The organism is Ruegeria sp. CDSB113 (genome assembly GCF_059611045.1).
The window spans coordinates 679,014-792,656 of the sequence record NZ_JBXWOU010000001.1 but is presented as its reverse complement, the minus strand read 5'-3'; the positions used below and the strand labels follow the sequence as shown (position 1 = coordinate 792,656).

Annotated in this window: 104 protein-coding genes and 5 tRNA genes (2 of these 109 running past the window's edge); 51 read left to right on the top strand and 58 right to left on the bottom strand. The window is 57.9% G+C overall.

Features of this window, described 5'->3' with window-relative positions; translation table 11 throughout:
* The 4 genes from AC2FIS_RS03965 to AC2FIS_RS03950 all read left to right on the top strand — a co-directional run.
* A protein-coding gene (locus AC2FIS_RS03965; protein WP_496772028.1) for a TrkH family potassium uptake protein crosses the window boundary here: on the top strand, positions 1-250 show its final stretch. The gene continues 1,289 nt to the left of window position 1, outside the view; the window shows 250 of its 1,539 coding nt (coding positions 1,290-1,539); its start codon lies off the left edge, out of view; it ends in the stop codon at positions 248-250.
* A 126-nt stretch (positions 251-376) separates the two neighbouring features.
* Positions 377-616: an RNA chaperone Hfq gene (gene hfq, locus AC2FIS_RS03960; protein ID WP_005982826.1), complete on the top strand. Its 240-nt coding sequence runs from the start codon at positions 377-379 to the stop codon at positions 614-616.
* Positions 616-1,887 (top strand): GTPase HflX, encoded by a 1,272-nt coding sequence (hflX, locus tag AC2FIS_RS03955; protein ID WP_472723877.1) that lies wholly within the window; start codon positions 616-618, stop codon positions 1,885-1,887. The genes hfq and hflX overlap by 1 nt, the downstream gene beginning before the upstream one ends.
* A gap of 18 nt (positions 1,888-1,905) precedes the next feature.
* Complete coding sequence (locus AC2FIS_RS03950; protein ID WP_496772027.1) at positions 1,906-2,190, top strand: putative quinol monooxygenase; 285 nt, start codon at positions 1,906-1,908, stop codon at positions 2,188-2,190.
* Between the two features lie 12 nt (positions 2,191-2,202).
* Here the strand turns inward: AC2FIS_RS03950 and AC2FIS_RS03945 are convergent, their stop codons facing one another.
* The 4 genes from AC2FIS_RS03945 to hemB all read right to left on the bottom strand — a co-directional run bounded on the left by AC2FIS_RS03945 (position 2,203) and on the right by hemB (position 7,054).
* Positions 2,203-2,598 carry an SgcJ/EcaC family oxidoreductase gene (locus AC2FIS_RS03945; protein ID WP_496772026.1) on the bottom strand — a complete coding sequence of 132 codons (396 nt, stop codon included), beginning with the start codon at positions 2,596-2,598 and terminating at the stop codon, positions 2,203-2,205.
* Positions 2,599-2,706: 108 nt separating this feature from the next.
* The gene (locus tag AC2FIS_RS03940; protein ID WP_496772025.1) at positions 2,707-5,169 is read right to left on the bottom strand and encodes a penicillin acylase family protein; all 2,463 of its coding nucleotides are present in this window, start codon (positions 5,167-5,169) and stop codon (positions 2,707-2,709) included.
* Positions 5,170-5,340: 171 nt separating this feature from the next.
* Positions 5,341-5,913: a lipid-binding SYLF domain-containing protein gene (locus AC2FIS_RS03935; RefSeq protein ID WP_113790146.1), complete on the bottom strand. Its 573-nt coding sequence runs from the start codon at positions 5,911-5,913 to the stop codon at positions 5,341-5,343.
* Between the two features lie 142 nt (positions 5,914-6,055).
* Positions 6,056-7,054 carry a porphobilinogen synthase gene (gene hemB, locus AC2FIS_RS03930; RefSeq protein WP_496772024.1) on the bottom strand — a complete coding sequence of 333 codons (999 nt, stop codon included), beginning with the start codon at positions 7,052-7,054 and terminating at the stop codon, positions 6,056-6,058.
* A gap of 119 nt (positions 7,055-7,173) precedes the next feature.
* Here hemB and AC2FIS_RS03925 point away from each other — a divergent pair, with 119 nt between their 5' ends.
* Together AC2FIS_RS03925 and mfd are read left to right on the top strand one after the other, a co-directional pair.
* Positions 7,174-7,701 carry a component of SufBCD complex gene (locus AC2FIS_RS03925; protein WP_496772023.1) on the top strand — a complete coding sequence of 176 codons (528 nt, stop codon included), beginning with the start codon at positions 7,174-7,176 and terminating at the stop codon, positions 7,699-7,701.
* A gap of 19 nt (positions 7,702-7,720) precedes the next feature.
* Positions 7,721-11,179 (top strand): transcription-repair coupling factor, encoded by a 3,459-nt coding sequence (mfd, locus tag AC2FIS_RS03920; RefSeq protein ID WP_496772110.1) that lies wholly within the window; start codon positions 7,721-7,723, stop codon positions 11,177-11,179.
* On the opposite strand, the gene AC2FIS_RS03915 is transcribed toward mfd, so the two are convergent.
* The 5 genes from AC2FIS_RS03915 to AC2FIS_RS03895 form a co-directional block, all read right to left on the bottom strand.
* Positions 11,176-11,829, bottom strand: a complete 654-nt coding sequence (locus AC2FIS_RS03915; RefSeq protein WP_496772022.1) for an SH3 domain-containing protein — start codon at positions 11,827-11,829, stop codon at positions 11,176-11,178. The genes mfd and AC2FIS_RS03915 overlap by 4 nt on opposite strands.
* Positions 11,826-13,490: a tetratricopeptide repeat protein gene (locus AC2FIS_RS03910; RefSeq protein ID WP_496772021.1), complete on the bottom strand. Its 1,665-nt coding sequence runs from the start codon at positions 13,488-13,490 to the stop codon at positions 11,826-11,828. Before AC2FIS_RS03910 ends, AC2FIS_RS03915 begins: the two co-directional genes overlap by 4 nt.
* Before the next feature lie 57 nt (positions 13,491-13,547).
* Positions 13,548-14,756: an MFS transporter gene (locus AC2FIS_RS03905; protein ID WP_496772020.1), complete on the bottom strand. Its 1,209-nt coding sequence runs from the start codon at positions 14,754-14,756 to the stop codon at positions 13,548-13,550.
* Between the two features lie 75 nt (positions 14,757-14,831).
* Positions 14,832-15,491: a DsbA family oxidoreductase gene (locus AC2FIS_RS03900; protein ID WP_058271782.1), complete on the bottom strand. Its 660-nt coding sequence runs from the start codon at positions 15,489-15,491 to the stop codon at positions 14,832-14,834.
* Positions 15,488-17,005: a class I adenylate-forming enzyme family protein gene (locus tag AC2FIS_RS03895; RefSeq protein WP_496772019.1), complete on the bottom strand. Its 1,518-nt coding sequence runs from the start codon at positions 17,003-17,005 to the stop codon at positions 15,488-15,490. The genes AC2FIS_RS03900 and AC2FIS_RS03895 overlap by 4 nt, the downstream gene beginning before the upstream one ends.
* A 65-nt stretch (positions 17,006-17,070) precedes the next feature.
* Between AC2FIS_RS03895 and AC2FIS_RS03890 the strand changes: the two genes are divergently transcribed.
* Complete coding sequence (locus tag AC2FIS_RS03890) at positions 17,071-17,694, top strand: helix-turn-helix domain-containing protein (protein WP_108858481.1); 624 nt, start codon at positions 17,071-17,073, stop codon at positions 17,692-17,694.
* On the opposite strand, the gene AC2FIS_RS03885 is transcribed toward AC2FIS_RS03890, so the two are convergent.
* Together AC2FIS_RS03885 and AC2FIS_RS03880 are read right to left on the bottom strand one after the other, a co-directional pair.
* Positions 17,683-17,940, bottom strand: a complete 258-nt coding sequence (locus AC2FIS_RS03885) for a hypothetical protein (protein ID WP_306346065.1) — start codon at positions 17,938-17,940, stop codon at positions 17,683-17,685. The two genes, AC2FIS_RS03890 and AC2FIS_RS03885, sit on opposite strands and share 12 nt — an antisense overlap.
* Before the next feature lie 448 nt (positions 17,941-18,388).
* Complete coding sequence (locus AC2FIS_RS03880; protein WP_496721709.1) at positions 18,389-20,203, bottom strand: extracellular solute-binding protein; 1,815 nt, start codon at positions 20,201-20,203, stop codon at positions 18,389-18,391.
* 293 nt (positions 20,204-20,496) lie between these two features.
* Here AC2FIS_RS03880 and AC2FIS_RS03875 point away from each other — a divergent pair, with 293 nt between their 5' ends.
* Entirely contained in the window at positions 20,497-21,270 is a 774-nt protein-coding gene (locus AC2FIS_RS03875; protein WP_282118313.1) for a 3-hydroxybutyrate dehydrogenase, read from the top strand.
* Positions 21,271-21,334: 64 nt separating this feature from the next.
* A complete protein-coding gene (locus AC2FIS_RS03870; protein WP_496772018.1) occupies positions 21,335-22,360 on the top strand; it encodes a patatin-like phospholipase family protein in 1,026 nt (341 codons plus the stop codon).
* On the opposite strand, the gene AC2FIS_RS03865 is transcribed toward AC2FIS_RS03870, so the two are convergent.
* From AC2FIS_RS03865 to AC2FIS_RS03850, 4 genes are all read right to left on the bottom strand, one after another.
* Positions 22,361-23,038: a DUF502 domain-containing protein gene (locus AC2FIS_RS03865; protein ID WP_058278068.1), complete on the bottom strand. Its 678-nt coding sequence runs from the start codon at positions 23,036-23,038 to the stop codon at positions 22,361-22,363.
* 67 nt (positions 23,039-23,105) lie between these two features.
* Positions 23,106-24,020 carry a pseudouridine-5'-phosphate glycosidase gene (locus tag AC2FIS_RS03860; RefSeq protein WP_496772017.1) on the bottom strand — a complete coding sequence of 305 codons (915 nt, stop codon included), beginning with the start codon at positions 24,018-24,020 and terminating at the stop codon, positions 23,106-23,108.
* On the bottom strand, positions 24,017-24,910 hold the full coding sequence (locus tag AC2FIS_RS03855; protein WP_113790158.1) for a PfkB family carbohydrate kinase: 894 nt from the start codon (positions 24,908-24,910) through the stop codon (positions 24,017-24,019). Before AC2FIS_RS03855 ends, AC2FIS_RS03860 begins: the two co-directional genes overlap by 4 nt.
* A 54-nt stretch (positions 24,911-24,964) precedes the next feature.
* Positions 24,965-25,585, bottom strand: a complete 621-nt coding sequence (locus AC2FIS_RS03850) for a thiamine phosphate synthase (protein WP_282151322.1) — start codon at positions 25,583-25,585, stop codon at positions 24,965-24,967.
* Positions 25,586-25,738: 153 nt separating this feature from the next.
* Here AC2FIS_RS03850 and AC2FIS_RS03845 point away from each other — a divergent pair, with 153 nt between their 5' ends.
* From AC2FIS_RS03845 to AC2FIS_RS03830, 4 genes are all read left to right on the top strand, one after another.
* On the top strand, positions 25,739-26,482 hold the full coding sequence (locus tag AC2FIS_RS03845) for an RNA methyltransferase (RefSeq protein ID WP_113790160.1): 744 nt from the start codon (positions 25,739-25,741) through the stop codon (positions 26,480-26,482).
* 62 nt (positions 26,483-26,544) lie between these two features.
* Positions 26,545-27,690, top strand: a complete 1,146-nt coding sequence (ctaA, locus tag AC2FIS_RS03840) for a heme A synthase (RefSeq protein WP_496772016.1) — start codon at positions 26,545-26,547, stop codon at positions 27,688-27,690.
* Between the two features lie 5 nt (positions 27,691-27,695).
* Positions 27,696-29,165: a carboxypeptidase M32 gene (locus AC2FIS_RS03835; protein WP_496772015.1), complete on the top strand. Its 1,470-nt coding sequence runs from the start codon at positions 27,696-27,698 to the stop codon at positions 29,163-29,165.
* A 174-nt stretch (positions 29,166-29,339) separates the two neighbouring features.
* Complete coding sequence (locus AC2FIS_RS03830) at positions 29,340-30,545, top strand: DsbA family protein (protein ID WP_496772014.1); 1,206 nt, start codon at positions 29,340-29,342, stop codon at positions 30,543-30,545.
* A gap of 21 nt (positions 30,546-30,566) precedes the next feature.
* On the opposite strand, the gene gyrA is transcribed toward AC2FIS_RS03830, so the two are convergent.
* The gene (gene gyrA, locus AC2FIS_RS03825) at positions 30,567-33,296 is read right to left on the bottom strand and encodes a DNA gyrase subunit A (RefSeq protein WP_496772013.1); all 2,730 of its coding nucleotides are present in this window, start codon (positions 33,294-33,296) and stop codon (positions 30,567-30,569) included.
* A 193-nt stretch (positions 33,297-33,489) separates the two neighbouring features.
* Here gyrA and AC2FIS_RS03820 point away from each other — a divergent pair, with 193 nt between their 5' ends.
* Together AC2FIS_RS03820 and AC2FIS_RS03815 are read left to right on the top strand one after the other, a co-directional pair.
* Entirely contained in the window at positions 33,490-33,759 is a 270-nt protein-coding gene (locus tag AC2FIS_RS03820; RefSeq protein WP_058271768.1) for an usg protein, read from the top strand.
* Between the two features lie 91 nt (positions 33,760-33,850).
* Entirely contained in the window at positions 33,851-34,546 is a 696-nt protein-coding gene (locus AC2FIS_RS03815) for a lipid-binding SYLF domain-containing protein (protein ID WP_496772012.1), read from the top strand.
* On the opposite strand, the gene AC2FIS_RS03810 is transcribed toward AC2FIS_RS03815, so the two are convergent.
* Entirely contained in the window at positions 34,547-35,500 is a 954-nt protein-coding gene (locus tag AC2FIS_RS03810) for a radical SAM protein (RefSeq protein ID WP_496772011.1), read from the bottom strand.
* 161 nt (positions 35,501-35,661) lie between these two features.
* On the opposite strand from AC2FIS_RS03810, the gene zwf reads away from it, so the two are divergent.
* From zwf to AC2FIS_RS03790, 4 genes are all read left to right on the top strand, one after another.
* Positions 35,662-37,116 (top strand): glucose-6-phosphate dehydrogenase, encoded by a 1,455-nt coding sequence (gene zwf, locus AC2FIS_RS03805; RefSeq protein ID WP_496772010.1) that lies wholly within the window; start codon positions 35,662-35,664, stop codon positions 37,114-37,116.
* Complete coding sequence (pgl, locus tag AC2FIS_RS03800) at positions 37,113-37,784, top strand: 6-phosphogluconolactonase (RefSeq protein WP_496772009.1); 672 nt, start codon at positions 37,113-37,115, stop codon at positions 37,782-37,784. The genes zwf and pgl overlap by 4 nt, the downstream gene beginning before the upstream one ends.
* Before the next feature lie 5 nt (positions 37,785-37,789).
* On the top strand, positions 37,790-39,400 hold the full coding sequence (gene pgi / locus AC2FIS_RS03795; RefSeq protein WP_496721722.1) for a glucose-6-phosphate isomerase: 1,611 nt from the start codon (positions 37,790-37,792) through the stop codon (positions 39,398-39,400).
* 188 nt (positions 39,401-39,588) lie between these two features.
* On the top strand, positions 39,589-41,208 hold the full coding sequence (locus tag AC2FIS_RS03790; protein ID WP_496772008.1) for a long-chain-fatty-acid--CoA ligase: 1,620 nt from the start codon (positions 39,589-39,591) through the stop codon (positions 41,206-41,208).
* Between the two features lie 20 nt (positions 41,209-41,228).
* Here the strand turns inward: AC2FIS_RS03790 and AC2FIS_RS03785 are convergent.
* The 3 genes from AC2FIS_RS03785 to AC2FIS_RS03775 all read right to left on the bottom strand — a co-directional run bounded on the left by AC2FIS_RS03785 (position 41,229) and on the right by AC2FIS_RS03775 (position 42,500).
* Positions 41,229-41,303, bottom strand: a tRNA-Asn gene (locus AC2FIS_RS03785).
* Positions 41,304-41,433: 130 nt separating this feature from the next.
* Positions 41,434-41,508: transfer RNA gene (locus AC2FIS_RS03780), tRNA-Asn, on the bottom strand.
* 77 nt (positions 41,509-41,585) lie between these two features.
* Positions 41,586-42,500, bottom strand: coding sequence for an MBL fold metallo-hydrolase (locus AC2FIS_RS03775; protein ID WP_496772007.1), 915 nt, complete (start codon positions 42,498-42,500; stop codon positions 41,586-41,588).
* 44 nt (positions 42,501-42,544) lie between these two features.
* Between AC2FIS_RS03775 and AC2FIS_RS03770 the strand changes: the two genes are divergently transcribed.
* From AC2FIS_RS03770 to AC2FIS_RS03760, 3 genes are all read left to right on the top strand, one after another.
* Entirely contained in the window at positions 42,545-43,864 is a 1,320-nt protein-coding gene (locus AC2FIS_RS03770) for an ATP-binding protein (protein ID WP_496772006.1), read from the top strand.
* Between the two features lie 112 nt (positions 43,865-43,976).
* A complete protein-coding gene (locus AC2FIS_RS03765) occupies positions 43,977-44,237 on the top strand; it encodes a hypothetical protein (RefSeq protein WP_058271760.1) in 261 nt (86 codons plus the stop codon).
* A gap of 255 nt (positions 44,238-44,492) precedes the next feature.
* Positions 44,493-44,663 (top strand): hypothetical protein, encoded by a 171-nt coding sequence (locus tag AC2FIS_RS03760; protein ID WP_158507028.1) that lies wholly within the window; start codon positions 44,493-44,495, stop codon positions 44,661-44,663.
* A gap of 484 nt (positions 44,664-45,147) precedes the next feature.
* Here the strand turns inward: AC2FIS_RS03760 and AC2FIS_RS03755 are convergent.
* Positions 45,148-45,224, bottom strand: a tRNA-Ile gene (locus AC2FIS_RS03755).
* A 107-nt stretch (positions 45,225-45,331) separates the two neighbouring features.
* On the opposite strand from AC2FIS_RS03755, the gene purM reads away from it, so the two are divergent.
* From purM to rnd, 3 genes are all read left to right on the top strand, one after another.
* Positions 45,332-46,378: a phosphoribosylformylglycinamidine cyclo-ligase gene (gene purM, locus AC2FIS_RS03750; RefSeq protein ID WP_496772109.1), complete on the top strand. Its 1,047-nt coding sequence runs from the start codon at positions 45,332-45,334 to the stop codon at positions 46,376-46,378.
* Positions 46,375-46,971, top strand: coding sequence for a phosphoribosylglycinamide formyltransferase (gene purN / locus AC2FIS_RS03745; RefSeq protein ID WP_496772005.1), 597 nt, complete (start codon positions 46,375-46,377; stop codon positions 46,969-46,971). Before purM ends, purN begins: the two co-directional genes overlap by 4 nt.
* 116 nt (positions 46,972-47,087) lie before the next feature.
* Positions 47,088-48,245, top strand: coding sequence for a ribonuclease D (gene rnd, locus AC2FIS_RS03740; protein WP_496772004.1), 1,158 nt, complete (start codon positions 47,088-47,090; stop codon positions 48,243-48,245).
* Positions 48,246-48,251: 6 nt separating this feature from the next.
* Here rnd and AC2FIS_RS03735 read toward each other — a convergent pair whose 3' ends face one another.
* Positions 48,252-48,776 carry a hypothetical protein gene (locus tag AC2FIS_RS03735; protein WP_496772003.1) on the bottom strand — a complete coding sequence of 175 codons (525 nt, stop codon included), beginning with the start codon at positions 48,774-48,776 and terminating at the stop codon, positions 48,252-48,254.
* Between the two features lie 139 nt (positions 48,777-48,915).
* Between AC2FIS_RS03735 and AC2FIS_RS03730 the strand changes: the two genes are divergently transcribed.
* Complete coding sequence (locus AC2FIS_RS03730; protein ID WP_496772002.1) at positions 48,916-49,326, top strand: SufE family protein; 411 nt, start codon at positions 48,916-48,918, stop codon at positions 49,324-49,326.
* A 3-nt stretch (positions 49,327-49,329) separates the two neighbouring features.
* On the opposite strand, the gene AC2FIS_RS03725 is transcribed toward AC2FIS_RS03730, so the two are convergent.
* The 3 genes from AC2FIS_RS03725 to AC2FIS_RS03715 all read right to left on the bottom strand — a co-directional run bounded on the left by AC2FIS_RS03725 (position 49,330) and on the right by AC2FIS_RS03715 (position 51,964).
* Entirely contained in the window at positions 49,330-49,998 is a 669-nt protein-coding gene (locus tag AC2FIS_RS03725; RefSeq protein WP_496772001.1) for a DUF1638 domain-containing protein, read from the bottom strand.
* A 75-nt stretch (positions 49,999-50,073) separates the two neighbouring features.
* Positions 50,074-51,108, bottom strand: coding sequence for a Hint domain-containing protein (locus AC2FIS_RS03720; protein ID WP_496772000.1), 1,035 nt, complete (start codon positions 51,106-51,108; stop codon positions 50,074-50,076).
* Between the two features lie 157 nt (positions 51,109-51,265).
* Positions 51,266-51,964 carry a corrinoid protein gene (locus tag AC2FIS_RS03715; protein WP_496771999.1) on the bottom strand — a complete coding sequence of 233 codons (699 nt, stop codon included), beginning with the start codon at positions 51,962-51,964 and terminating at the stop codon, positions 51,266-51,268.
* Between the two features lie 300 nt (positions 51,965-52,264).
* Here AC2FIS_RS03715 and AC2FIS_RS03710 point away from each other — a divergent pair, with 300 nt between their 5' ends.
* Positions 52,265-53,329, top strand: coding sequence for a PA0069 family radical SAM protein (locus AC2FIS_RS03710; protein WP_496771998.1), 1,065 nt, complete (start codon positions 52,265-52,267; stop codon positions 53,327-53,329).
* Positions 53,330-53,383: 54 nt separating this feature from the next.
* Here AC2FIS_RS03710 and gltA read toward each other — a convergent pair whose 3' ends face one another.
* Positions 53,384-54,679: a citrate synthase gene (gltA, locus tag AC2FIS_RS03705; RefSeq protein WP_113790181.1), complete on the bottom strand. Its 1,296-nt coding sequence runs from the start codon at positions 54,677-54,679 to the stop codon at positions 53,384-53,386.
* Between the two features lie 121 nt (positions 54,680-54,800).
* A complete protein-coding gene (gltX, locus tag AC2FIS_RS03700) occupies positions 54,801-56,201 on the bottom strand; it encodes a glutamate--tRNA ligase (protein WP_496772108.1) in 1,401 nt (466 codons plus the stop codon).
* 78 nt (positions 56,202-56,279) lie between these two features.
* Here gltX and AC2FIS_RS03695 point away from each other — a divergent pair, with 78 nt between their 5' ends.
* The gene (locus AC2FIS_RS03695) at positions 56,280-58,322 is read left to right on the top strand and encodes a ComEC/Rec2 family competence protein (RefSeq protein WP_496771997.1); all 2,043 of its coding nucleotides are present in this window, start codon (positions 56,280-56,282) and stop codon (positions 58,320-58,322) included.
* Here AC2FIS_RS03695 and lexA read toward each other — a convergent pair.
* From lexA to AC2FIS_RS03665, 6 genes are all read right to left on the bottom strand, one after another.
* Entirely contained in the window at positions 58,319-59,017 is a 699-nt protein-coding gene (gene lexA, locus AC2FIS_RS03690) for a transcriptional repressor LexA (RefSeq protein WP_058271750.1), read from the bottom strand. The two genes, AC2FIS_RS03695 and lexA, sit on opposite strands and share 4 nt — an antisense overlap.
* A 78-nt stretch (positions 59,018-59,095) precedes the next feature.
* Positions 59,096-60,268 (bottom strand): molybdopterin molybdotransferase MoeA, encoded by a 1,173-nt coding sequence (locus tag AC2FIS_RS03685; protein WP_496771996.1) that lies wholly within the window; start codon positions 60,266-60,268, stop codon positions 59,096-59,098.
* Positions 60,265-60,738, bottom strand: a complete 474-nt coding sequence (moaC, locus tag AC2FIS_RS03680; protein ID WP_496771995.1) for a cyclic pyranopterin monophosphate synthase MoaC — start codon at positions 60,736-60,738, stop codon at positions 60,265-60,267. Before moaC ends, AC2FIS_RS03685 begins: the two co-directional genes overlap by 4 nt.
* Positions 60,738-61,550: an indole-3-glycerol phosphate synthase TrpC gene (gene trpC, locus AC2FIS_RS03675; RefSeq protein WP_496771994.1), complete on the bottom strand. Its 813-nt coding sequence runs from the start codon at positions 61,548-61,550 to the stop codon at positions 60,738-60,740. The genes moaC and trpC overlap by 1 nt, the downstream gene beginning before the upstream one ends.
* Positions 61,547-62,566: an anthranilate phosphoribosyltransferase gene (trpD, locus tag AC2FIS_RS03670; RefSeq protein ID WP_496771993.1), complete on the bottom strand. Its 1,020-nt coding sequence runs from the start codon at positions 62,564-62,566 to the stop codon at positions 61,547-61,549. Before trpD ends, trpC begins: the two co-directional genes overlap by 4 nt.
* Positions 62,563-63,144: an anthranilate synthase component II gene (locus tag AC2FIS_RS03665; RefSeq protein ID WP_496771992.1), complete on the bottom strand. Its 582-nt coding sequence runs from the start codon at positions 63,142-63,144 to the stop codon at positions 62,563-62,565. Before AC2FIS_RS03665 ends, trpD begins: the two co-directional genes overlap by 4 nt.
* Positions 63,145-63,339: 195 nt before the next feature.
* Here AC2FIS_RS03665 and AC2FIS_RS03660 point away from each other — a divergent pair, with 195 nt between their 5' ends.
* Complete coding sequence (locus AC2FIS_RS03660) at positions 63,340-64,932, top strand: divergent polysaccharide deacetylase family protein (RefSeq protein ID WP_496771991.1); 1,593 nt, start codon at positions 63,340-63,342, stop codon at positions 64,930-64,932.
* A 45-nt stretch (positions 64,933-64,977) separates the two neighbouring features.
* Here the strand turns inward: AC2FIS_RS03660 and trpE are convergent, their stop codons facing one another.
* The 5 genes from trpE to fabI all read right to left on the bottom strand — a co-directional run bounded on the left by trpE (position 64,978) and on the right by fabI (position 70,981).
* Positions 64,978-66,489, bottom strand: coding sequence for an anthranilate synthase component I (trpE, locus tag AC2FIS_RS03655; RefSeq protein ID WP_496771990.1), 1,512 nt, complete (start codon positions 66,487-66,489; stop codon positions 64,978-64,980).
* Positions 66,490-66,501: 12 nt separating this feature from the next.
* Positions 66,502-68,343 carry a peptidyl-prolyl cis-trans isomerase gene (locus tag AC2FIS_RS03650; protein ID WP_496771989.1) on the bottom strand — a complete coding sequence of 614 codons (1,842 nt, stop codon included), beginning with the start codon at positions 68,341-68,343 and terminating at the stop codon, positions 66,502-66,504.
* An 84-nt stretch (positions 68,344-68,427) separates the two neighbouring features.
* Positions 68,428-69,603: an aminotransferase gene (locus tag AC2FIS_RS03645; protein WP_496771988.1), complete on the bottom strand. Its 1,176-nt coding sequence runs from the start codon at positions 69,601-69,603 to the stop codon at positions 68,428-68,430.
* Between the two features lie 57 nt (positions 69,604-69,660).
* Positions 69,661-70,170, bottom strand: a complete 510-nt coding sequence (gene gpt / locus AC2FIS_RS03640; protein WP_113790194.1) for a xanthine phosphoribosyltransferase — start codon at positions 70,168-70,170, stop codon at positions 69,661-69,663.
* A 4-nt stretch (positions 70,171-70,174) separates the two neighbouring features.
* Entirely contained in the window at positions 70,175-70,981 is an 807-nt protein-coding gene (gene fabI, locus AC2FIS_RS03635; protein ID WP_108858520.1) for an enoyl-ACP reductase FabI, read from the bottom strand.
* A gap of 135 nt (positions 70,982-71,116) precedes the next feature.
* On the opposite strand from fabI, the gene pdxH reads away from it, so the two are divergent.
* From pdxH to AC2FIS_RS03615, 4 genes are all read left to right on the top strand, one after another.
* Positions 71,117-71,722, top strand: a complete 606-nt coding sequence (gene pdxH, locus AC2FIS_RS03630; RefSeq protein WP_113790196.1) for a pyridoxamine 5'-phosphate oxidase — start codon at positions 71,117-71,119, stop codon at positions 71,720-71,722.
* A gap of 142 nt (positions 71,723-71,864) precedes the next feature.
* Positions 71,865-72,371 carry a cold-shock protein gene (locus tag AC2FIS_RS03625; protein ID WP_369934646.1) on the top strand — a complete coding sequence of 169 codons (507 nt, stop codon included), beginning with the start codon at positions 71,865-71,867 and terminating at the stop codon, positions 72,369-72,371.
* Positions 72,372-72,378: 7 nt separating this feature from the next.
* Complete coding sequence (locus tag AC2FIS_RS03620) at positions 72,379-72,846, top strand: DUF192 domain-containing protein (protein WP_496771987.1); 468 nt, start codon at positions 72,379-72,381, stop codon at positions 72,844-72,846.
* Positions 72,847-72,889: 43 nt separating this feature from the next.
* Positions 72,890-72,966 (top strand) — tRNA-Pro (locus tag AC2FIS_RS03615).
* Between the two features lie 10 nt (positions 72,967-72,976).
* Here AC2FIS_RS03615 and AC2FIS_RS03610 read toward each other — a convergent pair.
* Positions 72,977-73,411 carry a hypothetical protein gene (locus AC2FIS_RS03610; protein ID WP_496771986.1) on the bottom strand — a complete coding sequence of 145 codons (435 nt, stop codon included), beginning with the start codon at positions 73,409-73,411 and terminating at the stop codon, positions 72,977-72,979.
* A 534-nt stretch (positions 73,412-73,945) separates the two neighbouring features.
* On the opposite strand from AC2FIS_RS03610, the gene AC2FIS_RS03605 reads away from it, so the two are divergent.
* Positions 73,946-77,566, top strand: a complete 3,621-nt coding sequence (locus AC2FIS_RS03605; RefSeq protein ID WP_496764702.1) for a vitamin B12-dependent ribonucleotide reductase — start codon at positions 73,946-73,948, stop codon at positions 77,564-77,566.
* 544 nt (positions 77,567-78,110) lie between these two features.
* Positions 78,111-78,356, top strand: a complete 246-nt coding sequence (locus AC2FIS_RS03600) for an EF-hand domain-containing protein (RefSeq protein ID WP_108859061.1) — start codon at positions 78,111-78,113, stop codon at positions 78,354-78,356.
* 54 nt (positions 78,357-78,410) lie between these two features.
* Here the strand turns inward: AC2FIS_RS03600 and AC2FIS_RS03595 are convergent, their stop codons facing one another.
* Positions 78,411-79,955: a trimethylamine methyltransferase family protein gene (locus tag AC2FIS_RS03595; RefSeq protein ID WP_496771985.1), complete on the bottom strand. Its 1,545-nt coding sequence runs from the start codon at positions 79,953-79,955 to the stop codon at positions 78,411-78,413.
* A gap of 417 nt (positions 79,956-80,372) precedes the next feature.
* On the opposite strand from AC2FIS_RS03595, the gene AC2FIS_RS03590 reads away from it, so the two are divergent.
* On the top strand, positions 80,373-80,891 hold the full coding sequence (locus AC2FIS_RS03590) for an outer membrane protein (RefSeq protein ID WP_496771984.1): 519 nt from the start codon (positions 80,373-80,375) through the stop codon (positions 80,889-80,891).
* 6 nt (positions 80,892-80,897) lie between these two features.
* Here AC2FIS_RS03590 and AC2FIS_RS03585 read toward each other — a convergent pair whose 3' ends face one another.
* Both AC2FIS_RS03585 and AC2FIS_RS03580 read right to left on the bottom strand, forming a co-directional pair.
* Positions 80,898-82,085 (bottom strand): pyridoxal phosphate-dependent aminotransferase, encoded by a 1,188-nt coding sequence (locus AC2FIS_RS03585; protein ID WP_496771983.1) that lies wholly within the window; start codon positions 82,083-82,085, stop codon positions 80,898-80,900.
* 58 nt (positions 82,086-82,143) lie between these two features.
* Positions 82,144-82,488, bottom strand: coding sequence for an MmcQ/YjbR family DNA-binding protein (locus AC2FIS_RS03580; protein WP_496771982.1), 345 nt, complete (start codon positions 82,486-82,488; stop codon positions 82,144-82,146).
* A 215-nt stretch (positions 82,489-82,703) separates the two neighbouring features.
* On the opposite strand from AC2FIS_RS03580, the gene cysS reads away from it, so the two are divergent.
* The 3 genes from cysS to AC2FIS_RS03565 are packed head-to-tail and all read left to right on the top strand — an operon-like array spanning position 82,704 to position 86,514.
* A complete protein-coding gene (cysS, locus tag AC2FIS_RS03575) occupies positions 82,704-84,104 on the top strand; it encodes a cysteine--tRNA ligase (protein WP_496771981.1) in 1,401 nt (466 codons plus the stop codon).
* Complete coding sequence (gene cimA / locus AC2FIS_RS03570; protein ID WP_496771980.1) at positions 84,101-85,735, top strand: citramalate synthase; 1,635 nt, start codon at positions 84,101-84,103, stop codon at positions 85,733-85,735. The genes cysS and cimA overlap by 4 nt, the downstream gene beginning before the upstream one ends.
* Entirely contained in the window at positions 85,732-86,514 is a 783-nt protein-coding gene (locus AC2FIS_RS03565) for a squalene/phytoene synthase family protein (protein WP_496771979.1), read from the top strand. The genes cimA and AC2FIS_RS03565 overlap by 4 nt, the downstream gene beginning before the upstream one ends.
* Here the strand turns inward: AC2FIS_RS03565 and AC2FIS_RS03560 are convergent, their stop codons facing one another.
* Positions 86,515-87,105 carry a YceI family protein gene (locus tag AC2FIS_RS03560; RefSeq protein WP_496771978.1) on the bottom strand — a complete coding sequence of 197 codons (591 nt, stop codon included), beginning with the start codon at positions 87,103-87,105 and terminating at the stop codon, positions 86,515-86,517.
* Positions 87,106-87,196: 91 nt separating this feature from the next.
* Between AC2FIS_RS03560 and AC2FIS_RS03555 the strand changes: the two genes are divergently transcribed.
* Positions 87,197-87,613: a MarR family winged helix-turn-helix transcriptional regulator gene (locus tag AC2FIS_RS03555; RefSeq protein ID WP_496771977.1), complete on the top strand. Its 417-nt coding sequence runs from the start codon at positions 87,197-87,199 to the stop codon at positions 87,611-87,613.
* On the opposite strand, the gene AC2FIS_RS03550 is transcribed toward AC2FIS_RS03555, so the two are convergent.
* Complete coding sequence (locus AC2FIS_RS03550; RefSeq protein ID WP_496721754.1) at positions 87,610-88,827, bottom strand: MFS transporter; 1,218 nt, start codon at positions 88,825-88,827, stop codon at positions 87,610-87,612. The genes AC2FIS_RS03555 and AC2FIS_RS03550 overlap by 4 nt on opposite strands.
* Positions 88,828-88,924: 97 nt before the next feature.
* Between AC2FIS_RS03550 and AC2FIS_RS03545 the strand changes: the two genes are divergently transcribed.
* From AC2FIS_RS03545 to AC2FIS_RS03530, 4 genes are read left to right on the top strand one after another with little or no spacing between them, the layout of a single operon-like run.
* Complete coding sequence (locus tag AC2FIS_RS03545) at positions 88,925-89,557, top strand: DNA-3-methyladenine glycosylase family protein (protein ID WP_282151577.1); 633 nt, start codon at positions 88,925-88,927, stop codon at positions 89,555-89,557.
* The gene (locus tag AC2FIS_RS03540; protein WP_058271726.1) at positions 89,554-90,219 is read left to right on the top strand and encodes an alpha/beta hydrolase; all 666 of its coding nucleotides are present in this window, start codon (positions 89,554-89,556) and stop codon (positions 90,217-90,219) included. The genes AC2FIS_RS03545 and AC2FIS_RS03540 overlap by 4 nt, the downstream gene beginning before the upstream one ends.
* Before the next feature lie 2 nt (positions 90,220-90,221).
* Entirely contained in the window at positions 90,222-90,725 is a 504-nt protein-coding gene (locus tag AC2FIS_RS03535) for a GNAT family N-acetyltransferase (protein WP_496771976.1), read from the top strand.
* Complete coding sequence (locus tag AC2FIS_RS03530) at positions 90,719-91,021, top strand: putative quinol monooxygenase (protein ID WP_496771975.1); 303 nt, start codon at positions 90,719-90,721, stop codon at positions 91,019-91,021. The genes AC2FIS_RS03535 and AC2FIS_RS03530 overlap by 7 nt, the downstream gene beginning before the upstream one ends.
* 4 nt (positions 91,022-91,025) lie before the next feature.
* Here AC2FIS_RS03530 and AC2FIS_RS03525 read toward each other — a convergent pair whose 3' ends face one another.
* Both AC2FIS_RS03525 and AC2FIS_RS03520 read right to left on the bottom strand, forming a co-directional pair.
* Positions 91,026-91,451: a VOC family protein gene (locus tag AC2FIS_RS03525; protein WP_496771974.1), complete on the bottom strand. Its 426-nt coding sequence runs from the start codon at positions 91,449-91,451 to the stop codon at positions 91,026-91,028.
* A 31-nt stretch (positions 91,452-91,482) separates the two neighbouring features.
* Positions 91,483-92,088 (bottom strand): rRNA large subunit pseudouridine synthase E, encoded by a 606-nt coding sequence (locus AC2FIS_RS03520; RefSeq protein WP_496771973.1) that lies wholly within the window; start codon positions 92,086-92,088, stop codon positions 91,483-91,485.
* Between the two features lie 213 nt (positions 92,089-92,301).
* On the opposite strand from AC2FIS_RS03520, the gene AC2FIS_RS03515 reads away from it, so the two are divergent.
* Positions 92,302-92,886 carry an HNH endonuclease gene (locus AC2FIS_RS03515; protein ID WP_058278012.1) on the top strand — a complete coding sequence of 195 codons (585 nt, stop codon included), beginning with the start codon at positions 92,302-92,304 and terminating at the stop codon, positions 92,884-92,886.
* Positions 92,887-92,892: 6 nt separating this feature from the next.
* Here the strand turns inward: AC2FIS_RS03515 and AC2FIS_RS03510 are convergent, their stop codons facing one another.
* A complete protein-coding gene (locus tag AC2FIS_RS03510; RefSeq protein WP_058278011.1) occupies positions 92,893-93,357 on the bottom strand; it encodes a disulfide bond formation protein B in 465 nt (154 codons plus the stop codon).
* Positions 93,354-93,932 (bottom strand): YqaA family protein, encoded by a 579-nt coding sequence (locus AC2FIS_RS03505; protein WP_496771972.1) that lies wholly within the window; start codon positions 93,930-93,932, stop codon positions 93,354-93,356. The genes AC2FIS_RS03510 and AC2FIS_RS03505 overlap by 4 nt, the downstream gene beginning before the upstream one ends.
* Before the next feature lie 146 nt (positions 93,933-94,078).
* On the opposite strand from AC2FIS_RS03505, the gene AC2FIS_RS03500 reads away from it, so the two are divergent.
* A tRNA-Leu gene (locus tag AC2FIS_RS03500) sits at positions 94,079-94,164 on the top strand.
* Positions 94,165-94,498: 334 nt separating this feature from the next.
* Here AC2FIS_RS03500 and AC2FIS_RS03495 read toward each other — a convergent pair.
* Entirely contained in the window at positions 94,499-95,992 is a 1,494-nt protein-coding gene (locus tag AC2FIS_RS03495) for a BCCT family transporter (protein ID WP_496771971.1), read from the bottom strand.
* A 389-nt stretch (positions 95,993-96,381) separates the two neighbouring features.
* Between AC2FIS_RS03495 and AC2FIS_RS03490 the strand changes: the two genes are divergently transcribed.
* The 3 genes from AC2FIS_RS03490 to AC2FIS_RS03480 all read left to right on the top strand — a co-directional run bounded on the left by AC2FIS_RS03490 (position 96,382) and on the right by AC2FIS_RS03480 (position 100,490).
* Positions 96,382-97,350 (top strand): TAXI family TRAP transporter solute-binding subunit, encoded by a 969-nt coding sequence (locus AC2FIS_RS03490; protein WP_058271718.1) that lies wholly within the window; start codon positions 96,382-96,384, stop codon positions 97,348-97,350.
* A 102-nt stretch (positions 97,351-97,452) separates the two neighbouring features.
* On the top strand, positions 97,453-100,062 hold the full coding sequence (locus AC2FIS_RS03485; RefSeq protein WP_496771970.1) for a TRAP transporter permease: 2,610 nt from the start codon (positions 97,453-97,455) through the stop codon (positions 100,060-100,062).
* Entirely contained in the window at positions 100,059-100,490 is a 432-nt protein-coding gene (locus tag AC2FIS_RS03480) for a universal stress protein (RefSeq protein ID WP_058271716.1), read from the top strand. The genes AC2FIS_RS03485 and AC2FIS_RS03480 overlap by 4 nt, the downstream gene beginning before the upstream one ends.
* Before the next feature lie 14 nt (positions 100,491-100,504).
* Here the strand turns inward: AC2FIS_RS03480 and AC2FIS_RS03475 are convergent, their stop codons facing one another.
* Genes AC2FIS_RS03475 through AC2FIS_RS03465 form a run of 3 tightly spaced genes read right to left on the bottom strand, consistent with a single transcriptional unit; the run spans position 100,505 to position 104,593 of the window.
* Positions 100,505-101,545 (bottom strand): lipocalin-like domain-containing protein, encoded by a 1,041-nt coding sequence (locus tag AC2FIS_RS03475; RefSeq protein WP_496771969.1) that lies wholly within the window; start codon positions 101,543-101,545, stop codon positions 100,505-100,507.
* Positions 101,535-103,949, bottom strand: a complete 2,415-nt coding sequence (locus AC2FIS_RS03470) for an ABC transporter permease (RefSeq protein WP_496771968.1) — start codon at positions 103,947-103,949, stop codon at positions 101,535-101,537. The genes AC2FIS_RS03475 and AC2FIS_RS03470 overlap by 11 nt, the downstream gene beginning before the upstream one ends.
* Positions 103,946-104,593 (bottom strand): ABC transporter ATP-binding protein, encoded by a 648-nt coding sequence (locus AC2FIS_RS03465; RefSeq protein ID WP_496771967.1) that lies wholly within the window; start codon positions 104,591-104,593, stop codon positions 103,946-103,948. Before AC2FIS_RS03465 ends, AC2FIS_RS03470 begins: the two co-directional genes overlap by 4 nt.
* Before the next feature lie 170 nt (positions 104,594-104,763).
* Here AC2FIS_RS03465 and AC2FIS_RS03460 point away from each other — a divergent pair, with 170 nt between their 5' ends.
* On the top strand, positions 104,764-105,198 hold the full coding sequence (locus AC2FIS_RS03460) for an ion channel (RefSeq protein WP_109311846.1): 435 nt from the start codon (positions 104,764-104,766) through the stop codon (positions 105,196-105,198).
* Here AC2FIS_RS03460 and cls read toward each other — a convergent pair.
* From cls to AC2FIS_RS03445, 3 genes are all read right to left on the bottom strand, one after another.
* On the bottom strand, positions 105,195-106,607 hold the full coding sequence (gene cls / locus AC2FIS_RS03455; protein ID WP_496771966.1) for a cardiolipin synthase: 1,413 nt from the start codon (positions 106,605-106,607) through the stop codon (positions 105,195-105,197). The two genes, AC2FIS_RS03460 and cls, sit on opposite strands and share 4 nt — an antisense overlap.
* Positions 106,608-106,631: 24 nt before the next feature.
* Positions 106,632-107,606, bottom strand: a complete 975-nt coding sequence (locus tag AC2FIS_RS03450) for an HAD family hydrolase (RefSeq protein WP_496771965.1) — start codon at positions 107,604-107,606, stop codon at positions 106,632-106,634.
* 73 nt (positions 107,607-107,679) lie between these two features.
* A complete protein-coding gene (locus AC2FIS_RS03445; protein ID WP_496771964.1) occupies positions 107,680-109,290 on the bottom strand; it encodes an arylsulfatase in 1,611 nt (536 codons plus the stop codon).
* Positions 109,291-109,484: 194 nt separating this feature from the next.
* Between AC2FIS_RS03445 and AC2FIS_RS03440 the strand changes: the two genes are divergently transcribed.
* Entirely contained in the window at positions 109,485-110,165 is a 681-nt protein-coding gene (locus AC2FIS_RS03440; RefSeq protein WP_496771963.1) for a Crp/Fnr family transcriptional regulator, read from the top strand.
* Positions 110,166-110,167: 2 nt separating this feature from the next.
* Here AC2FIS_RS03440 and AC2FIS_RS03435 read toward each other — a convergent pair whose 3' ends face one another.
* The 3 genes in view from AC2FIS_RS03435 to AC2FIS_RS03425 are tightly spaced (each overlapping or abutting the next) and all read right to left on the bottom strand, a layout consistent with a single transcriptional unit that may run on beyond the window.
* Entirely contained in the window at positions 110,168-111,391 is a 1,224-nt protein-coding gene (locus AC2FIS_RS03435; RefSeq protein WP_496771962.1) for a hypothetical protein, read from the bottom strand.
* Positions 111,388-112,893: a VWA domain-containing protein gene (locus tag AC2FIS_RS03430; RefSeq protein ID WP_496771961.1), complete on the bottom strand. Its 1,506-nt coding sequence runs from the start codon at positions 112,891-112,893 to the stop codon at positions 111,388-111,390. The genes AC2FIS_RS03435 and AC2FIS_RS03430 overlap by 4 nt, the downstream gene beginning before the upstream one ends.
* Positions 112,890-113,643: the 3' portion of a VWA domain-containing protein gene (locus AC2FIS_RS03425; protein WP_496771960.1), read on the bottom strand. It continues 230 nt past the right edge of the window; the window shows 754 of its 984 coding nt (coding positions 231-984); its start codon lies off the right edge, out of view — the gene reads right to left on this strand; the stop codon is at positions 112,890-112,892. Before AC2FIS_RS03425 ends, AC2FIS_RS03430 begins: the two co-directional genes overlap by 4 nt.

Genomic DNA, 113,643 nt, shown 5'->3' with positions numbered 1-113,643 from the left:
CGCCCTTACCGCAGCACTGTTCAATCTGTTGCTGGCCGCGATGGGCTCGGGGTTTGAACAGGCGATGGTCCTCAGCGTTGCGGCGCTCAGCACCACCGGGCCGCTGATCGAACTGGCCACTGATGTTCCTATCCGTCTGGTCGATTTGCCCTGGGGCGCAAAGCTGACCATGTGTGCGGCGATGGTGATCGGGCGACTGGAAACATTGGCGATCATTGCGCTGATTACGCCAACCCTCTGGCGAGACTAAGAATCCTCACCTTTGCCGACGCCTTATTTTTCATCTGGAATATCGGTTAACGACACTCCATACTCTGCCAGAGGGAGCGCGTTGGTCCGCAGCGCGTAGCAAGAACAATGGCGAGATTATAATAATATGGCTTCGGACAGACAGAATCTGCAGGACGCGTTCCTGAATAATGTACGGAAAGCAAAGGTCCCGGTCACAATTTTCCTGATCAACGGTGTGAAATTGCAGGGTGTCATCACCTGGTTCGACAATTTCTGCGTATTGTTGCGCCGCGACGGACAGTCGCAGCTGGTCTACAAACACGCAATTTCAACGATCATGCCGTCGCAGCCGATCAACCTGTATGAGGGCGAAGACGCCTCTTGATGGAACATGACAGGACGCGCACCCGGGCTTGGGTGCTGCATCCGGAAATCAAATCAGATGAACAGCGCCGTGTCCCAGGACCGGCGCTGGAAGAGGCGGTGGCGCTGGCTGCCGCTTTGCCCGATCTGGATGTGATCGGGTCCGATATTGTGCGTCTGCCACGTGCCCAGCCGGGGTTGTTGTTCGGGACCGGTAAGATCGAAGAATTGGGCGAACGGTTCCATGACGCCGAGGTCGAGCTGGTTCTGATCGACGGGCCGGTTACCCCTGTTCAACAGCGCAATCTGGAAAAGGCGTGGAAGGTTAAAATCCTCGACCGGACCGGGTTGATTTTGGAGATTTTCAGCGACCGCGCGCGCACCCGTGAAGGTGTGCTGCAGGTCGAGATGGCCGCGCTTAGCTATCAGCGTACGCGTCTGGTTCGCGCCTGGACCCACCTTGAACGTCAGCGGGGTGGATTGGGGTTTGTCGGTGGTCCCGGTGAAACCCAGATCGAGGCTGACCGAAGGGCGATCGACGATCAGCTTGTGCGCCTGCGCCGTCAATTGCAGAAGGTAATCAAGACCCGGACCTTGCACCGTGCTGCTCGGGCAAAGGTGCCGTATCCGATTGTTGCGTTGGTGGGCTATACGAACGCCGGTAAATCAACTTTGTTCAATCGCCTGACCGGGGCCGAGGTAATGGCAAAGGACATGCTGTTTGCCACGCTGGACCCGACCATGCGGCGGGTTGAGTTACCAGATGGTCCCGAGGTGATTCTGTCGGACACGGTGGGGTTCATTTCGAACTTGCCAACCGAACTGGTCGCGGCCTTCCGCGCCACACTCGAAGAGGTTCTGGGCGCAGATATCGTCGTGCATGTGCGCGACATCAGCCATGAAGACACCGAGGCGCAAGCCCGGGATGTCGAAACCATTTTGACCTCGTTGGGCGTTGATGACGAACGCCCCCGGCTTGAGGTCTGGAACAAGATCGACCTGTTGAACGAAGATGAGCGCGAGGCCACGTTTGCCCGGGCCGACCGCGACCCGTCGATCTTTGCTATTTCCGCCGTGACGGGCGAGGGCATCGAACCGCTGCTGGCCGAGATCGCGGTTAATTTGCAGGGGGTTCGGCACGAAACGGTTTTGACGCTGGCGTTTTCCGAAGGCAACAAGCGTGCGTGGCTGTTTCGTCAGGATGTCGTTCAATCCGAAGAGCAGACGGATGACGGATTTCAGATCACCGTATTGTGGACCGACAAGCAGGCAGCGCAGTTCGCCGCGCTTTGACCAAAAAGCGAGGTCACGATGGTAGGAGCTAAGGTGGTTCTGCGTGGTCATATTTCCGTGCCTGCCGATCGGATCACGCAGGTGCGGGAGGCGTTGCCGGACCACATCGCCCTGACGCGGGCCGAACCGGGGTGCATCTCATTCGACGTGACAGAAGACGCGGATATTCCGGGCCGGTTCAACGTGCGTGAAATCTTTGAAAACCAAGCGGCCTTTGACGCCCATCAGGCGCGAACCAAAGCCTCGACTTGGTTCAAGGTGACAGAAGGCATTCCGCGCGACTACCAGATCACGCGCGTTTAGGCGGGGCGTCCGCTACTGCCCGTCTATCTGGCGCTGATAGTCGTCAGCATCGAACCAACCCAGCGACGTTTGCACCTTGTTGTCAGCGGTCAATTCCCATTCTTCCCAACCACGCGTGACGACGTGGTTGCCGGTCTCTGAGTGATGGCCTTCCAGCGTCCAGACAAAAATCGCGTGTGATCCGGCCCAACGCAGCATGTCGCAGCGCACTTCCAGATCCGGGAAGTCGGCGTAGAATTCACGCACCATGTCTGCTACGGCGGCACGGCCGACAATTGGTTCACCCCGGTTGATCGTGATCTGCCCGTCGGGTGCAAAAAAGCTGGCAACCGCATTTGGGTCGCCCGAGCTCCACGCGATTGCGTAATCGCGTGCGAGATTGTTCATCATATCCCGAAAACTGGCCATCTGTACCCCCAAGGTCCCGAATTGTCGGCTTGCAGATCGTAGGCGAAAACACCTGCGCGCGTCCACGGCAGCTTGCAAAAGGGGCAAGGTCCTGCCGAAGCAGTGAAATCAGCGCGGCGTCAGGTTGGTTACGCCGACCGCTGCCGCGCGGGCCAGATCCATGTCCAGTGACATGGGGATATACTCACCCCGCCGCCAAAGCTGGGCCTGATCGTCGTAGTAGCGCGACAGGAAATGCCCCGACTGACCCGTGGCCGTGATAAAGACCGAACTGTTGGGATCGGCAAAATCATAGACACCGCGATATCCCGCACCGTGGACGTTTTGGAAAGGGTTGGGCCCTTCGCCCGATGTCCGCCCGCGCAGCAGGGTGTTGTCGCCGCCGCTGGTGGATTGGCGGATGTTGACGAAGAACCGCAGAACGGGAACCGTGCCCAGAACCGGGTGGTCATGCGTGGCCTGATGGGCATCTCCCCAACGCAGGGATTCCAGCGAACCACCGTATTTCTCGCTAATCCAGATCAGCGCATCGTCCAGCGCCAGCCGTGCCATATCGGTGCAGGTTTCCACTGGCGCGCTCTGGCGCACGTCGCACCAGACCGACGCGCCGTCGATATCGCGGTACACCCGTTCGATGAAAAGCGGTTCAACATGTTTGTATTCGGCCGCCAGCGGCCCCAGCTCGTCCGAGATCAGCCGGATCTGCAGCGCGCGCAACCATGCGGCATAGATCAGCGGTTCAGGCAGATGTTCGTTCATCTCACCATTCCACTCGGCCAGCAGGGCCAGCGCGACCTGACGACGGCGTTCCGGTGTGCCCTCGGGCGCAGAGGCTCCGGTAAACCAAAGATCGGCGCCGATTAGCGGCAGAAGCGAACGGGCGGTAAAGCTGACGGTATCAAGTTGCGCCTCGATAAAGCTGTCGCGGGTGTGAACCTCGCGCGATTGCATCAGGCGTTCCCAACGGTGCACGCGCTGCGTATCGCCCCATTCATACGAGACATGATTGGGGAAAGGGCGGTCGATGATCTTGTTGTTTGTATTGCCCAGAATCCCGCCTGCTGGTGTCACGAACTCGGGGTTGTTTGCATAAGGCAAGCGGCCTTGCCACAGGTTCTCGGCCAACCAACCGGGCGTTGGGATACGGCCGCGGCTTTGGTTGCGAAGGTCTCGGCCAGGCATTGCGCCGATCAGCTTCATGCCGATCGTGTCCTTGTCGACCAGCGACAGATTTTGCGACGGCGCAATGAACAGCTCGGCCACATCGATGGCTTCGCGGACATTGTCTGAATTCATTAGTGCCATCGAGGCCGTCATCGACGTGTCGCGCGGGCTAAGTGCGGTCCAGGCCAATGAGGCAACGTGCCCGGGCGGGGTGATCGTTTCCAGATCGTAATGGCTGCCGGGCAGGACGGGTCCGTTGTCGGTCCAGCGCAGGGTCAGGGTGATGGGGGCTTCGTCCTTGATCTCGATGATCGAGGGGCGAGAGCGGAACCGTTTGAAACCATCAGGCGACAGGTACTCTTCTGGGTTTTCCGGATTCAACTGTTCGATATGAACATCCTGATCGTCCAGGTAAGACGAGGTCAGGCCCCAGCCCAACCTATCACTGCGGCCCGTCATGATCGCGGGAACGCCCGGAATGGTCGCGCCGATGACACCGCCTTTGGCAAGCTCAAGCCGTGCCAGGTACCATATGCCGGGTGCGGTCAGGCCCAGATGCGGGTCATTGGCCAGCAGGGTGCCCCCGATCGCGGAACGCGAAGGCGCGGCTGACCACGCGTTCGACGCCCCGGCCAAGCCGCGTTTAGGGAATGGTGACAGCGACGTGTCGGGCATTGGCGTGCCTTCGGCATAGCGCGGCAGGTCTGGGAACAAGGACGCATATTCCGGCAGCGCCGCGATACCCGCGCCCGGTACGTCTGGCAGGATATCGGCCAGCCGCTTTGGATCGTTCAGCATCAGGGATGTGCGGGCGCGCAGGACCTCATCTTTCAAATGGCCAGACAGTTGCAGGCTCATCAGTTTGATGATCGCAATGCTATCGCCGGGCTGCCACGGAGAAACAGACGCGTTGAACAGGAACATCTCGGGCGCGCCGCGTCCCAATGCGTTCTCATTGATCTCATCCAGCCGGGCATTGACGCCCGCAGAATAAGAGCGCAGCGCAGCTTTGGTGTAATCGTCCTGCACCTCGACCGAGCGGTGGGCAAGACTGTAAAGGTCAAAACGGCGCAAGAGCTTGTCGATAGGGACAGTGCGCTTGCCGAACACTTCGGATAAACGGCCCTGCGCCGTGCGACGCATCACGGTCATCTGCCACAGGCGATCCTGCGCATGGGCATAACCCAGGCCAAAGAACACGTCCGGGTCGTTTTCGGCCAGAATATGCGGAACATTGGCGGTGTCGCGCACGATCTCGACCGGGGCGCGCAGCCCGCTGACTTCGACGGTCTGGTCATAATCCGGCAGGGACTGGCTGGCCAGGAAGTAGACAAGACCCACAGCCGCAACGGCCAACAGGATCAGGCCCGTAGCAATCCGAACCAGCCAGCGAAAGACAAGACCCATGAACGCCCCATATCCCCATAAGAAATTATTGGCTGAACCCTACTGGAAGGACCGGGCAACCGAAAGAGGAACGCCGCGCGAACGTTGAGTTAACATGTTGAGATGAAAAACCCCGCCACATGGTTTTGAACATGTGGCGGGGTCCGTGGCAAAGGGGGGTGGTATTCGATATCAGGGGATAATGCGCGTGTACTTGGTGCCTTCGACGGTCGCGCCGAATTTCAGACCGGCCTGTCCGAAAACGGCGGCCAATACGGGCCTACGCAATTGGGTCGTGTCGGTTGAGAGCGAGTCGCCGGTGGCGTCGACGACATAGCCGATATCCGCACCCGCGGTCCAACCGCTGGAACGGCGGAAGTCATCTAGGGCGTCCTGCGTCATGAAGAACAGGACATGCGCATATTGTTGCGCGCCGATCTGCAGACCAGCACTGCCGGATAGGGCCGAGTAATAGTCGACCGTTGCGCCGTTGATGCGCAGCGCGCCCTGGCCATAGGCACCACCAAAGATGAACCCGGCCTCGGTGATCAGTGGCATCACCAGCATGCCGTCGGCTTTTTCGGCGATCTCGACGGTATTGGGGTACTTGCTGAACATTTCGTTCAGCGTCACGTTCACACGGGCGTCGATCTGGGCCGCATTGGAATTGCCTACACCGTTTCCGCATGCAGCGGTCAGTGTGAGCCCGGCCATGCCAAGCGCAAAGCCACGACGGTTTAGTCGGGGAGAGTTGGAACTGCTCATGTTTTTTTCTCTGTATAAACTGCCTGAAGTGTCGGGTGTTCCCGATCTTGTGTGCGAGAATACGCCGATTGCGTCCGTGTGTCACGGGAAAGCTGGTCCAACAGCGTTCACAATCGGCGAAAAGTCGCGACCGCCCGGGGTTTTAGCCCTGAAGGATGCGCGCGACCTGCGGTGCAAAGTAGGTCAGGATTCCGTCGCAGCCTGCGCGTTTGAAGGCCAGCAGGCTTTCCAGCATGACCTTCTCACCATCAATCCAGCCGTTCTGCGCAGCTGCCTGTATCATCGCGTATTCACCGGACACCTGGTAGGCATAGGTTGGCGCGCCAAACGTGTCTTTCACGCGGCGGCAGATATCCAGATAGGGCATGCCCGGCTTGATCATCACCATGTCTGCGCCTTCGGTCAGGTCACGCTCGATCAGGCGCAGGGCCTCGTTCGAATTGGCGGGGTCCATCTGGTAGGTCTTCTTGTCTCCGGTCAGCGCACCTGACGCGCCCACCGCATCGCGGAAGGGGCCGTAGAATGCACTCGCATATTTAGCGGCATAGCTGAGGATCATCACGTTGTGGTGCCCCGCAGCCTCAAGCGCGCCGCGCATCGCGCCGATGCGGCCATCCATCATGTCCGAGGGGCCAATGATGTCGGCCCCTGCCTCGGCCTGCGCCAGTGTCATCTTGACCAGTGCCTCGACGGTCTGATCGTTCACAATCTCGCCGTCGACAACATAGCCGTCATGGCCATTGATGTTATAGGGGTCCAGCGCCACATCGGTCATCACGGCGATATTGGGGGCTGCAGATTTGATCGCCCGAATGGCCCGGTTCGACAAGTTTTCGGGGTTCCACGCCTCAGCGCAATCTTCGGTTTTCAGGCTGGGATCAGTATAAGGAAAGATGCAGATCGCCGGGATGCCCATAGCCTGTGCCTCGACTGCGGCGGTGGCGATCAGATCGACCGAGCGCCGCACAACGCCGGGCATCGAAGGTACGGGTTCTTCAATGCCGTCGCCGTCGCGCACAAAAACCGGCCAGATCAGATCGTCTGTCGTCAGTGCGTTTTCCCGCACCAACCCACGAATAGCACCGGATTGGCGCGCCCGGCGAAATCGCGTAAGGGGGTAGGGGGCGATGGTCGGTTTCATGTCGCGCTCTCCTTGAATATTCGTGCATTGGGTGGCATGAATTCCCGATGGTCTCAAGGGTAACATTGGACGCGCCTGCGCGAAGAACGCCCCAAGGACAATGAACAAAGGGCTGTTGCGTGGATTTGCACTCTTCGATTTTCGAACTCATCGACATGCGCAGCTTTTCGAATCTGTGGTACTGGATTGTGCTGGCAGTGCTCTGGTCGTCGGCCAGCCACTGGGCGATGGGGGTTCCCTACGATCTGCTTGTACGTGCCCGCCGTGTTGGCGGACAGTCCGAGCAGGACCTGCTGGATATCGTTCGGATCAACGGCAACAGGCTGCTTTACATCGTTGATATGTCAGGCCTGGTTATTCTTGCCTTTGGCTGTTTCTTTTATACCGGGCTTGCGATGCTGGGTTTCTATTATGGCATTGAATTTGCGCAGGCCGTGTTTTTGTTGCTGTTTCCTGTGAGTTTGGTGATGCTGATCAACATTCGCGCCGCACGCAAGTTGCAGGGCATCAAGCCGGTGCTCGAAAGCGTGTCGAAGATCCTTGTGCGCTGCAGGATTTACACCCAGATCATTGGCATGATCTCAATTGTCATCACGTCACTTTGGGGTATGTACCAGAATGTCTCGATCGGCGTTCTCGGGGGATGAAAATCAGAAAGGCAAGGCGATGACAGCTCCGAACCATGTGAGGGTTGGCGGCGCTCCCGAAGGGTTTGACGCACAGCTTGTTCTGAATGAGATTGCGCGCGCTGGCGGGCCGGTCTGTCACGTCGCGCGTGACGATAAACGGATGGAGGCGATGCGGGCCGCACTGGCGTTCTTTGCCCCCGATATGCCGGTCTTTGTGTTTCCCGGGTGGGACTGCCTGCCATATGACCGGGTGTCGCCCAACGCCGACATAGCAGCGGCGCGTGTGGCGACTTTGGCCGCATTGGTGCATCAGATGCCGGATCGGTTTGTCCTGCTGACCACGCTGAATGCCGCGACCCAGCGCGTGCCTGCGCGGGATGTGCTGCGCGAGGCTGCCTTTACCGCCCGCGTGAACCATCGCGTCGACGAAACGGCGCTGCGGAACTTCCTTGTTCGCATGGGGTTCACGCAAAGTCCGACGGTGATGGAGCCAGGTGATTATGCGGTTCGCGGCGGTATCATCGACATTTTCCCCCCCGGTGAATCCGGCCCCGTTCGCTTGGATCTGTTCGGAGACGTGCTGGACGGCGCGCGCCGATTTGACCCGGTTTCGCAACGCACGACCGAAAAGCTGGACGTGATCGAACTGGCCCCGGTTTCCGAGGTCATTCTGGATGACGCTGCCATAACGCGGTTCCGCCAAAATTATCGCATCGAATTTGGCGCGGCGGGCACCGACGATCCGCTGTATGAGGCGATCAGCGCAGGGCGCAAACACCAAGGCATCGAACACTGGCTGCCGTTCTTCCACGAAAAGCTGGAAACCCTGTTTGATTATCTGCCGGATGCGACGATCACTGTGGATGATCAGGTGACACCTACGCGGCTTGCCCGCTGGGATACAATTGCCGATCAGTATGAAACGCGGCGTCTGGCGCTGGAAAACCGCTCGCGCATGGACACGGTGTATAAGCCTACACCACCCGGATTGCTCTATCTGGACGATGCCGCATGGGAGCAGGCGGTCGGGGACCGGCGGGTGATGCAGTTCAGCCCGCTGCCTCAGGCCAGCGGTCCCGGTGTGATCGATGCAGGCGGGCGGATCGGCCGCAATTTCGCGCCAGAGCGGCAGCAGGAAAGCATCAGCCTGTTTGGTGCTTTGGCAAGCCATATCACCGACAAGATGGCCAAGGGGCCCGTCTTGATTGCGTCTTATTCCGAAGGGGCACGAGAGCGCCTGACGGGGTTGATCGAGGATGAAGGCCTGGCCGAAGCCGTCCCTGTCACTGATGGCACCCGGATTGGCAAACGCGGATTGCATCTGGCTGTCTGGGCGCTTGAGCACGGTTTTGAAACGCCGGGTCTGACCGTGATCGCCGAGCAGGACGTGCTGGGTGACCGCCTCATCCGCCAACCCAAGAAGCGCCGCAAGGCCGAGAACTTCCTGACCGAAACCCAATCGCTCAGCCCCGGTGATCTGGTGGTGCATGTCGACCATGGGATCGGGCGGTACATTGGGATGGAAGTGGTCACGGCAGCCGGCGCTGCGCATGAATGCCTGCTGCTGGAATATGCCGAACAGTCCAAGCTGTATCTGCCGGTTGAGAACATCGAGCTGCTGTCGAAATACGGCCATGACGAAGGTTTGCTGGACCGCTTGGGTGGCGGCGCTTGGCAGGCTAAGAAAGCCAAGCTGAAAGAACGCATCCGCGAGATGGCGGACAAGCTGATCCGTATCGCCGCCGAGCGCGCCTTGCGCAAAGCTCCGGTCATGGATCCGCCCCCACACGCATGGGAGGAGTTCAGCGCCCGTTTTCCATATCAGGAAACCGACGACCAGCTACGCGCGATTTCGGAAGTGATGGAGGACATGCATTCCGGCGCGCCGATGGATCGGTTGATCTGTGGTGATGTGGGGTTCGGTAAAACCGAGGTTGCCATGCGCGCGGCCTTTGTCGCCGCGATGTCCGGCGTTCAGGTGGCCGTGATCGCACCGACCACCTTGCTGGCCCGTCAGCACGCGGCCAGTTTCAAGGAACGGTTCCGGGGCTTTCCGTTGGAGGTGCGGCAGCTATCGCGCTTTGTGTCCGCGAAAGATGCACAGCAAACCCGTGATGGTATGGCGCGCGGGACCGTCGACATCGTGATCGGCACCCATGCGTTGCTGGCCAAGGGTATCCGGTTCAACAATCTGGGCCTGTTGGTCATCGACGAAGAACAGCATTTTGGCGTCGGTCACAAGGAACGTCTGAAACAGCTGCGCAGCGACATTCACGTTCTGACCCTGACCGCCACACCGATCCCTCGAACGCTGCAACTTTCCCTGACCGGGGTGCGCGACCTGTCGATCATCGGCACACCGCCGATCGACCGTCTGGCCATTCGTACCTATGTCAGCGAATTCGATGCGGTTACTGTTCGCGAGGCGCTGCTGCGCGAACACTATCGTGGCGGGCAGAGCTTCTACGTTGTCCCGCGCATCTCGGACCTGCCAGAGATCAAAGAGTTCCTGAAAGAACAGCTGCCCGAACTGACCTATATGGTGGCGCATGGGCAAATGGCGGCGGGTGAACTCGACGACCGCATGAACGCCTTTTATGACGGTAAATACGACGTGTTGTTGGCGACGACGATTGTCGAAAGCGGGCTTGATATTCCCACCGCGAACACGATGGTCGTGCACCGGGCGGATATGTTCGGGCTGGCGCAGCTCTATCAGATCCGTGGTCGGGTAGGGCGGTCTAAAACCCGTGCCTATGCGTACCTGACCACCAAGCCGCGTCAGAAACTGACGACTACAGCCGAGAAACGCCTGCGGGTTCTGGGCTCGCTGGATACACTCGGGGCAGGGTTCACGCTGGCATCGCAAGACCTGGACATTCGTGGTGCGGGCAACTTGCTGGGCGAGGAACAATCTGGCCAGATGCGCGATGTCGGCTATGAGCTGTATCAATCGATGCTGGAAGAGGCGATTGCCAAGATCAAAGCCGGTGAGATGGAAGGGCTGTCGGAAGCCGACGACCAATGGGCGCCACAGATCAATCTGGGCGTGCCAGTTCTGATCCCCGAAGATTATGTGCCCGATCTGGATGTGCGTTTGGGACTTTATCGTCGCCTGTCATCGCTTTCGACCAAGGTCGAACTGGAAGGTTTTGCCGCAGAACTGATCGACCGGTTCGGCACGCTGCCGAAAGAGGTGAACACCCTGATGTTGGTCGTGCGTATCAAGGCGATGTGCAAACGCGCAGGGATTGCAAAACTGGATGGCGGGCCGAAAGGCGCGACAATCCAGTTCCACAACGACAAGTTCGCCTCGCCGGAGGGTTTGGTAGAGTTCATTCAGAACCAGCGCGGGTTGGCCAAGGTCAAGGACAACAAGATCGTCGTCAGACGCGATTGGAAGAAGGACAGCGACAAGATTAAAGGCGCATTCGCCATCGCCCGCGATCTGGCGGAAAAGGTCATGGCAGCGAAGAAGAAAAAGGCGAAAGCCTAGTCTCCGCTGACGAAAGTGCACAATTGCCATTCGCCCGCGTCGGATTTTACGAATGCGGCGCGGTGGCCTGTCATGGGCCATAGAAAGTCGCCGTGCATGAATCCCCGTGTGCCGTCGGTCAGCATCACCGGTTGATAATCGGCACCGTCGCGATAGTTCGGGACGATGACGATCTCGTAGCTGATGAGGCTCAGCGCTGGGGAGCCTGGTTCGGCAGCTTGCCGAAGGGTCACGTCCTCACCGGTCACAAAGTAGGCCACGTAAGGGTCCAATGAGGCAGGCAAAGTGATCTGCCATTGATGCGGCATCCAAAACTCGCCCTCGTCGTCGAAATAGCCCGGTTGGGACAGGGTGGTCTCCAGATCGCTCCAATAGGCTTGGCGGCTCTGGTCTTCTAGAGAGCTGTTTTCCTGGGCGAGGTATTCAAGGAATTCCCCGGGCCCGCCATTTCCGCCGTGGCTGAGATAGATGTCCGGGCAAGCAGCTGCGATCACGGCCTCGGTATCCCGTGCGGCCACGCTCGCCAACAAACTATCCCGAAAGGCCGCGAGGGTAGGATCGCGTTCTGCTTCATCGGCCGGCGGAAAAGACTGGCGGTCAGCCAGAGCCGGGCCGCAGACCAACAGTGACAACAGCAGTGCGCGGATCATTCTGCGGCTTTCATTGCTGCCTGAGCACAAAAACACGAGGCCCCAACGGCCCGGTCGGCCCGGGCAAGCGCCAGATCAAGACGCTGTTTGATCAGTTTGATCTCGACACTCTCACCGCGTGCTTTCAGACAATCATGCAGGCCCTTCAGGCTCCAAACATTGTCGGGGTGGATTGAGGCACGGCTCAGAGTGCCGCCAAGCCCAAGATCTTCCCGATACACCGCTTCGGCCTCGGGCACGTGGCCCTGTTCGTACAACAATGCACCAAGCGCGTGGCGCGCGGGTTGCATCCACCCCCATGGCTCGTCGTAGGGCAGCGTGTCGTCCATATCGACCGAGCGCCTTAGATGAGCGAATGCGGCGTCATAGTTGCCTTTGCGATACTCAATCTCTCCGCGCAGCATTTCGCGGGCGATGTCCAGCAAGTCGATCACGCGGTTGTTGTGCAGCAGCCGGGTTTCCGGAACCCGATCCTTAGCGGCAAGGAACAGTCGCTCTTCGGCCTCTGCTTCGGGCACCTCACCTGTGGCCGCATAGGCGATTGCACGTGCGTAATGGGTGGTTGCGGTGACAGTGCGGTAGAGATCCTGGTCGTCGGGCAGCGGTAGGGCTTTTGCCTCTTCCCACCGGCCAAATCGGATCAGGATATGCGGCCCCATCGACATGTAGCTTTCGAAGAAATCCGCCATGGGCGGGCTTTCCGTGCGCAGCATCTCTTCGGGCGTGGTGTCCCAGATGCCTTGATTGGCACGCAGCGCGGGTTCCATTTGACCAAGAAACAGCGCGCCGTAGATGGCAAAATGATAGTCGTGCTGGCGATAGCCTGTGTAGATATTGAACGCGCCTTCGCGCTCATAATACTTCAAGTCAGCCTCGGTCGCCTTTTCATTCCAGTGAACGACGTTCTGATAGTGCCCGCACAACACGTCGATATGGGTTGGCATATGCACCAAATGCCCCGCATCCGGGACTAATGTGCGCAACACGTCGCCAGCCTTCAGCGCCTTTTCCGGTGTCGGCGACATCTCCATCAGATGAACATAGAGATGCAACAGACCCGGATGCGACATCGCCGCCGGATCGTCTGCCATCGCGTCTTCCAGGGCTTTTTGCGCCTCCAGCGTCGCGGCGCCCTCAGCGGGTTTACCGGTTTTCAGGTCCCACATCTGCCAGGGGGTCAGGTTGAGCAGCGCCTCGACATAGATGGTGCGCAGGTCAAGGTGATCTGGCAGTTCAGCAAAAGCCGCCCGCATCGCATCGGCGAAATCGTGGTCCCAGCTATGCATGTCGTCGACGGGATCGCGCTGTGGATACCGCGCGGGCAGAGCGCGGATCAGCGCCTGTTCCGTCGGGCTGCACCCTTCGGTCAAAGCCTCGGCTTTCTGCGTGGCATCATAGGCCAGTGCCAGCGCCTTTCGTTGCCCGCGGTCATCCAGCAGGTTCCAAGGCAGGTTGTAATTCGGGCCCGCGGCATAAGCCACGCCCCAGTGGGCCATCGCGCAGTCGGGGTCAAATTCAAGCGCCCGTTGAAAGCAGACAACCGCCTCGTCGTGGTTGTAGCCGTAGGTCCAATTCAGCCCCCGGTCGAACCAGAGCTGTGCGTCTGTTGAGGTCGTCGTTATCGGACAGGAATATGCGCCAAGGTCGTAATAGTCGCTCACTGAAAAACTCCACTCATATTGAGCAGAGGTTAGCCTGATTCATCGTTCCTGCACAGATCAGGCTGGCAGCCTGTTTTCGATCCGCCCCATACGCAGCATCAGGCCGAAGCCTGCAGCGCTCATGGCCAGGATGCCGACAGCCAGCGGGGTGATGGACCCGTCGAACATCTGCCCGATGGGGGCCGCAATCGCGGCAGCAAACACGGTCGAGATCGCACCGATCACAGAAGCCGCCATACCCGCGATATGGCCCATAGGCTCCATCGCGATGGCGTTCAGGTTGCCCATAGTCATGCCTGCCATAAAGAAGACTGCCGTTTGCCAGCTTACGAAAACTGCGAAGGACAGCGTGGGCGATAGGTCTGCCGCATTCAGGGCGATGACAGCTGTGGTAAAGAGGACCTGCGCACCCAGCGCCCATGTCACGATCCGGCGCATCCCCAATTTGATAACGAGTGCCGCGTTTAACAGGCTGGCTGAGCCCGCCATCAACGCCACGAAGCCAAACCAGAATGGGAAGCTGTCGGCACTGTCGTGGATGACATCGTAGACCGGTTGAACCATCGTCAGCATGGTGAACAACATGCCCAGACACAGTGTCTGAACCAAGATCGACAGTCGCACCGTTGGGTGTGTGAACATCTGGCGCGCGGCGTCCAGTATAAGGGGCATGCGCAGCGGGCGACGGTTTTCGGCCGACAAGGGTTCCGGAAGGCGCAGGCCCATCCAGACGATGGTGATCAGTGAGAACAGGATGAATGAGGCAAAGATACCCCGCCATCCAGTCAGTGCGATCACGCCGGCACCAAGCATTGGCGCAATTGCTGGGACCAGGGTGAAGATCATCATCGCAATCGATACAATCCGCGCCATCTCGCGGCCCGAATACAGGTCGCGAATAATTGCCACGGCCACCACACGGGGGGCCGCACATCCGATCCCCTGGAAGATACGGGCGACTAATAGCATTTCGAGTGATGAACTGGCCCAGGCAGCCGCCGCTGCGATGATATACAGTGCCGATCCGACGTAGATCACTGGTTTGCGGCCAAAAGCGTCAGACAGCGGACCGGTGAAAAACGTGCCTATCCCCATACCCAACACAAACGAGGTCAGGATCAACTGGGCTTTGTTGACGTCGTCAGGGCTGAGTTGCGCGCCGATATTTGGCAGTGCAGGCAACATGGAATCGATCGAAAACGCGATCGTCGCAAACATCATTGCGACAAGTGCTATGAACTCACCCCGAGACATGCGATTGGCCATAACGCCCTCCTGATCTGTTCGCGCTATCACGGCAAATCAGTTGACGCTAGGTGTCAAATTGCACAGAGGTCTGTGCTAATTTGCAGGGGAAGCCTCAAGTTGAGACATGATTTCAGCAATCACTTTTTCCCACATTTCAGGGGGTTGCGCCCCGGGGACGGCATGTTGATTGGCAACGATGAACGTCGGGACAGAGCTGACGCCCATTTGCCTGGAATGGCTGTCACGGTTGCTGATATCCTCGCGGTCAGCGTCGGATTTCAGCAGTTTCAGAACGACCGCTGCGTCCATTCCGGCATTGTCGGCAATATCCGCCAAAACCTCATGATCGCCGATATCGCGGGCCTGCACGAAATAGGCGTCGAACAAGGCATCGACCACGGCATTTTGTTTGCCTTCAATCCCGGCCCAATGGATCAGGCGGTGCGCGTCCAGTGTGTTGGGCGTGCGCTTCATACCTTCGAAGTCGATCTTAAGGCCTGCGTTCTCGGCATGATCAACGACCGGAGCATAGGCCCGCACAGCACCGTCCTTGCCCCCGAACTTGCGTTCGAGATATTCGCGGCGATCCATTCCGGCATCCGGCATGTCGGGGTTCAACTGGAACGGATGCCATTCGATCACAAACGGATGGTCCGGGATCGCCGCCAGCGCCTTGTCCAGATGGGTTTTGCCGATATAACACCACGGGCAGATCGGGTCGGACATGATATCAAGCTTGACGGTCTCGGTCATCGGTTGGTCGCCTTGAAATAGGCCGGCAGCGCCCGGCGCAGAAGTTTCCCGTTCCCGCCGGTGGGCAGTTCAGGCAGATGGATAAAGGCGCGCGGTTGCTTATAGCGCGCCAGATTTGCCTCGACATAGGTGCGCAGGGCGTTGTCGTCCAGCTTTTCCGGTCCTGTATAGAAGGCTGCTATCACAAATGTGTCCTGCTTGACCTCGACTGCCGCAGCCCCGACCTGCGCGATGCCGGGGTATCGAGACAGCGCCGCCTCGACTTCAACCGGTGACACCCTATAGCCGCCGGCATTCATCATATCGTCATCGCGACCCAGATAAGCGATCTGGCCATCCACGGCCATGGCCCCTTGATCGCCGGTCAGGAACCAGTCGTCCTGCATCCGGGCTTCGGCCTCGTCGGGGGCATTGAGATAGGTCAGCATCAGGCCGGGGTCGGACCTGTGTACGGCAATGGTGCCTTCCTGACCCTGAGGTACGGGACCGTCAGGTCCCAGGATGGCCACACGGCGGCCAGGCTGCGGTTGGCCCAATGCATCGGACCGCGCTGGATGCGCCGGGCTGGACGAAATGAAAGTCGAACACTCGGACATGCCATAGGCCTCGTAAAGTTCAGTGCCGGTCGCTTGCGCCCACTGTTCGTGCAGATGCCGTGACAGTTTTTCTCCGGCGCATAACCCATGTCGCAATACCGGCAGGTCGAGGTCGTCTGTTGAGCTCACCACCTTACGGAATACGCCCGGTGCTGCAGCAAAGATGGTGGCCTGATGACGGCGTAGCAGGGCAGGTAGAGCGTCCAGATCGGTGCCCGGCGCGGGGATAAGAGCCGTTGCGCCAATGGTCCACGGATCCATCAGACCGGTGCCCAAGGTATAGGTCCAGTTGAACGCGCCCGCGTGACACAGGCGATCGGTTTCACGCAACCCGTACCAGCCATCCACCATCATCTGACGCGCCCAGATGGCGCGATGGGCATGGGCTACAGCCCTCGGTTTTCCCGATGTGCCCGAAGTATAGACGACATAGGCCATCCGTTCCGGGTCACCCATTTGATACTCAGCAGCAGGCAGATCACGCATTCCGGCCAAATCGGACAGGTCAATCTGAACCGGATGCGCGGCGCACGCAACCTGTGGGTCACGCAGAATGGCGGCAGGCCTGAGGTCCTTGATCATGCGCTCTGTTTCCGGCTCGGTCAGCTGCGATGAGGTTGGGACCGGGATGATGCCGACAGCTATCGCTCCGAGATAGGCAATCGGGAAATCGACCGTGTTCCCAAGCCGCATCAACGCGATATCGCCGGGCTTCAAACCGGCATTCAACAGCCCTGTGCCAGTGCCCAGAATGGCCTGCTGCAACTCGCGATACGTCCAATTCCTGGCATCCGTGGAGCCCACCACAGACAGGGCGGTCTTGACCGAAAGCCTGTCTGCACAGCGCAGTACATGCGCTGCCAGATTGAACGGAGACGGGCAGGCCGGCGGCGGCCCCTGATCAAAAATAGAAAGCATGGCAACTGGCTAGCGCGACCACTGCTGCGTTGCAAGCGCGACGGGCTGCGCCTATAGAATGACGCATGAGTACCCAAGACCAGACATCTTTGATCCGCATTGCCCGGGACTCGGGCGAACATACGGAAGTTGAACCACTTGACCTCGGCGCGCGTGTGCGCGAGCTGCGGAAAGCGCGGAAATGGACGCTTGAACAGGCGGCCACACAGGCCGGTTTGGCGCGTTCAACGCTCAGCAAGATCGAAAACGGTCAGATGTCGCCCACCTATGACGCGCTGAAAAAGCTTGCGACCGGTCTTGAGATCTCGGTGCCGCAGTTGTTTACACCACCGCAGCGGGACCAAGTGATCGGCCGGATGGCCGTGACGCGCATGGGCGAAGGGTCTGCCCATCCCACAACCACCTATGAACATGAACTGCTGGCCGAAACGCTGACAAAAAAGCAGATGTTGCCCTATCGGGCCCGTGTCCGCGCGCGGTCAATGGATGAGTTCGACGGCTGGGTCCGCCACGACGGAGAAGAGTTCTTGTATGTCCTGACGGGTGTTGTGCGCCTTTACACCGAGTTTTATGAACCAGTCGAAATGCGCCGCGGCGACAGCGCCTATTACGACGGGAGCATGGGTCACAATGTAATCTCGGTCAGCGACGAAGATGCAATGATCCTGTGGGTAACATCACTTACTTAACGACCGGCTGAATTCGCGGTTCAAGCCTTCCGTGAACAAAAAGTCCTCAAGCTCTTCGTGGGCTTCGTTCATGGTCAGTTGATGGCGTTCAGCCAGATACGCTTCGAAACATTTGCGGTCTTGGCTTAACCGCACCATGTCCTGATCCCGCAGGTTTGGAAAGCGCCGTTTGGCGCGGGTATACATTGCACTCCAGTCTTGCGTCAGATCGGTCCATTTCAACATTAGACAGCTTTCCGTTTTCATGGTTTCAAACCGCTCGTCCCAAGAACCAGCGTACGAAGGTGGTGGGGGCGTTCGGGCATGACAAAATGTCGCACCCGGGGTCGGGTGGCGGTTTGATTTTTGACGGGATCGAAAGTGCCCGTTGCAGCCTATCCGCAACGGGCAGACGGACCTGATTTTTGAGTGAGTGGAGGCCGGTCCGTAAATTCGATGTGCTGCACACCGGACGAAGAGTTACGTTTTGAATTTCAAAGCAATAATCAATTCGTGCAGCGTACTGCAGTATATGTACAAGCTATATCGCTAAACCCCGGTCAGTAAAGCTTTTTGTGTGAGTTTTTTAAGGGTACACTTGACATTGGGGCAATTTCAACATGTTGGCGTGGCAAAAATTCGGCACGCAATATGCGGTGCCCATAGGCTGTGCGCCGATTTCCGCCCACGTCCTTTAGGTGCCGCGCGTGACCCGTTACTGTTCGTACCACCAAACCTGCGGCATGTACTCCGGCCCATCGCCATAGATCGGCAAGCTTTCAGGCTGCTTGAGTTCCTTGGCGTGGGCGATCCGGCCCACATCAAAGTTCCAGATCGGAATGACATAGCGCCCGGCGGTCAACACACGATCAAGCGCGCGCGTTGCAGCGACGAAATCCTCATGACTTTCCGAGGCCAGCATGGCGTCAATCATTCCGTCCACAGCGGGTGAAGCCACCCCCATCAAATTGCGCGTGCCCGGAGTATTCGCGTTTTCGCTGCCCCAGTACAGGCGCTGCTCGTTGCCGGGTGACAGGGACAATGCACGACGGAAATAGGTCATGTCGAAATCCAGAGCCGACGTTCGGCTTGTAAACTGGGCGCTGTCGACCTGTTCGGTGTTCACAGCGATGCCAAGGCGCTCGAGCGCGCGCGTGTAGATCTCGATTGCCGTTTCGCTTTCGGTGTCGCCCTGTTGCAGCAACACGGTCAGGGTAAAGGCATCGCCGTTTTCGTTACGCAGCACGCCGTCCTGGATGGTCCAGCCCGCCTCAGCCAACAGTTTGGTTGCAGCGCGGATGTTTGAGCGGTTGCGGGCCGATCCGTCACTTTCCGGCAAGGTGTAGCCTTCAAGCGTTCCGGGGGGCAGGTCGTCCTTGAATTCCAATAGCAGCTCTTCGACGCGACCACTTGCCGGGCCGGGCTGCATCGCCAGGTCCGAGCCCGAGAAATAGGATGAGATACGCGGCTGCGCGTTGCCGGTAATCGTGTCGTTGATGAATTCGAAATTGAACGCCAGCATCAGCGCCTCGCGGACACGCCAGTCGGCAAACGGCGCTTTGCGGGTGTTCATGACAAACCCGGTCATGCCCGAAGGCTTGCCGTGCGGGATCTCGGTCTTGACCACATCGCCGCGTTGGACGGCCGGGAAATTGTATTGATTGGCCCATTTGTCGGCATTGAATTCACGTACCGCAGTCAGTTCACCGGCTTTGAAAGCCTCGAACAGAACAGTGCCGTCGCCGTAGAACTCGATCCGCATTTCGTCCAAATTCATGGTGCCTTTACGGAAGGGGATATCAGTGCCCCAATAGTCCGGGTTCCGCTTGAGGTTCACGTATCTACCGGCCTCATAGCTGTCGACGATGTAGGGCCCGGTTCCGACCGGAATGTCATGCAACCCGGCATTGGCAAAATCTTTCCCTTCCCACTGGGCTTTCTGCAGGATCGGGCGCAGGCCTGCGATCAGGGCAAGCTCGCGGTCGGGTTCGTTGAAGGTGATGCGCACCGTGCGGGGACCGGTCTGTTCGATACTGTCGATCTTGCCCCACAACCCGCGATATCGCAGGTGGCCTTCGGTGCCCAAAGTCTCATACGACCAGATGACATCATCCACTGTGACTGGTGTACCATCCGAGAATTCGGCGTTCTCACGCAGGGTGAATTCGACCCAGGACCGGTCCGGCGCGGTCTCAACTGATTCGGCTAACAGCCCGTAAAGAGTGAAAGGTTCGTCCCAGGATCGACCCATCAGGCCCTCATGGGTCCAAAATCGCAATTGCCAGGGCGAGCTGCCTTTTTGCACGAACGGGTTCAAACTGTTATAGCCGCCCGTATTTCCGAACACGACTTTCCCGCCTTTTGGCGCGTCCGGATTTGCGTAGGGCAGGGACACAAAATCCGGTGGTAGGGCCGGGTCACCATACATAGCTATGCCATGGGTCGATTCTGCATAAGCAATTGACGTGCTCAAAAGTGCAGTGATTCCCGCGATCAATGGACGAACGGGGCGTAGAAAATCGGGGCTCATTTTGGAAACAATCCTGCTCTGGCCTTATTTTGTTGGGATTCATCGTAGCTATGATTTTTCTTGTTTTCAAACTTTTAGCTTGGACGAACACAAGAAATTGCTTATAAAGGACGCACTGCTCGATAGGTTTCTTGCCTGTATGAAACCTGCCTCAATAACTTAACGCCCGCTTCGTGCGGGCGTTTTTTTTGTTCGGATCTGACGTAGGTTGCGCCGCCCGAATGTTTCCCCGTTTTCTTTGCAGTTGCAGCATGGCACTGTGTCGCCAAAGTTGACTTTGTGGGAGTTCGGCCATGAGCCTTTCGGGAAAAACAGCCATCATCACCGGATCCAATTCAGGGATCGGATTGGGCGTCGCGCGCGAGCTGGCGAAGGCCGGGGCCAACGTTGTGCTGAATTCCTTTACTGACCGCGATGAAGATCATGCGCTGGCCGCCGAGATTTCGAAAGAGACTGGTACCAGCGCACGCTATATCAAGGCAGACATGTCTAAAGGTGAAGAATGCCGCGCGCTGATCGAAAAGGCGGGGGCATGTGATATTCTGGTGAACAACGCGGGCATTCAGCATGTCGCGCCGGTTGATCAGTTTCCGGTCGAAAAGTGGGATGCGATCATCGCGATCAACATGAACTCGACTTTTCATACGATGGCCGCCGCGCTGCCAATGATGCGCAAGGCCGGGTGGGGACGTATTGTGAATATCGCCTCGGCACATGGGTTAACGGCGTCTCCGTTCAAGGCGGCCTATGTCGCGGCAAAGCACGGCGTGGTTGGCATGACCAAAACCGTGGCGCTGGAAACCGCGCAGGAGCCGATCACATGCAATGCGATCTGCCCGGGATACGTCCTGACACCATTGGTCGAGGCACAGATCCCAGGCACCATGAAGGAATACGGCATGAGCCGTGAGGACGTGATCAAGAACGTGATGCTTGAACGGCAACCTTCGAAAGAATTCGCCACGGTCGAGCAATTGGGTGGCACCGCGATCTTCCTATGCTCGGATGCGGCAGCGCAGATCACCGGGACCACGATCTCGGTCGATGGCGGTTGGACAGCGTTGTGAGGTTTCACGGGGGCGTTGCCCCCGCACCCCCGGAGTATTTTGGAAAAGATGAAGGGGCAGGACAGTGAAACGGATCAATCTGGCTTTGCAGGGTGGCGGCGCGCACGGTGCCTTTACCTGGGGCGTTCTGGACAGGCTGCTGGACGAAGAGGATATCGAGGTTGCGGCCATCACTGGGACCTCGGCCGGGGCGCTGAATGGCGCTGCGTTCAAATCCGGGATGGTGCACAACGGACGCGACGGCGCGCGGGCTTGTCTGGACGGGCTATGGGCACGGATGGGTGCTGTGGGAGATATGCGCCTGGCTAACTGGATGCAGGCGCTGGAGCCTGCGCAGATTGCCCAGTCGATGGAGTATTCACTGCCATTCTCGATTGGTGATGCCTGGTCGCGGATGGTGTCGCCTTATGCCTATGGTCCTTTTTACCGCAATCCCCTGGAACCGGTTGTGGATCGGTTCAACTTTGATGAGATTTGCACGGATCAGGGACCCCAGTTGTTTGTCTGCGCGACCTGTGTGCGCAGCGGCAAGATCCGGGTGTTCACCGGGGAAGAGATTTCAACGGATGCCATTTTGGCCTCGGCCTGCCTGCCGAGCCTGTTTCAGGCCGTCGAGATATTTGACCCCAGCTCGGGCCGGACCGAGGCATATTGGGATGGTGGTTACACTGGAAACCCGGCGCTTTATCCCCTGTTTAACAATGATTTGCCTGAAGACGTCGTGGTCGTGAACATCAACCCGCTTGAGCGTGATGAGGTGCCAAAAACTCCGCAGCAGATCCAGAACCGGATCAACGAGATCAGCTTTAACTCATCCCTGTTTCGCGAGCTGCGGGCGATCAATTTTGTTCAGCGTCTGTTGGCGGACGGCAAGCTGACGGCCGGAGAGATGAGCCGCGTATTTGTCCACATGATTGCGGATGACGAATTGATGAATGATTTGTCTGTGGCGACCAAGACGGTTCCCAACCCTGTGATCCTGCACAAGCTGAAGGAAGCCGGGCGCGCCGCGGCGCATCGGTTCATCGGCGATCACAAAGCCGATCTTGGCGCACGCAGCACCGTCGACCTGCCCGAGATGTTTGGCTGATCACTCGGGCGGCTGCGTCGGGTCTTTTTCGTTGGGGTAAACAAGGCCTGCGGAAATCACCAACTTCGCGGCGTCCTCGATTGTCATATCCAACAGGATCACGTCCTCGGCCGGGAAGAACAATAGGAAGCCAGAGGTCGGGTTGGGCGTGGTCGGGACGAAGACACCTAGCAGTTCACCCCCGGTTTCAGCCCGCTCGCTGACTTCGCCTTTTGCCGCGGTCGAGACGAAACCAATCGCCCAGATACCGCGGCGCGGGTATTGGATCAGGCATGCTTTTTCGAACGACCGTTCAGTCTGCGCAAAAACCGTTTCCGAGATTTGCTTGATCCCCGAATAGACAGACCGGACGACAGGCATCCGGCTGACAAGACTTTCGGCAATTTGGATCAGGGACCGGCCCAGAATACCTTTGGCGATCCATCCAACCAGAACAGTGAAGATCAGGAAGATGACAACGCCGACGCCCCGCAGGTTGATGCCCACGTATTCCTGCGGCTGGAACCGTTGTGGAATTATGGGCAGAACCGCACTGTCGATCCAGCCGACCACGGACCAGATCAGCCAAATGGTCAGCCACACAGGCGCAATCACGACGATGCCCGTCAGGAATGACGCGCGCAGTCGCGAAAACAGGCCCGGGCGGCGATGTGGTTCTTCGTCAAATGGCGTGTTCATTGCGGTCCTGAGCGGTTTTCTGCCGAATTAGTTAAGCAGTTGGGTGCCTTGGTACAATAGGCTTATGTCAATCGGTTCGGTCGGACAGCGCCCGAGCAATTCCGGCCGCCAGTCGGGCGTTGTTGCGGACCAAGGCGATGTTGGCCGTCAGCGAACGCCCTTCGGTCTGCTCGTAAATCCGTTGCAGAAGGTAGGGCGTGACACCCTTACCACTGATCCGGTGTGTATCTGCGTCGGCCTGTGCCGATGCAATGATGGGAGCCAGTTCTTCGGCCGGGATCTGATCGGCGGTCGGGATTGGGTTGGCAACAAGCTGGCCGCCGGGCAAGCCAAGCGCGCGGCGTGCGGCGTGCGCCGTAGCGATGTCTTCGGCGCTGTCCATGCGCAGGGGCGCGACATAAGGGGATTTGGCCGACCAGAAGGCCGGGAATTCGTCCTGCCCGTAAGCGATGACAGGAACGCCCAGTGTTTCCAGAACCTCGAGCGTTTTTGCCAGATCGAGGATGGCCTTTGCGCCTGCAGCGACAACTGTAACCGGGGATTGGGCCAGCTCATGCAGATCGGCTGAGATATCAAAGGTCGTCTCGGCACCCTGATGTACCCCGCCGATGCCGCCGGTGGCAAACACTTCGATCCCAGCATAATGGGCGGCAATCATCGTCGCAGCGACTGTGGTTGCGCCAGTGCCGCCGGTTGCCATGCAGGCTGCCATATCAGCGCGCGACAGCTTGGCGACGCCCTGCGCCTGACCCAGAGCTTTCAGCTCATCAGCCTCAAGGCCCACATGCAGTTTGCCTTTGATCACGGCCATAGTTGCCGGAATTGCGCCCGCGTCGCGGATGTCCTGTTCAACCTGTGCCGCGACCTCGATGTTCTGAGGGAAAGGCATCCCGTGGGTGATGATGGTGCTTTCCAACGCCACGATAGGCTGGCCTGCGTCCTTGGCGGCACGGACCTCGGCGGAATATTGAATGTCGATCACAGTGGGGTTTCTCCGGATACGTAAGTTGCGGCGGCGTGCAAAGCGCGGGCCAGGGCCTCTTCGCTTGATGCTCCGTCGGATTCTGAGGCGATGTGGGCCGCCATGAATGTGTCGCCTGCGCCGGTTACGCGGGTAACCAGAACGGACGGGGGTGTTTGGGTCAGGATTTCATCCGCATTACCAACCGTGGCAGAACTTCCGCCGTCGGTGACCAACACCCGCAGCGCGCCGCGATCCAGCAGACCTTTGGCGGCGCTTTCGGAATCCTTGAATTCGCGCTGACACAGGATGCCGGCTTCTTCGAGGTTCACATACAGCGTTGCCCGCGCATGTTTCAGGAACGGCAGCAAGCGTTCGGCTTTACCGGGCGAGGCTGGTGCCACACGCAGATCGGCGCGCGCAAAGGCGGGGCTTTGGGCGATTTCCTCAAGCAAGTTCAGTGTCAGATTGCCGTCCAGCGCAATAGGTCCTTCGAACGGCTCGTTTTCGTACCCTAATGGCCCGTGCATCAATGGACGCAGGATTTTGGCACCCGCGGCCTCAAGCGAATGCGCATCAGCGATGGCTGCTATCAAGCCGTTGGCCCCTTCGACCGCCATGTAACGGTCGGTCGGCAAATCCTGCGAACGGTAAATGTGATCCGTCACCATGCCCAGTCGGGAACACGCATTTGCCAACTCATCACCCTCAGGATCACGCCCGATGGCGGTCAGCAGGGTGGGGGTCATGCCAAAACGCACCAGTGTCATGGCGATGTTCATGGCCACACCGCCGGGCAGGCGGGTGATCCGCCCCGGCACGTCCGACCCTTGCCGCATGGCGCTGGCGGACCGGCCAATCACGTCCCAAAGAACCGATCCGATACAAAGGATGTCGCTGTTTTGTGTCATGTCGTCGTCATGCCGCAGCCCCGGCGTAGGTGCAAGCGTTAACGCTCGCACCAATCAGCGCATCGCGTCGGTCAGACCCTTCAGCGCGGCCAGAGGGTCATCTTGTGACCAGATCTCGTCCCCGATACCGAAAAAATCGGTGCAGGGGGTCAGATCGCGAACTAGGTCGGGGTTCAGGCCACCCTCGGCAACGACCGGAACTTCGATCGTCTCAGACCACCACTGGAACAGATCCATTTCGGCGATTGTGCCATCACCCAGCGTTGACGCGCCCACTGGTCCAAAGGCGACATAGTCTGCACCGGCCTCGCCAGCCGACATGCCGTCATGGCTGGACGCACCGCAAAAGCTGCCAACGATGGCTTCCGCGCCCAATTCCTTTCGTGCAAACCGGACCGAGCGCGCGGCGTCATCCAGATGCACCCCGTCCAGCCCCAACCGCTGCGCCAGCAGAACATGGTTCGAGATCACCAGCGCCACATCGCGCGCATGCGCAACCTCACGGCAGGCATCCGCCGCACGAGCGATGGTGTCTTCATCGCCACCAGCCAGCGCCAATCGGATACAGGCGATCTCTGCCCCGTCCAACACGCTGGCCAAACGGTTCGTAAAGGTGCTCAGTTCGATGGTCGGTGGCGTAATCAGGTAAATCTGCGGCTGCTCGGGGGTGTCCATTGGCGCGTCCTTCGCTTTCAGTCTTTTGCGCGGTTTAGCGGATTGCGGCTGGGAAGCAAACTTTTATGCTGGTTTCCGGCCCAAATGAAGGCGCGGATGGCTTGCCCTGCCTGTGCGCGCAGATTAGAGCAGGCGGAACCTTCGGAGACAGCCATGCCCAGCGATAAATCTCAGCCCTCATTCGTGCTTGTGCGCCCGCAGATGGGTGAAAACATCGGTGCCGCCGCGCGGGCGATGTGGAATTTCGGGCTGGATCGGATGCGGATCGTGGCACCGCGGGACGGGTGGCCGAACCCCAAGGCTGTGGCGATGTCCAGCGGCGCCGGGCGTCTGTTGGATGAGGCGCAGCTGTATGACGATCTGGCCGGTGCGCTATCCGACAGCACTTTTGTTTTTGCGACCACGGCGCGGCAGCGTGGTTTGACAAAGCCGGTCTACAGCCCGGAACGCGCAATGCAACTGGCTGCCGAAAAGGTTGCTGCTGGTGAAAAGGTCTGTGTTCTGTTTGGCCCGGAACGCGCAGGGCTCGAAAACGAAGACATCGCTAAGGCAAACGCGATCATCTCGGTTCCGGTAAACCCGGAATACGCCTCTCTGAACCTTGGCCAATGCGTGCTTCTGACCGCCTATGAGTGGATGCGCCAGACCGGCGATGTGGTTCATGAGGCCACCGATCTGGGCAAGGGCGACTGGGCCACGGGCATCGAGGTCGAGAAATTGGTCGAACACTATGAAGACCGACTGGAAGAGGCGGGGTTCTTTTATCCGCCCGAAAAGGCCGAGGGTATGAAGACCAACCTGCGCAACCTGTGGTCGCGAATGCGCATGACGCGGGCGGATGTGCAGATGCTGCATGGGGTCATGCGGCAGATGGTCCGCTGGAAAGACAAAGGCTGAGGCTGGACCTATGTTCCGCTTCACCCTAGCTTGCGACGAAATCCAAGGCACAAGAGGACAGCATGAGCGGTAAGCGCAGCATCTTCGAAGACGTCTCAGACACTGAAAAACAACAAGCCGTTCAACCGGGTATGATCGATCGTGGCCGCGGGGGTGCGCGCAAGGCCATTCGCGCCTGGCTGATGATCCTGTTTGCGCTGGTGGTCGTCATGATCGCTGTGGGCGGGCTGACCCGCCTGACCGACAGCGGGTTGTCGATCACCGAGTGGCGGCCGATTACCGGGGCCATACCGCCGATGAATGAGGCGGACTGGCAGGCCGAGTTCGACAAATACAAGCAGATCGATCAATGGCGCATCCAGAACCAATGGATGGAGCTGGGTGACTTCAAATCCATCTACTGGTGGGAATGGGGCCATCGTCAGCTGGGGCGCGTGATTGGACTGGTCTGGGCTCTTGGCTTCTTTGGCTTCCTAATAGCGCGGAAAACACCAATCGGCTGGACCGGTAAGTTGTTGATTCCGGGCCTTTTGGGCGGTGTTCAGGGTGCAGTCGGCTGGTGGATGGTCGCCTCGGGCGTGACACAGGGCGAGGGGATGATCGCCGTGGCCAGTTATCGCTTGGCGATTCATCTGGGGCTGGCATTTGTAATTCTCGGATTCCTTGCATGGTACATCTTTGAGCTGGGCCGCGAGGAGCGCGACCTGATGCAGGCCCGCCGCGCGAAAGAGGCGAAACTGTTCTCGCTATCCACCGGGCTGATGCATTTTGCCTTTTTGCAAATACTCATTGGTGCACTGGTCGCCGGGATCGACGCCGGGCGGTCTTATACCGATTGGCCGTTGATCGGTGGGCAGCTTCTGCCGCCTGACATGGCGATGTTGGAGCCGATGTGGCGCAACTTCTTTGAAAGCCCGGGTCTGGTTCAATTCATCCACCGTTGTGCGGGCTATCTGCTGTTTATCTTCGGTATCATCGTTTGGCGGCGCGGCAGCACCAGCGCCCACCCGCAAACGCGCTTTGCCTTCAACGCGGCCTTCGCAGCGGTGTCGCTGCAGGTGGTGATTGGGATCGCGACCGTGATCTACGCAGCCCCGTGGCAGATCGCCATCTTCCACCAGTTCATGGCCGTCGTCGTCTGGACGCTGATCCTGCGGGCGCGGTTCCTGACCGCTTACCCAATAGCAACCTCTTTGCGCGGAGCCTGAATTCCATGAGTGCATATGATGATCTGATGGCATTTCAGCGCGAAACCTCGGCTCTTGGCGAAATTGCCGGGCGTTTGGGCTGGGATCAGGAAACGGTGATGCCCCGGGGGGCCGCGTCGCAGCGGGCCGAGGAAATGGCAGCGATTGAAGCGGTTTTGCACGCGCGCCGATCCGATCCCCGTGTGGCTGAATGGCTGGAACAAGCCGACCCTCAAGACCAGGTCGGTCAGGCGCAATTGCGCGAAATCCGCCGGTCCTATGAACGGACGGTCAAGGTGCCTGCCGATCTGGCAACGGCCATTGCGCGCGTGACGTCGGCAGCACAGGGAACCTGGGCGCAGGCCCGCGCAGACGAAGATGTCGCCGCCTTCCTGCCCGTGCTGGATGAGGTCGTGGCGTTAAAGCGTGAAGAGGGCGCCGCGCTGGCACAGGGTGGCGATATTTATGACGCGATGGTCGAGGATTATGAGCCTTACACGACCGGGTCGCAAATCGCAGAAATCTTTGACCAGATGCGCCCGCGTCTGGTAGCACTGCGCGCCGCTGTTCTGGAAAAATCTGTGCCTCAGGCTTTGACGGGGAGTTTCGATGAGCTGAAACAGATGCAATTGTCGGAAAAACTGGCAACCACTTTCGGGTATGACCTGACTACAGGCCGCATCGACAAGGCTGTTCACCCGTTCAGCTCGGGCAGTGGATCGGATGTTCGGATCACCACCCGGACCAGTGAAAACGATCCGTTCAACTGTTTCTATTCGACAATCCACGAGGTCGGCCATGCCGCTTATGAACAGGGGATTGATCCGGCTTATGCCCTGACGCCTTTGGGGCGGGGTGTGTCGATGGGCGTGCACGAAAGCCAAAGCCGGATTTACGAGAACCAGCTGGGCCGATCCCGTGCCTTTACCGGTTGGTTGTTTGGCCAAATGAAAGATGCGTTTGGCGATTTTGGCATCACCGACCCGGATACGTTCTATGCAACGGTCAACGGTGTTCACAACGGTTACATCCGGACCGAGGCGGATGAGGTGCAATACAACCTCCACATCATGCTGCGCTTTGATCTGGAACGCGCGCTGATGGCCGGTGACCTCCAAGTGGATAATCTTGAGGCCGCGTGGAACGACCGTTTCAACGCAGATTTCGGATATGCGGTCGACAAACCTTCGAACGGATGTCTGCAGGATGTGCACTGGTCAGTGGGTCTGTTTGGTTATTTCCCAACCTATTCGCTGGGCAATGTCTATGCAGGATCCCTTTACCAAGCGTTGCGGAACGCTGTGCCGGAACTGGATGCGCAACTGGCAGCAGGTGACACGTCAGGCGCAACCGGTTGGCTGCACGAGAATGTGCAGCAACATGGCGGGCTTTACGCTCCACGCGAGACCATTCAGCGTGCAAGCGGTATGGAACCCGGACCTGACCCGTTACTCGGGTATCTGGAACAGAAATTTGGCGGGTTATACGGGCTCTGAGGTCAGAAAACGTTTCGTCAAGTTGCCGTGTAGGTGCATTGGTTTTGACCTGAATGAGGGTAGGGTGGTTCGAACGGTTTTACCAAAGGAACCACCTTGTTCTTTGCAACACATGTCAAACCACACTTAGCGTCAATTCTGACCAGCAACACGCGCCTGGTGGCGCGTAGGCGCGTGCTGGAGGCAAAGCATCAGGTGCTGAACCGCCCGCGCGTTGTCCATTATTTCCATGATGTTTCCGACCCATACTGTCACCTCACCGCACAGGTCTTACAGCAATTTCGAGACACCTATGATGTCGAGCTGCGCCCACATCTGATTTCGGGCCCTCCGGCCGAGGCTTTGCCGGACCCGGCAGCACATCGGCAAAATGCCATCAAAGATGCGGCAAGACTGGCCCTAAAGCTTGGTCTCAGCCCTCCTGAAGGCTCAGTTCCTGACGAGGCTTTCATTGCAGTTGCGGAAAACCAGATGGCAGCCGAACTGACGAATGAGAGCTTTGTTAAAAATGTCCGAGATATCAGCGAAGATCTTTGGTCGGGAAAGGGTTTTTCGTCCTCAGATCACCCTTTACCGGCTGCGCTGATCGAGGATGGTGACCAACAACTTTCCGATTTGGGTCACTATCTCGGCGGAACATTTCACTACGATGACGAATGGTATTGGGGCGTTGATCGTCTTCATTATCTGGAAAACCGGTTGCTGCACGCGGGTCTGGGAAGCGGGTCGTCACCGATAGTGTCTTTGCCTTCAGTGCAATTGGACCAAGAGAAGTCTCAGGATCAGGAGATTGAGTTCTTCTATTCTTTCCGCAGCCCTTATTCTTATCTGGCATTTGACCGGGCCGTCGACTTGGCACGCCACTACAGCGCACGGCTGGTTCTGAGGCCGGTTTTGCCAATGTTGATGCGAGGTTTACCCGTCCCTCCACCCAAGCCCTCCTACATCCTTTATGATTGCGTGCGCGAAGCGCGGCGGTTGGGGATCCCGTTTGGGCGTATCTGTGATCCTTTGGGCAAAGGGGTCGAGCGTGGCTATGCCTTACTGGATTATGCCGAAGCGCAGGAAAAATTGCCTGAGTTCTGTTCCGCCTTCCTGCGCGGCGTTTGGTCCGAGGGTCTGAATGCAGCAACCGATCGGGGGCTTCGGACTATCATCGAAAACGCGGGGTTGGATTGGCAGAGTGCGAAACCGCACGCTAGCTCAGATCGTTGGAGAGATCGGGTAGCGGTCAATCAGGACCGTCTGCAAGAGATCGGGCTATGGGGTGTCCCAAGTTTCCGTGTCGCCGGGGAAAGTGTCTGGGGACAGGATCGCCTTTGGGCAGTCGAAGACCTTTTGATTTTAAAAAGGCGCCACACCCGAAAGTGTAGCGCCTGAATAATTTTATGGATCAGTCGGTTACTCTTCCGCTTCGTCCTCGTCGCCCTGATCGGCGATCCAGGCAACACTGACGACCACTTCGCCCTTGCCGGTGTTGAAGACCTTCACGCCACCGGCCGAGCGGGAACGGAACGAAATCCCATCAACCGGCACCCGTATCGATTGGCCTTTGGACGTCGCCAGCATGATCTGATCTTCCATATCGACCGGGAACGAGGCGACGAGTTCGCCACCACGCATCGCCTTGTCCATGGCGGCCACACCCATCCCGCCGCGTCCGCGTACAGGATAGTCGTGGCTGGAGCTCAGCTTGCCTGCGCCGCCCGCCGTGATCGTTAGGATCAGGTTCTCGGCGGCCGACATCTCGGCATACTTCTCCTGGTTGAAATCGCTGCTTGCTGCGGCTTCCTCGTCGTCACCAGCGTCATCTTCGGTAAGCCCTGCAACAGCACGGCGCATTTTGAGGTAAGCCACACGATCTTCGGGGGTCGCCTCGAAATGGCGGATCACCGACATCGAAACCACGCGGTCGCCATTGGACAGCCTGATACCGCGTACACCGGTGGATTCGCGCGAATTGAATACCCGCACATCGGTGGTGCGGAAGCGGATCGCACGACCCGAATTGGTGACCAGCATCACATCTTCATCTTCCGAGCAGATGCGGGCGTTCACCAGCTCAACATCTTCGGGCAGCTTCATTGCGATCTTGCCATTGCGCCGGACATTGGTGAAATCCGACAGACGGTTACGACGCACGTCGCCCGCGCTGGTGGCGAAGACTATTTGCAGGTTTTCCCATTCTTCATCGGGTACATCCACGGGCATGATCGCGGCGATGGAAACACCGGTCGGGATCGGCAGGATGTTGACGATTGCCTTGCCCTTACCAGTGCGCCCCGATTGCGGCAGACGCCAGGTCTTGAGTTTGTAGACCATGCCATCCGTCGTGAAGAACAGCAGCTGCGTGTGGGTATTGGCGACGAAGAGGTTGGTGACAACATCCTCTTCCTTGGTCTGCATCCCAGACAGGCCCTTGCCCCCGCGCTTTTGCGCGCGGAAATCGGCCAGCGGCGTACGTTTGATGTAGCCGCCCGACGTGACGGTCACGACCATATCCTCACGCTCGATCAGGTCCTCGTCTTCCATGTCGCCGGACCAATCGACGATCTCGGTGCGACGGGGCACGGCAAACTGTTCACGAACGCTGCGCAGCTCATCTCCGATGATCGACATGATGCGCTCTCGCGAGGACAGAATATCCAGGTATTCTTGGATCTTACCCGCCAGTTCTTCCAGTTCGTCCGTAACCTCTTTGACACCGATCTGGGTCAATCGCTGCAGACGCAGGTCGAGGATGGCGCGGGCCTGAACTTCGGTCAGGTTATAGGTGCCGTCGTCGTTCATCTTGGACAGAGGATCGTCGATCAGGCGCAGATAACTTTCGATCTCAGCCGCGGGCCAGCGGCGGGTCATCAGCTTTTCACGCGCTTGCGCCGCGTCAGCGGATGACCGGATTGTGGCGACCACCTCATCCACGTTCGACACAGCCACGGCCAAGCCACACAGGATGTGGCTGCGTTCGCGGGCCTTGCGCAGGTCGTACGCAGTGCGACGGGCGACGACATCTTCACGGAAGTCGATGAAGGAGGTCAGGAACCGGCGCAGGGTCAACTGCTCGGGTCGGCCACCATTCAGCGCCAGCATGTTGCAACCAAACGAGGTCTGCATCGGCGAGAAACGGAAAAGCTGGTTCAAAACAACTTCGGGCGTCGCGTCGCGTTTGAGTTCGACCACGACACGCACCCCATTGCGGTCGGATTCGTCCTGAACGTGGCTGACGCCTTCGATGCGTTTTTCGCGAACGGCTTCGGCGATCTTTTCGATCATCGAGGCCTTGTTCACCTGATAGGGGATCTCGTCAACGACGATGGCGTAGCGGTCCTTGCGGATTTCCTCGACGCGGGTCTTGGAGCGGATAATGACGCTGCCGCGCCCTTCCAGATAAGCTTTGCGCGCGCCGGAACGGCCTAACATCACACCACCGGTTGGGAAATCAGGGCCGGGGATATATTCGATCAGCTGTTCAGATGTCAGATCCGGTTCATCGATCAGCGCCAGCGTTGCATCGATGACTTCGCCAAGGTTGTGCGGCGGGATGTTGGTTGCCATGCCGACGGCGATACCACCGGCACCGTTGACCAGCATGTTCGGGAAACGGGCGGGCAGAACCGTCGGTTCGCGGTCCTTGCCGTCATAGTTGTCCTGAAAATCGACTGTCTCTTTTTCGATATCAGCCAAGAGAGATGCGGCGGGCTTGTCCATCCGCACTTCGGTATAGCGCATGGCCGCCGGGTTATCGCCGTCCATCGAGCCAAAGTTGCCCTGACCATCCAGCAGCGGAAGCGACATCGAGAAATCCTGCGCCATCCGCACCAGCGCGTCGTAGATCGCGCTGTCACCATGCGGGTGGTATTTACCCATGACATCGCCAACCGGACGGGCCGATTTGCGGTATGACTTGTCGTGCGTATTGCCCGTCTCGTGCATGGCATAGAGGATGCGCCGGTGCACCGGTTTCAGGCCATCGCGCAGATCGGGGATCGCGCGGGACACGATGACCGACATGGCATAGTCCAGATAGGACGTGCGCATCTCGGATTCGATGGATACCGTCGGGCCGTCATATACGGGACGCTGGGGCGGTGTTTCATCCATGTTTTCTGGGGTTTCTGGCGTATCGCTCACGTAACCTGCCCGTTTATTGTGCTGGGTCTATATCTTGTGGATGTACCTTATCAGACCCGGCACATAAGGTGCAAGCAAGCAGCGCATTCTGGGCAAAAAACACCCGTAACACTAGGGTAACATATTGTTAACCAAGGGTTAGGTGGTTTCTGTGTTATGCTGAAGAGACCTTGCAACAATTTTGGAGGTCTGCATGGAGCAAAGCGAAACAGAACTGATGCTCAAGGGGTATGGGCTGACAACGGCCGAATTTTTCTATCACATGCCCGACTATATTCACGTGCTCAATACATTTATCTGGCAAGAATACGACCTTGCGCCGGATCATCCCAAACTATTCGATTTTATTGAATTCTGGCAGCGAGAGATTGAAGGACCGCTGCATTCAGTGCGGTTTACACATCGCAAAATGATCGCGCCCGGGGAATGGCGCAACGTGGTAGGCGAATTCCGAGTGAATTGACGCCCGGGCGCATCAGGCCCAAACCCATATACATTTCCGATGCATTCGGTATCTTGGCGGCCAAGTCATTGGTCACAAGCGGAAACACGGAATGCCCAGAGTTTTATTGATTGCAGCCGCCATCTGCCTAGCTGGGCCTGTGTCGGCCGAAGGTGTCCTAGATAAAATCAAGAAGGGCGTTGAAAACACGACAGACGCCGTTGGACGTGGGGCAGAAACCGTCGGACAGACCCTCGAAAAAGGGGCGAGCGCGGTTGATGAAACCATCACGTCCACCTCTGATTTACTGTCCAACGAGGCGACGCCCGAAGAGACACGAGCCAAGCTGGACGTAATCGCGTCGGACGTGTTGGCGCAGTTGCTAACCGAAAATCGCGAAGCGCAGGCGCTATATGATGTCAGCGCAGGGTATGCAGTGTTCGATTCCCGCAAGGTATCAGTTTTCCCGGTGTCCGCAGGGTACGGACGCGGTGTTGCCGTGAACAAAGACACTGGTCAGCACACCTATATGAATATGGGAACCGGCGGCGTGGGCGCGGCGATCGGTATCGGCGGGTTCGAGACCAAATTCGTGATCCTGTTTGAAACGGAGGCGGATTTGGACAGTTTTATCACGCACGGTTACGACGCGACTGCGGAATCCGGCGCGATGTATGGCGAAGAGCGCACCGATGAGACGCTCAGGTTCACAGACGGGCGGTCGTTTTTCGTGCTCAGCAAAAAGGGCTGGCGCGTCTCGGCTGGGGCGTCCGGCACAAAATACTGGAAATCGCCCGAGCTGAACTGATCAGCCCGAGCAGCTGGCTCCGCCCAGAACGCAAAATTTTGCGCAATGTGGGTGGTTGAGGTGCACGTCGGCCTCGGCCTCGGCAAGTGTGTTGCCCATTTCAAACTCAGGCTCGTACGGCAGTAGGGTACAGGCCAGAACGGCAGGTTGTTCTGCGCCTTTGCGTTTAACCACCATGCGGGCATTCGAACACATTACAGCCTCGGGTGCTTTATCCAGAATGCCCCAGCAAGCGGTTGTAATTTCGGGGACTTCGACGGTTTCGTCCATCTCGGGGAACAAAACGGTCTGGCCGGGATTCTGTGCGTCGATGTCAAAGTTGTGCTGCTTGAAGAACACATCATACCCGGCGCGGCTGTCGGCGTCGCTGTCGCCCCAGACCGTGCGGCCGGCGATGGCGATATTGAACCCATTGTCGCGCAGCCACTCCATTCCGGTGATCGTCTTGTCAAAGCTGCCTTTGCCGCGTTCCTCGTCATGCAGTTCGGGGCGATAGTGGTCCACGGAAACGCGAAGTGTCAGCTTGTTTCCATAGTTGCGCTTCAGATCCAGCAACCCCTCGCGCATCTTGCGGCGCATCATCGGCAGCATTGCATTCGTCAGGATCAAAACCTCATAGCCGCGTTCCAACGCGACACGAGTCATGTCGATCATTTCGGGGTTCATAAAGGGCTCGCCCCCAGTGAACCCAATCTCACGCACCGGCCAGTCGCGTTCTTCGATCTGGTCCAAGTAATCGCGCACTTCGTCGGTGGTGATATAGACCAGCGCATCATTTGTGGGGCTGCTGGCGATATAGCAATTGACGCATTCGATGTTGCAAAGGGTGCCAGTATTGAACCACAACGTCTCGGGGTTTTTCAGCGCTACGGAAGCGCGGGTTTGCCCATCTGCTGTCACCAATTTGTTCTGAAACTTGCCGATATTGGCGGTCTGAGGCGCGTTGTCTTTCATTCCGGTATCCGGTTCTTTGAAGTTACTTCTGATGTAGCTGCTCGACTCGGATTAGTTAAGTCAGGCAAGTGCGACCTGACAGAGTTTTGATGATGGGGGATTTACGATGACCGATTGCGCTAACATTGGACATGCCCGGCGGGGCAAGATAAGGAAAAACCATGGTTTCTCGCGTCATACCTGTTGATCCGTTCGATCTCGTCATTTTTGGCGGGACCGGTGACTTGGCGCAACGTAAGATTCTACCGGCCCTGTTCCGTCGTTTTTGTTCGGGGCAGTGGGCTGAAGGTGTGCAAATCTTAGGCGCAGCGCGCACGGTCCATAACCGCGCGGGGTTTCAGGCAATGGTCGCCGAATCGCTGCGAACCCATGCGGCTGCGCAATGCCAGGACAAGGGCGCATTGCGCGCGTTTCTGGACCGCGTCGATTATGTGACCCTCGACGGATATTCGAATGAAGGATGGGATCAGCTCTCTGACAAGCTGAACCAAGATCGGGTGCGTGCGTTCTATTTCTCGGTCGGTCCGCGCCTGTTCGGGCCTTTGGCCGAAAGGATCAAAGCGCATGATCTTGCAACGCCAAGCACGCGGATTGTCGTTGAAAAACCCTTTGGCCACGATTTGGAAAGCGCACGGGCGTTAAACGCGACCTTGGCTGAGCATTTTCGGGAAAGCCAGATCTACCGGATCGATCACTATCTGGGAAAGGAAACCGTCCAGAACCTGATGGCCGTCCGCTTTGGCAATATGCTGTTCGAACCGCTGTGGAATAGCCAGTATGTCGATCACATCCAGATCACGGTGGCTGAATCCGTAGGTATCGACGGGCGGGAAGAGTATTATGAGCGCGCAGGTGCCATGCGCGACATGATGCAGAATCACCTGATGCAATTGCTCTGTTTGATCGCGATGGAGCCGCCGGCAAAGTTTGATCCTGACGCTGTGCGGGACGAAAAGCTCAAGGTTATTCGCGCGTTGGATCAGGTCCAGCCACACCATATCGTGCGTGGTCAGTTCGATGGCAGTGGCAACGGGAAAGGATACCGCGAGATTGTCGGCAATCCACGCTCGACTACCGAAAGCTATGTGGCGCTGCGGGCGCATATCAGCAATTGGCGGTGGGCGGGTACGCCGTTCTATCTGCGCACGGGCAAGCGTCTGGTGGCGCGGTCTTCGGTGATCAATGTGATGTTCAAAGACGCGCCGCATTCGATTTTTGGCGAAGAGGCCGGACGCCACGCCAATGTCCTGTCGATCCGTCTGCAGCCGAACGAAGGTATAACGCTGAAGGTGACGATCAAGGAACCCGGGCCGGGCGGTATGCGTCTGGTCGATGTGCCTTTGGACATGAGTTTTGCCGAGGCGCTGGGGTCGGGAAACCAAGACCCGCCAGATGCTTATGAACGGCTGGTGATGGACGTGATCCGTGGCAACCAGACCCTGTTCATGCGCGGGGATGAGGTTGAGGCTGCATGGGCTTGGACCGACCCGATCATTGCCGGTTGGCACGCGCGCGGTGACGTTCCAAAACCGTATGAAAGCAGCAGCACTGGCCCGGGCGACGCCGAGCTGCTGATGAAACGAGATGGTCGCCGCTGGCAAGGAATAAACCCATGAAGATTCAGGAATATGCGGATCGCGACATGTTGGCCATTGATGTCGCAAACGCCTTGGCCGGAGAGTTGGAGGCCGCCTTGCTGCATCACGACACGGTCTCATTGGCCGTGCCGGGTGGTACGACGCCGGGGCCGGTCTTCGACGGTCTTTGTGCGGCCGATTTGGAATGGGACCGGGTGCGGGTACTGCCCACCGACGAACGTTGCGTTCCGGGTGACAGTGATCGATCGAACGAACGGCTGATCCGGCAGCGCCTGCTGACGAACCGGGCTTCGGTTGCCCAGTATGTGCCGCTGTATCTTGAGGGTAAGGAACCCGACGATGTCCTGCCGGAAATCGAAAACCTGATCGCGCCGGTTCTGCCCTTGTCGGTTCTGGTGCTGGGAATGGGTGAGGATATGCACACCGCGTCACTGTTTCCGGGGATGCAGGGGGTTGAAGCTGCGCTGGACAGCCATGCGCCCATCCTTGCGATTGCGCGCACCGAAACCCAGCCCGAGGCGCGGATCACGCTGACCGGCCCGGTGCTGGACGGCGCGCTGTCCAAACACCTGATCATCTATGGCGCCGCCAAACGTGACGCGTTGGAAAAGGCCATGTCGCTGCCTCCGGAAGAGGCCCCGATCGCCGCCACGCTGACCGGCATGACGGTTCATTGGGCGGAGTAACGCAGATGCAATTGGATTCACTCAAAACCCTTGCATCCGACGCTCAGGACGAAGCCATCCTGAGCCTGTTTGAAACCGATCCGAACCGCGCGCAGAGTTTTTCTGCATCGACCGGCGATCTGCTGTTTGATTACTCCAAAACTCAGATCACAGATGAGGTCCGAAATGCTCTGATCGCGTTGTGTGATGAGGCGGGTCTGGCCTCGCGCCGCGCCGCGATGTTTGACGGGGAAAAGATCAACGAAACCGAAGGTCGCGCGGTTTTGCACACTGCGCTGCGCAATCTGGACGGTGGTCCTGTCGAAGTTGATGGGTTGGACGTCATGCCCGACGTTCTGGACACGTTGCAACGGATGCGCGTCTTTGCTGAAGAGGTGCGTGGCGGCGCGGTCACCGGGGCAGGGGGCGCCTTTACCGATGTGGTCAATATCGGGATCGGTGGTTCGGATTTGGGCCCAGTGATGGCGACGCATGCGCTGTCCCCGTATCATGATGGACCAAGACTGCACTATGTCTCGAATGTGGACGGCGCACATATCGCCGATACGCTGCGCCAGCTTGATCCAACGCGGACACTGGTGATTGTTGCCTCCAAGACCTTCACGACGATCGAGACGATGACCAACGCCCGAACGGCACGAGCGTGGATGGAAGATGGCGGCGGCGATCCGGGCAAGCAGTTTGCCGCCGTGTCCAGTGCGTTGGACAAAACCCAAGCCTTTGGCATCCCTGAAGAGCGTGTGTTCGGTTTTGCCGATTGGGTCGGCGGGCGCTATTCGGTCTGGGGCCCGGTGGGCCTGCCGGTAATGATCGCCGTCGGATCGAACGCCTTCGACGCGTTCCTGCGTGGTGGAGAGGCGATGGACGTCCACTTCCGCGCCGCCGACTGGGTCGAAAATATGCCCGTTATGCTGGCTTTGGTCGGCGTTTGGCATCGTCAAGTTCTGGGCCATGCCAGCCGGGCCGTGCTGCCTTATGATCAGCGCTTGCTGCGATTGCCAGCGTATTTTCAACAGCTCGAGATGGAATCGAACGGCAAATCTGTTGCCATGGACGGCAACACTCTGACCATTCCCTCGGGCCCCGTCGTCTGGGGTGAGCCGGGCACCAATGGGCAGCATGCATTTTATCAGTTGATCCACCAAGGCACCGACGTGATCCCCTGTGAGTTTATGGTCGCGGCCGAGGGGCACGAACCGGAATTGACCCACCATCACCGACTGTTGCTGGCCAATTGCCTGGCGCAGTCCGAAGCGCTGATGCGCGGACGGTCGCTGGGCGAAGCACAGCAACGGATGGCGGAGAAGGGGCTGGAAGGGGACGAGCTGGAACGGCAAGCCCGTCACCGCGTTTTTCCGGGCAACCGTCCTTCGACAACGTTGATGTATCCAATGCTCACGCCGTTTGTTCTGGGCCAGATCATCGCGCTTTACGAACATCGCGTGTTTGTCGAAGGCGTTCTGCTGGGCATCAACTCGTTCGACCAGTGGGGCGTTGAGTTGGGCAAGGAACTTGCCACATCTCTCGGCCCGATCGTCGACGGAGAAGAAAGCGCATCCGGCAAAGACGGCTCGACCGCTGCCTTGGTTGCCTATGCAATGCGCCACCGCGACTAGTAACGCGGTTTTTTGCAGTCTGCCGTGAAGGCAGGCTGCATTCTTTTATTGTCAGACAATTAAATGATTGGCAGGGTCTGTTCTTAGGGAACGCCCTGAACACTTTGCTTTGCGCGCGCTGGCGAGTGGCATCAGGCAAGCAGACAGCACTGCCCAATAGAGGCGACGCTGATAATGGGAGGATGTCCATGCTGGGACAGATGATGACGCAGCCTTTGCTGATTTCGTCGCTGATTGATCACGCCGAACGCTATCATGGCCAGACCGAGATCTACTCGGTCGAAACCGATGGATCGGTCACCGAAACCACATGGGAGCAGGTGGCGCAAAACGCACGAAAACTGGGATCAGCGCTGACCAAGCTGGGGTTGGAGCCGCAGGATCGAATTGGCACGTTGGCCTGGAACAACCGGCGACATCTGGAGATCTACTATGCCACCTCCGGCGCGGGTTTTGTGTGCCACACGGTGAACCCCCGGCTTTTCCCGGAACAGCTGACTTACATTATCAACCACGCCAAAGACCGGGTTCTGTTCTTTGATGCGACATTCATCCCTCTGGTCGCCGCGCTGCACGAACACCTGTCCGAAGTGCGCCACTTCGTTTTGATGGGGCCACGAAATGAGGACGCCATTGCTCAAATCCCTGGCGTCGCGTTCTATGATGACCTGCTCGAAACTGGCGACGGTGATTTTCAGTGGCCCAGTTTCGATGAAAACACAGCGTCCAGCCTGTGTTACACCTCGGGCACGACGGGCAATCCCAAAGGCGTTCTGTATTCCCATCGTTCCACAGTTCTGCACAGTTTCGGATCGAACACGCGAGATGTCATAGGCTTTTCTGCTATGGATGTCGTGATGCCGGTGGTTCCAATGTTCCATGTCAACGCCTGGGGGTCGCCCTATGCCTGCGCCATGTCGGGTTCACGCATGGTGCTGCCCGGGCCGGGTCTACATGGCGAAGCACTGGTGAATCTGGTCGATACATATGGCGTGACGCTGGCAATGGGGGTTCCGACGATCTGGCAAGGCTTGCTGGCACATGCCGAGAAGTCAGGTAGCAAACTGGCCAGCTTGAAACGCACTGTGATTGGCGGTGCTGCGTGCCCGCCCTCGATGATCGAAACTTTCCGCGAGACCTATGGCGTCGATACGGTTCACGCCTGGGGCATGAGCGAGATGAGTCCCCTGGGAAGCACGAACAACCCACTGGCCAAACATCTGGACCTTCCGCCTGAGGAACAATACAAGCTGCGCGAAAGCCAGGGTCGTCCACCCTATGGGGTCGAGTTGAAAATCGTCGATGATGACGGCAATGATCTGCCCCATGACGGCGTCACGCAGGGCGATCTGCTGGTGCGCGGGCATTGGGTGTTGGACAGCTATTTTCAGATGCAGGATGAAGACCTGCTGCAGGACGGCTGGTTCGCGACTGGAGATGTCGCAACGTTGGACCCGGACGGATACATGACAATCCGCGACCGGTCCAAGGACATCATCAAATCCGGGGGCGAGTGGATCAGCTCGGTCGAGCTTGAAAACATCGCCGTCGCGCACCCGCAGCTTGCCAGTGCAGCCGTTGTTGGTGTGCCGCATCCCAAATGGGACGAACGCCCCTTGTTGGTGGCCGTCAAAGCCGAAGGCGCGGACCCAACCGAAGAGGAGTTGCTAGCTTTCTTCGAAGGTAAAATCGCCAAATGGCAGGTGCCCGATAAGGTAGTCTTTGTGGATGCATTGCCACTGAACGCGACCGGCAAGGTCCTAAAGCGCAACCTGCGGGCAGACTTCGAGAGTGCCTTGATGGGCTAAGCGCCTGATATTGTTGAAAATGGCTCCGGCGGTAGGGATCGAACCTACGACCAATTGATTAACAGTCAACTGCTCTACCGCTGAGCTACGCCGGAACGGTTCGCGCCGTATAGCAACCTGTTTCTACGGCGTCCAGTGGGGGGCAGAATTTTTTTCGTTAAAATGACATCAATCCGAATAGTACCAAATTTGGCGCCGTATGAGGGTCTTGATATCAGGGAATTTTGGCTCCGGCGGTAGGGATCGAACCTACGACCAATTGATTAACAGTCAACTGCTCTACCGCTGAGCTACGCCGGAACTGAGGGGCGTATAACAACCCGTTTTTTGCCCGTCCAGAGGGGAACTGCATCAAACGGAAAAAAAGTTCTGCGTGTTCATGCTGACCTTGAAAACATGGCATCGACTGAAAGTGCGTCGGAAGTGTAAACTTGAGATTTACCATAAAGATCAACTAGATGTGCGAACACATTGCGTTCAGCCGCGGGCAAAAGCGTGGCTGGCGTGTCGGTATAGATGCGCTCAGCAAGTTGGCGGGCGTTTCCGGGCTGCTCCTCCAGCGCCGCCAGTATCTGCGCCTCGCGGGACAGCCGGTGAGTGATCAGCCAATCCAACCTTTCAGAAGGGTTGGTGATCTCCGCACCGTGACCCGCGTGAAACACGGCCCAATCCCGCGCACGCAACCTGTGGCACGCTCGCATAAAGTCTGTCAGGTCCCCATCCGGTGGAGAAACCAGCGAGCTGGCCCATCCCATGACATGATCGGCAGTAAAGCAAACATCACCCCAGCCCAAAGCGATATGATTGCCCAAGTGACCAGGCGTATGGATGACCTCAAGCTGCCAGTCATCGCCTTCGATCATCTCTCCATCTGCCACCTCGAAATCCGGGCGGAATGCGGTGTCGATTCCTTCGCCACCTCCGGCCAGACCCTGCCGCGCCAGTTGTGTCATCACTGCGCTGCGTCCGGCCTGCGGTCCGCCAAAGGCCAGAATTGGCGCGCCGGTGCGTGCTGCCAATGGTGCCGCAAGCGGCGAGTGGTCCAGATGGCTGTGCGTGACGATAATATGGCTGATCCGTTGCTCCGGCTGCACCGCATCCAGAATCGCTTCAAGATGAGCATCGCTCAAAGGACCGGGATCAATGACCGCCAAATCACGTTCTCCCAAAAGGTACGTGTTCGTACCGCGATAAGTCATCGGGGACGGATTCGGGGCCAGTATCCGCCGCAGCCCGGGTTGTAAGTCCACCGCCTGACCGGGGGGCGGGTTGAAATCGTCGGGCGCCTGCATTCTGAGCTCTTTCTCTCGGCGGATCAGCCCGTTAGGTTTAGCGCATGTTCAGTCGATGGCTCAAACAATATATGCCGCGCAGCCTGTATGCCCGGGCCGCACTAATTCTGGTTCTTCCAGTTGTCGTGCTGCTGTTGGTGGTGGGGATTGCCTTTTTGCAAAAGCATCTCGAGGACGTCACCGCGCAGATGACCAAGACCGCCACGCGCGAAGTGACGTTGGTGCTGGAAACCATGAAAAAGGCCGAGACCCAACAGCAGGCGCTGGCAGCGATACGCCTGGATTTGTCGGTGCTTGATATGAAAGCCCGTTTTGTTGACGGCGACGAAGACCCGATGACGGACAGGCGTCGGTGGTACGATTTTATCGCACCACAGGTCGAATCCCATTTGCGTGCGGGGCTGCCCGATCTGGCCGCCGTCGCTTTGCCTTCGGGTGATGAAGCTCGGTTGTACCTTGAAACCGATCTGGGGCTGCTTCAGCTGACGATAGATCGCCGCCGCCTGTCGCCCACGGCGCCGCATCAGTTGATTGTGACCATGATGTTCTTTGCCGTTGTGATGACGACGATCTCATTCCTCTATATGCGCAATCAGCTGCGGCCTATTACCCGCCTTTCTGACGCTGCGCAGGCCTTTGGTCGGGGCAGGGTAGTGCCATATACGCCGGGGGGCGCAATAGAAGTGCGCGCTGCTGGCAGTGCGTTTCTGGAAATGAGGGCTAGAATCGAGCGACAGATGGAACAGCGTACTATGATGCTGTCGGGCGTAAGCCACGACCTAAGAACACCGCTGACGCGCCTGAAGCTGGGACTTTCCATGTTGCCCGAGGATGAGGCGGCACCGCTGAAACAGGACGTGGACGAAATGCAATTGCTGCTGGATGCGTTCCTTGATTTCTCACGTGGTGTCGCCGAGGGGCCAGCCGAGGCAATCGAACCAGCAGTGTTGTTGCGTCAGATCGTCGAAGACGCGCGACGGGCAGGTCATCAGGCCGAATTGGTCTCAGTCGAAGGTGACGGCACGGCGATGCTGCGCCCTATGGCCATTCGCCGCGCGGTCGAAAATTTGATTGGCAATGCGGTGCGATACGGCAACCGGGCCGAGGTCAGCCTGTCCCTGACGCCCAAAACCACGCGCATCCGGGTCGAAGATGACGGACCAGGCATTCCGGTAGAGCAGCGCACTGAGGCTGTAAAACCGTTCTCGCGTCTTGATCCCGCACGCAACCAGAATCAGGGCAGTGGCGTTGGTCTTGGGTTGGCGATTGTCGCGGATATTGCCCGCGCACATGGCGGTGTTCTGCGGCTTGGTAAAAGTGAAAGGCTGGGCGGTCTTTGCGCAGATATCATTGTTGGGCGATGATTTTGGTAGGACCGGAATTCATGATTTGTGTCGCAGCCACAAGCGGCGCGCAAGATTTTCTTTGGTCTAAAGCACCGATCACCCCGTACAACCTTTAGAATGGGAGGAAGTCATGACCAATAGTTTCGACGTTAAATCATCGTGGGTATCGGTAATGGATGAAACGAAAAACCCACTAAAAAAATACTCTCTATCCACAGCACACATGCTGATGCAGATGTTGGCATGGATGTGGAGCGCAATCTTCTCGCTGATGGTTGGTAGCTATTTTGTTTTCGGTGTAACCGCATTGGGCCATTTGCTGCTGATCGGCGGGTTGTTTGTCACTTTGGCAGTTTTTCAAAAGGCTGAAGCGACAGATCCTGAAGCGTAAAGTTACCTCCTCATATTAGACCGAACGGCTTTACCCGGGGTTTTTTGGTCCAATTCTTGACCCGCTCCGTATCGCCTTCACTACCCCAACTGCCTCCCGCGTTGTTTGTAACGGTTTCCCACCGAACAACGCGGTTTTTTTGGAGCGGGAACGAGTGGCTACCCTGGTGCCCAATGGGGTGTAACTCCCCCATTAGACTTAAGGCGCATTTCTATCGTAACGTTACAGAACGTCTTTTGCGGCAAAGGTTTAGGTATGGACAACACTGTATTGTATTTCTTGGTTGGTATATTTGTCGTCGGGCTCGTGACGCTTGGATATTACTCAAAAAGCAGTGGCGCATTGATCTCGATTGTCATCGTAGTTGGTGTTTTGGGTGCGATGGTCGGATACTTTGGTGGATACTTCGGAGAACCTCCAAAGTAAGCTTGGGCTTCATTTGGCGGTTCTGCTGTTGCGCTTTGTCTTTGAAAGCTCTTTACAAACAAAAAACGGCACAAAAAAAACCAGCTTCGCGGTCCGAGTGAGCGGAGGGGTCGCGAAGCCGGTTAATTTCCTCCTACTGGGTGCTGGTCGGAGGCTGGGATGCACATGTATGGGACGTGCAAGATCATAAAAACATGAATTTACAAGTTTCACTAAATGGAAATGGGATAGCCAAAAACCCATTCGAATAGGTGATGTATCCAAATGTATAGTATGCGGATGTGTCAGTTCTCTTGAATGTACCAAATGGCACTTCCGCTTGAGCGGGGACTCCGAACTCTAGGGGTTTGAATAAGGCTCAGAGTTACTGGGCAATCCTGCAGATTTAGAAGAATGCATCTTATGTTTGAGCAGGACAGTAGAAACACCATGCATTGCTGGTCTGGCAAGCATCTGTAACTGATAACAATGAACAAGTAGACGGTGGTAGGCCCGGCAGGACTTGAACCCGCAACCAAAGCGTTATGAGCGCTCTGCTCTAACCAATTGAGCTACAGGCCCGCCTGAGCGCTTTGAGTACCATGGTGAACAGCCGCGTCAAGCCTGACCGTTGCAACAAGTCGCACAATCGAATAACCCGCGCGGGAACCATTCATAAGGGGCTGGCCATGACCACGGGCAAGAACGGAATCACCTATGCCGATGCAGGCGTTGATATTGATGCGGGGAATGCCCTTGTCGACCGGATCAAGCCGGCCGCAAAACGCACCAACCGCTCGGGCGTGATGAGCGGGCTGGGCGGATTTGGCGCTCTGTTCGATCTGAAGGCCGCTGGGTACCAGGACCCGATTCTGGTTGGGGCGACCGACGGAGTGGGCACCAAGCTGCGCATTGCCATTGATACCGGTGTTGTCGACGGCGTGGGCATCGACCTAGTCGCCATGTGCGTCAACGACCTGATCTGTCAGGGTGCTGAGCCGCTGTTTTTCCTGGATTACTTTGCGACCGGTAAACTGGATACCGACACAGCCGCACGGATTATCGAAGGCATTGCTGAAGGCTGTGTTCAATCTGGATGCGCTTTGATCGGCGGTGAAACCGCGGAAATGCCAGGCATGTACCCGGATGGCGATTTCGATCTGGCCGGGTTCTCGGTCGGTGCGATGGAGCGCGATGCGCATCTGCCGGCCGGCGTTCAGGACGGCGACGTGCTTTTGGGGCTGGCGTCGAACGGTGTGCATTCCAACGGCTACTCGCTGGTTCGGAAACTTGTCGAAATTTCGGGCCTTGACTGGGATGCAGCATCCCCGTTCAGCGACGGTTCTCTGGGTGAGGCGCTGCTGACCCCAACGCGTCTGTATGTGAAACCTGCGTTGCAGGCGATCCGGGCAGGGGGCGTTCATGCACTGGCTCATATCACTGGCGGTGGCCTGACCGAAAACCTGCCGCGCGTGTTGCCCGAGGGGCTGGGCGCCGAGATTGACCTGAATGCTTGGGACCTGCCGCCTGTATTCCGCTGGATGGCCGAAACCGGTGGGATCGTCGAGGCCGAGATGCTGAAAACCTTCAACTGCGGCATTGGCATGATCGTCGCGTGTGAAGCGGATCGCGCAGATGATCTGGCGGCGTTGCTGGCCGACGCGGGCGAAACGGTTGCGCGGATCGGCACTGTGACCGGGACAGTGGGCATGGCCTATTCGGGCACCCTGTTGTGAGCCATAAGCGCGTCGCAATTCTGATCTCTGGTGGGGGGTCGAACATGGTGTCGCTGGTCGACAGCATGACCGGCGATCACCCTGCGCGGCCCAGCCTGGTTCTGTCCAATGATGCGAGCGCGGGTGGGCTGACAAAGGCGGCAGAGCGTGGCATTCCAACCGCGTCGGTGGATCACAGACCGTTCAAGGGTGACCGCGCCGCGTTTGAGGCCGAGTTGCTGAAACCGCTGGAAGAGGCGCAACCCGATATCGTTTGCCTTGCAGGGTTCATGCGCGTTCTGACCGGTGATTTCGTTTCGCGCTTTCAGGGGCGGATGCTGAATATCCACCCTTCGCTTCTGCCGAAATACAAGGGTCTCAATACCCACGCGCGCGCTATTGAAGCCGGGGATGCCGAACATGGATGTTCGGTCCACGAAGTCACCGCAGCTTTGGATGACGGACCGATCCTTGGGCAGGCGCGAGTGGATATTGAACCGGGTGATACGTCCGAGGCATTGGCCGCCCGGGTGCTGGTGTGGGAACACAAACTCTACCCCGCAGTGTTGCGCCGTTACGCCAGTGGGGATCGGACTCCGGTGTTGCTGCCCTGAACGTCTCAGGGTGATTTACACGCGCGTCAAATTCATCCTATGGTCCGCAATACGGCTGGGTACGGAATGAAACAGACAATCAGCCGCACAGAACAAGAGCAAGAACAGTACCGCGCATGAAAACCCTGACGACGACGCAAGAGCTGGCCGATTTCTGCAAGGCCGCGGCGGATTATGACTATGTCACCGTAGATACCGAGTTTCTGCGCGAACGGACTTACTATTCAAAACTCTGTTTGGTGCAGCTTGCGGTTCCATCTGATGATGAAGGCAGCGCCGTTCTGGTGGACCCATTGGCTGATGGCCTGTCTCTGGACCCGCTTTATGACCTGTTTCGCGATGAAAACGTGGTCAAAGTGTTCCACGCCGCGCGACAGGATCTTGAGATTTTCTGGGTCGAGGCGTCCGTATTCCCGCAACCTCTGTTCGACACCCAGGTCGCCGCGATGGTCTGTGGCTTTGGTGAGCAGGTGGGATACGAGACTTTGGTGCGCAAGATCTGCAAGGAAGGCGTCGACAAAACCTCACGTTTTACCGATTGGTCACGTCGGCCACTGACAGATGCGCAAAAGACCTACGCCTTGGCAGATGTTACGCATTTACGCCAGATCTACGAATATCTGGCGGCCCAGTTGAACAAGTCGCAGCGTAGTCATTGGGTATCCGAAGAGTTGCGCACCCTGACGCAGCCCGGAACCTACGATATCCGTCCCCAAGATGCATGGAAGCGGGTGAAAACCCGGACGAATTCGGCCAAGTTCCTGGCTGTCGTGCGCGAGCTAGCGCAGTTTCGCGAAGCTTATGCGCAGGAAAACAATGTTCCACGCAGCCGTGTGTTCAAAGATGACGCGCTTATCGAGCTTGCCTCGACCAAGCCGAAAACGCCATCGGATCTTGGCGGTTCGCGCTTGCTGCTGCGTGAGGCGCGCAAAGGCGCGATTGCCGATGGTATTCTGGCGTCGGTGAAACGGGGGGTAAACTGCCCTGCCGATCAATTGCCGCAGGTCGATAACAGCCGTGACAAGCTAAAGATCAACCCGGCGCTTGCCGATCTGCTGCGCGTGTTGCTCAAGTCCAAAACCGAAAGCTCGGGCGTGGCGGCTAAGCTGATCGCAACCAGTTCTGAACTGGACCAGTTGGCTGCGGGCGAGCGCAAGCTGCCTTCGATGTCAGGCTGGCGTTTTGAGGTGTTTGGCGAAGATGCCCTGAAACTGTGTGACGGCAAGATCGCTCTGGCCGCCAAGGGGCAATCCGTACAAGTCGTGTCGCTTTAGCGGCGTTTAGCGCCGCCTGGATTCCAATGTATTCTGTTCGCCGCGAACGCGAACCAGACGGATGTTTCTCAGATCGTCTCGGCCAACCGTTGTGGCATCATTGACCTCACGCGATCTTTCGGAGCCCAGATTGGTCGCGTAGCTTGGGTAGCTGACTTCGAACGTGTATTCCAGAATGCCGTTCTTTTCGTTCTCTTCGCTTTCCACGCGGACAAGGCGCGCATTATAGGCGCCCTGTCTTGAGGCCGTACCTTTGACATAGATGATTGCCCCGGTAGACGTGGGGTCGATGCGTAGCTCATCTACCTTGGTTATGGCAAAGCCGATCACTTCCTTTTCAGGTCGCGAAAACAGACCCGGGCCGTCACGCCCTTGGGGCACCAGAGCATCAGCTTCGTTTACGGATACTTCAGTAGGGGCGGGCGTACTGGACCCGAACCAATTGGTCGGGTTCACGCGCGACTCGCTCCAGCCGCTGCAGGCGGCCAGTGCCAGAGTGCTGACCAATAGAAGAGGTGTTGATTTTTTCATGGTCCCAAAGCCCAGAGAAGTATTTTCAGCAATGGGTTATCGTAAATTCCAAAGATTGAAAACCCACACCGGGGCTGGACAGGTGCCCAACAGAGGCATAGGTCACAAATGTGATCGCAACAAAAAGGACCGCTGCGAAATGGCAACGCCCGCCTTTGAGGAAATCGTCGAGGATTTTGAGTTTCTGGATGACTGGGAAGACCGGTATCGCCACGTCATCGATCAGGGCAAGGCTATGGAGCCGCTGGAGGATGCGCTAAAAGTTCCAGCCACCAAGGTGCATGGCTGCGCCAGTCAGGTGTGGTTACATCCCGTGATCGACGGCGGCGTTTTTCGGTTCGACGGCGACAGCGACGCGCTGATCGTGCGGGGGCTGATCGCGGTGTTGCGGTCTTTGTACAATGGCCTGCCTGTTGGCGAAGTCCCAAAGGTCGACTCGGGCGGCGAGTTGGCGCGCCTTGGGCTGAACGATCACCTGTCCGCACAACGCTCTAACGGTTTGCGGTCGATGATCGAGCGTATCCGCGAAGTCGCACAGGAAAACGCCTGACGATTAGGCCGTCGGCTTGCGGGCGGCCCACTCGGTCAGGGTGGTTTCCAGATCCCCATAGCCGGTGAAGCGGCGTTCGAACGTCAAACCCATCCGTTCGGCGCATTCCTGTGCGCGGGCAGTCAGGTCAGGGTCGTCTGTCTGGGCTTGATAGACAAGCTTGGTATAGTTCCCGAAATACATGTCCCGCAGCTGGGGGTGGCGGTCCAGACCCAGCGGTTTCCACACAAAGGCATCGAACTGGCGGGCCAGAAAATCCGTCAGGTAGAAGGCTGTTGTTTCATCATCGCCATGGTCTTCAAAGACTTGATTTCCTTCAAAAAAGGAATAGCAATGCGGGCCTTTGATCATCTCGATGCCCATCTCTTTGCAGGCCTTCTGCAATAGGCCGCCGGTGCCACAATCGGCATAGACGACGAAGATCTGGTCAAAGTTACCGCGGTGCTTGGCAACAGCTTCTTCCACAGCCTGCGTAATCCGTTCGGGGTGGACGTGCAGGATGGCGGGCAAGCAAGTCAGGGTCATATGAGCCCAGCCGTTGCGCTTTTTCAGATGCAGGATTTCGCGCGCCAGTGCACCGCATGCCAACAGCAGTATGCCGCCTTGCCGAGTGTCTTCGGTATAGCCTTTTGTCGTCAGGCTTGCGTCATCCGGTGTGTTGTTCTGCTGCATCGTCAATTCCCTGAAGGATTGCAGCATCAAAGAATGAATGCCGGATCAAGGCAAGCCCGCTTCCGACATCCCGTGTCAGGCCACCGACGCACGCGTTTCAAAAGATTGAAGCGACGGGCGGGCAGGGGGACCATAAGCGGTGATCCCGTGGCTGGCCAGGTTGGGAAACAGCGACAGAATCTCTTGCCGTGTTTCACGCTCAAAACTGTTCCACGCCTGGATTCCGGGGTGAAAGCTCTCGCTCAGGCAACCTTCGCCCCAGATCAGTTCATGCTGATCGAACATCAGGTGATAATAGGTCACAAGACCGCCGGGCTTCATTACGATATCGCGGCCATTCACCAAGTGCTTGGCAGGCGCCAGCGCCTCGGCGTGGCCCGTATGCAGCTCGACCCGCCAGTCGCTGATCAGCATCCTGTGCTGTTGTGAGACCAAGAGATCGCGATCATTGCCAAGCGCACCCGCCTTGATCAACACAGGCGTAAACACCCCCGAGGCGCGCGCGGTTTGCGACCCGACCCAGCGCAGCGTTTGCAACCCATGATCCAGCGTTGGAATCCTGTCGCCCACGCGCAGGTTCTCGACCTTGACCAGACCGCGATCTGTCTTGATCAAAGTGCCGGTCGTGAAACATCTGGCGATGTCCCATTCTTGTCGATTCGAGTTTAGTCCCGACGCATCATCGGTTCTGACACTGTTCAAAGTAATAGATCTAATGCCTTGGTCTTCTAGTGCGGCCTGATCCGTATTGTTTGAAAATTCAGGCACCAGAAAGGTGTTGCCGAATACATCTTGGGCAATAACAGCGGTTATGTTGGCTGTGGTGCCGTCGACATATGTGATCGTGGCATTATATTCGACGGCCGCGTCAAATTCAGTTTGTTGACCGTCGATTGTGAAATCATCGAGGTCGACAGTCCCATCATTTTGGTAGGTTTGGCCCGGATTTCCGACAGGGCTCCATACAACCGCATTGTTTAGAAGGGGATCGCCGGGTCCGCCAAAAGTTTGCCCGACAAGGGCGTCTGCGTTTTCTGCTGTATTGTTGCCCTCAGTGGGGTCAATGATACTAAGTTGGCCAAGAAAAATAGCATTAAACGTCGTAGGCATAACACACCCAATATGTACTCGTTAACAACACGTGCGTTACAACAGATTCGCACAATCACAATTGACAGGTAATAAAACCTGTACTGCTTATCAAGCAGTTGAAGACAAAAAAGCCGCCCCGGAAAGGGCGGCCTTGATCATTTCCGTGTTACCTGGATCAACTGGCCAGTTGGTTGTGCTTGCGGGACACAAAGTCTTTGGCAGTTTCCACCGCTACCGCCGCGTCACGGCAATAGGCATCTGCGCCGATGGCCTTGCCGAATTCCTCGTTCAGAGGGGCGCCGCCAACCAGTACGATGTAATCTTCACGCCGTCCCTGTTCGATCAGCGTGTCGATGACCACTTTCATGTAGGGCATCGTAGTGGTCAACAGGGCCGACATGCCGAGAATGTCTGGCTGTTCGGAATCCAGGGCTTCCAAGTAGTTTTCGACCGGGTTGTTGATGCCGATATCCACGACCTCAAAACCGGCCCCTTCCATCATCATCGACACCAGGTTTTTGCCGATATCATGGATGTCGCCTTTGACGGTCCCGATCACCATCTTGCCGACACGCGGTGCGCCGGTTTCGGCGAGAAGCGGCTTGAGGATCGTCATCCCACCCTTCATCGCGTTGGCGGCCAGCAAAACCTCGGGCACGAACAGGATGCCGTCGCGGAAATCGTGACCCACGATGGTCATGCCACCGACCAATGCTTTGGTCAGGATGTCATATGGTGTCCATCCGCGTTCAAGCAGGATGTTCACAGCTTCCTCGATCTCTTCTTTCAGGCCGTCATAAAGATCGTCGAACATCTGTTCGACAAGTTCGTCGTCGTTGAGTTCGGACAGGACGATGTCTTCTTCATCGGACATGGGGCATTTCCCTGTGCTGGGCGGGCCATCGGCCCGTGGTGGCATTTTTTCCGTTTTGGCCATTTCGTCGCAGTTAGACTGTTACGATTGCGACCTTGGCGGTTCCGGGACCGACCTATACGTCAAATTGTTTGCGATCACGATGGAATTATCTGCAACAACATCCTGCAATCTGTTCACAAACGGGGAAAAACCAGGCGCCCAGGATCGGAGGCGAATAGGGCGGTTCGCGCAGTTTTCCTTGTCGCATGGCGATTCAGGGTTTATTGATTCTTAGGTGAGAACGTAACGGGAACAAATATGCCTGCACTCAACATAAAGGCCCGCGGCGTGGCCAGTAATGACTCAGGCAGATTCGAACGCTTTTCGACCGAGACCTGCGACGATGGCTGGGAGATGGAAGAAGAGCTTCCCCAGCTCAGAACCGAGGTCCGGGAAGAGGTTGCGCGCAGTGTGGTCACCTACAACCGATCGCCCGATCTGCCGTTCGACCGCTCAATCAACCCGTATCGGGGATGCGAGCATGGGTGCGTGTACTGTTTTGCCCGCCCGACACATGCATATCTGGGGTTGTCACCGGGATTGGATTTTGAAACCCGGTTGATTGCGCGGCCTAACGCGGCCGAGGTTCTGAGGAAAGAACTGTCCTCGGCCCGGTACAAAGTGGCGACCATTGCGATGGGGACAAACACCGACCCGTATCAGCCGGTTGAGAAACACCACCAAATCACACGGGCTTGCCTGCAGGTCTTGCAAGAGTTCCAGCACCCGGTCGCAATCGTGACCAAAGGTGCGATGGTCGAGCGGGACTTGGATATTCTTGCCCCTATGGCGCAGGTTGGGCTGGTTCGGGTCGGCATTTCGTTGACAACTTTGGACCCAGGCTTGTCTCGACGGATGGAACCACGCGCGCCATCCCCTGTGCGACGGTTGGCAACGATCCGACGGCTGACCGATGCAGGCGTGCCAGTGCGCGTCATGACATCCCCCTTGATACCGGGTCTGACGGATCATGAATTGGAAACCATGCTGGAAGCCGGGCAAGACGCGGGCGCCGATTCCGCAACCTGGATCATGCTGCGCCTTCCGCGCGAAGTTTCTGAGCTGTGGCAATCCTGGTTGCAGCAGCATGAGCCGGCGCGGGCCGAAAAAGTCATGTCCAAACTGCGCGAAATGCACGGTGGTCGTGACTATGACCCGCGCTGGGGGCACCGCATGCGAGGTGAGGGAGAGTATGCCGGGCTGGTGGCCAAGCGGTTCAAGCTCGCGGCCAAACGTTTGGGGCTGGCCACTAAAACACCGCCGCTCCGATGTGATCTGTTTTCAAGGCCCGCGCAGGCCGGGGATCAACTGACGTTATTCTAAAACAAAAAACGCCCCGGACAGGGGTCCGAGGCGTTTCGAAATTGTAACCGGCAATCAACGGTTTTCGATGTCCACGTAATCGCGGGTCGTTTCGCCGAGATACAGCTGACGAGGACGGCCGATCTTGTTCTGAGGATCAGCGATCATCTCTTTCCACTGGCTGACCCAGCCAACAGTGCGCGACAGTGCGAAGATCGGTGTGAACATTGAAGTGGGGAAACCCATCGCCTCTAGGATGATGCCCGAGTAGAAGTCCACGTTCGGGAACAATTTCTTGTCGGAAAAATACGGATCTTCCAGCGCTTGCTTTTCCAGTGCCTTGGCAACCTGCAGTTTCGGATTGTCTTCGATGCCCAGCAGATCCAGTACTTCGTCTGCGGACTGCTTCATAACTTTCGCGCGCGGGTCGAAGTTTTTGTAGACCCGGTGGCCAAAGCCCATCAGGCGGAACGGATCGTTCTTGTCCTTGGCTCGTGCGATGTATTCGGGGATGCGATCGACGGAACCGATCTCTTCCAACATCTCCAGACACGCCTGGTTGGCACCGCCGTGGGAAGGGCCCCAAAGGCAAGCAACACCAGCCGCGATGCACGCGAACGGGTTTGCGCCCGATGACGAGGCAAGACGCACGGTCGAGGTCGACGCGTTTTGTTCGTGATCCGCGTGCAAAGTCAGGATCCGGTCCATCGCACGGCTAAGGATCGGGTTTACCTCATATTCTTCGGCGGGAACTGCAAAGCACATGCGCAGGAAATTGGACGCATAGTCCAGATCGTTACGCGGATAAACGAAGGGCTGGCCGATGTGGTACTTATAGGCCCATGCGGCGATCGTCGGCATCTTGGCGATCAGACGATGCGAGGCGACCTCGCGCTGATGCGGATCAGATACGTCGGTCGAGTCGTGATAGAACGCCGACATTGCACCAACGACACCCACCATAATCGCCATCGGATGCGCATCCCGACGGAAGCCACGATAGAAATACTGCATCTGTTCGTGCAGCATGGTGTGGCGCGTGATGGTGGTTTCAAACTGCTCAAGGTCTTTGGCTTGCGGCAGCTCTCCGTACAGCAGCAGATAGCAGACTTCTAGGAAATGCGATTTTCCGGCCAGCTGGTCGATCGGATAGCCACGGTGCAGCAGCTCGCCTTTTTCGCCATCGATGTAGGTGATTGTGCTGTCACAGCTTGCGGTCGACGTAAAACCGGGGTCGTAGGTGAACACTCCGGCATCGCTGTACAGCTTGCGGATGTCGATGACGTCAGGTCCAGCGGTCGGAGAATGAACCGGCAACTCGTACGTTTCACCATGGACTGTCAGAGTGGCTGTTTTATTGCTGTCGGTCATAGTGTCCCTTCCTCATTCTTACGCATGTCGAATCGCTGTCCGACCTTGCGGGCAACGGCTGCGCGCGGGCGCGCAGTCCGGGTGTTAGCGGAGCAGCGTTACCCAAATATGAAGATTGGGTTTACGTCGCTGCGTCAGAAAGCCGGGCCAGGGTTTCTTCCTTCCCCAGCACAAGCATCATGTCAAAAACTGAAGGCGTCACTGCCCGACCTGCCAACACGGCCCGCAACGGGCCCGCCAGTTTGCCGAACTTAACCTCTTTCGCTTCTGCAAACGAATTTAGGGTTTGCTCCAGTTCGTTTCGCGTCCAGCTAGCATTTTGCACGTGCGGCGTCAATTCACTCAGTATACCATCGGATACTGAGGCCAGCACTTTCGCAGCCTTTTCATCGGGTTCAATTGGCCGTGATGCCAATACAAAGTGAGCTTTTTCAAGAAGTTCCGGGAACATCCGCGCGCGATCCTTGAGGCAATACATCGCACGTTCCAAATCACCAGATTGTGTTTCCGTGAGGTCAGGCAAATTCGCCGCCGCCAGATAGGCCTCGATCTCTTGCCGCAATGCAGCATCATCCGCGATGGCGATGTGCTGTCCACACAGATTTTCCAGCTTTTTCAGGTCGAAACGGGCAGGGCTTTTGCCGATTCCGGCAAGATCGAACCACTCTTTGGCCTGTGCGTCCGAAAAGAACTCGTCATCACCGTGGCTCCAGCCCAGGCGCGCCAAATAGTTGCGCATGCCAGCCGCGGGGTAACCCATGGCCTGATATTCCTGCGCGCCCAAAGCACCATGGCGTTTGGACAGCTTTTTACCATCCGGCCCGTGGATCAGAGGGATATGCGCCCATACTGGAACGTCCCAGCCCATCGCCTCATAGATCATCATCTGCCGCGCGGCGTTGTTCAGGTGGTCGTCGCCACGGATTACATGGGTCACGCCCATGTCGTGATCGTCGACCACAACTGCAAGCATGTAGACCGGAGTGCCGTCCGACCGCAGCAGGATCATGTCGTCCAACTGATCGTTGCGAATGGTCACGTCACCCTGAACCTGATCGCGGATAACTGTGGAGCCATCCTGCGGGGCCTTGATGCGGATCGCAAACGAAGCGTCCGGATGGGAGGACGTATCTGCATCGCGCCAAGGACTGCGGAACAGGGTCGATTTCCCCTCGGCCCGCGCTTGTTCGCGAAATGCCGTGATCTCTTCCTGCGTTGAAAAGCACTTGTACGCTTTGCCCTCGGCCAGCAACTGATGTGCTACCTCGGCGTGACGCGCGGCACCGTCGAACTGGCTGATCACATCGCCGTCGTGATCCAGGCCCAGCCACTCCATGCCTTGCAGGATCGCAGTCGTTGCTTCTGGGGTCGAACGCTCGCGGTCGGTGTCTTCGATCCGCAACAGGAACTTGCCGCCACGGCCGCGGGCATAGAGCCAATTGAACAGCGCCGTACGGGCGCCGCCGATATGCAGGAAACCGGTTGGGGACGGAGCGAAACGAGTGACGACCTGATCGGACATTGTGTGGATTAACCTTTTGGTAACCGTGTCGGGCATAGATTGGCGCCTGTCTAACGAGCCGGAAGGACGGGGGCAACCATGCGTGTTCTGGCACGGGTCGAGGCCGCATTGCTGAACCAGACAGGGTATTTGTTTCAGTGGTCTCCGGTGTGTCTGGCAGTCGGTATTGGTCTGTATTTCAGCCTGCGGTTTGAACCGGGCTGGATGGTTTACGAAAGCCTCGTGGCCGTGATTGCCATTTGCCTGGGCGTGGCGCGCAGGCTGCCGTCTGGCTGGGCTACGTTGACAACAGGGGGGGCGCTGATCGCTGCCGGCTTCATCCTGGCAGGTGCGCGCGCCCATACGGTAGCAGAGCCGGTCCTGTCATGGCGCTATTACGGTCCGGTCGAGGGGCGGGTCGTAGCCATGGATCGCTCTGCGTCGGATGCGCTGCGGATTACGCTGGATCGGGTGCGCATAGGGGATGTACCCGGTGACCGGCGGCCTCAGCGCGTCCGGCTTTCCTTGCACGGAGGCGCACGGTCGCTTGTGCCCGGCCAAAGGATCATGACCACTGCCCATTTGTCGCCCCCGCAAGGCCCGGTGGAACCGGGTGGGTTCGACTTTCGGCGTCACGCGTGGTTTCAACGGCTGGGGGCCGTGGGATACACCCGTGTCCCGGTGCTGATCGCTGCGCCCCCGCAGCCCGAAGGCATCCGCATTACAGCATGGCGAATGGCGATTTCCCACCATGTCCGCACGATCCTGCCGGGTGAGATCGGCGGGTTTGCGGCCGCTGTCACAACGGGTGATCGCAGCGGTATGGGGCAAGAAACTCTAAAGTCACTGCGCGCATCGAACCTGGCGCATCTGTTGGCAATTTCGGGCCTGCACATGGGCTTGCTGACCGGGTTCGTCTATTTGATGTGCAGGCTTTTGTTCTCGACCATTCCTGCGCTGGCCCTCAGATTGCCTGTGCGCAAAATGGCGGCTGTATGTGCGATGGTCGCGGCCACGATCTACTTGTTGCTGTCTGGTGGAAACGTCGCCACGGAACGCGCCTTTGTCATGGCAAGTGTCATGCTGATGGCCATATTGATCGACAGACGCGCGATTTCCCTACGGGCCGTTGCGGTCGCCGCACTTATCGTACTCATTCTGCGCCCCGAATCCTTGCTTAGCCCGGGGTTTCAAATGTCATTTGCCGCAACGACAGCGCTTGTGGCGGTGTTCGGAGCGTTGCGTGACATTGGACCGATACCGGGGCCAAAGTGGCTGAAACCTGTTGCGGGCCTGCTGATGTCCTCGGCTATCGCGGGGTTTGCAACCGCGCCAATTGGTGCGGCGCACTTCAACACATTGTCTCACTATGGCCTTCTGGCCAACATGCTTTCGGTGCCGGTCATGGGCATGGTTGTCGTCCCCTCGGCCGTGGTGGCAGCACTGCTGTCGCCATTTGGCCTTGAGATGGTGCCGCTGGCAGTGATGGGGCTGGGTTTAGAGTGGATTCTTGCGGTTTCTCAATGGGTATCGGGATTTGACGGCGCGCAAGGATATGTTGTCAGCCCGCCGAACCCTGTCCTGCCGCTAATTGCGCTTGGCGGCCTGTGGCTTGCGCTGTGGCAAGGACGGGCCCGATGGGTTGGAATGGCACCAATGGCCGTGGCGTTGATGCTTTGGGGGCAGGGGAATCGCCCTGAAATTCTAGTTGCGGATAGCGGCGGTCTTGTGGGCGTAATGACCGAACAAGGTCGCGCCTTGAGTAAGGAAAAAGGAAGCGGGTTTGTCGCAACCGTTTGGCTGGAAAATGATGGGGACGGGGCAGATCAGCTGCAGGCGGCCAGCCGTTGGCCGCATGATTCCGGCACCATTCAACGGTATGACTGGCAGGGCAAAGAGGTGTTGCACGTTACAGGCAAACGCGCGGCGCGCGGGTTCAGTGTCTGCAATACCGATCAGATCGTGATTTCTGCAGTGGCGCTGCAACTGTCCGGCGGCTGTGAAGTCTTCGATCCGAAACGGCTGCTGGCAACGGGAAGTCTGTCGCTGTCGGGTGGTAAGATCACAACGTCTAAAGAGGCAATGGGCGATAGGCTCTGGTCCCCGAACACATCCGGGAACCGGGATACCAAGCAGTTTTAGTAGCTGCGGATCAGTCCAACCAGACGACCCTGCACCTTGACCTTATCTTCCGGCAGAACGCGGGTTTCATAGGCGGGGTTCGCAGCCTCAAGCGCGATAGCCTGCCCGCGGCGGAAGAACCGCTTCAATGTGGCTTCCTGATCTTCGACAAGGGCAACAACGATATCGCCGTTATCGGCAACCGAGGTTTCCCGGATTACCACCACGTCGCCATCGTTGATACCCGCGTCGATCATCGAGTCGCCCCGCACTTCCAGCGCGTAGTGCTCTCCTTTTCCGGAAACCATTGTTCCGGGTACCGCGACGCGGTGCGAGACGTGGCTGATCGCTTCGATAGGAACACCGGCGGCGATGCGGCCCATAACGGGCAATTCCATCGCATCCACGGTCACCGGCTCAAAATTCGCGGGGCGGGGGCCGGACGGCTTGTCGCCCTCGATCACACGCGGCTTGAAGGCCACTGTGGGTTCTCCACCCAGACTTTCCGGCAGTTTGACGATTTCGATGGCCCGCGCACGGTGCGCCAGACGCCGAATGAACCCGCGTTCCTCTAGTGCCGTAATCAATCTGTGGATGCCAGATTTGGACCTGAGGTCCAGCGCGGCCTTCATTTCATCGAAACTGGGCGGAACACCGTCCGCCTGAACGCGTTTGTGAATGAATTCCAACAAATCCAACTGCTTCTTGGTCAACATTGCTCACACCTCATCGGTCATGCGTTTTCTTTTGTTCTACGCATGTTCACGTTTTGTGTCAACGGATTTGAGCGGGATTTAGATCGGCAGGTATTGAACCTCATCCCCGGCAGGTCGGGCGGGGTCATGCGGAGTCCGCACCAACAGAGCGTTTGCCTGCGCCAAAACGCTGAGCAGTGAACTGTCCTGATCGGAACATGCGCGAATGCCGGTTTCATCCAGCATAGCCCGCATGTAATGCTCACGCGGACCGTTTTCGCCGAGCGGTTCAGCAAGCCTTGCGGTTCGCAATGGGGGCAGAACCTGTTCGACACCCAACATCCGACGCACCATTGGCAACAGGAAGAGATAGCCACAAACCATTGCACTAACAGGATTTCCGGGCAAACCGACCATTGCCGTTTGTCCCAATCGACCCGCCATCAGGGGTTTGCCGGGACGCATTCGGATCTTGTAGAAAGATTGCTCCATACCCAGCCCGGTTGAGACATCTGACACCAGATCGTAGTCTCCAACCGATGCGCCGCCGATGGTCACCACCAGATCTGCTCCTTCTGCCAGTCCGAAGGCAGTTTCAAGCGATGAGACTGTATCGCGCGCGACCGGAAGGATGCGGACGTGCGCACCAGCGTCTTCCAGCAGTGCTTTCAAGCCAAAGGTATTGGATGCGATGATCTGATCGGGGCCGGGGGTTTCGCCCGGCATCACCAGTTCATCACCGGTGGAGATCAGAGCGACAACAGGTTTTCGAGTCACTGGTATGGTCGCAACATTCATCGCCGCCATCAGCGCGATGTCCTCTGCGCGCAAACGACGGGGGGCCGAGATCTTTGTGCCTGCTTTGAAATCGACGCCCGCAGGTCTGATATTCGTTTTTGGGCCGGGTAGGTCCGCGATTGTGATCAGGTCGCCGCGACGTTCGGTATCTTCTTGTATGACAACGAAATCAGCACCTTCGGGAACCGGGGCACCAGTGAATATGCGCACCGCCTGTCCGGGCCCGACGCAACCGGTGTAGCGGTTGCCGGCTGCCGACTCGCCGATGACCTTGAACATGGCGTGCAGCTCGACCTCGGTCGATTTCAGCGCGTAGCCGTCCATCGAGGACGCTTCAAATGGCGGCTGGTCGCGGGTGGCCTCGACATCTTGTGCGAGAATACGGCCCGCCGCGTCCGACAAAGCAACGGTCTCGCTTGTCAGTGGCGAGACCAGATCAAACAGCAGTGCGCGAGCCTCTTCGACAGTGATCATTTCGCCTCGTAACGCCCTGATTTCCCGCCGTCTTTCAGCAATACACGGATGTCGCCGATTTCCATGGCTTTGTCCACAGCCTTGGTCATGTCATAGACCGTCAAGGCAGCCGTAGAAACGGCGGTCAGCGCCTCCATCTCGACACCGGTCTGGCCCGATGTTTTGACTGTGGCCTGGACCTGCACACCGGGTAAGTCGGGATCCAGCGTCAGTTCGACAGCTACCTTGGTGACCGGGAGCGGGTGACATAAAGGGATCAGATCAGGCGTTTTCTTCGCGCCCATAATGCCTGCAAGGCGTGCCACGCCCAGAACATCACCTTTCTTAGCGCGGCCTTCGGAAATCAGATCAAAGGTGTCCTGCGCCATTTTGATGTATCCAGCCGCCACGGCGACGCGGTCAGTGACTTCCTTGTCCGAGACATCGACCATATGGGCCTGTCCCTGAGCATCAAAATGGGTCAAGGGCATCACATGACTCCGGGGATCAGAGGGCTTGCCAGAAGGTGGCGGGTGGCTGCTGCCACGTCGTCCTGACGCATCAGGCTTTCACCGATCAGGAAGCTGCGCGCGCCGTAGCGAGCGATGTCTGCCAGATCTTCAGGCGTGCTCAGACCACTTTCGCAGACGATCGTCCGGCCCGCAGGTACAAGTTTCGACAGGTGGCGCGTCGTATCAAGAGATGTCTCGAAGGTCTTGAGATTGCGGTTGTTTATCCCAATCAGTGAGCTTTTCAGCTCTGCTGCACGTTCCAGTTCTTCCTGGTCGTGAACTTCGATCAGGACATCCATACCCCAGTCGAATGCAGTTTGTTCCAGTTCGGCGGCTTGGGCGTCTTCTACCGATGCCATGATAATCAGGATGCAATCCGCACCCAAAGCACGCGCCTCGACCACTTGATAGGGGTCGTACATAAAATCCTTGCGCAGCGCCGGAAGCTCGGTGGCAGCCCGGGCTTCGGTCAGGTATTCCTTTGCACCCTGAAAACTGGGCGTGTCGGTCAGCACCGACAAACAGGCAGCGCCGCCTTCCTCATAGGCTTTAGCCAGAGCGGGTGGATCGAAATCCGGGCGGATCAGACCCTTGGACGGGCTGGCTTTCTTGACCTCGGCAATCAGGCCGTACCCCCGACGCGCCGCTGTTCGAAGCGCATCGGCAAATCCGCGAACCTCGGGCGCGTTACGAGCCTCGTTTTCAAGCGTTTCCAGTGACTTCTGCGCTTTGTCTGCCACAACTTCTTCAAGTTTGTAGGCTTTGATCTTGTCCAGAACCGTCTCGGTCATGCGGCCTCCTGCGTAATTCGGGCCAGGGCCGCGATTTTGTCTTTAGCTTTTCCGCTGTCGATGCTTTCCCGCGCCTTGGCAGCGCCGTCTTTCAAGTCATCAGCAGAGCCAGCAACCACAAGGGCCGCGGCGGAATTCAACAACACCGCGTCGCGGTAGGCCGAGGGCGCGCCGTCCAACAAGGCGCGGAATGCGACGGCGTTTTCCTCGGGCGTTCCGCCGATGATATCCTCGAACGGGTGGACCGGCAGCCCTGCGTCTTCGGGATGAAGCTCGACCTCTTTCACAACGCCATCTTCCAGCGCGGCGACCCAGCTTACGCCGGTGATCGTCAACTCATCCGTGCCATCTGATCCGTGCACTAACCAGGCGAGTTCAGCGCCCAGCAGTCCCAAGGTTTCCGCCATTGGGCGGATCAGGTCGCGACTGAACGCACCAGTCAGTTGACGCCGAACACCAGCGGGGTTGGTCAACGGGCCAAGAATGTTGAAAATCGTACGCGTCCCAAGCTCTTGCCGGCTGGGCATGACATGCGCAATCGCAGGATGGTGCATGGGTGCCATCATAAAGCCGATGCCGACTTCTTGCAGAGCCTTTTCAACGGTTTGCGGGCCAACCATAACGTTGATGCCCAGCTGTCCCAAGGCGTCCGCGGCACCTGATTTGGAACTCAGATTTCGGTTGCCGTGTTTGGCGACAGTGACACCCGCGCCAGCCACAACAAACGCCGTGGCGGTTGAAATGTTCAGAGTGCCTTTACCGTCGCCACCGGTGCCGACGATATCCATCGCACCTGCCGGAGCTTTGACCGCATTGCATTTCGCGCGCATCACGGCGGCAGCGGCTGCATATTCGTCTACCGTTTCACCACGTGTGCGCATCGCCATCAGCAGGCCGCCAATCTGGCTGGGTGTGGCTTCGCCATCAAACAGGATGCTAAACGCTTGTTCAGCCTCGGCACGCGTTAAGGGTCGATCGGCAGCGGCTCCGATCAATGGCTTCAGAGCGTCGCTCATGCAGGAACTTTCATCTCGGACAGGAAATTCTTGAGCAGAGCGTGGCCATGCTCGGAGGCGATTGATTCCGGGTGGAACTGGACGCCGTGAATGGGCAATTCTTTGTGTTGCAGGCCCATGATGGTGCCGTCTTCCAGTTCTGCTGTGATCTCAAGGCTATCTGGCAACGTGTCCCGATCCACGATAAGCGAATGATAGCGGGTCGCCTCGAACGGGGTGGGCAGGCCAGCGAACACGCCTTTACTGGTGTGGTGCATCATACCCATCTTGCCGTGGACAATCTCGTGGCAGCGGACAACGTTGCCGCCAAACACCTGCCCAATCGTCTGATGACCAAGACAAACCCCCAGAAGTGGTGTCTTTGTTTCGGCTGCCGCTTCTGTCAGCGCCAGGCAAATACCGGCCTGATCAGGATCGCACGGACCAGGGCTGAGGAGGATTCCTGCCGGGTTCATCGCCATGGCTTCTTGTACATCCAGGGCGTCATTCCGCCGAATAACCATTTCGGCGCCAAGTTCGCCTAAATAGTGTACCAGATTGTAAGTAAACGAGTCGTAGTTGTCGATCAGCAGCAGCATTTGGGCACTTGTCTCGGCTTGGGCATTTCGGACTGGCGATACAGCCCCTGGCCACGGTATAATGTCGGGACATACATGCTCAGGCTTGCGGGGCAGCGTCAAGAGGACATCCTGTTCAGGGCGCAATCGCAGGCCAAAGGCGCGGTAAACGGCGTTGAGGCGATCGAAGCAGGATGAAGGCGAGAGGCAGTTAAGATGGGCGGATTTTTAGGCGGGATGATCGCAGGGGCGGTCGTTGTTGGTCTGCTTGGTGCGGTACTATCCCTGAATACCCCTTTGACCCGGAAACCGGTTGTAAACGCCGAGGCCCCCGAGCCGGCACCGGCTGCGATCCCCGAGGTCAGCGCCGAAGCGGCTGAGACGGTGGCAGATGCCGATCTGGTAACCGCGGCGCCGGTGACATCCGATGCGTCCGGGGATCTAACGGACAATCTGGCTGGGTTGGCGGACGTAGAGGCTGTGCCAGACTCTGAGCCGACGATCAGTGAGGCCGTCACGCAGGTCGAAGGGGTCGAAATACCTGAAACGGTTGAGGTAACCATATCAAACGAGGCTCCGGTTGTACCGCAGTCGCCTGCGCAATTGCAGCCATTGCCCAGCACCGAAGGTGAGCCGATCATTTCGGAAACCGCGCCGGAACCGCCGGTTGCACCCAAACAAGAAGAGACCATTGCCGAGGTTGAGCCGCAGCCCGCGCCCGAAGTCCTGGAAATACTGCCCGAGCCGGAAGTGGAACAGGTGCAGCCCGAGGTGACAGAGACCCAGCCTGAAATCGCAGAGCCGTTGCCGGAAGTCACCGAAACGGAAATCGAACCAGAACCTCAGCCCGAGCCCGAGGTCGCAGCGGTTCAACCTGAACCCGAGCCGCAGCCTGAACCCACGGCAATCGAACCCCTGGAGCCCGAGGTCGATCCGCTTGAGGACAACCCGATCGCTGTAGAAGGGGAAGAAGACCCGCAGCTTAAAAAGCTGCCACGGATCGCAGCGGTCCCACAGATTGGCGGTGAAGAAACGGATACTGACGGTCTGACCGTTGGTAAACGAGTCGTCCCGCTGACTGAACGCGATGACGCGCCGGTTTCAGCGGACGAGCAACCCGCGGTACTTCTGCCCGGTAAGCCAATTGATGCCTATGCCGCCAAGTTCGAAAACCCCGAATCCAAACCGCTTATGTCGATCATTTTGATTGATGATGAAGGGGCCTTTGGAGCCGAGGCGTTGAAGGATTTCCCATACCCACTGAGCTTTGCCGTCAGCCCGTCTGACCCAGATGCAGCCGAAAAAATGGCCCGCCATCGCGCAGCCGGTTTCGAGGTTCTGGCTCTTGCCGATTTGCCCAAGGCGGCCAGCGCACAAGATGCTGAGGTTTCGATGGCTGTGTGGCTGGATACTCTGCCAGAAACCGTTGGTATTCTGGAAGGTGTGGGTACCGGCATTCAAGGTAACCGCAAATTGGCCGATCAGGTGGCCGCAATTGCCGGTGATACCGGGCGCGGGCTTATCACCCAGGACAATGGCCTGAACACCGTCCAAAAACTAGCCGCTCGCAACGGCATCCCTTCCGGGGTCATCTTTCGCGACATCGACGGTGCCCGTCAGGACCCCACGATCATGCGACGTTTCTTGGATCAGGCGGCATTCCGGGCTGGTCAACAGGGAACTGTCGTCATGTTGGGACGGCTGCGCCCTGACACGATCTCGGCTCTGTTGCTATGGGGGCTGGAAGATCGCGGTGGCCGCGTGGCCATGGCCCCGATTTCAGCGGTCATGACGCAAGAAGCTCAGTAAGGCTGAAGATGAAAAACGGCTGACCATGAGGTCAGCCGCTATTCTTTAAGAGTTGCCAGAGCCGGTAAACCGGGCCGCGTCCGCAGCAGCGCGCCGAATGGCGTTCGATTTGTGGACGGTTTCCATGAATTCGGCCTCGGGGTCGCTGTCATAGACCACGCCTCCGCCAGCCTGAATATAAAGCTTCTGGTCTTTCACGATGGCCGTGCGCAGGGCAATACACATATCCATGTCGCCGCCCGCGCTGAAATACCCCACGCCACCGCCGTAAACGCCACGCTTTTCGGGCTCAAGCTCGTCAATGATCTCCATTGCACGGACCTTTGGCGCGCCTGAAACGGTGCCCGCAGGCATTCCGGCAAAGAAGGCATCCAGCGCGTCTTTGTCTTCGGCCAACTCACCAACAACGTTGGAGACGATGTGCATCACGTGACTATAGCGTTCGATGATGAACTCTTCGGTCGGTCGCACAGTGCCGATCTTTGAGACCCGACCGGTGTCGTTGCGACCCAAATCCAGCAGCATCAGATGCTCGGCCAACTCTTTCTTGTCGGCCAGAAGATCGACCTCGTTGGCCTTATCCTCTTCGGAGGTCGCGCCGCGCGGGCGAGTGCCGGCGATGGGGCGGATCGTGACCTCATCTCCAAAAACGCGCACCAGAATCTCGGGGCTAGCGCCCACGACCTGAAAGCCGCCAAAGTTGAAATAGAACATGAAGGGCGACGGGTTCGTGCGCCGCAGCGAACGGTAAAGCGCGAAAGGTGGCTGCGGAAAATCCTGAGTCCAGCGCTGTGCCGGAACAACCTGAAAGATGTCGCCCGCGCGGATGTATTCCTTGGCCTTTTCGACCGCTTCCAAATAGCCGGATTTAGTGAAATTCGACACCGGCGCCGCGACCTCGGAGGCATCGCCAAGATCGCGCGTCTCGGCGGGCATGGCGCGTTCCAGATCGCGCACCGCGTCCATAACTCGTTCTGCGGCCTGTGCGTAAGCAGCCTTGGCGGATTGCCCTTCGCTGACCCATGCGGGAGACACGACCGTGACTTCGCCCTTAACGCCGTCCAGTACCGCGATGACCGAGGGTCTGAGCATGATGGCATCAGGCAGGCCAAGCGGGTCGGGGTTCACGTCAGGCAGGTATTCAACCAGCCGCACCATGTCATAGCCGAGATAGCCAAACAGCCCGGCTGCGGCTTGGGGCAGGTCGTCCGGAAGGTCGATCTTACTTTCCGCCAGCAACGCCCGCAGGTTATCCATTGGGTTGCCGGTTTGGGGCGAGAACGCGTCAGGGTCGAACCGTGCCGAACGGTTCAGCTCGGAGGTCTCGCCTTGGCACCGCCAGATCAGGTCCGGCTTCATCCCGATGATCGAATAGCGGCCACGCACCTCACCACCGGTGACCGATTCCAGCATGAACGCGTCTTTCTGGGCGCCTGTCAGCTTGAGCATCAAGGAAACCGGCGTGTCCAGATCAGCGGCTAAGCGGGTATAGACAACCTGATTCTCGCCTGCCTCATAGGCGCGGGCGAAGCTGTCGAAGTCGGGGGTCAGCGCCATATTCAGTCTCTTTTAATAGCTCGCCTGAACAGCATTCAGGGCCTGCTGATCTACGACGGGACGGGCACGGACCTGTGCATCGCGGACAAATGCATCAAAGATGTTCTGGGCCAAAGCCTGATCCAGCTGCGCGGTAAGGGCCGCTTGGACCTGACGCAGCTCATCTGTTTCTGCAGGCGGCAGCAGCTCGTCCAGACGCACGATAAACGCGGTTCCGGCACCGGGAATGACGCGCAGATCTCCTTGTTCCATTTCGAAGACCTGAGGCATGAAATCTGCGGGCACATCTTCCAAAAAGGCCGTTCGGGTCAGGGCGTTTTCTACGCGGAACGGCAATTCGGTTGCGGCAAAGTCACCATCTGTCTGCACCTGCTCCAGAACAGCGTTTGCCTGTTCTTCCAAAGCCTTGTTGGTTTCGGCCTGGGTCCAGGCGGCCACAACGCGGTCACGTGCGGACTCAATCGGTTCAGGTCGGGGTTCGAGAACTTCGTTCAGGCGCAGGGCAAAGATCGAGCCATCTTCAAGAAATGCGACCTCGGGAAAGTCGCCATCCTGCACTGCTTCGGCTGCGATGCGGAACCCGTCATAGGCGGCGACGCCTTCACCGGTTTGCGCGGTCCAGTCGATCTGGCCCAGCTCCATTTCGGTCTCGGAGGTCAGTTCTTCCAAAGTCGCACCGCCGGCTAGCAGGTCATTGATGTCCTCGGCCTGTGCCTCAATCTGGCGGCGTGCGCGCTCAGCGGCCAATTCTTCGCGCAGGGCAGGGGCCGCATCTTCAAACGACGTATTGTTTTCGGCAAGCGATCCGTTGATCCGGAACAACGCTGGCCCAAAGGTTGAAGGCAGGGGCCCAACAACAGCGTCCAGATCGGCAGCAAAGACACCGTCGGCGGCTTCGCCCAAATCGTCGCGGGTGACGTCGCCAAGATCGATATCGCTGAGCTCAAGCTGGCGATCTCGAACCAGTTGTTCGAAGGTCTTACCGCCAACCTCAAGTTGAGCCATGGCAGTTTGTGCTGCGTCCTGGTCCGGGAAGGTCAGGCGTTCGACCAAGCGGCGTTCGGGCTGCTGGAATTCAGCTGCGCGCTGTTCGTACAAACGCTTTACCGAATCCTCGTCGACTTCCACGTCGTCGAGCAACATTTCGGGCGACAGGATCGCATACGTCAGCTTCTTGGTGCGCGGCAGGGTGAACAGCTCGGTGTTCTCGTCGTAAAACGCTTGAACCTGCTCGTCGGCCGGGGCGGCAACAGGCGCCGGCAGGGCGTCTGGCGCCAAAGTCGCGACGGTAAAGCTGCGGCGGGCGCCAACATAGTCGGTCAACACCTGCGTAAGGGTTTCGGGCATCTTCACACCGCTAACTACGGCACTCTGCACGATTGTGCGGGATGTTTCTTTGCGCAGGTCCGATTCGAACTCGGTGTCTGACATGCCGACCTGTTCCAGTTGGAACTGATATGCATCGCGGTCAAATGTACCGTTGACGCCCTGAAAAGCTGGAATCGCAATAATTTCTTCCTGAAGGTTCTCATCACCGATCGAGATGCCTAGCATACCGACCTCATTGTCCAGCGCTGCCAAAGCCGTCAGGCGCGACAAGGCGAGACGATCCAGACCAAACTCCATGGCCTGCGACATTTGCAAAGGCTGGCCTGTCTGTTGTTCAACCGCACGGATCTCGCGCTGCAGCTCGCGGACATAGTCATCAACCGAGATATCCTCGTTCCCGACCTGAGCCACCGAACGCACGGTGCCAGTGAGGCTGGTGGCACCAAACCCTGCAAGTCCGAGCATCAAAAGGCCCATGAGAATCCAGACAAAGGTCTTTGATAACTTTTTTACGCCTGCGGCCATTGTGCCCTCTTCGTGCTTTTGTCGGCAGGTAACTGCCCCGTCGGTTGCGGCCCTGAATACGACGCGCACCGTCGGGGAGCAAGCTCAGAAGGACAGAGCGCCCAGCCGTTCGAACAATTGCCCCAATCCGGCGCGGTCCAGATTGGCAAATGCGATACGAACCTGACGTTTTCCGGCCGCATCATTTTCGGGCATGAACATTGTGCCGGGCAGCAGCAGGATGCCGGCCTCGGGGACCAGTCGTTGGGCCAGTTCGTTCGATGGGATATCGAACGGGTGTTCGAAATAGGCGAAATAAGCGCCCAGACCCAGCAGCCGCCAACCCTTGTCCGTCAGGCTTGGCAACAGCTCGGCAATTGCGGCGCGGCGGTCGAGGATCTCATCCCGTTCACCTGCCAGCCATTGCGACAGGTTCTGCATTCCCCAAAGGGCTGCGTGCTGGCCAATCTGGCTTGGGCAGATGGCGACCGTGTCCAAAAACTTTTCAATCTCGGATAGCAGGTCAGTGCCGGTCGCAATCGCGCCGACACGGTGGCCGGTCAGTCTGTATGCTTTTGAAAAGGAATAGAGGTGGATCAGGGTTTGATCCCAGTCAGGCTGGGCGAACAGATCATGCGGTGGGCCGCTGCGGCTGTCGAAATCCCGATAGGTTTCGTCTACGATCAACCGGATGCCGACCTCCTGCGCAAGATCAAAGAAAGCGCGCACCAAAGGGGCAGGGTATTCCACTCCGCCGGGATTGTTCGGGGTCACCAGAACGATAGCGCGGGTTTTGTCAGTGATCAGAGCACGGGCTGCGTCCGGATCGGGCAGCAGAGCGTCATCGGTTGGCAGATCCACGGTTCGGACGCCTGCCATGTCCAGCCACATCTTGTGATTAAAGTACCAGGGCGTTGGAACAATCACCTCGTCATCCTGATCGGTGATCGCTGTGACCGCAGCCGCAAATGCCTGATTGCAGCCCGAGGTGATTGCCACCTGATCGCTGGACACCAGCGCGTCATAATGCGACCCGATCTGAAGGGCGAGTTCAGATCGCAGGGCAGGATTGCCCAGAACCGGCCCGTAAAGATGGGCGCTGTCTTCGGTCACGGCAAAGCTGGCAATCGCTTCGCGCAACGCCAGGGGCGGTGGATCGACCGGGGCCGCTTGGCTGACGTTGATCAGGGGACGGTCATCAGGAAACTCCACCCCGTCCAACCAGCGCCGCGCCTCCATGACCGGAGGGGCAAATGTCGCGGTGGTTCGGGACTGGGTCATGACGGGCCTGTCCTTGGTAAGGCTTTGCCTCACTCTTTGTGGGTTGAGAGGGTTCTTTTAGTCGGTCCCGCGGTAGGGCTCGACATATTGCAGGGCCATATCCCACGGGAAAAAGATCCAGGTGTCCTGGCTGACCTCAGTGATGAACGTGTCGACCATCGGGCGCCCCTTGGGCTTGGCGTAAACCGTCGCGAAATGCGCCTTGGGGTACATTGCGCGCACCAGCTCCAGCGTTTTGCCGCTGTCGACCAGATCGTCGATGATCAGAATACCTTCGCCGTCGCCCATCAGCTGGGCATCAGGGGCTTTCAGAACCTCGGCTTCGCCTTGGTCCTGATGGTGGTACGAGCGCACGCTGACTGTGTCGACGGTCCGGATGTCCAGCTCGCGGCTGACGATCATCGCAGGTGCCATACCGCCACGGGTGATGGCCACAACTGCGCGCCATGCGCCGTCATCCGGGCCTTGCCCGTCCAGACGCCAGGCCAAGGCGCGGGAATCACGGTGGATCTGATCCCAGCTGATGTGAAACCCTTTTTCGTGGGGCAGGCGATCCTTGGCGCTCATGTCTTTATCCCTTTTCGACGTCAGGTGCGTCGACGGCTTTCATGCCGACAATGTGATAACCCGAATCCACGTGCAGATTTTCACCGGTCACGCCGCTGCTGAGGTCAGACAGCAGATACAGAGCTGATTTGCCGACATCGTCGATGGTCACGTTGCGGCGCAGGGGCGAGTTATACTCGTTCCACTTCATAATATAGCGGAAGTCGCCGATGCCGCTGGCGGCCAGCGTCTTGATCGGACCGGCCGAGATCGAATTCACGCGGATACCGTCCTTGCCCAGATCCTCGGCCAGATATTTGACCGACGCCTCAAGCGCGGCTTTGGCGACACCCATCACGTTATAGTGCGGCATCACCTGCTCAGCACCATAATAGGTCAGGGTGACTGCGCTGCCGCCTTCGGACATCATCTTCTCGGCCCGTTGCATCACAGCGGTGAAGGAATAGACCGACACGTCCATTGTCAGTTTGAAGTTCGCGCGCGACGTGTCGACGTAGCGGCCCCGAAGTTCGTTCTTGTCTGAAAAACCGATGGCGTGAACAACAAAGTCCAGCTTGCCCCATTTCTCTTCCAGAGATGTGAACAGAGCATCAATCGATTCTTCGTCACTGACATCGCAGGGCAGAACAATTTCGCTGCCAAGCTGTGCCGCCAGTGGATCAACGCGTTTCTTAAGTGCGTCGCCTTGATAAGAAAAAGCCAGCTCTGCTCCGGATTCGGACAAGGCACGGGCTATTCCCCATGCGATTGATTTATCATTGGCCAGTCCCATGATGAGGCCGCGTTTGCCGGCCATCAACTGATTTGACATGTTTGGTTCTCCGCCTGTCTTCGCGTTATGTTGGGATGGTTTATGCCATTGGGTGCGCTGCATCAAGGCCGCGCGCTCTTGCCCGTGGCGGGTTCTCGCCCTAGGGTGGGCTTTATTAGTTTCCAGGGGATGGGAATGAGCGAACGTAGCGGCATATTTGCCGGCACCGATCCGTTTGAAATAGCGGGGCGGTGGCTGGCTGAGGCCAAAGAGAATGAACCGAACGATCCGGACGCGATCGCCTTGGCGACCGTCGATTCGGACGGCATGCCAAATGTGCGCATGGTTCTGCTGAAAGAGATCGAACCGGCAGCTTTTGTGTTTTACACCAACTACGAAAGTGCCAAGGCGGCCGAGTTGGACAGCGCCGGAAAAGCTGCTTTTGTGATGCATTGGAAATCTCTGCGGCGGCAAATCCGAGTTCGTGGTACAATAACCAGAGAAAGCGGGCCGCAGGCGGATGAGTATTATGCGTCCCGCTCGCTAAAAAGCCGATTGGGGGCCTGGGCGTCCAAGCAGTCTCAGCCTCTCAGCAGTCGCTCGGTTCTGATGGCCGAGGTGGCCAAGGTGACGGCCAAGTTGGGCCCGAACCCGCCACGCCCGCCGTTCTGGGGCGGCTATCGGCTGGTGCCAACCGAGATTGAATTCTGGGCCGATGGGGCCTTTCGGTTGCACGACAGGTTCCGGTGGCAGCGGGATCAAGTGGGTTCCGACTGGCAGATACAGAGGTTAAATCCATGACGTTCGCGTATCGTGAAATGCAAGAGGCCGAAAACAAAAGGTTTTTTCAGCTTGAATTTGCGGGCCATTCCCATACACATCGGACCCTTAACGAAATGACAATTTTCGCGATGGGAACGCCGTGCCAGAAGATCTGAACAACATGTACCGCGTCCGTGGACACGTGAAATGGTTCGACCCTGCGAAGGGTTTCGGGTTTGTTGTGTCTGATGAGGGCGGTCCGGATATTTTGTTGCATGTCAATGTGTTGCGCAACTTCGGCCAAAGTTCGGTCGCGGATGGTGCGGGCATAGAAATCATGACCCATCGCACGGACCGTGGTGTTCAGGCGGTTGAGGTCATCAGTGTCGATCCGCCCGCGCGGACGGACACGATGATGCTGGCTGATTTTGCCGAGCTTGATCCGGTTGAGATCGCTGCTGCCCCCCTAGAGGCTGCGCGAGTCAAATGGTTCGACAAAGGCAAAGGCTTTGGGTTTGCCAATGTTTTTGGCCGTGGTGAGGATGTGTTCCTGCATATCGAAGTTCTGCGCCGCTCTGGTCTGTCGGATCTGCAGCCGGGCGAGGCCCTCGCGATGCGTGTCATCAGTGGCAAGCGTGGACGTATGGCGGCTCAGGTACTGGCCTGGGAAGCTGCTTTGGACGACTGAGTGATTCATGCCTAAGTTTTTTCCGGGTCTTTTAGCGGTTTTGTTGCTTTGGTCCGGGATGACCTGGGCTGCGTGCCAGTCCGATCAGATCGACATCAAGAACGACTCGGCTCAGATCCGTTTCAATATTGAATTGGCGATTAGCCCGCAGGATCGGTCGCGTGGATTGATGTTTCGCGAGTCGCTGCCAAACCGTTCGGGCATGCTGTTCGTTTTTGACCCGCCGCAGCCCGTGGTGTTCTGGATGAAGAACACGCTGATTCCCCTGGATATCATTTTCCTCGATCGGGCCGGTACGGTGACGCATGTGCATCAAGGTGCGATTCCCGGTGATCTGACGCCAATCGAAGGCGGCGATTCCGTCTTTGCGGTTCTCGAAATCAACGCGGGACTGGCCGCGCGCTACTCGATTAAGCCCGGAACCGTCATGCGGCACGAAATTTTTTCGCAAGGTCCTGCAATTTGGTCCTGTTAGGGCTTTTCAAATCAGATTGGCATGGTTAGGAAGGCGCACGGTTCGGGGCGTGGCGCAGTCTGGTAGCGCACCTGTTTTGGGTACAGGGGGTCGTAGGTTCGAATCCTGCCGCCCCGACCACTTCTATCACTTATGTTGGCGATCCACCCAACGCTTGGTAAAGCGCGCCAAGCGCCTTATCCAGCGTTTCGCTTTCCACTGGTACTTTGACCGACGGACCACTTTTGCGTGGAACGTTGAAATACAGCTCGGCATCGACAAGGTAACCCGAGTTGTTCTTGGTCGTTGTCAGCCGCATCACGCTTTTGGGCAGATCCTGAGGGTAACCGTCATAGTTTAGAATCAGAAAAGCGGTCATGTCCGGCGGTAGAAGCTCGGTGCATTCGAAAACCCGATTCCCGGTATTTTCAAAGTGTTCACCCGGGCCGTCGCAGCTTATCTCGAACGTGTCGAACAGCCTTTTGGGGAAATCATCGAACTGGGCGCTGCGTGCCAGAGGGGGCACATCTTGTGGTGTGCAGGCCACGATCAGGGCCAGAATCGGAAGTAAACGTAAAATCGACAACTGTCCCGTCCCCTTTGAGTGGTCGCGCCCCGCGGATTACCTGACGCCGCGGTTCAAAATGACCGCTTCGTGATTCTCATCCAACCTAGACACCTTAGCGTTAGATTATCAAATTCCGATAACTGTGCCGGGAAACACAGTTAATTTACCTGCGGGTTTTGGGAATCGCTGGGTGTACCCGGTGGATGAACCTGTGGAGGAATCAGAACAGGATGTCCGGATGCAAGGTGTCAGAAATGGGTCAACACAAAAGATATCAAAAATGACCTAAAAATGGCGTTGACGATCTATGGGTCGATACGTCAAGTTGTATGGGCCGGAAGGGTTGCCACAAAATCTGGTATCAAAACCAGAATAGGGCACAGGGCGAGGGTCGGAAAGCACATCATAGTAACGTGCAACCGTTTGATCGGTTTTGCGCTGCGGAATGCAGCGGCTGGTCTATTGCGCCCAATTTTATACGGCATGGCGATCGGTCCGCGTCTGAGGACCTGACGCTGAAGGACAAGTTGATTGAATCTAGGGCGTGCGGACATGAAGATTGACAGGAAATTTACGAAACCGGGGCAGGACGCTTATGCGGAACTGGACTTTGTCTCAGCGACGTCTGAGATCCGAAACCCCGATGGCACCATCGTTTTTCGCCTGGACAACATTGAAGTGCCCACGCGTTGGAGCCAGGTTGCCAGCGACGTCATCGCGCAGAAGTATTTCCGTAAAGCGGGCGTGCCGTCTAAGCTGAAGAAAGTAAAAGAGAAAGACGTCCCCGAATTCCTGTGGCGCTCGGTCCCGGCCGATGGCGCGGAGTTCGATGGTGAGACGTCTTCTAAGCAGGTTTTTGACCGTCTGGCGGGTGCCTGGGCCTATTGGGGCTGGAAGGGTGGCTACTTCTCGACGGAAGAGGATGCACGCGCCTACTTTGATGAGATGCGCTATATGCTGGCGACCCAGCGCGCCGCGCCGAACAGCCCGCAGTGGTTCAATACCGGTCTGCATTGGGCTTATGGAATCGACGGCCCCGCGCAGGGTCACCACTATGTCGACTACAAGACCGGCAAGCTGACCAAATCGAAATCTGCATACGAACATCCGCAGCCGCACGCGTGCTTCATCCAGTCTGTCGATGATGATCTGGTGAACGAAGGCGGCATCATGGATCTGTGGGTGCGCGAGGCGCGCCTGTTCAAATACGGCTCGGGTACCGGGACCAACTTCAGCCACTTGCGCGCAGAAGGCGAGGCGCTGTCGGGTGGCGGCAAGTCCTCGGGCCTTATGGGCTTTCTCAAGATCGGCGACCGCGCCGCTGGCGCGATCAAATCAGGCGGAACAACCCGTCGAGCAGCAAAGATGGTAATCGTCGATGCTGATCACCCTGACATCGAGAAATTCATCGAGTGGAAGGTGATCGAAGAGCAGAAGGTGGCCTCGATCGTAGCCGGATCGAAGATGCACGAGAAGATGCTGAACGGCATTTTCGAGGCCATCCGCACATGGGACGGCGCGCAAGACGACGCGTATGATCCCAAGAAGAATGACGCCCTGAAGGACGCGGTTCGCGAAGCCAAAAAGGTCGCGATCCCAGAAACTTACATCAAGCGCGTTCTGGACTATGCCAAGCAGGGTCACGACAGCATTGAATTCCCGACTTACGATACGGACTGGGATTCGGAAGCCTATAGCTCAGTCTCGGGTCAGAACTCGAACAACTCGATCCGCGTGACCAATGCATTTCTGACCGCAGTTGAGAAAGATGCCGATTGGGAACTGATCAACCGCACCGATGGCAAAGTTGCCAAGACAGTCAAGGCACGCGACCTTTGGGAAAAAGTCGGCCACGCCGCATGGGCCTGTGCCGATCCCGGCATTCAGTTCCACGACACCGTCAATGAATGGCACACATGCCCCAAAGATGGTGAGATTCGCGGTTCGAACCCGTGCTCGGAATACATGTTCCTTGATGACACGGCTTGTAACCTGGCGTCGATGAACCTGCTGACCTTCCTCAAGGATGGTGAGTTCCAGGCGGAAGACTACATGCACGCCTCGCGCCTGTGGACCCTGACGCTGGAAATCTCAGTCACGATGGCGCAGTTCCCATCCAAAGAAATCGCGCAACTGTCCTATGATTTCCGCACCTTGGGTCTGGGCTATGCCAACATCGGCGGTCTGCTGATGAACATGGGTTACAGCTACGACTCGGATGAGGGTCGGGCGATCTGTGGCGCGCTGACCGCGATCATGACCGGCGTGGCCTATGCCACCTCGGCCGAGATTGCCGGAGAGCTTGGACCCTTCAAGGGCTATGAGCGCAACGCAGACAACATGCTGCGCGTCATCCGTAACCACCGCCGTGCCTCGCAAGGTGTGACCGATGGGTATGAGAAACTGGCCGTGAAGCCGGTGCCTCTGGACCATGGCAACTGCCCGGACAAGCGTCTGGTCGATTTAGCGATGTCGGCTTGGGACGAGGCGCTGAGCCTTGGCGAAAAGAACGGCTATCGTAACGCGCAAGCCACGGTGATCGCGCCCACCGGCACCATTGGTCTGGTGATGGATTGTGACACGACCGGGATCGAGCCCGACTTTGCCCTAGTGAAGTTCAAAAAGCTCGCGGGTGGCGGCTACTTCAAGATCATCAACCGCTCGGTGCCGTCGGCGCTGGAAAAGCAGGGCTATTCCTCGTCTCAGATTGAAGAGATCGTGGGTTACGCGGTTGGTCACGGCACCATCGGCAACGCGCCGGGGATCAACCACACCTCGCTGACCGGTCACGGGTTTGGCCCAAATGAGCTGGCCAAGGTGGATGCCGCGCTGGAAAGCGCCTTTGATATCCGGTTCGTCTTCAACCAGTGGACACTGGGCGAGGATTTCTGCACCGGCGTTCTGGGCATCCCGGCGACCAAGCTAAATGATCCGACGTTCGATCTGCTGCGCCATCTGGGCTTTACCAAGGCGGATATCGACGCAGCCAATGACCATGTCTGCGGAACCATGACGCTGGAAGGCGCGCCGCACCTGAAGGAAGAGCACTATTCGATCTTCGACTGCGCCAACCCGTGCGGCAAGAAAGGTAAGCGTTTCCTTGGGGTTGATAGCCACATCACCATGATGGCCGCGGCCCAAAGCTTCATCTCGGGTGCGATCAGCAAAACGATCAACATGCCGAATGACGCGACCATCGAGGATTGCCAGAAAGCCTATGAACTCAGCTGGTCGCTGGGTGTGAAGGCCAACGCGCTGTATCGTGATGGCTCGAAACTGTCGCAGCCGCTGGCGGCCGCATTGGTCGAGGACGATGACGAGGCAGCAGAGGTGCTGGAAAGCGGCACGGCCCATGAAAAAGCCGTCGTTCTCGCCGAAAAGGTCATCGAGAAGGTCGTCGTCAAGGAAATCATCCGCAGCCATCGTGAGAAACTGCCGCATCGCCGCAAGGGTTACACCCAGAAAGCGATCGTCGGTGGCCACAAGGTCTATCTGCGAACAGGTGAGTTCGAAGACGGTAAGCTGGGCGAGATCTTCATCGACATGCATAAGGAAGGCGCTGGCTTCCGGGCGATGATGAACAACTTTGCCATCGCAGTGTCGGTTGGCCTGCAATACGGTGTGCCGCTGGAAGAATTCGTCGACGCCTTTACCTTCACCAAGTTTGAACCGGCGGGAATGGTGCAGGGCAACGACTCGATCAAGAACGCGACCTCGATCCTGGATTACATCTTCCGCGAACTGGCCGTGTCTTATCTGGATCGCACCGATCTGGCCCATGTGAAACCCGAAGGCGCAACCTTCGACGATCTGGGCCGCGGCGAAGAAGACGGACTGTCCAACGTATCAGAAATCAGTGACAGCGCTGCGTCCAAATCCTTGGAAGTGTTGAAACAAATCAGCTCGACCGGATATCTGCGCAAACGTTTGCCGCAGGATCTGGTGGTGTTCAACGGCGGCCAACCGGAAGTGAACGGCATGGCAGAACCGGCTGCGCAATTCGAAGCTCCGGTTGCGGAAACTGCCGTTGCCACGGGCATGGACGCACGGACCAAGGCCAAGATGCAGGGGTACGAGGGCGATCCTTGCGGCGAATGCGGAAATTACACGCTGGTGCGCAATGGCACCTGCATGAAGTGCAACACCTGCGGAGCGACCAGCGGGTGTAGCTAAGGAAAACGCCCCGTCAGGCGGGGTGTAGGGATCAGGGTTTCCCCTCGGATGTCCGATCCCGACGAACACGGAACAAGGCGTTGAGACTTACCAAATACGCCTTGGTCCACTCGGTCGACATGCCCGTGTCGACCGGGAACAGGGTGGGGCGGAATATTTGCTCTTTCCCACTCTCTCACGGGACGGGTGCGCTCGTTCCATGCGACGTCCAGGCCGCAGGCAAACAAAACACCGGGCGGTCAACGAATGGAGCCTGGATGGCGAAACTGACAGGGGGCTTCGGCCCCCTTTCTTTTTGCCCCCCGAGTCGGTGATTTAGGCAGGGCCTTGCCGGAACGGCACAGGCGCATCGGGCAAGAACCGCCGAAACGAGGATTGTACGTTTCGCCCAGCGGTTGATTGCAGACGCGACTCGGACAAACACGCGGAGAATGGCGCGAAACAGCGCGTGTTGCCGGGTTGGGGTGACGACGTTCATCGGTTTGGTGTCTGTGGTGCCTGTCCGGACGAAAACACACACAAATACCACTTAGGAGGCATCACAATGAAACCGCAAAACCTGGCAATTATTTCCGCATTCGTACTGGGCCTGCCGGCGATGGCTGCCGCGCAGTCCTCGGCGGACACTAATGGCGACGGAGTTCTGACTATAGAAGAAGTTCAGGCCGTTCTGCCCGAGGTCGACGCCGATGGTTTCTCGGCGATGGACGCCAACGGCGACGGGTCGCTAGACGCAGATGAAATTGCCATCGCGCAGGAAGCAGGGTTGCTACCGCCCAGCAACGGCTAATCCCGCGAAGGCATCGGCGGCCCGTACCCCCACGGGCCGCCATATTTCAACGGGTTACGCGGGCAAGTAAATGTTGAACCTGCCGCGCAGTTCGGCATCCAAAAGCGGATCGAATCTGGCAGGAGACGGGGTCGAGAGAATCTCTTCCTTCCGCTTCACCGCCTTTTCGATCAAATCGGGTTTGCCAATTTCCACCCATTCTTTCGGGGACGACCGGTCGCCAAAGGTGGGATAGACATAGTCCGCCTGCATGCGGCTCAACGTTGCATCGGTTCCCAGATAGTGACCCGGTCCGCCGATACAGACTTCGGCCATCTGATCCAGTGCCAGCGTCTCGTCCGTCACTTCGATGCCACGTACACAGCGTTGCGCTTGCCCGAGCAGGTCATCGCTGAGGATCAGGCTTTCATGGCAGAATCCCAGCAACGAAGCGTGCATGCCTGCGGCCTCATACACCATGTTCAAACCCGAAAGCCCGGCCATGACGTTCGAGCACATCTGCTCCCACCCGGCTTGCATGTCGGGCAGCTTCGCATCCGAAGCACCGGCGGCCGCGCCGCCCGGCAGGTCGTAGAAGTGGTGCATTTGGGCGCAGCCCGCAGTCAAAAGTGCTTGTTCGCCAGACCCAATGGACATCGCACCTGTGCGCAGATCAAGGCCAAAGGGCCAGGTGCCAAAAATCGCGGGTGCACCGGGGCTTACGGCGTTTACATAAACCAAACCGGCCAGGCATTCGGCGGTGGCCTGCGCGATTGCACCGGCAATTGTCGAAGGTGCCGTAGCGCCAGCCATTCCGGCCGATAGCAGCAGAACGGGCATGCCCGCTTTGATGCATTCCTCCATGACTTCGCAGCTTTCGGTTGCGAATTTCATCGGCGGAACAACAAAGCAGTTCGAGTTCGACATAAAGGGACGTTCTCGCCACTTATCCTCGCCACCAGCGATCATGTGCAGCATCTCAATCGCAGGGGCAACATGGCTGGGTTCGGTGAAGGACGTGCCGATATGTTTGAACGTTCCGGACGTGGTGGCGTAGACGGTGTTCAAATCCATCTCGAGGTTGTCGGCGATGTCGCGGCACACCATTGGGCGCTGAACGAAGTGAATGTTTTCAAGTTGTTCACAGATTCGGGACGCGTCGTGCAGGTCTTGAAGGGTCGAATCCCTGTATTCCTGCCCGTGAACATCAACCATGCTGACGGCCGCCCCGGCGGTGCCAAAGTGGACGCGGTTGCCCGACAGTTTCAGATCGGAATTGCCGTCCCGGGAATGCAACGTGACCGAGCGATTGGCCTTGGCGATCGTGTCTTCCACCAAAGCGCGGGGGAAGCGGATACGCCCGTCGTCACCCAAGATACAGCCAGCGCCGACAAGATAGTCGATCCCGCTTTGCGGGGCGTCCGCCAGACCAATGGTTTCCAGCGCGGTCAGCGCGGCCTGGTGAATACGCTCGATCTGCGCCGGGGTCAGCACCTTCAGCGTGCCGCCCTCCATGCCGGGACGGATCGGGCGCAGATGCTCAGGCAGTGCTGTGGCACGGGCTGCACGGCGCGCGGCACGACCGCCGCTGCGCGATGTATTTCGGGATTGTTCGTTCATAATTTAAGGTCCGGTCGAGAAAGTACGTTCAGGGTGAGTGTACTCAGACCACAACCGGCCGCCCACGCGCGGCACGCCCGCGATCCGCACCAATGGTACGGCTGATCAGGCGAATCTTCCAAACGTCACTTTGCATGCAGGTCCTCAATTGGTGATGTAAACTCTCTCAATACGAGGGCGCACAATCTGTCCTGTTTGCGACCTGAGGGGCCAAAAACGAAGTGTTGTGCCTTGTCCGCATCACGTTCTTGCCGTGGGGTAAAGTTTTTTCCCGAATGTGGGAAATTCTGTTAAGCTTCTATCACTTATTTAAGAGTGGTCCGTGATCTCAATGGATTTTTAACGATTGCAGACCAAGTTTTATGTGATGAAGCCCGTTATCTGTCGGGCGCGCTGCAAGGAATTTTGGAGAGGTTGATGAAAGCCCTGATGGCCCTCATGACCACTTGCCTGACAATCGGCATTGCACCGGTATATGCAGAGGATTGGACGGGGGCGTATGCGGGCTTTAGCTTTGGCTATGCGGATGTAGATGGCCCAAACAGTTCTGGCGGAAACGATACGACTTTTGGCCCACATGTCGGCTATGATCATGACTTCGGTAATTTCGTTCTTGGGGGTGAGCTGGAATACAACCGGCTCTCGCTGGATCTGGGGCAGGGTGAAGGCAGTGTAGACAGTCTGACCCGCCTTAAGTTGCGCGGTGGTTATGACTTTGGACCGGCCCTGGGCTATGTTGTTGTGGGCGCGGCCCGATTGGATGCGTCGCCCGAAAATGACACCGCCGCAGTGTACGGGATCGGAATTGCCTATCCTATCGGCGACAGTTTCGTCATCAGCGGTGAGGCCTTGCGTCAGAATTTTAACGACGTCACCCGAAGCCAGGGCGATATTGACGCCAACGTGTTCAACCTGCGTACAACCTTCCGGTTTTAAGGCCGTCTATTCCGCCGCGTGACTTTCCGCCAGGACGGCGGCGAAATCGCAAATCGTTCTCAGTGCAGCAGCAAAGCGGTCGTCATCAATTGTCATCGCAACGCGCACGTGCCCTGCCGCCGCTGTGCCAAAACTTTCGCCGGGCATGACGGCAATTGCGTGTGTATCCAGCAATGCGTTGGCGAATGCCTCACCGCTTAGCCCGGCTGCGCGGATGTCCAGCATCAGGTACATCGCACCCTGTGCGGGCACGAGGCCGATGGTGTTCTGGTTGGCAAGAATCTCGACCGCCAACGCGCGACGACGCCGGAACGGAGCGGCGATTTCCTCTTCAAGATCATGACCCGCGCTCAAGGCAAAACTGGCGGCGTCCTGAATGAACCCGGGCACGCCGTATGTTGTATGCGTTGCCAGAGTGATGAGATGGGCGATCACCTGCTCAGGGCCGACCACCCAACCGCATCGGGACCCGGTCATCGCGTGTGACTTGGACATCGAACCAACGACCAAAGTACGCTCGGCCATTCCGGGCAGGGTTCGTGGCGAGATATGCTCACCTTCCCAGACTTGCGTGTCATAAACCTCATCCGAGATCAGCCACAGGTCGCGGTCACGGCAGACACCTGCGATACCGTTCAGTGTCTCGCGGGAATATACGACGCCAGTGGGGTTGTTCGGGCTGTTGATCAACAGCGAAACCGCACCATCTGCTGCCGCATCGATCTGCTGCGCGCGCGGCTGGAATGCATCCTCGGCGGTGGTCTGGATGGCGCGGGCTGTCGCACCGGCGCCCCGGATCGTGCCGGGGTAAGTGGCGTAATAGGGATCGAGATACAGACCGACATCACCGGGATCGCACACCGCCACGTGGGCAGCGAACAAGGCAGATTGGCCGCCCGGGGTGATCAGCACGTTGTTGCGCGAGGTCTTCTGACCAGTGCGGGCCTGAATGCGCGCCGCAACGGTATCGCGCAGCAAATCGGAACCGGGCACCACAGCGTAGCCGGTGTTTCCCTGACGCGCCGATAGATCCATGGCATCCAGAATGGTCGGGTGCGTGCGAATGTCATGCTCACCAATGGTGAGTTCAGTAATGACGTGCCCTTCGCTGATCATCCGGCGCGCGCGGTAAAATACATCCCACCCATCACTGCCACCTCCGGTCAGATGAGTGATACGCTGCGACAGTTTCATGGCACGCTCCGATCTTGTCTTCAGCGCAGAATGGGCCAGAGGCATTGGAAAATGTCAATCAGCTTCGTGGGGGCAAAGTGGACTGCACTTTTTTCGTCAGGGTAGACCGCACCAGATCGTAAGATGTGGCCAGCCGATGACGCAGTTCATCCTCGTCACAGTCAAACGGCAGGCGGATCCAGCTGCGATGAAAATAAGGGGCCTTTGTGCCAAGTCCGGCGTCTATCAACATCTGGGCTGTCTCGATATCAGGCGTTTTGACGGACACGCCATCGTTGGCAGTGCCGATGCAGGCAAACATCTTGCCGCCAACCTTCCAGGCATCATGGCCTCCGCCCCAGGGGTCGGAAAGGTCAGCGCCTGGAAACGTGCGGCAGATGGAATTGACGTGATCTCGGCTCATGAACGAAAGGGTGCGCTGCCATGCGTTGAAACTCAAGTCTTGGCTCAACGCCATGTCCGTGCTAGGGGATGCGTATGAACCCGATGACCTGCATCATTATCTGCTGCATTACCTGCTGATTTATCAAGCGGGCCGGTTTCTTTCGTTTTCATCCCTGAGACAAGTTGCTAAGCCCGCGCCAAGCGCAAGCATTTGCTGTCTTTAGGAGCCGACCGATGACGACGATCAAACTGCACAACACCCGGACACGGACGAAAGAGGATTTCGTTCCGATCAGTGCCGATAACGTGCGGATGTATGTCTGTGGCCCAACGGTCTATGATCGCGCCCATCTGGGCAATGCGCGACCCGTGGTGGTGTTTGACGTGCTCTATCGGTTGCTGCGCCATGTCTACGGCGCGGATCACGTGACCTATGTACGCAATTTCACCGACGTGGATGACAAGATCAACGCGACCGCGCTGGCGCGTCAGAAGGCGGGTGCCGCTGGAACGCTGGAGCAGTTGGTGCAGGAACGGTCGGATGAAACCATCGGCTGGTATCTGCACGACATGGGCGCGTTGGGCGCGCTTGAGCCTGATGAGATGCCGCGTGCGACTCAGTACATCGCGCAAATGGTTGCGATGATTGAGGATTTGATCGCGAAGGGTCACGCCTACGCGGCCGAAAGGCACGTTCTGTTCGCGGTTGACAGCTGGAAGGAGCACTACGGCGCTTTGTCTGGTCGGTCGGTGGATGACATGATCGCCGGTGCCCGGGTTGAGGTCGCGCCCTACAAGCGGAACCCGATGGATTTCGTGCTGTGGAAGCCCTCGACCGATGAGTTGCCGGGGTGGGACTCGCCTTGGGGTCGCGGTCGTCCGGGGTGGCACATCGAATGCTCGGCCATGAGCTATGAGCTGCTGGGCGAGAGCTTTGATATTCACGGTGGCGGAAACGACCTGATGTTCCCGCACCATGAAAACGAGATCGCCCAGAGCAAATGCGCCCATCCGCACGGTGAGTTCGCGCGGTACTGGTTGCACAATGAGATGTTGCAGGTTGAAGGCAAGAAGATGTCCAAATCACTGGGCAACTTTTTCACGGTGCATGATCTTCTTGAGCAGGGCGTGCCGGGCGAGGTGATCCGGTTTGTCTTCCTGCAGACGCATTATCGCAAGCCGATGGACTGGACTGAGAAAAAGACCCGTGAGGCTGAGGCGACGCTGCGCAGGTGGCGGGCGCTGACAGCGGGCATCGAGCCCGCCGCCAGCGCTGCACCCGCAGTCGTTGCTGCGCTAAGCGATGACTTGAACACGGCGGGTGCTTTGGCGGAGTTGCACCGTTTGGCGGCGGATGGTGATGCGGCCTCGTTGCTGGCGGGTGCTCAGCTACTTGGTCTGTTGTCGCAAGAAATGGGTGCTTGGGCTGATACGGCTTCGGTGGATCTTTCAGCTCATGCAGACAGATTGTCTGATGCGCGGGCGAGTGCAATGCAGAGCAAAGATTTCTCGGAAGTCGATCGCCTAAAGGCAGCTTACCTGGCCGCTGGTTTGGAAGTACGAATGAGCAAGGATGGCGTCGAACTGGTTCCGGGCACAGGGTTCGATGCGGCCAAGCTGGAGGGCGTACGATGACCACAGAACGCCTCTACCTCTACGACACCACCCTGCGCGACGGGCAGCAGACACAGGGTGTGCAGTTCTCGACCGCTGAGAAGGTGCAGATCGCGCAGGCTCTGGACGAGTTGGGCGTAGACTATATCGAGGGCGGCTGGCCGGGGGCGAACCCGACGGATAGTGCGTTTTTCGATGCGGCTCCCAAGACGTCAGCTTGCTTGACAGCCTTTGGGATGACTAAGCGATCGGGCCGGTCGGCAGAGAATGACGATGTTCTAGCGGCGGTGATGAACGCGGGTACGCGGGCGGTCTGTCTGGTGGGTAAGTCGCACGATTACCACGTGACCCATGCGCTTGGCATCTCGCTTGAGGAGAATGTCGAGAACGTCCGTGCCTCTGTTGCACATATCGTAGCGCAGGGGCGCGAGGCGCTGTTTGATGCCGAGCATTTCTTTGATGGCTACAAGGACAATCCAACCTATGCGCTTGAGGTTTGTCGGGCCGCGATGGATGCCGGTGCGCGCTGGGTTGTTTTGTGTGACACCAATGGGGGGGCTTTGCCTGCGGAAGTGTCTCGGATTGTGTCCGAGATGGTCGCGGCGGGCCTGCGGGGGGATTGGCTGGGTATCCATACCCACAACGATACGGAAAATGCGGTGGCCTGTTCATTGGCGGCTGTCGATGCGGGCGCGCGGCAGGTTCAGGGGACTCTCAACGGGTTAGGAGAGCGTTGCGGAAATGCGAACCTGACCTCATTGATCCCTACATTGCTGCTGAAAGAACCTTATGCATCAAGCTTTGACATCGGCGTCAGTGTCGAGGCGCTGGCGGGTCTGACCCGCGTCAGCCGCATGCTGGACGAGATCCTGAACAGGGTGCCCAGCAAGCAATCGGCCTATGTCGGGGCGTCGGCTTTTGCGCACAAGGCAGGGCTGCATGCCAGCGCGATCCTCAAGGACCCGACGACATATGAACATGTGGATCCGGCGTCGGTTGGGAACACGCGGATCATTCCGATGTCGAACCAGGCGGGGCAGTCGAACCTGCGCCAGCGCTTGATCGAGGCCGGTTTGTCGGTCGAATCCGGTGACCCGGCCTTGGGCCGTATCCTCGAGCGGATCAAGTTGCGTGAGGCGGAAGGTTACTCCTACGACACCGCGCAGGCCAGTTTTGAGCTGCTGGCGCGGGACGAACTGGGTCAACTGCCTCAATTCTTTGAGGTAAAGCGGTACAAGGTCACCGTTGAACGGCGCAAGAACAAGTACAACAAAATGGTCAGCTTGTCCGAGGCCGTTGTTGTGGTGAAGGTCGATGGAGAAAAGAAGCTGTCGGTCAGCGAGTCTCTGGATGGGTCCGGCGGTGACCGGGGTCCGGTGAACGCGCTGGCCAAGGCGCTGGCCAAGGATCTTGGTCAGTATTCGCGGATTCTGGACGACATGCACCTGGTCGACTTCAAGGTGCGCATCACGCAGGGCGGCACCGAGGCTGTGACCCGCGTTATCATCGACAGTGAAGACGGGCAGGGGCGGCGGTGGTCCACCGTCGGCGTCAGCGCGAACATAGTCGATGCCTCGTTCGAGGCGCTGCTGGACGCGATCCAATGGAAACTGGTGCGTGATTGCGGCCCACAGTCGGCAGTCGCCGAGTGAGTACTCCATTTGACGATGACGTCAAGGCCTGTGCCGCGCTGTTGCATCGGGTGGATCCCGACCGGTTCATGGCGGCCATGGCGGCCCCGGTTTCCGCACGTGCGGTGTTGTTTCCGATCTATGCGCTGAACATCGAAGTCGCCCGGGCACCCTGGGTGACGCAAGAGCCGATGATTGCCGAGATGCGCCTGCAATGGTGGCGTGATGCGTTGCAAGAAATTGCCGAAGGTCCGACTGTTCGCCGGCACCAGGTCGTTACGCCGCTGTCGCGTGTCTTGTCCCCTCATCTTGCGTCGATGATGGATGAATATGTGGCCGTAAGGCGTTGGGATATTTATCGCGACCCGTTCGAGGACGAAGATCATTTCGACGCGTACATAAACCACAGCGCTGGCACGCTCACGGTGGTAGCGGCACAAGCGCTGGGGTCGGCGGATGAGGATGTCGTGCGGGACTTTGGCTATGCCGTTGGGGTAGCCAACTGGTTGCGCGCCATCCCGGATCTTGAAGCGCGCGGCCGAATTCCGCTGCTGGATGGCACGCCTGCGGGTGTTCAGCACCTGGCCGAAAAAGCGTACAGGCGGTTGATACTGGCACGTACTCAGCGGTGCTCGGTTTCGGTAAAAGCCACCGCTGCGCTGCATGTGGGTTGGCAAACCGAATTGGTTCTGAAGCAGGCCATTGCGCGCCCGGACAGGGTCGCCTCAGGAACCCTTGGGCCGGGTGAAATCCGCCGCCGCCTGTCATTGATGGTGCAGGCGGCAACGGGGCGCTGGTAGTTATTCCCAGCCGCCAGCGCGCATTTCTGCCGAGATTTTCAGCTGCACCAAGTCTGACGTTCCCGGAGCAAACATTCCGACGCCATACTCGCTGCGCAAAAGTTGGCCATCGGCTTCGACGGCAACCCAGTCACCTTTGTAATAATCGAAAAATCCGGCCAGAGGGTGTTCACCCATGAAGGTCAGGTCGATCTCAAGCGTTGCGGGCTTGGTCTGATCCTTTATTGTCAAATCTCCTATCATTTGCAGGGTGCTTGCACCGGTTTGCACCGCCGAGGTTGAGACGAATTTTATGTCTGGGTACGCCTCGACGTCGAAGAAATCACCGCTTTTGAGGTGATCGTTGAGCGGCCCCCAACCGGTTTCAACACTTGAGGCGTCGATTGTGATATCCGCGCTGGTTGCAGTGACGTTTTCAGGGTCAAACTCGACCGTGCCGGATACGGCGGTCCATTCGCCGGATTGTTCGGTCAGTCCCGCGTGGTTGTAGTAGAAACGGATTTCGGTGTGACTTTGATCAAAGTGATAGGTTTCGGCAAGGACTGGCGTGGCCAGTGCCAAGACGAGGGCAGATGCGGTAAACAGCTTCATGACATTTCTCTGATTTGCAGGGTTGATAATTAACATGTAAATGCATCTAAAATGATGAGCAAAGAAAAACCACAAACCTCGCGGAGGCGTGATGAGCGGATTTGAAGAACGAGAGGCGGCTTGGATCGCACTGAACCAGACACGCACCCGGATCTTTTCCCGGGCCGAGCGCGCGCTGGTGGCAGCCGGTTATCCACGACTGCACTGGTATGATGTTCTGTGGGAGTTAGAGAGATCGCAGGACGGTCTGCGCCCCAAGCAACTAGAGCAGCAACTCCTGTTTGATCAGTCCAGCTTTTCTCGTCAGGTCGCACGGATGGCGGAAGACGGGTTGCTGACACGCCATGCTGCAGCTGGGGACGGGCGGGGGAAGGTTCTTCGCATTACAGACGAAGGCCGCACCCTGAGGCGGCAGATGTGGGATATCTACCGCATGCACATTGATGAGGGGATCGCCGAGGCACAGAAATTAGGTGCCTTTGCACCGATACTGAACCTTAACGATTAGGCTGTTCGGGGCCGCATCGTCAGCCACAAAAGCGCGCCGCCCGCCATAGTCAGAAGGGGGACCATCGCGACGTTCACCGCGGTCCAACCTTCGATTGGAGAGCCGCCGGAACAGTTCATCAGCCCGCCCGAAGCCAGCGAGGCAAACGTGACGCCACCAAACACCAGCAAGTCGTTCAGCCCCTGCATGCGTCCGCGCTCGCTGACGTCATGCGATTCAGCCAACATGGTGGTTGCGCCGATAAAGCCAAAGTTCCAGCCGATGCCCAGCAGGATCAGCGCGACAAAGAAATTACCCAGTTCAACGCCCTGCAAAGCCACCACTCCGGCTGCGGCAAGAATGAGTAGGCCCAGTGCCACAATTCGTTCGACCCCAAAGCGGGCAATCAATTGTCCGGTGAAAAAGCTGGGAATGTACATCGCCAACACGTGGCTGGTGACGACATCTGCCGCGTCATTGGCGCTGAACCCGCAGCCCACGACGGCCAGCGGTGTCGACGTCATCACAAGGTTCATCAGCGCGTAGGACACCATGGCGCAGATGATCGCAACCGCGATGCGCGGCGTCTTCAGCAGCTCGATCCGGGACCGGCCTTTGGGGGCATCTGCCGCAGGCTTTGGCGGGGTTGGAATGTCGAGGAAAAAGAACAGGGCCGAGCCAATGACGTTCACTGCGATGACAGCGATGTATGTGCCGAGGAATGGAATGACATACGCGGTCGAGGTCAATTTGACGATCTGAGGCCCGATGATTGCTGCAGCCAGACCGCCCGCCATAACATAGGAAATCGCTTTGGGACGGAACGCGTCTGATGCGGTATCAGCAGCGGCAAAGCGGTAGAAACCGTGCGCGCTCATGTAAATGCCGGTCAGCAGGCTGCCAGCAAGGAACACCGGGAATGACCCCAGAAACAAGCCATATGCGCCGACAAGCCCGCCGCAAGCCCCTGCCGTTGCCCCCACCAGAAATCCAGCACGGCGACCCCAGCGTTGCATAATGGCCGAGATCGGCGTCGCCGCCAGCATTGAGCCAAGGACGATCAATGATATGGGCAGAGTCGCCAGGCAGGGATTGGTTGCCAATGATTGGCCGGCCAGCCCACCGACGATAAAGATCATCGGCATCTGTGCGCCAAGCAAGGCCTGCGCGGCCACCAGAACGGCGACATTGCGTTTGGCCTGACTGTTGTCGGAGGGGGTGGCGGTCATCGTCATGAGCACATGCGTAATGGCGAAAACGATTGTGCACAAGCGGGTTGCATCTGCGGCAAAGCGGCCTAACGTGCAGTCGATCATCGAGGCCGGAGAGCACATGTCCGTTGGACGGATCATAGAAACACCCGACTGCGTGGAAGAAGGCGCTACGTGGCTGGCCGAAAGCTGCCCGCGCATGGCCTATGCGATGGAACAGACCGGTCCGTTGCCCTTGCGCCGTCGCCCGGACGGGTTTGCGCAACTGCTTAGCGCCATAGTCAGTCAGCAGGTGAGTGTGGCTTCGGCCAATGCGATCTGGAACCGGTTGAAGGATGCGAAACTGACCGGCCCGCGCAAAATCATGTGGGCCACCGACGATGATCTGCGTGCAGTTGGGTTGAGCCGGCAAAAAATCCGCTACGCCCGCGCTTTGGCTGAGGCGCGCATTGACTACAAAGCCTTGCGGGACGTTTCAAACGATGACGTGGTGGCGATCCTGACCGAAGTGTCGGGTATTGGCGTCTGGACCGCCGAGATCTACGCCATGTTTTCGCTCGGCCGCGCTGACGTGATCGCGCCGGGCGATCTGGCGCTGCAAGAGGCTGCGCGCATCCTTTATGATTTGCCCGATCGGCCGACCGACAAACAGCTGCGCCAGATGGCCGAGGCCTGGTCGCCCTGGCGGTCGGTTGCGGCGCGGGTTTTGTGGGCCTATTACCGGGTGGCAAAAGAACGAGAAGGGATCAGATGACACGGGTTTTGAATGCGCTCCGAAAAGAGCCGGTTTCGGGAGATACACGCTCGGTCGTGGTGTTCGTGCACGGCTATGGCGCCAACGGGGCCGATTTGCTGGGGTTGGCTGATCCGCTGGGGGAGCATCTGCCCGATACGTTGTTCGTGTCACCCGATGCGCCGGAACAGATCCCCGGAATGCCCAACGGATATCAGTGGTTTCCGATCCCGTGGATTGACGGGTCGTCCGAAGAAGAAGCACGCCGTGGCATGGAAATGGCCGCCGACGATTTCAACGCTTTCCTTGATGCCCTGATGGTGGATGAGGATGTGCTGCCCGAGCAGGTGGTTCTGTTTGGGTTCTCGCAAGGTACGATGATGAGCCTGTACGTCGCTCCGCGCCGCGAAGACCCGGTGGCTGGGATTGTTGCGTTCTCTGGCCGGTTGTTGGAACCGGACCTGCTGCCGGACGAAACCGTCAGCCGAATGCCGATCCTTTTGGTGCATGGTGATGCCGACGACGTGGTTCCACCGCAATCTCTACCCGAAGCCGCCGAAGCGCTGCAGGCCGCAGATTTCAAAGAAGTTTATGCGCATGTCATGAAAGGCACCGGCCACGGGATTGCCCCGGACGGTCTTAGCGTCGCGCTGGCCTTTATGCGCGACAAGCTGAGCCTGTAACGATGATCGCGGTCCGTCCCATGATGCCTGAGGATGTGGCAGTTGCCTGCCAAATCCTCAACGAAATCATTGCTATCGGCGGGACGACCGCGTTTGAAACACCGTTTTCTGAGGCGCTGTTTGCCCAAGCCTACCTGAATGGCGCAGACAAAATCTGTTGCCACGTTGCCCTTGATGAACAGGGTGAGGTGGCCGGGTTTCAATGGCTTGGCACTAATGGGGACCTGCCTGAAGATTGTGCGGATATCGCGACCTTCACCCGGCGAGAGCCGGTGTTGAAAGGGGCAGGGCGGGCGTTGTTCTCTGAAACCGCGACCTATGCCGCGGCCCTTGGTTTCAGCGCGCTCAACGCGACCATCCGGGCCGACAACCGGCAGGGGCTTAGCTATTACGACAAGATGGGTTTCCGCGACTACTCGGTCACTTATGCTGTTTCTCTGCAAGACGGCACGCCGGTCGACAGGATTTCGAAACGGATTGAATTGAAGAAGGACACGACATGCTGATTGTCACCGGAACGGTTGAAGTGTCGGCAGATGGTGTCGGCAAAGCCATTGAGGCAGCACAGAAAATGGTCGCCGAAACCGTGAAAGAGTCTGGCTGTCTGATCTATGAATTCAGCCAGATACTCGGGCAATCCAACAAGTTCCGCGTTTATGAAGAATGGCAGGATCAGGCCGCGCTCGAGGCGCATTTCGCAGCCCCGCATATGGCCGAGTTTCAGGCTGTTCTGGGCGAAGTGGGCGTTATCTCGAGCGATATCTACCGGATTGTCGGGGGTGAAAAGCAGCCTCTGCGCTGAGGCCTCAGTCCCACAGGTGACCTTCAGCGAATTCCACCGAGTTTCCGGCGGGGTCCCGTATATACAGCGACCGTGCGCCACTTGGCCAATCAAACTCGGCGTCTATGGGGATGTTCCACTCCAGCAGATGCTTGCGCATTTCGTCGATCTCAGTCCGCGATAAAGTCATGCAGACGTGGCCGGGACCGCGTGCGCCATGCGGCGGGACGGGCAGGTTCGGATTCTCCGGAGGCTTTGCCGTCTCCTCTGCATTGAACAGCAACAACACCGATCCGCCGACGCGGAAAAATACATGCCGGTTCGCGACGCGTTGAATACACTCTAACGCCAGTATCTCACCATAGAATCGTTCGGCTGCATCCAGGTCGCCGACGTAAAGCGCGGCCTCAAGGATACCCTCTGGGGATGGTGTGCTTCGGGTGACTTTCATGCCTTAAGTCTATTACAAAAGGACGTTTTTGTCACCTGCGCGGTCGGCGGTCCCGTTTTCGTTGCGGCGCGAAATCCAACGTAGGGGCTGTCAGACTGTCCCATTGGCCGGGCGCCAACCCCTCTAGCGTATAGTCCCCGATCCGGGCGCGGATCAGGCGCAGTGTGGGATGACCGACCGCTGCTGTCATACGTCGAACCTGCCGGTTGCGGCCTTCGCGCAAGGTCAGCTCAATCCAACTGTCCGGTATAGTCTGGCGGACGCGGATAGGTGGGTTTCGTGGCCACAGGTCTTCGGGCTCATCCATCAACCGGGCTTTGGCCGGGCGCGTTTTTCCATCCTTCAGTTCGACCCCGTCGCGCAGCGCTTTCAGGGCAGCAGCATCGGGCAGACCTTCGATCTGAACCCAATAGGTCTTGGGCATCTTGTGCTTGGGGTCCGATATTTGCGCCTGCAGCCGGCCGTTGTCCGTCAGCAGCATCAGGCCCTCGCTGTCGCGATCCAGCCGCCCAGCCGGATACACACCGGGCAGGTCGATGAAATCCGACAAAGTGCTGCGCGGCGTCTCTGCATTTGCGCGGTCAGTAAACTGCGGCAACACATCGAAGGGTTTGTTGAATCGTATGAACCAGCTCATGATCCCGCCATAGCCTGCCAGAGGCAGAGAACGCAACCTGTGGATAAGTGTCACGCCTCTGTTACGGATTCGGCATACTCAATACCCGAGATGTTGTGGAAACTCAGGGCTTGTCAGAGTTTTAACACGATATATAGTTAAGTTAAGGCCGGGGCGGGTGTTCCCCGCTCTGGTGTCAATAACGGGCAGAGCAGAGCGAGGAGCGATTCCGATATGGACGGAGAATTCAGGACCGAATTTGTCAGGGAACCGGGTGCCCTAAAGCACCATCCGGCATTGGTTTTGAACGCCGATTATCGCCCCTTGTCCTATTACCCTTTATCCCTGTGGCCCTGGCAAGAAGCGATCAAGGCGGCCTGGCTAGACAGGGTGGACATCGTGGCCGAATACGACGAGGTGGTCCGAAGCCCAAGTACCGAGATCCGAATACCGTCGGTCGTTGTCCTGAAAGACTATGTAAAACCCAGAAAGCGCGTGGCCTTCACGCGCTTTAATTTATTTTTAAGGGACGAATTCCGCTGCCAGTATTGTGGAAGCCGTGACAACCTGACCTTTGACCACGTTGTTCCGCGGGCTGCCGGGGGTGTGACCAGTTGGCAGAACGTTGTGGCCGCCTGTAGCCCCTGCAACCTGAGGAAGGGATCGAAGTCGCTGCGGCAGGCGGGCATGTCGCTGCGCAAGCCGCCGCGTCAGCCAGATGCCGAGGCACTGCGAAACATCGGACGCAAGTTCCCCCCGAACCATCTGCATGACAGCTGGATCGACTTTCTGTATTGGGATGCCGAACTGGACGCGTAGTAACGTTTATTTTGCACGGAACGCGGCTAGCCAGACCAAAACCAGACCAGCAGATAGCAGAGCGTTCCAGCCAGCCATCGACAGGCCGAACATCTCCCAAGGGATATCATCGCAGCGCACAAGCGGCGCGGACATGATCTGATCCATAAGCTCCTCAGCGGACAATCCGCCAATATCGCCCGACGTGCAGCTGGTTGGACCCTCCCACCATTTCTGCTCGACGCCTGCGTGGTACATGCCAATCCCGGCAGTTACCATCGCGGCCACTGCACCCAAAAGGGGCAGGGGGCGAATGCCCGGAAAGGCAAAGGCCAACACGCCAATCAGAACGGCCGCGCCGTGGGGATAGCGTTGCCAGATGCACATTTTGCAAGGGGCCATACCGCCCAGGTGTTGAAACGCCCATGCGCCTAACAACAGTGCGGCGGAACCGCCTGCCGCAATCAGGATCAACAGTTTTTTGCGTGTCATAAGAACTTCACCGCTAAGAACCCACCGAACAGCAGGATGACAAACAGAGTGAACATAAGCCCCAGACGCTTTTCGATGAAGTTGCGAATGGGTTCACCAAAACCCCAAAGCAGCCCGGCAACAATAAAGAACCTGAGCGCTCGGGCCAGAATCGACGTGGCGATGAATGTGCCCAGCGGCATGCCCGTCCAGCCGGACATGATGGTGATAACCTTGTACGGGAATGGGGTGATCCCTGCGCCCAGCACGGCCCAGAATCCGAAGTCGTTGAACTTGGTGTTGAACTCTTCCATGGCATGCGCCTTGCCCATGGATTCGAGGATGGGTTGACCGATGCTTTCATAGAAGAACGCGCCGATCGCATATCCCAGCATGCCCCCTAGCACCGACGCCACCATGGCAACCGTCGCGATCAGCCAGGCGCGCGACGGGCGCGCAAGAATCATGGGAATCATCAGAACGTCCGGGGGAATCGGAAAGAACGAGCTTTCGACAAATGCCACAATGGCCAGAGCCCAAAGCGCGTGCGGGTGTTCGGCCAGACGAATGGTCCAGTCATAGAGCGATCGCAACATCAGATGCTAAAATCCCGTTCTCTTGTTGCGTCAGCCAAACCATGCGCCTGATGGGGCGTCAACCGTGCCTGAAGAAAACAAACTGAATATCGGTTGTTTTTTGCCTCTGGACCTTCCCGATTATGAGCGCTAATCCAGTGTTCGTGGCCCAAGTGGCGGAATGGTAGACGCAGGGGATTCAAAATCCCCCGTCCTAACGGACGTGCCGGTTCGAGTCCGGCCTTGGGTACCAAGGTAAAAACAGAGGGTAAGGGGAACCTGCTCTCTGTTTTTTCTTTTTTGGCATTTCGAATGCTCATTTTGCCACTTTTGACCCGGTATCGAAAACGTCGGGATTGTGACGGGCTTTGGAAAGCTTGGCGACAATCTGATTTCCGGATTGCGCGGGCAGTTTCATCGGGCAAGTTTCCCGGCAAACTCAGGGAAAAGCGAACAGACTTGTGATGTTCAGGGCGAATCCATTCCCAGTTTCTGCGCTCACTTACTGCGTCGCAGGATCAACCACGCCAGAAACCCAACATAGGCGAAAACGCTTAGGTTCAGTGCGGTGTCGATCAGTTGGCCACTCATGATCGGTCCTCCTGCGCCAGACGTTTGAACAGACAGACAACAAGAATTGGCACGATAAACACGAAGGCGATGGCTGACAGCGCTATGATGGACCGAACCAGAGAGATATCGCCCACCAGAATCATCGCCATCCCTAACGCGCCAAGGATAATGCCCCAAATCGTACGAATTCGGGGGGAGGGGTTGTCGTCGCCTCCGGTCCCAATCATCGCAAGGGTGAACCCGGCGCTGACGACGCTGGTGACCACGAACAGGAACGCGGCCAGGATTGTTGCTATTCTTGTGATGCCATCTAGCGGGAAGCGCTCAAGCAACGCAAATGTTGTTGCGTCGAGGTTCTCTGCATTGACGGCTGATAAGGCTCCGTCCTGACGCAAAGCATCGAAAAAACCCAAGCCGCCAAAAACGCCGAACCACAGGATAGAGAACAGTGTGGGAGTGACGACGACTCCGATCAGAAACTCTCGGATCGTGCGTCCGCGGGAAATCCGGGCGATGAAGATGCCCACGAAGGGTGACCAAGCCAGCCACCAGATCATATAGTTCAGCGTCCAGCCATGGAACCAGTCGACCAACAGGTCGTCGAAGAACTCAGCCGTAGAGAACCCTGCTGGCAGGACACCGAACAGATAGCGTCCGAATCCCGAAACGATGCCATCCATCAGATAAGATGTGGGACCCAGCACCAGAAGATAGACCATCATCCCGACGGCGATCAGCATTGCCGCGTTGGATAGAAGGGCCATTCCGTCGCCCAGATCGCGACGCAAAGGTATGATGAATGCAATACAAAGCGCGGCAAAAACAGGCAGCGTCAGCACGCCTGGGGTTTCTAAACCCAACAGGCCTGCCAGTCCGGTCTGGATCTGAAACACCCCCATTGCCATTGAGCCCGCCAAACCGACGGCAATTGCGACGATCGAGAGTAGATCGAAAATCCATCCCAGCGCCTTTGTCCATCCTGCTTCGCCAAGTGCGTCGGTGACTGGGGCACTCAGTAACAAAGTGCGATTTCGGCGATAGGCAAAATAGGCGATGACCAATCCGACGATTCCGTAAATCGCCCAGGCGTGGAACCCCCAGTTCAAGTAGGTCACGAACATCGCATAACTGGCCGCTTCGGAATCGCCACTGTACTGGCGCAGCACTTCATAATGGGTCAGGGGTTCTGCCGCCCCATAGAACAGTAGCCCGACACCCATCCCGGCAGCAAATAACATTGCTATCCAGGCGGTTGTTGAAAACTCGGGTTCGGCTGTGTCCGGACCAAGGCGGATATTTCCGAACTTTGACAAGGCCAAGTAGAGGACCACAAACAAAAGCCCGCTGACTTCAAGCATGATGAACCAGCCGCGGCTGTTGAATTGCGTCTCAACCGCTGATGCAGCAATGCGACCCAGGCCTTGCGGGTCAGCAATGCCCCAGATTGCGATGGCCGCACTCAGGGCTAGGGCGATCACAAGCATCGGACTGGGTGATTTGCCGTCCACTGTCCAGAACCCTTCCGTGTAAATTCATGAAACATCGGGTCGATAGGCCAAGCCTAGGTTGCGGAATCCAAACTTTCAAAGTGTTTTTGGATATTTAGCTGGCACGGTTGTTCAAGATCCGGCCCAGTGATGCCGATCTGTGCGAAACCGCCCCGTTAAAGGGGGAAACTTTCGGAAATCTCCTCACATCTGCGGATCGGGGCCTTCATGCCCCGCGCAGGGGTTGACAAGCGGAGTGTCTGAATGAAACGTCAAAGGCGTTGGGAGACTTTTAAATTTCAGATGCTTGACCCGTTGCAAGGCGGGTTCGCTTGCCGTACCGGCAAGGTCCCTGGATGGGGGCCGCTGAACTGTCTCTCATCCACAATAAGAGTTGGGAGTTCTCAAAAATGAAAAATAGCAGCAAGCTTAGCCTGGGCGCGGTCGTTACCGCTGCTCTTATGGCTCCGGCCGCTTATGCAGAAGAGTTTATCACCATTGGTACCGGCGGTGTGACCGGCGTGTACTATCCGACTGGTGGCGCGATCTGCCGTCTGGTGAACAAAGGCCGCAAAGAACACGGTGTGCGTTGCTCGGTCGAGTCGACTGGTGGTTCGGTTTACAACATCAACACCATTCGCGAAGGCGAGCTGGAGTTTGGTGTCGCTCAGTCCGACTGGCAGTACCACGCGTATAACGGCAGCTCGAAATTCGAAGAGGCCGGCCCCTTTGAAAACCTGCGCGCCGTCTTCTCGGTACACCCCGAACCATTCACCGTTGTTGCACGTGCCGATTCCGGCATCACCAACTTCGAAGACCTGAAGGGCAAGCGCGTCAACATCGGCAACCCCGGTTCCGGTCAGCGCGGCACGATGGAAGTCCTGCTGGGCGAAATGGGTTGGACCACCGACGATTTCGAACTGGCGACCGAGCTGAAAGCGGCTGAACAGTCGGCGGCTCTGTGTGACAACCAGATCGACGCGATGGTTTACACTGTTGGTCACCCGTCGGGTTCGATCCAGGAAGCGACTACAGCCTGTGACTCGGTTCTGGTGAACGTAAGCGGCGACGCCGTCAGCAAGCTGGTTGACGACAACTCGTTCTACCGTACTGCGACAATCCCTGGTGGCATGTACCGTGGTTCGGATGGCGACACCTCGACCTTTGGCGTTGGCGCGACCTTCGTGACCTCGGCAGACGTGTCGGATGACGCGGTTTATGCGGTTGTCAGCTCGGTCTTCGAAAACTTCGACGATTTCAAAAAGCTGCACCCTGCATTTGCCAACCTCAAGCCCGAAGAGATGATTGCAGATGGCCTGTCGGCTCCGCTGCATCCGGGCGCCGAGAAGTACTACAAAGAAAAAGGCTGGGTTCAGTAAGCCAGACCTAAAGCGGGGTGCCCAACGGGCGCCCTGCGACCCAAACCCGAACAAATCGGGTGGTTCAGAAGGCCAAAAATGGCCGCGACGGGGAGACAATTCATGAGTTCCGACACACAATCCAATCGTCCGCTATCCGAAGAAGAGCTACAGGATCTTGTGGCCTCATCCGATGCGGGTGGACGTAATCCGGTCGGTAATGTCGGGGTATTCCTGGCCGTTGTGGCCGCGATCTGGTCGATCTTTCAGGTCGTCCTGGCCTCGCCTCTGGCGAACTATGTTCTGCCCGGCAGCGTTGTGAACAACGCGCGGCAGTTTCACCTGGCCTTTGCGTTGTTTCTGGCCTTTGCAGCCTATCCGGCGCTGAAATCAAGCCCGCGCAACTATATCCCGGTTCAGGATTGGATCATGGGGCTGCTGGGCGCGTTTGTCGCGCTGTATGGTTATTTCTTTTACAACAAGATCGTCGATGCAGGCGGTCTTGCGGATGACACCGACAAATGGGTCGCCCTTGTTGGTCTGCTGTTGTTGTTCGAGGCCGCGCGTCGTGCGCTTGGCCCCGCAATGGCGATCATTGCGACGATATTCCTAGTGTATGTTTTCTTCGGTTCCTCTGATTGGGTTCCCGAAGTGATCCGCTGGAAAGGCGCCAGCCTGAAAAAGGCCATGAGCCATATGTGGATCACCTCCGAGGGCGTGTTTGGTATCGCGCTTGGGGTTTCGACCAAATTCGTCTTCCTGTTTGTTCTGTTCGGGGCCTTGCTGGATAAGGCCGGGGCGGGGAACTACTTTATCAAGATGGCCTTCGGTGCCTTGGGGCACCTGCGCGGTGGCCCAGCCAAAGCCGCCGTTGTCGGTTCGGCCGCGACCGGCCTGATCTCGGGTTCGTCCATCGCCAACGTTGTGACAACCGGTACATTCACCATCCCGCTGATGAAGCGCGTTGGGTTCAGCAGTGAACAGGCGGGCTCGGTCGAGGTTGCCTCATCCGTGAACGGCCAGATCATGCCGCCCGTGATGGGGGCTGCGGCCTTCTTGATGGTGGAATATGTCGGCATTTCTTATGTCGAGGTGATCACCCACGCCTTCCTGCCTGCCGCGATTTCCTACATCGCGCTGGTCTACATCGTGCACCTTGAGGCCGTGAAGCGGAATATGCCTACGCTGGGCGACCGCGACGTAAAGCTGGCGCGCACGGTTGTCGGTATGTTGTCTTTCTTCCTGGTCTTTGCCGGGCTGTGCTACGGTTCTCAATTCCCGGTCGAAGCGGTGACAAACTGGGTGCCGTCATCGGCTGGGCTGGTCCTCAGCCTGATCATCTGCGCCATCTATGTGGCACTGCTGTATCTGGCCGCTCAGGTGCCGGATCTTGAGCCGGACGATCCAAACGCCAAAGAAGTGACCTTGCCGGTCATTGCCGACATCTACAAAGCTGGGCTGCACTACCTGTTGCCGATCATCGTGCTGGTCTACTTCCTGATGATCGAGCAGAAGTCACCGGGTCTGTCGGCTTTCTGGGCCACGACGCTGCTCTTCGTGATCCTGCTGACGCAGAAGCCGCTCAAGGCGATATTCCGCGGGCAAAGCAACGTCTACAACACGTTCATTGATGGTGTCGCTGACCTTTGGCAGGGCATGATCGACGGCGCGCGGAACATGATTGGTATCGCGCTGGCAACGGCAACAGCCGGCGTCATCGTGGGCACTGTGACGCTGACTGGTGTCGGACAAGTGATGGCCGACCTGGTTGAGTTCCTGTCAGGCGGCAACCTGATCCTGATGCTGATTATGGTCGGCCTGCTGAGCCTGATCCTGGGCATGGGCCTGCCGACCACCGCAAACTATATTGTGGTCAGTTCGCTGATGGCTGGTGTGGTTGTTGAGCTGGGTGCGCAAAGCGGACTTATCGTTCCGTTGATCGCAGTGCACCTGTTCGTCTTTTACTTTGGGATCATGGCTGACGTGACCCCGCCGGTTGGATTGGCGAGCTTTGCGGCCGCTGCAGTATCCGGTGGTGACGCAATCAAAACCGGTTTCATTGCGTTCTTTTACAGCCTGCGCACCGTGGCCTTGCCGTTCGTGTTCATCTTCAACACGGACCTGCTGCTGATCGATGTGACGTGGGTCGAAGGCATAACCGTGGCGATATTTGCGACAATCGCCATCCTCGTCTTCACAGCCGGCACAATGGGTTACTTCCTGACCCGCAGCCGCATCTATGAAAGCATCGCGCTGATCCTTGTGGCGTTCGCGCTGTTCAGGCCAGACTTCTTCATGAACCGCATCGCGCCGCCGTTTACCTCGGTCGAGCCTGCTGCGTTTGTGGAGACCATCGGCGAAACACCTCCGGGTACCGAGGTGCGCATGGTCATCAGCGGGCCAGACTTTGACACGCTTGAGATGACGGACACCACGGTTGTCGTTCCCGTTGGCAGCGAAGAGGGTGGGCAAGCGCGTGTCGACGCGATGGGCCTGCTGCTGCTTGAGGAAGACGGGCTGGTCAAACTGGAAGAGCCGCTGTTCGGAACTCCGGTCGCGGATGATCTGGATATCTTCGATTACTACGGAGATGAGGCCGTCCGTCTGACCTCGGTCAGCTTGCCAGCCAGCCAGCCACCGAAACAGTTGATCTACATTCCGGCAATGCTCTTGCTGGGACTGATCGCTTTCCTTCAGCGCGGCCGCGCCGCAAGACAAGAGGTGACCGCATGACAAACGCTGTTCTCTGTGCCGTCGATATCAGCAACGGCGATCTTGATACGCATGTCCTGAAGAAAGCTGCGAAGCTGGCCGATCAGGAGGGTGCTCAACTGGATGTGGTGACGGTCCTGCCGGATTTCGGAGAAAGCTGGGTGTCTGGCTTTTTCGAAAGTGATTTTCACGACAAGGCGCTGGAAGAGGCACATACCAAACTGGCCGAGATGTGCGTGTCCACACTGGGGGCGGATCGGAATGAAAAGATCCGCCACGTGGTCGCGACGGGTACTGCCTATCAGGAAATCCTGAAAACTGCGGACAGTGCTGGTAGCGATCTCATCGTGATTGGTGCGCACAAACCCGACTTGAAAGACTATCTGCTGGGCCCGAATGCTGCACGGGTCGTGCGGCATTCAGACGTCTCTGTCTACGTGGTGCGCTAAGAAAACTGGGCGGATCAGTACCCTGTCATCTCAAGATATCCCCGTCCGGAATGGCTGCCGCTGATCTGGACGGGACCTTCCCAGTATTCAAACCGGGTGGCCATCCACGCGTCGGGTGTCAGCGCTGATACCTCGACGTCCAGATCCCGGTCAGGCAATGTGACGCGCCATCGGACAGGTACGTCGCGGCCAGCAACGGGCGCGGTCCTCAGCGGCTCGAACGCGACCGAACCATCGGTGATCGCAGTCGTCGTACCATCGGCGGCGATCCACGTTGCCGCGGTGAAATCATCTCGGTCGCCGCGTAACCGAAAAGCCATCATTTTGTCGCCATCGTCAAAGCTGAGCGAAAACCAGTCCCAGCCGCTTTGATCTGCGGCCAAAGGTTGTGATGACCATTCGCGGTCCAGCCACCCTTGTCCGGTGACGGCGACATCTCCACCCGGCAGGCGCAAGACGCCTTCGACTTCGTAAAACGGCTGGGAATAGTAATAGCTGGCTTGCCCGTCGCCGGATTTCACCGAATATCCGTCCTCGCCGTGAAAAACGAACGGCCCGTTGGCTTCGAGCTTTAAGTCATAGCCGAAATCCGCGCCGTTCGCAGAAAGGCTGACCACGTTTGGGTCTGACCCGCGCATGTGCCATTCGTCGATCCACGCCTCGAATGGCGCTGCCGTAACCCCTGCTTGACCGATGCCGCCGCGCGACAGACGCTCCGCGAAATAGTGTTTGTCGGGCGTGGTTACCGCAGCATGGCCCATCCATATCTGCGGGCTTTGCCACCCCTCGACCTCATGCGGTTTCAGTGCCGACCGAAACAGGGTCCACTGGATACCGTAATCGCGCCCGTCTTCACCTTTCAGGTTTGCTGTCAGATACCACCACTCGATCCGGTAGTCCGGGTGGGGGCCATGATCCTGCGGGAATTGAAACGCATACTCCGGCTGGGGCACAGTGAACCCTTCAGCCGAACCGCCCAGGCCTGCGTATCCCTGCGCGCAGGCAATGCCCGGCACGGCCAGCAGCAAGACTATAAGCCAGATCCTAACGTTCATTGGCAAACACCTTCAGTAGATCCGCAGGCGGCAGGCGCAGCAAACGCGCGGCAGGCAGGGCCGCGGCAACGGTTGCCGCAAGCAGGGTCAAACCCAACAGATAAACCCAGTCGACAGGGAACAGGTACATCGGCAGCCTCCAGCCAAACGCCTCGACGTTGATGACAGTCAGCAAGGTCCACGCCAAAGCCAACCCCAGCGGCAGAGCCAGCAAGGCGGTCAAAGCGGCCAGCAGCACGCTGCGCAAAAGTTCAAGCCGGGCCAGTTCTGCACGTGTCAGCCCGAGCGCCCAGACGGGCGCAATTTGCGGCAGGCGCTGCGTCCACAACGTCAGCAGGCTGGTCAGAATGGCGAACCCTGCAACCCCTAGCGTCAGGATGTTCAAGGCCGAGGTAACAACGAAGGTCTTTTCGAACACCTGCATGGATTGCGCCTTCATTGCAGCTTGCTGGACGACTGCTCGGCGGGGCAGGTCGAACTGCTCGCGCAAGGCCTGGGCCAGATCCGTGGCCCGATAAGGCGCGACACGAATGCCAAACCGGCGCGCTTCAGCACCGGGCGCGATCTGATCAAGTTGGGCCATAGAAACGATGGCCTGACCGGTTGGGTTGCCATAGTCCGAATAGACACCTGCGATGGTCATCGTGTCGGCGGGTGTGATGGCCAAAGAGTCGCCAGGCCAAAGGTTTTCCCGGCGGGCAAGTTGTTCGTTGATCAGCACAGCGGTTCCGTCGTGGACCCGGTCCCAAACACGTTCCGAGGTGCTGATAAGCGGCCATTTCTCACGATAAGTCTGATCGTCGATGATACCATAGAGAAACAAGGGTCCCGACGAATGCGCCAGTTCAACGCTTCGGATCGGCAGGATGGCATCTACCTGCGGGTTCAGCCATTCTGCGATGTCCTGACCCTGCTGATCGGTGGCAGCGGTGATGTAGAGCTCGGATGTCAGACGCTGATCCAGCCAGCCGGTAAAGGTCAGCCGAAAGCTGGAAACCATTGTGCCGACGCCGATATTCGCGGCAAGCGCCAGCAACAGGGCCATCAGCGCCAAAGATAAGCCCGGCAGTTGGGCGCGCATGTCCGACCAGACCCATTGGGCGATCGGCCCCTTCGCTGAGCGCTGAAACAGGATCAGGACACGCGACAAGGCATAGGGTAATACCAAGGCAGAGCCGACCAGCAACCCGGCCACCATGACGAAGCCGGCCACCAACCCTCCGACCAACAGCAGGGTCAGAATGCCCCCGACGATAGCGGCGACACCGGCAAGGGCGACGACCCAGCTACCCGAAGCTGTGCTACGCCAGGCCTGCAAGCCTGCGCCGCTTAGGATCGGCATTCGCGACAGGCGATACAAGGCGTGTCCGCTGGCCAGAAAAGTGCCACCCAAGGCCATCGCCAACCCGGACAGTGCCCATTGTGGTTGCAATGAGATCTGGCCGCTGACAGGTGCGCCGTAAAGTCCGCGCAAACTTGCAGCCACATCCGGCAACAGAGCGCCTGCGAGGAAAAAGCCCAACACCAAACCGAGTATTCCGCCGGCAATCGCCAGCACGGAAAGCTCAGCCATGATCAGCCAAACCAGCCGCCGCATCGAAACGCCCAAAGCGCGCAGGGTCCGGATCATGCCGCGCCGCTGGGCAAAGGCCAGGCCCACGGTTCCGTGCACGATGAACAGACCCACCGCAAAGGACAGCAGGCCAAAGGCGGACAGGTTCAAGTGAAAACTGTCGGTCAGTTGTGCGGTATCCAGTTGTTCCTGTGCCGGGACCCGCTCCAGTTCGGGGGCAATAGTCGACAGCGGTGGAATTGAACCGGGCTGATCCGGTAAAATGATCAGGTGCGAAATCTCTCCCGGCTTCTTCAGTAACGTCTCGGCCACACCGATGTCGGTCAGGATCAGATCGGGCGGTAAGGCATCGCTGATCAGGATCGGAGGCAAACCGGTCTGGCCGGCCAATAGCGGCTCCAAAACCGGGGTCGTCAGCAATCGCCCCGGCGCGGTCAACATATCGGCAGGGTCGGGTGGCGTGACGCTTTGTTCCATCTGCGTGACGGCGGGTAGGGCGGGATAGGCCACCATATCAACGCCAAGGACCCGTAATGTCTGACCCTGAACCCGCAATGGGCCTTCCAGTACCGCAGCAACCTGCCAGCCCGCGCGCCTTAGCTCGACGTAACGCGACAGGGGGATTGGACCGGCGGGGTTGTGCAATTCGTCAAACCGACCTAGCGCCAGTTGATCAGCGGCCCGGTCATAGCTGGCACGAGCCTCGGCATTGATGGCCTGCACCGCTGACCAGAGCCCGGTTGCAAGGGCCAGGCCGATCAGCAGGGTCGCCAGTTGCAGCCGGTGCGCCCGCCAATGAGAGGCCAGCGCCTGAATGACGGTCAGCGTCATGCGATAAGCCCGCCAGACAGATGCACACGTCGATCCAGCCGGGCCGCAATCTCGTGCGAATGGGTGACCAAAAGCAGCGCGGCCCCGGTATCCGCAACAAGAGCCAACATGAGGTCAAGAACGGTGGCGCTGGCGGTTTCGTCCAGGTTTCCCGTAGGTTCATCCGCCAGTAGCAATTTGGGCCGGGCGGCTATGGCACGACCGATGGCAACGCGCTGTTGTTGTCCGCCCGACAGGTTCTCGGGATATCGATCAAGCAGATCGGAAAGGCCCATCCGCTGGGCCAGATGCGCGCACCAATCGGGGTCGTGGCACCCGGCCAAACGGGCATGAAACGACAGGTTTTGACCTGCTGTCAAAGATGGGATCAGGTTGAATTGCTGAAACACCAGCGACAAGGACGTGCGGCGCAGGGCGGCCCGGCCTGGATCATCCAATTGCGACAGGGCTACGCCGTCCAGTGTGATTTCCCCGCTGTCCACAGTGTCCAATGCGGCCGCGAGGTTCAGCAGGGTGCTTTTACCGCTGCCGCTTTCGCCGGTCAGGGCCAGCGTTTGGCCGCGATCCAGCGACAATGACACGTCGCGCAGGACCGGCCGACCACCGGGATAGGATTTTTGAACCTTGTCAAATATCACAAGCATGTTCGCCCTCATTTTTACAAGGATTTGCAACAGTTTCGCCAACTGTCCAGCGTTGACGCGCCATAGGTTCCTTTCGCCGCACTATGAACATGGGTGAGCGGGTTGTCTCAGCCGGAAGTGCAGGTCATTGTGAGGCGATCCGTCGTCGGTACAATTCAGGATGCGAAAACATGACCTTGTCACAGCAGATCCTTTGGGGCAGCACGTTTCTCGGGCTTTGCTTTCTGGTCGAAATCTTTCTTCTGACCATGTGCACGTTGGCCATCAACAGGCTGATCGAGCGTTGGGAAGCCAGAGGTGCCATTTTGGCAACGGCCGGTCCAATTGCAACCGCACTTGCCTTTATTGTCGCGACCCACACCATTCAGGTCTGGATTTGGGCCATCGTCTGGGTGTTTGGCGATGTATTGCCCGACTGGAATACGGCGCTGTATTTCTCGCTGGTGTCGTTCACAACGCTTGGCTACGGCGACATCGTCTTGGGTGAAGATCTGCGGATTTTCGGTACTTTTGCTGCAGTTACAGGCCTGTTGGCCTTTGGGTTGTCCACGGCCTACATGGTCGCCCTTATGACCCGGGTGTTTCAGGAAAGGTTCATGGCCTAAAGGATGGGTGAGAATAATCGCGCCAGCGGAGCGCCAAGGCGTATGTAAACTGGCTGCTGTTCCAGATAGCGCGTCAGCTCATAGCTTTTGGCAAAGTCTTTTTGCAGCATCGCATCGACTGCGGCTGTGGTCTGGGGATCAAAGAACAGGGCCATTGCCTCAAAATTCAACCGAAATGATCGATTGTCCAGATTAGTCGTGCCCACTGCGGCCAGTGAGTCATCCACAACGAAGACCTTTTGATGCATGAACCCGTCCGTATAGCGCAAGACTTGTGCACCACAGGCGCGAACTTCATCAAAATAGGCAAAAGCCGCCAGCCACGGCAGGCGGTGATCAATGACATCAGGAACAAGAATGCGCACATCGACACCGCGCAATGCTGCGTGTTTCAAGGCAGTCATGATATCGATGTCAGGTACGAAATAGGGTGACGCGATCCAGATTCGGTTCCGCGCCTCAGTGATGGCGGCGAAGAACATCATCGACCCGGTTTCGGTTTCATCGCCTGGGCCTGTTGCAACCAGCAGCGCGTTGATATCCTGGTCCGCCTCGGACCCAGCCCAATCCAACTGGTCGATCAGATCTTCTTCATGCGCCCAGTGCCAGTCTTCGATGAAGATCAACTGCAATTGCCTGACAATGTGGCCGGTCAACCTGACATGGGTGTCGCGCCAATGTCCGAAATGCGGGTCCTGGCCCAGATACTCGACGCCGATGTTGTGACCACCGATGAATCCCGTTTCGCCGTCGATAACCACGGTTTTGCGGTGGTTGCGGTAGTTCAACTGGAAACGGAATTTTGGTCCGCGTTGTTCATGTGGATCCGAAACGGCGATACCGGCCTCGCGCATCTCTTCGATGTAGTCATTGGACAGGGCGTAACTGCCGACGGCGTCCATCATGAACCGGACGCTGACACCGCGTTTGGCCGCTTCGATCAGCTTGTCTTTCAGTTTCTGACCCAAGGCATCGGCCCGAACGATATAAAACTGGATCAGGACGTAAGTCTTGGCCGCGTCGATGGCCTCAAAAATCGCGTCAAAGGTGGCCTGCCCATCCACCAACAGCTCTGCCCCGTTGCCGCGCGACACAGGCATATGCGCCAGCGCCTCGAACGGTTTGGGGTTGATAAGCAATTTGTCGGCATCGGGCGTTGAGTAGTCGGCGAAGGTCTTTATCCCCTGAACCACGCGCTGGCTTTCCTTGCGCGCGATACGGTAGCCCCGAAATCTATGGTGTCCCAAAAACAGGTAAAGCGGCACGCCAAACATCGGTGCCGAGATCAGAAAGACCACCCATCCGACCGCGCCCTGAGGTGTCCGCGCGGTTTGGGCCGCGCGCACAGAAAAGAAAACTGCTGTTGTGTAAAGCGCAAAGACGAAGGCGGAAACAAACAGTGTCCACATAGGGTTATCGGGCTCCGTGGTGGTTCAGTTCGCCCCAGTGTAGATGCGCGACCAGTCTTGCGCCATATCTACAATCACCCAACCCATGTCTGGCCCTTTGTCCAATCCATCGACCAGTTTGCCGATTGGGCTTTCCCGGTCATAGGCCCATTCACGTTCAGCATCGGTATGGTGAATCAAAACTCCCAACCGTGGCCCATCGCCTGCGGTGGTCCATTCCAACATGGCAAAATCGCCATCCGAATTTCCCCCGGCCAGAATCGGGCGTCTACCGATCGTCCGCTCGATGTTGATCGGTTTGCCTTCTTTGTCGTCCACAAAAGCGATGCCATCAGCTTTGGTAATGACCGGTTCTCCTTCCGCGCTGTCATAAGTGGTGTCCATGTATGTACCCAGAACCTGTTCGGGCGGAATGCCATAGGCGTCTTCGGCGAAGACGCGCATAAAGTGCACACCACCGCCGGAGACGATGTAGGTCTTGAACCCTTCGTCTCGCAGATACCGCAGCAACTCGACCATCGGCTGATATGTCATCTGGTCATAGGGCAGTTCGGTTTCCGGGTGCCGGGCGGTTTCCAGCCAGTCGGCGACGGCGCTTTGGAACTCGTCGACCGTGACGCCGGAATGAGAGGCATTCAACACCTCGATCAAGGCATCATGACCACCTTCCGCGACCGTCTTCAGATCGCCTGTCGCAGCGGCCTGCAAAACGGGCGTAGTCAGGATCGAAGGGTCATCACCGGCCATCTGAGCCAGCCGGTCCATAGCAAAGATAAGTTGAAAATACACAGGCTGTTCGGCCCAAAGCGTGCCGTCATTGTCGAAAACGGCGATTCTTTCTGCTGGCGTCACGTATTCAGGGCGCTGTGGGTCGGTCACGGCGGTGACAAACTCGATGATCCTGTCTTTGCTTTCGGTCTCGGTCCAACTGGGCAGAGGATCAGCAAGCAGACACAGAGGGGCACAGGACAGCAGGGCGCTTAGAACAAAATGTCGCATGAATTTCTCGTTCGATTTCAAGATGAAAAGGGCCGCCTTTTAAGGGGCGGCCCGATTGGATTTTAGATACGACTTAGTTGTTTGTTGGTGTCGTCAGCTTGTCCATGACCTGATCCAGGTTGAAGCTTGCCGCTTTCTGGCGCGGCGGGAATTCCTGGAAGGTTGCCAGGAAGTTGCCCACGTATTCCTGTGCCGGAACCAGGAAATACGCCCGATCCAACAACCAGTCATAATATGTGTTGGAGGTGCGATAGGCGCGCTCATAAGGGTCACGACGCAGGTTCACGATCAACGGTATACGCAGCTCGGTCCAGGGCTCGATCCAGGCGCGCAGGGTTGCCCATGCTTTCTGCTCAAGGAAGATCAGCTTCCAGTCGTCATAGCGCAGCGCCGTCAGATCACCATCATCCGAGAAATAGAAAATTTCGGCGCGTGGGCTTTCGGTTGTTTCGCCGGTCAGCATGGGCAGGATGTTGTATCCATCCAGATGCACCTTGTAGTCACGGCCCATACCGGACGAGCTATAGCCAGTTTTCAGCTTTTCCTTGATATCGGGATCGCCAGCAACCGCCAGGTATGTCGGCAGCCAGTCCATGTGGTGCACGATCTCATTGGTGATCGAGCCTGCTTCGATCTGACCAGGCCAGCGAACCATCGATGGAACGCGCCAGCCGCCTTCCCAGTTGGTGTTCTTTTCACCCCAGAACGGTGTCGCAGCAGCATCCGGCCACGTGTTCATGTGCGGACCATTGTCGGTCGAGTAATGCACGATGGTGTTGTCCGCGATGCCAAGCTCGTCCAGCAGGTCCAGCAGTTGCCCGACATGCATGTCGTGTTCGATCATGCCAGCGGTGTATTCGTCAGCAACGCCACCAAAGATCTCGTTGGCCTGTTGGCGCATTTCATCTTTGACGTGGGTACGGAAATGCATGCGCGTGCCGTTCCACCAGACATAGAAGGGCTGGCCTTGTTCATTGGCCCGTTTGATGAAGTCAATCGCGGCTGCGACGGTTTCATCGTCAACGGTTTCCATACGCTTCTTGGTCAGCGGCCCGGTGTCTTCGATGGTACCGTCCGCTTTGGATTTGATCACGCCTCGCGGGCCATAGGCTTCACGGAAAGTACGACCGTCGGCCAGAACCGCATCGCCCGGATAGTCTTCATTCTCAGGTTCTTCTTCGGCGTTCAGGTGATAAAGATTTCCGAAAAACTCATCAAAACCGTGGTTTGTCGGCAAATGCTCATCTTTGTCGCCAAGGTGGTTCTTACCAAACTGACCAGTCACATAGCCGTGGTCCTTGAGCAATCCCGGAATAGTCGGGTCTTCGACCTGCATTCCCAGATCAGCACCCGGCAGACCGACTTTGGACAGGCCCGTACGGAAGACGGACTGGCCCATAATGTATGATGAGCGACCGGCGGTGCAGGATTGTTCACCATAATAGTCGGTAAAGATCATACCCTCTTTCGCGACACGGTCGATGTTCGGAGTTTGGTATCCCATCAGGCCCATCGTATAAGCCGAGATGTTGGATTGTCCGATGTCGTCGCCCCAGATCACAAGAATATTGGGCTTTTGATCCTGGGCCCAGGCGGGCAGGGCCAGCGCAACAGCGACAGACGCTACGGCGAATCTGCGCAATGTACCGCGCCAACTATCTGCAATCGAAATGGGTGGTGACATGGTTTACTCCTGAATTGGCCGGATCTTAATGATCCGTTGAATTAACAGCATTTGATGGCGGAGATTTTTTATTCCACCAACAAGGCATTGATTCTCGGTAGGAAAATTTCACATTACGTCGAGAATCGAATAGCCGTACCTTAGGCTATGACAATGTCTGGAAACCTATCATATGATTAGATTGAAGAATACTAATGTTTGATAATCCGCATGATCGAAAGCGGCTGCTTGCCTCGGGGTGGTTCGGGGCACGCGGCGCAGGGTTTCAATCGGATTTGCTTGACTGCGGGATCGCGAAATCATTCGAAGAGGGCGAGGCCCTGTATCATTACGGAGATCTGGCCAACGGGGTTTACGCGATTCTGGATGGCGCCGTTCAAATCACGGCACCTGCCGATGACGGGCAGGAATTCGTGGTGCACAGGCAAGGTGGCGGGTTCTGGATCGGTGACCTTGCGTTGTTCGCCGAGTCCAACAGGTTGGTCAGCGTTGTCGCGACACAGCGCACTCGAACATTGTTTTTTCCGTCCCTGCGGCTGGACCGACTTGTACGCGACAAGCCTGAATATGTTCGTGATTTTTACGCTTTGTCGCACGAAAACATGCAAACCGCATTACGCATCATGGCCAATCTGGCGGTGACAGGCACGGAAAAACGGCTGGTTTTGCGCCTTCTGCATCTGGACGAAGGGGCCTCAAAATCCGATGGGTGGATCGTAGTGTCACAGGATGAACTGGCCGAAATGGTGGCAGTGTCGTTGCCTACGCTACACCGTAAATTGCACAACTTGGTAGAGCTGGGATTGATCGAGCTTGGTTATGGCCGCGTACGGCTTAAGGATAGGCGCAAGTTGATCGCCGCCTGCCAGTGCTGACCTTACGGGTTAAGCGGCGGTAATGGGTTCCGAGCGCGGTGTTCCGGCTGTTTCATAACCTTGAGTTCGGACAATGCCGCTGCCCAAGCCTCGGGTTTTGAGCCGGTGCGGGATGAGTATCTTGCGGCCCCGATCCTTGCCAGTTGTTCTTCCAGCCCAATTGCCTTGCCGGGGGTGTCGCTTCGCAGCTTCCACATCTCCAAGGCGGAATAAGACATCGAAATATCATTGGCTTGCAAGGCTTCCCTCAATGCATCCAACGCAAAGTCCGGAGATATTCGATATCTGTCGCGCCGCGCCTGTTTCCAACTTGTGACACGTGGACCAAGGAACCGAACAAATGCCCAAAGAACCAGTGTCAAACCGGCCGCCAAGGCAAGCAACCTGAAAATCGTATCCGCATCCGGTGGCTGCCACTTCGGTGAAGCAAGCGTTAGATCAACCGCGTCGATATCAATGCTCTCAACCTGATTGGTGTCCAGATTGTACCATCGGATCGTGACAGGCGGCAGTTGGGTCTGGCCACCTTGCTGCGCAAGATAGACAATCTCATCAACGCGCTGGCCAGACAGAACACCCCGGTCTTCGCTTTCGGTAAAACGTGGCTCTTTCGGATAGGCGCTCAGAAGCGGGTCCTGCATGTCCGGGATCAATTCAGGCACCAGAAGAGGCGTCGTGCCGGCTATTTTGGCGATCAGGCGTCGAGTGATGGCACCCCCGTTTTCCATTTCGGTTGATCCGTCGATCTGCTGGTCGACCGTGAAACCCGTGGCCAAGATCAGCGGGTCCAGATCGCGTGCGCCCTCTGGTACAACGGCGTTCAAGGTCATTTCGGGCAAGGGAATAGTGACCGTTGTTGGAGCATTCGTTTCGGGATCGGCAAAGGTCACTACAACCTCTTGCTTGCCGAATTCAATCGGCCCAGCCCGAAGGGGATACAGGCGATAGCTGCGTTGAACACCAGACCAGGTCTCGCCATCCACAGTTTCGCTGATTGGGCCGGAAGCACGCTCAGGCAGGCGAACAAGAAGGTTTTCTTGTTCGAGCGGCGGAAACACCGGCGGGGACGGCATGAACGTGGGGACAAGTACCTTTATCCGTACGATGGCCGGTTGCCCGACAGTAACCGGATCGGTCGGTGCCTCGGCTGTGACCTGCGGTTGAACGCCTGTCTGCGCCCCCAGCTGTGCCGGGAAAAACAGCATGAGAAATATGAGGTATCTCATTGCTGTTGCTCCTGATTTTCCAACAGGAAGCGATTTCGCAGAAAGTCCTGCATATCTGTGTCGATCGTGCTGATCCACTGATCGGCAGACATAGCCTGCGCACCTTCGGTCGGGGCCTGAATGGTCGTGTCCTCGCCGCGCCCGGCCTCATTGTCAAAAACTGTGTCATCGGCCCCGATGCCCGCTTCTTCGCCTGTGTCCGACTGCTCCCGGGTTGTTTCAACGAATTCGAGGATGGCTTTGGAAACTTCCAGGTTGTGCTGCGCTTCGGGCCAGTCTGGTCGACGCTCCAAAGCTGTTTCAAACGCTGCTATGGCCGGCCTGTACTCGCGGTTTCGAATGCGCGCCATGCCTTCGGAAAAGGCGGCCTCAGGCGTGTCCAGTTCGGCAAAAACCGCAGCGGCCTCGGGGTACTGACCTGCTTTCAGCTGCGCATAGCCCTTATGATACGGGTCTACAAACAGCTCTGCCGCCCGAGCATAGCGTTTTTGGTTCATCGCAATTTGCCCCTGTTGATCCGGGGTCAGGAACCAATCCCGCCAACCATCGGCCTTTGCGGGCCCTGATGGAGCTGTAAAAAACACAGCCAGCAACACCAAACGGATCACCCAACCGCGCCGGAACCAAAGCAACGACAAAAACGCGGCGGGCCAAGCCAACATCCACCCTCTGTCCTGCCAGTCCAATCGATCATCGTCGTCCAGCGCCGCAGTGTAAGCCGATTGAATTTGACGTTCTAAGCGTTTGATATCACGTTCATCGTTAGAGAACGGAACAATCGTCGCGGTCCTCAGGTCGTTTAACTGAGCGATGTCTTGACCGTTCGGCAGCATTGTCAGAAAAAACACGGGCGCGGTTGTGTTCTCAAAAGCAGAGAGTTGAGACGGGTCAAGATCGTCCAGAACAAACAAGACTGCTCCGGGTGTTTCGCTGTCGCTCAGGATCGTTTCGGCAAGGGTCAGTGCGTCTGCGGCTGCGTCCCCCTGTTTTGGCATGACTGCTGGCGCGAGGCCCTCCAAAAGCGGGCGCAGGATGTTGGCGTCTTCGGTCAGGGGCGCAACGCTGTGTGGGGTTCCGGCGTAGGCAATCAACGCCGTCTGTGCCCCGACACGCGCATTGATAAGATCTGTCACTTTGAACTTGGCCCGATCCAGCCGGGACGGTGGCAGGTCCGGGTCCTCCATACTGTCCGTGACCTTCAGTGCTATTACCAGCGGTGCCGTGTCCGCGACCAAAGGGTTCGGGGCCCGTGACCATGTGGGTCCGACCGCCGCTAAGGTGACCAGGGTTGCTGCGATCATCGCGACGTCTATCGGGTACACACGCTTATTGTTTTCTGCCCCCAGGGTCAGGGCGGCGGCAAGGTGCGGCGCGATCCCGGTTATGGATTGGGAGTGCGAATTGGGTTTGGGCCGCATCACCCACCAGAGTATCGCAATAGGGATGAGGAACAGCAGCCAAGAGGCTCGCAAGAAATGGAAATCTGCCAACGCGCCGCTCATGCTGCACCTCGGCGCCGCTGGATGACATGTTGGCCGGTCATAGTGATGAGCATTGTCAGCAATGCCAACGCAAGCGGGTAATGGGCAAGGCTTTCACGCGGTCTATAGCTTTGTGCTTCCACGACCCGGGGGTTGAGTTCGTCAATGCGTGCGTATGTGTCAGCCAATGCTTCTTCGTTATCTGCAAAGAAGTATTCGCCGCCCGTACGGTTTGCGATGTCCTTCAAGGCATCCAGATCAACCCGGTCCTCGCCCGAGGCGTCAGGATCACCTACGCCGATCGTGTAGATGACGACGCCTTTCTCGGCCGCGATTGCTGCGGCGTTTACCGGCGTCATGCGGCTGGACGTATCCGCCCCGTCGCTTAGAACGATCATCAAGCGCTGGTCGACCTCGCTGGAGTCAAAGGTGCGTATGCCCAGACCAATTGCATCCCCCAGCGCAGTATTGGGACCGGCCATGCCAACTTGAGTTTGGTCCAGGAACCCATTCAAACTGTTCAGATCTTCGGTGAAAGGGGCTTGAACAAAGGCCCGAGTACCAAAGATGATCAAAGCCATCCGGTCGCCTTGGCGTTCGGCAATAAATTGACGCAGCACATCCTTAACTGCGGCCAGCCGTTGTTTTGGAGCGCCATCCGTTGTTGTGAAGTCCCGCTGGTCCATTGATCCTGAAATGTCCAAGGCAAGCACCACGTCGCGCGCTGACTTTTCGATAACCAATGGTTCACCAAGTTTTTCGGGGCGGGCC

Excerpts from the sequence above, each read along its gene's own strand:
- hfq (WP_005982826.1), top strand. The coding sequence starts at position 377 with ATGGCTTCGGACAGACAGAATCTGCAGGACGCGTTCCTGAATAATGTA.
- hflX (WP_472723877.1), top strand. The coding sequence starts at position 616 with ATGGAACATGACAGGACGCGCACCCGGGCTTGGGTGCTGCATCCGGAA.
- AC2FIS_RS03950 (WP_496772027.1), top strand. The coding sequence starts at position 1,906 with ATGGTAGGAGCTAAGGTGGTTCTGCGTGGTCATATTTCCGTGCCTGCC.
- AC2FIS_RS03945 (WP_496772026.1), bottom strand. The coding sequence starts at position 2,598 with ATGGCCAGTTTTCGGGATATGATGAACAATCTCGCACGCGATTACGCA.
- AC2FIS_RS03940 (WP_496772025.1), bottom strand. The coding sequence starts at position 5,169 with ATGGGTCTTGTCTTTCGCTGGCTGGTTCGGATTGCTACGGGCCTGATC.
- AC2FIS_RS03935 (WP_113790146.1), bottom strand. The coding sequence starts at position 5,913 with ATGAGCAGTTCCAACTCTCCCCGACTAAACCGTCGTGGCTTTGCGCTT.
- hemB (WP_496772024.1), bottom strand. The coding sequence starts at position 7,054 with ATGAAACCGACCATCGCCCCCTACCCCCTTACGCGATTTCGCCGGGCG.
- mfd (WP_496772110.1), top strand. The coding sequence starts at position 7,721 with ATGACAGCTCCGAACCATGTGAGGGTTGGCGGCGCTCCCGAAGGGTTT.
- AC2FIS_RS03915 (WP_496772022.1), bottom strand. The coding sequence starts at position 11,829 with ATGATCCGCGCACTGCTGTTGTCACTGTTGGTCTGCGGCCCGGCTCTG.
- AC2FIS_RS03905 (WP_496772020.1), bottom strand. The coding sequence starts at position 14,756 with ATGGCCAATCGCATGTCTCGGGGTGAGTTCATAGCACTTGTCGCAATG.
- AC2FIS_RS03900 (WP_058271782.1), bottom strand. The coding sequence starts at position 15,491 with ATGACCGAGACCGTCAAGCTTGATATCATGTCCGACCCGATCTGCCCG.
- AC2FIS_RS03895 (WP_496772019.1), bottom strand. The coding sequence starts at position 17,005 with ATGCTTTCTATTTTTGATCAGGGGCCGCCGCCGGCCTGCCCGTCTCCG.
- AC2FIS_RS03890 (WP_108858481.1), top strand. The coding sequence starts at position 17,071 with ATGAGTACCCAAGACCAGACATCTTTGATCCGCATTGCCCGGGACTCG.
- AC2FIS_RS03885 (WP_306346065.1), bottom strand. The coding sequence starts at position 17,940 with ATGAAAACGGAAAGCTGTCTAATGTTGAAATGGACCGATCTGACGCAA.
- AC2FIS_RS03880 (WP_496721709.1), bottom strand. The coding sequence starts at position 20,203 with ATGAGCCCCGATTTTCTACGCCCCGTTCGTCCATTGATCGCGGGAATC.
- AC2FIS_RS03875 (WP_282118313.1), top strand. The coding sequence starts at position 20,497 with ATGAGCCTTTCGGGAAAAACAGCCATCATCACCGGATCCAATTCAGGG.
- AC2FIS_RS03865 (WP_058278068.1), bottom strand. The coding sequence starts at position 23,038 with ATGAACACGCCATTTGACGAAGAACCACATCGCCGCCCGGGCCTGTTT.
- AC2FIS_RS03855 (WP_113790158.1), bottom strand. The coding sequence starts at position 24,910 with ATGACACAAAACAGCGACATCCTTTGTATCGGATCGGTTCTTTGGGAC.
- AC2FIS_RS03850 (WP_282151322.1), bottom strand. The coding sequence starts at position 25,585 with ATGGACACCCCCGAGCAGCCGCAGATTTACCTGATTACGCCACCGACC.
- AC2FIS_RS03845 (WP_113790160.1), top strand. The coding sequence starts at position 25,739 with ATGCCCAGCGATAAATCTCAGCCCTCATTCGTGCTTGTGCGCCCGCAG.
- ctaA (WP_496772016.1), top strand. The coding sequence starts at position 26,545 with ATGAGCGGTAAGCGCAGCATCTTCGAAGACGTCTCAGACACTGAAAAA.
- AC2FIS_RS03835 (WP_496772015.1), top strand. The coding sequence starts at position 27,696 with ATGAGTGCATATGATGATCTGATGGCATTTCAGCGCGAAACCTCGGCT.
- AC2FIS_RS03820 (WP_058271768.1), top strand. The coding sequence starts at position 33,490 with ATGGAGCAAAGCGAAACAGAACTGATGCTCAAGGGGTATGGGCTGACA.
- AC2FIS_RS03815 (WP_496772012.1), top strand. The coding sequence starts at position 33,851 with ATGCCCAGAGTTTTATTGATTGCAGCCGCCATCTGCCTAGCTGGGCCT.
- AC2FIS_RS03810 (WP_496772011.1), bottom strand. The coding sequence starts at position 35,500 with ATGAAAGACAACGCGCCTCAGACCGCCAATATCGGCAAGTTTCAGAAC.
- zwf (WP_496772010.1), top strand. The coding sequence starts at position 35,662 with ATGGTTTCTCGCGTCATACCTGTTGATCCGTTCGATCTCGTCATTTTT.
- pgl (WP_496772009.1), top strand. The coding sequence starts at position 37,113 with ATGAAGATTCAGGAATATGCGGATCGCGACATGTTGGCCATTGATGTC.
- pgi (WP_496721722.1), top strand. The coding sequence starts at position 37,790 with ATGCAATTGGATTCACTCAAAACCCTTGCATCCGACGCTCAGGACGAA.
- AC2FIS_RS03790 (WP_496772008.1), top strand. The coding sequence starts at position 39,589 with ATGCTGGGACAGATGATGACGCAGCCTTTGCTGATTTCGTCGCTGATT.
- AC2FIS_RS03775 (WP_496772007.1), bottom strand. The coding sequence starts at position 42,500 with ATGCAGGCGCCCGACGATTTCAACCCGCCCCCCGGTCAGGCGGTGGAC.
- AC2FIS_RS03770 (WP_496772006.1), top strand. The coding sequence starts at position 42,545 with ATGTTCAGTCGATGGCTCAAACAATATATGCCGCGCAGCCTGTATGCC.
- AC2FIS_RS03765 (WP_058271760.1), top strand. The coding sequence starts at position 43,977 with ATGACCAATAGTTTCGACGTTAAATCATCGTGGGTATCGGTAATGGAT.
- AC2FIS_RS03760 (WP_158507028.1), top strand. The coding sequence starts at position 44,493 with ATGGACAACACTGTATTGTATTTCTTGGTTGGTATATTTGTCGTCGGG.
- purM (WP_496772109.1), top strand. The coding sequence starts at position 45,332 with ATGACCACGGGCAAGAACGGAATCACCTATGCCGATGCAGGCGTTGAT.
- rnd (WP_496772004.1), top strand. The coding sequence starts at position 47,088 with ATGAAAACCCTGACGACGACGCAAGAGCTGGCCGATTTCTGCAAGGCC.
- AC2FIS_RS03735 (WP_496772003.1), bottom strand. The coding sequence starts at position 48,776 with ATGAAAAAATCAACACCTCTTCTATTGGTCAGCACTCTGGCACTGGCC.
- AC2FIS_RS03730 (WP_496772002.1), top strand. The coding sequence starts at position 48,916 with ATGGCAACGCCCGCCTTTGAGGAAATCGTCGAGGATTTTGAGTTTCTG.
- AC2FIS_RS03725 (WP_496772001.1), bottom strand. The coding sequence starts at position 49,998 with ATGCAGCAGAACAACACACCGGATGACGCAAGCCTGACGACAAAAGGC.
- AC2FIS_RS03720 (WP_496772000.1), bottom strand. The coding sequence starts at position 51,108 with ATGCCTACGACGTTTAATGCTATTTTTCTTGGCCAACTTAGTATCATT.
- AC2FIS_RS03715 (WP_496771999.1), bottom strand. The coding sequence starts at position 51,964 with ATGTCCGATGAAGAAGACATCGTCCTGTCCGAACTCAACGACGACGAA.
- AC2FIS_RS03710 (WP_496771998.1), top strand. The coding sequence starts at position 52,265 with ATGCCTGCACTCAACATAAAGGCCCGCGGCGTGGCCAGTAATGACTCA.
- gltA (WP_113790181.1), bottom strand. The coding sequence starts at position 54,679 with ATGACCGACAGCAATAAAACAGCCACTCTGACAGTCCATGGTGAAACG.
- gltX (WP_496772108.1), bottom strand. The coding sequence starts at position 56,201 with ATGTCCGATCAGGTCGTCACTCGTTTCGCTCCGTCCCCAACCGGTTTC.
- AC2FIS_RS03695 (WP_496771997.1), top strand. The coding sequence starts at position 56,280 with ATGCGTGTTCTGGCACGGGTCGAGGCCGCATTGCTGAACCAGACAGGG.
- lexA (WP_058271750.1), bottom strand. The coding sequence starts at position 59,017 with ATGTTGACCAAGAAGCAGTTGGATTTGTTGGAATTCATTCACAAACGC.
- AC2FIS_RS03685 (WP_496771996.1), bottom strand. The coding sequence starts at position 60,268 with ATGATCACTGTCGAAGAGGCTCGCGCACTGCTGTTTGATCTGGTCTCG.
- moaC (WP_496771995.1), bottom strand. The coding sequence starts at position 60,738 with ATGCCCTTGACCCATTTTGATGCTCAGGGACAGGCCCATATGGTCGAT.
- trpC (WP_496771994.1), bottom strand. The coding sequence starts at position 61,550 with ATGACCGAGACGGTTCTGGACAAGATCAAAGCCTACAAACTTGAAGAA.
- trpD (WP_496771993.1), bottom strand. The coding sequence starts at position 62,566 with ATGAGCGACGCTCTGAAGCCATTGATCGGAGCCGCTGCCGATCGACCC.
- AC2FIS_RS03665 (WP_496771992.1), bottom strand. The coding sequence starts at position 63,144 with ATGCTGCTGCTGATCGACAACTACGACTCGTTTACTTACAATCTGGTA.
- AC2FIS_RS03660 (WP_496771991.1), top strand. The coding sequence starts at position 63,340 with ATGGGCGGATTTTTAGGCGGGATGATCGCAGGGGCGGTCGTTGTTGGT.
- trpE (WP_496771990.1), bottom strand. The coding sequence starts at position 66,489 with ATGGCGCTGACCCCCGACTTCGACAGCTTCGCCCGCGCCTATGAGGCA.
- AC2FIS_RS03650 (WP_496771989.1), bottom strand. The coding sequence starts at position 68,343 with ATGGCCGCAGGCGTAAAAAAGTTATCAAAGACCTTTGTCTGGATTCTC.
- AC2FIS_RS03645 (WP_496771988.1), bottom strand. The coding sequence starts at position 69,603 with ATGACCCAGTCCCGAACCACCGCGACATTTGCCCCTCCGGTCATGGAG.
- gpt (WP_113790194.1), bottom strand. The coding sequence starts at position 70,170 with ATGAGCGCCAAGGATCGCCTGCCCCACGAAAAAGGGTTTCACATCAGC.
- fabI (WP_108858520.1), bottom strand. The coding sequence starts at position 70,981 with ATGTCAAATCAGTTGATGGCCGGCAAACGCGGCCTCATCATGGGACTG.
- pdxH (WP_113790196.1), top strand. The coding sequence starts at position 71,117 with ATGAGCGAACGTAGCGGCATATTTGCCGGCACCGATCCGTTTGAAATA.
- AC2FIS_RS03625 (WP_369934646.1), top strand. The coding sequence starts at position 71,865 with ATGTACCGCGTCCGTGGACACGTGAAATGGTTCGACCCTGCGAAGGGT.
- AC2FIS_RS03620 (WP_496771987.1), top strand. The coding sequence starts at position 72,379 with ATGCCTAAGTTTTTTCCGGGTCTTTTAGCGGTTTTGTTGCTTTGGTCC.
- AC2FIS_RS03605 (WP_496764702.1), top strand. The coding sequence starts at position 73,946 with ATGAAGATTGACAGGAAATTTACGAAACCGGGGCAGGACGCTTATGCG.
- AC2FIS_RS03600 (WP_108859061.1), top strand. The coding sequence starts at position 78,111 with ATGAAACCGCAAAACCTGGCAATTATTTCCGCATTCGTACTGGGCCTG.
- AC2FIS_RS03595 (WP_496771985.1), bottom strand. The coding sequence starts at position 79,955 with ATGAACGAACAATCCCGAAATACATCGCGCAGCGGCGGTCGTGCCGCG.
- AC2FIS_RS03590 (WP_496771984.1), top strand. The coding sequence starts at position 80,373 with ATGAAAGCCCTGATGGCCCTCATGACCACTTGCCTGACAATCGGCATT.
- AC2FIS_RS03585 (WP_496771983.1), bottom strand. The coding sequence starts at position 82,085 with ATGAAACTGTCGCAGCGTATCACTCATCTGACCGGAGGTGGCAGTGAT.
- AC2FIS_RS03580 (WP_496771982.1), bottom strand. The coding sequence starts at position 82,488 with ATGAGCCGAGATCACGTCAATTCCATCTGCCGCACGTTTCCAGGCGCT.
- cysS (WP_496771981.1), top strand. The coding sequence starts at position 82,704 with ATGACGACGATCAAACTGCACAACACCCGGACACGGACGAAAGAGGAT.
- cimA (WP_496771980.1), top strand. The coding sequence starts at position 84,101 with ATGACCACAGAACGCCTCTACCTCTACGACACCACCCTGCGCGACGGG.
- AC2FIS_RS03560 (WP_496771978.1), bottom strand. The coding sequence starts at position 87,105 with ATGAAGCTGTTTACCGCATCTGCCCTCGTCTTGGCACTGGCCACGCCA.
- AC2FIS_RS03555 (WP_496771977.1), top strand. The coding sequence starts at position 87,197 with ATGAGCGGATTTGAAGAACGAGAGGCGGCTTGGATCGCACTGAACCAG.
- AC2FIS_RS03550 (WP_496721754.1), bottom strand. The coding sequence starts at position 88,827 with ATGACGATGACCGCCACCCCCTCCGACAACAGTCAGGCCAAACGCAAT.
- AC2FIS_RS03545 (WP_282151577.1), top strand. The coding sequence starts at position 88,925 with ATGTCCGTTGGACGGATCATAGAAACACCCGACTGCGTGGAAGAAGGC.
- AC2FIS_RS03540 (WP_058271726.1), top strand. The coding sequence starts at position 89,554 with ATGACACGGGTTTTGAATGCGCTCCGAAAAGAGCCGGTTTCGGGAGAT.
- AC2FIS_RS03535 (WP_496771976.1), top strand. The coding sequence starts at position 90,222 with ATGATCGCGGTCCGTCCCATGATGCCTGAGGATGTGGCAGTTGCCTGC.
- AC2FIS_RS03530 (WP_496771975.1), top strand. The coding sequence starts at position 90,719 with ATGCTGATTGTCACCGGAACGGTTGAAGTGTCGGCAGATGGTGTCGGC.
- AC2FIS_RS03525 (WP_496771974.1), bottom strand. The coding sequence starts at position 91,451 with ATGAAAGTCACCCGAAGCACACCATCCCCAGAGGGTATCCTTGAGGCC.
- AC2FIS_RS03520 (WP_496771973.1), bottom strand. The coding sequence starts at position 92,088 with ATGAGCTGGTTCATACGATTCAACAAACCCTTCGATGTGTTGCCGCAG.
- AC2FIS_RS03515 (WP_058278012.1), top strand. The coding sequence starts at position 92,302 with ATGGACGGAGAATTCAGGACCGAATTTGTCAGGGAACCGGGTGCCCTA.
- AC2FIS_RS03510 (WP_058278011.1), bottom strand. The coding sequence starts at position 93,357 with ATGACACGCAAAAAACTGTTGATCCTGATTGCGGCAGGCGGTTCCGCC.
- AC2FIS_RS03505 (WP_496771972.1), bottom strand. The coding sequence starts at position 93,932 with ATGTTGCGATCGCTCTATGACTGGACCATTCGTCTGGCCGAACACCCG.
- AC2FIS_RS03490 (WP_058271718.1), top strand. The coding sequence starts at position 96,382 with ATGAAAAATAGCAGCAAGCTTAGCCTGGGCGCGGTCGTTACCGCTGCT.
- AC2FIS_RS03485 (WP_496771970.1), top strand. The coding sequence starts at position 97,453 with ATGAGTTCCGACACACAATCCAATCGTCCGCTATCCGAAGAAGAGCTA.
- AC2FIS_RS03480 (WP_058271716.1), top strand. The coding sequence starts at position 100,059 with ATGACAAACGCTGTTCTCTGTGCCGTCGATATCAGCAACGGCGATCTT.
- AC2FIS_RS03475 (WP_496771969.1), bottom strand. The coding sequence starts at position 101,545 with ATGAACGTTAGGATCTGGCTTATAGTCTTGCTGCTGGCCGTGCCGGGC.
- AC2FIS_RS03470 (WP_496771968.1), bottom strand. The coding sequence starts at position 103,949 with ATGACGCTGACCGTCATTCAGGCGCTGGCCTCTCATTGGCGGGCGCAC.
- AC2FIS_RS03465 (WP_496771967.1), bottom strand. The coding sequence starts at position 104,593 with ATGCTTGTGATATTTGACAAGGTTCAAAAATCCTATCCCGGTGGTCGG.
- AC2FIS_RS03460 (WP_109311846.1), top strand. The coding sequence starts at position 104,764 with ATGACCTTGTCACAGCAGATCCTTTGGGGCAGCACGTTTCTCGGGCTT.
- cls (WP_496771966.1), bottom strand. The coding sequence starts at position 106,607 with ATGTGGACACTGTTTGTTTCCGCCTTCGTCTTTGCGCTTTACACAACA.
- AC2FIS_RS03450 (WP_496771965.1), bottom strand. The coding sequence starts at position 107,606 with ATGCGACATTTTGTTCTAAGCGCCCTGCTGTCCTGTGCCCCTCTGTGT.
- AC2FIS_RS03445 (WP_496771964.1), bottom strand. The coding sequence starts at position 109,290 with ATGTCACCACCCATTTCGATTGCAGATAGTTGGCGCGGTACATTGCGC.
- AC2FIS_RS03440 (WP_496771963.1), top strand. The coding sequence starts at position 109,485 with ATGTTTGATAATCCGCATGATCGAAAGCGGCTGCTTGCCTCGGGGTGG.
- AC2FIS_RS03435 (WP_496771962.1), bottom strand. The coding sequence starts at position 111,391 with ATGAGATACCTCATATTTCTCATGCTGTTTTTCCCGGCACAGCTGGGG.
- AC2FIS_RS03430 (WP_496771961.1), bottom strand. The coding sequence starts at position 112,893 with ATGAGCGGCGCGTTGGCAGATTTCCATTTCTTGCGAGCCTCTTGGCTG.